Annotated in this window: 102 protein-coding genes (2 of these 102 only partly in view); 79 read left to right on the top strand and 23 right to left on the bottom strand. The window is 72.8% G+C overall.

The features are described 5' to 3' along the window. The 7 genes in view from C1I92_RS00215 to C1I92_RS00245 are tightly spaced (at most 33 nt apart) and all read left to right on the top strand, a layout consistent with a single transcriptional unit that may run on beyond the window. Positions 1–494: the final stretch of an ABC transporter substrate-binding protein gene (locus tag C1I92_RS00215; protein ID WP_111252640.1), read on the top strand. Its footprint begins 1,162 nt before the window's first position; only the last 494 of its 1,656 coding nucleotides appear in the window; its start codon lies off the left edge, out of view; the stop codon is at positions 492–494. A 33-nt stretch (positions 495–527) separates the two neighbouring features. Beyond that, positions 528–1,481: an ABC transporter permease gene (locus C1I92_RS00220; RefSeq protein WP_111252641.1), complete on the top strand. Its 954-nt coding sequence runs from the start codon at positions 528–530 to the stop codon at positions 1,479–1,481. After that, positions 1,478–2,314 carry an ABC transporter permease gene (locus C1I92_RS00225; RefSeq protein ID WP_111252642.1) on the top strand — a complete coding sequence of 279 codons (837 nt, stop codon included), beginning with the start codon at positions 1,478–1,480 and terminating at the stop codon, positions 2,312–2,314. Before C1I92_RS00220 ends, C1I92_RS00225 begins: the two co-directional genes overlap by 4 nt. Further along, entirely contained in the window at positions 2,307–3,980 is a 1,674-nt protein-coding gene (locus C1I92_RS00230; protein WP_199520807.1) for an ATP-binding cassette domain-containing protein, read from the top strand. The genes C1I92_RS00225 and C1I92_RS00230 overlap by 8 nt, the downstream gene beginning before the upstream one ends. Continuing rightward, positions 3,973–5,334, top strand: a complete 1,362-nt coding sequence (locus C1I92_RS00235) for a glycoside hydrolase family 32 protein (RefSeq protein ID WP_111252643.1) — start codon at positions 3,973–3,975, stop codon at positions 5,332–5,334. The genes C1I92_RS00230 and C1I92_RS00235 overlap by 8 nt, the downstream gene beginning before the upstream one ends. Then, positions 5,331–6,470, top strand: a complete 1,140-nt coding sequence (locus tag C1I92_RS00240; RefSeq protein WP_111252644.1) for a serine hydrolase domain-containing protein — start codon at positions 5,331–5,333, stop codon at positions 6,468–6,470. The genes C1I92_RS00235 and C1I92_RS00240 overlap by 4 nt, the downstream gene beginning before the upstream one ends. Continuing rightward, positions 6,467–8,941, top strand: a complete 2,475-nt coding sequence (locus C1I92_RS00245; RefSeq protein WP_111252645.1) for a GH116 family glycosyl-hydrolase — start codon at positions 6,467–6,469, stop codon at positions 8,939–8,941. Before C1I92_RS00240 ends, C1I92_RS00245 begins: the two co-directional genes overlap by 4 nt. On the opposite strand, the gene C1I92_RS00250 is transcribed toward C1I92_RS00245, so the two are convergent. From C1I92_RS00250 to C1I92_RS00275, 6 genes are read right to left on the bottom strand one after another with little or no spacing between them, the layout of a single operon-like run. Then, positions 8,923–9,507, bottom strand: a complete 585-nt coding sequence (locus C1I92_RS00250) for a dihydrofolate reductase family protein (protein WP_111252646.1) — start codon at positions 9,505–9,507, stop codon at positions 8,923–8,925. The two genes, C1I92_RS00245 and C1I92_RS00250, sit on opposite strands and share 19 nt — an antisense overlap. Continuing rightward, positions 9,504–10,337, bottom strand: a complete 834-nt coding sequence (locus tag C1I92_RS00255; RefSeq protein ID WP_111252647.1) for a metalloregulator ArsR/SmtB family transcription factor — start codon at positions 10,335–10,337, stop codon at positions 9,504–9,506. Before C1I92_RS00255 ends, C1I92_RS00250 begins: the two co-directional genes overlap by 4 nt. Before the next feature lie 50 nt (positions 10,338–10,387). Next, complete coding sequence (locus C1I92_RS00260; RefSeq protein ID WP_111252759.1) at positions 10,388–11,395, bottom strand: zinc-dependent alcohol dehydrogenase family protein; 1,008 nt, start codon at positions 11,393–11,395, stop codon at positions 10,388–10,390. Between the two features lie 50 nt (positions 11,396–11,445). Then, positions 11,446–12,111 (bottom strand): SDR family NAD(P)-dependent oxidoreductase, encoded by a 666-nt coding sequence (locus C1I92_RS00265; protein WP_111252648.1) that lies wholly within the window; start codon positions 12,109–12,111, stop codon positions 11,446–11,448. Further along, on the bottom strand, positions 12,108–12,983 hold the full coding sequence (locus C1I92_RS00270) for a helix-turn-helix domain-containing protein (protein WP_111252760.1): 876 nt from the start codon (positions 12,981–12,983) through the stop codon (positions 12,108–12,110). The genes C1I92_RS00265 and C1I92_RS00270 overlap by 4 nt, the downstream gene beginning before the upstream one ends. A 10-nt stretch (positions 12,984–12,993) precedes the next feature. Continuing rightward, on the bottom strand, positions 12,994–13,683 hold the full coding sequence (locus C1I92_RS00275; RefSeq protein WP_111252649.1) for a TetR/AcrR family transcriptional regulator: 690 nt from the start codon (positions 13,681–13,683) through the stop codon (positions 12,994–12,996). Between the two features lie 102 nt (positions 13,684–13,785). On the opposite strand from C1I92_RS00275, the gene C1I92_RS00280 reads away from it, so the two are divergent. The 10 genes from C1I92_RS00280 (at position 13,786) to C1I92_RS00325 (ending at position 27,487) form a co-directional block, all read left to right on the top strand. Further along, positions 13,786–14,718, top strand: coding sequence for an NADP-dependent oxidoreductase (locus C1I92_RS00280; RefSeq protein ID WP_111252650.1), 933 nt, complete (start codon positions 13,786–13,788; stop codon positions 14,716–14,718). A gap of 16 nt (positions 14,719–14,734) precedes the next feature. Next, entirely contained in the window at positions 14,735–15,415 is a 681-nt protein-coding gene (locus tag C1I92_RS00285; RefSeq protein WP_111252651.1) for an SDR family NAD(P)-dependent oxidoreductase, read from the top strand. A gap of 253 nt (positions 15,416–15,668) precedes the next feature. Continuing rightward, entirely contained in the window at positions 15,669–18,758 is a 3,090-nt protein-coding gene (locus tag C1I92_RS00290; protein WP_199520809.1) for an alpha-L-rhamnosidase, read from the top strand. Positions 18,759–18,957: 199 nt separating this feature from the next. Then, complete coding sequence (locus C1I92_RS00295) at positions 18,958–21,987, top strand: family 78 glycoside hydrolase catalytic domain (protein WP_438940513.1); 3,030 nt, start codon at positions 18,958–18,960, stop codon at positions 21,985–21,987. 99 nt (positions 21,988–22,086) lie between these two features. Next, positions 22,087–23,118 carry a LacI family DNA-binding transcriptional regulator gene (locus C1I92_RS00300; RefSeq protein WP_111252652.1) on the top strand — a complete coding sequence of 344 codons (1,032 nt, stop codon included), beginning with the start codon at positions 22,087–22,089 and terminating at the stop codon, positions 23,116–23,118. A gap of 60 nt (positions 23,119–23,178) precedes the next feature. Then, a complete protein-coding gene (locus C1I92_RS00305; protein WP_111252653.1) occupies positions 23,179–23,391 on the top strand; it encodes a LuxR C-terminal-related transcriptional regulator in 213 nt (70 codons plus the stop codon). Positions 23,392–23,537: 146 nt separating this feature from the next. Further along, complete coding sequence (locus C1I92_RS00310; protein WP_158563840.1) at positions 23,538–24,860, top strand: ABC transporter substrate-binding protein; 1,323 nt, start codon at positions 23,538–23,540, stop codon at positions 24,858–24,860. A 13-nt stretch (positions 24,861–24,873) separates the two neighbouring features. Continuing rightward, positions 24,874–25,818, top strand: coding sequence for a carbohydrate ABC transporter permease (locus C1I92_RS00315; RefSeq protein ID WP_111252655.1), 945 nt, complete (start codon positions 24,874–24,876; stop codon positions 25,816–25,818). Further along, positions 25,815–26,654, top strand: a complete 840-nt coding sequence (locus tag C1I92_RS00320) for a carbohydrate ABC transporter permease (RefSeq protein WP_111252656.1) — start codon at positions 25,815–25,817, stop codon at positions 26,652–26,654. The genes C1I92_RS00315 and C1I92_RS00320 overlap by 4 nt, the downstream gene beginning before the upstream one ends. Continuing rightward, positions 26,651–27,487: an alpha/beta hydrolase gene (locus C1I92_RS00325; RefSeq protein ID WP_199520811.1), complete on the top strand. Its 837-nt coding sequence runs from the start codon at positions 26,651–26,653 to the stop codon at positions 27,485–27,487. The genes C1I92_RS00320 and C1I92_RS00325 overlap by 4 nt, the downstream gene beginning before the upstream one ends. Here the strand turns inward: C1I92_RS00325 and C1I92_RS00330 are convergent. After that, entirely contained in the window at positions 27,452–28,072 is a 621-nt protein-coding gene (locus C1I92_RS00330) for a TetR/AcrR family transcriptional regulator (protein ID WP_111252658.1), read from the bottom strand. The genes C1I92_RS00325 and C1I92_RS00330 overlap by 36 nt on opposite strands. A 74-nt stretch (positions 28,073–28,146) precedes the next feature. Between C1I92_RS00330 and C1I92_RS34700 the strand changes: the two genes are divergently transcribed. The 5 genes from C1I92_RS34700 (at position 28,147) to rhaS (ending at position 34,318) form a co-directional block, all read left to right on the top strand. Next, a complete protein-coding gene (locus C1I92_RS34700; protein WP_233506812.1) occupies positions 28,147–29,370 on the top strand; it encodes a glycoside hydrolase family 1 protein in 1,224 nt (407 codons plus the stop codon). A gap of 242 nt (positions 29,371–29,612) precedes the next feature. Continuing rightward, positions 29,613–31,148: a sugar ABC transporter ATP-binding protein gene (locus C1I92_RS00340; protein ID WP_111252660.1), complete on the top strand. Its 1,536-nt coding sequence runs from the start codon at positions 29,613–29,615 to the stop codon at positions 31,146–31,148. Then, positions 31,145–32,185: an ABC transporter permease gene (locus C1I92_RS00345; protein WP_111252661.1), complete on the top strand. Its 1,041-nt coding sequence runs from the start codon at positions 31,145–31,147 to the stop codon at positions 32,183–32,185. Before C1I92_RS00340 ends, C1I92_RS00345 begins: the two co-directional genes overlap by 4 nt. Beyond that, positions 32,175–33,227, top strand: a complete 1,053-nt coding sequence (locus C1I92_RS00350) for an ABC transporter permease (protein WP_111252662.1) — start codon at positions 32,175–32,177, stop codon at positions 33,225–33,227. Before C1I92_RS00345 ends, C1I92_RS00350 begins: the two co-directional genes overlap by 11 nt. After that, positions 33,224–34,318: a rhamnose ABC transporter substrate-binding protein gene (rhaS, locus tag C1I92_RS00355; protein WP_111252663.1), complete on the top strand. Its 1,095-nt coding sequence runs from the start codon at positions 33,224–33,226 to the stop codon at positions 34,316–34,318. The genes C1I92_RS00350 and rhaS overlap by 4 nt, the downstream gene beginning before the upstream one ends. 13 nt (positions 34,319–34,331) lie before the next feature. Here rhaS and C1I92_RS00360 read toward each other — a convergent pair whose 3' ends face one another. The 3 genes from C1I92_RS00360 to C1I92_RS00370 are packed head-to-tail and all read right to left on the bottom strand — an operon-like array spanning position 34,332 to position 38,901. Continuing rightward, complete coding sequence (locus tag C1I92_RS00360; protein WP_111252664.1) at positions 34,332–35,672, bottom strand: PHB depolymerase family esterase; 1,341 nt, start codon at positions 35,670–35,672, stop codon at positions 34,332–34,334. Positions 35,673–35,731: 59 nt separating this feature from the next. After that, positions 35,732–37,318, bottom strand: coding sequence for a nucleoside hydrolase-like domain-containing protein (locus C1I92_RS00365; RefSeq protein WP_199520813.1), 1,587 nt, complete (start codon positions 37,316–37,318; stop codon positions 35,732–35,734). 26 nt (positions 37,319–37,344) lie between these two features. Then, complete coding sequence (locus C1I92_RS00370; protein ID WP_111252665.1) at positions 37,345–38,901, bottom strand: DUF1593 domain-containing protein; 1,557 nt, start codon at positions 38,899–38,901, stop codon at positions 37,345–37,347. Between the two features lie 226 nt (positions 38,902–39,127). Here C1I92_RS00370 and C1I92_RS00375 point away from each other — a divergent pair, with 226 nt between their 5' ends. The 9 genes from C1I92_RS00375 to C1I92_RS00415 all read left to right on the top strand — a co-directional run bounded on the left by C1I92_RS00375 (position 39,128) and on the right by C1I92_RS00415 (position 48,871). Beyond that, positions 39,128–40,579: an FGGY family carbohydrate kinase gene (locus C1I92_RS00375; RefSeq protein WP_158563842.1), complete on the top strand. Its 1,452-nt coding sequence runs from the start codon at positions 39,128–39,130 to the stop codon at positions 40,577–40,579. Further along, positions 40,576–41,238 carry a DUF2291 family protein gene (locus C1I92_RS00380; protein ID WP_111252667.1) on the top strand — a complete coding sequence of 221 codons (663 nt, stop codon included), beginning with the start codon at positions 40,576–40,578 and terminating at the stop codon, positions 41,236–41,238. Before C1I92_RS00375 ends, C1I92_RS00380 begins: the two co-directional genes overlap by 4 nt. Then, complete coding sequence (locus C1I92_RS00385) at positions 41,235–42,773, top strand: sugar ABC transporter ATP-binding protein (RefSeq protein ID WP_111252668.1); 1,539 nt, start codon at positions 41,235–41,237, stop codon at positions 42,771–42,773. Before C1I92_RS00380 ends, C1I92_RS00385 begins: the two co-directional genes overlap by 4 nt. Beyond that, complete coding sequence (locus C1I92_RS00390; protein WP_199520814.1) at positions 42,770–43,909, top strand: ABC transporter permease; 1,140 nt, start codon at positions 42,770–42,772, stop codon at positions 43,907–43,909. The genes C1I92_RS00385 and C1I92_RS00390 overlap by 4 nt, the downstream gene beginning before the upstream one ends. Positions 43,910–43,916: 7 nt before the next feature. Beyond that, a complete protein-coding gene (locus tag C1I92_RS00395) occupies positions 43,917–44,927 on the top strand; it encodes a D-ribose ABC transporter substrate-binding protein (protein ID WP_111252765.1) in 1,011 nt (336 codons plus the stop codon). A gap of 74 nt (positions 44,928–45,001) precedes the next feature. Next, the gene (locus tag C1I92_RS00400; protein WP_438940512.1) at positions 45,002–46,000 is read left to right on the top strand and encodes a sugar phosphate isomerase/epimerase family protein; all 999 of its coding nucleotides are present in this window, start codon (positions 45,002–45,004) and stop codon (positions 45,998–46,000) included. Next, positions 45,997–46,893 (top strand): transketolase, encoded by an 897-nt coding sequence (locus tag C1I92_RS00405; protein WP_111252669.1) that lies wholly within the window; start codon positions 45,997–45,999, stop codon positions 46,891–46,893. Before C1I92_RS00400 ends, C1I92_RS00405 begins: the two co-directional genes overlap by 4 nt. After that, the gene (locus C1I92_RS00410; protein WP_111252670.1) at positions 46,890–47,843 is read left to right on the top strand and encodes a transketolase family protein; all 954 of its coding nucleotides are present in this window, start codon (positions 46,890–46,892) and stop codon (positions 47,841–47,843) included. The genes C1I92_RS00405 and C1I92_RS00410 overlap by 4 nt, the downstream gene beginning before the upstream one ends. 41 nt (positions 47,844–47,884) lie before the next feature. Next, a complete protein-coding gene (locus C1I92_RS00415) occupies positions 47,885–48,871 on the top strand; it encodes a sugar-binding transcriptional regulator (RefSeq protein WP_199520815.1) in 987 nt (328 codons plus the stop codon). Position 48,872: 1 nt separating this feature from the next. Here C1I92_RS00415 and C1I92_RS00420 read toward each other — a convergent pair whose 3' ends face one another. Then, a complete protein-coding gene (locus tag C1I92_RS00420; protein WP_111252672.1) occupies positions 48,873–49,451 on the bottom strand; it encodes a dihydrofolate reductase family protein in 579 nt (192 codons plus the stop codon). 72 nt (positions 49,452–49,523) lie between these two features. Here C1I92_RS00420 and C1I92_RS00425 point away from each other — a divergent pair, with 72 nt between their 5' ends. Beyond that, positions 49,524–50,027 (top strand): winged helix-turn-helix transcriptional regulator, encoded by a 504-nt coding sequence (locus C1I92_RS00425; protein WP_111252673.1) that lies wholly within the window; start codon positions 49,524–49,526, stop codon positions 50,025–50,027. 6 nt (positions 50,028–50,033) lie between these two features. Here C1I92_RS00425 and C1I92_RS00430 read toward each other — a convergent pair whose 3' ends face one another. From C1I92_RS00430 to C1I92_RS00440, 3 genes are all read right to left on the bottom strand, one after another. Then, positions 50,034–51,008, bottom strand: coding sequence for a hypothetical protein (locus tag C1I92_RS00430; RefSeq protein ID WP_111252674.1), 975 nt, complete (start codon positions 51,006–51,008; stop codon positions 50,034–50,036). A gap of 193 nt (positions 51,009–51,201) precedes the next feature. Then, positions 51,202–51,987, bottom strand: coding sequence for an SDR family NAD(P)-dependent oxidoreductase (locus C1I92_RS00435; protein WP_111252675.1), 786 nt, complete (start codon positions 51,985–51,987; stop codon positions 51,202–51,204). Next, complete coding sequence (locus C1I92_RS00440) at positions 51,984–53,276, bottom strand: aspartate aminotransferase family protein (RefSeq protein WP_111252676.1); 1,293 nt, start codon at positions 53,274–53,276, stop codon at positions 51,984–51,986. Before C1I92_RS00440 ends, C1I92_RS00435 begins: the two co-directional genes overlap by 4 nt. 136 nt (positions 53,277–53,412) lie before the next feature. On the opposite strand from C1I92_RS00440, the gene C1I92_RS00445 reads away from it, so the two are divergent. From C1I92_RS00445 to C1I92_RS00495, 11 genes are all read left to right on the top strand, one after another. Continuing rightward, complete coding sequence (locus C1I92_RS00445; protein WP_158563844.1) at positions 53,413–54,114, top strand: FadR/GntR family transcriptional regulator; 702 nt, start codon at positions 53,413–53,415, stop codon at positions 54,112–54,114. A gap of 82 nt (positions 54,115–54,196) precedes the next feature. Further along, complete coding sequence (locus tag C1I92_RS00450) at positions 54,197–55,396, top strand: enolase C-terminal domain-like protein (RefSeq protein ID WP_111252678.1); 1,200 nt, start codon at positions 54,197–54,199, stop codon at positions 55,394–55,396. 4 nt (positions 55,397–55,400) lie between these two features. After that, positions 55,401–56,867, top strand: a complete 1,467-nt coding sequence (locus tag C1I92_RS00455; RefSeq protein WP_111252679.1) for a M81 family metallopeptidase — start codon at positions 55,401–55,403, stop codon at positions 56,865–56,867. Between the two features lie 15 nt (positions 56,868–56,882). Next, positions 56,883–58,877 carry an exo-alpha-sialidase gene (locus tag C1I92_RS00460; protein WP_111252680.1) on the top strand — a complete coding sequence of 665 codons (1,995 nt, stop codon included), beginning with the start codon at positions 56,883–56,885 and terminating at the stop codon, positions 58,875–58,877. Positions 58,878–58,881: 4 nt separating this feature from the next. Beyond that, on the top strand, positions 58,882–59,817 hold the full coding sequence (locus tag C1I92_RS00465; protein ID WP_111252681.1) for a dihydrodipicolinate synthase family protein: 936 nt from the start codon (positions 58,882–58,884) through the stop codon (positions 59,815–59,817). A gap of 107 nt (positions 59,818–59,924) precedes the next feature. Beyond that, positions 59,925–60,842, top strand: coding sequence for a dihydrodipicolinate synthase family protein (locus tag C1I92_RS00470; RefSeq protein WP_111252682.1), 918 nt, complete (start codon positions 59,925–59,927; stop codon positions 60,840–60,842). A gap of 5 nt (positions 60,843–60,847) precedes the next feature. Further along, positions 60,848–62,467 carry an ABC transporter substrate-binding protein gene (locus tag C1I92_RS00475; protein ID WP_111252683.1) on the top strand — a complete coding sequence of 540 codons (1,620 nt, stop codon included), beginning with the start codon at positions 60,848–60,850 and terminating at the stop codon, positions 62,465–62,467. Between the two features lie 8 nt (positions 62,468–62,475). Then, positions 62,476–63,432, top strand: coding sequence for an ABC transporter permease (locus C1I92_RS00480; protein WP_111252684.1), 957 nt, complete (start codon positions 62,476–62,478; stop codon positions 63,430–63,432). A gap of 14 nt (positions 63,433–63,446) precedes the next feature. Next, the gene (locus C1I92_RS00485; RefSeq protein WP_111252685.1) at positions 63,447–64,331 is read left to right on the top strand and encodes an ABC transporter permease; all 885 of its coding nucleotides are present in this window, start codon (positions 63,447–63,449) and stop codon (positions 64,329–64,331) included. After that, the gene (locus C1I92_RS00490) at positions 64,328–65,329 is read left to right on the top strand and encodes an ABC transporter ATP-binding protein (protein WP_111252686.1); all 1,002 of its coding nucleotides are present in this window, start codon (positions 64,328–64,330) and stop codon (positions 65,327–65,329) included. Before C1I92_RS00485 ends, C1I92_RS00490 begins: the two co-directional genes overlap by 4 nt. Beyond that, entirely contained in the window at positions 65,326–66,339 is a 1,014-nt protein-coding gene (locus tag C1I92_RS00495) for an ABC transporter ATP-binding protein (RefSeq protein WP_111252687.1), read from the top strand. Before C1I92_RS00490 ends, C1I92_RS00495 begins: the two co-directional genes overlap by 4 nt. Here the strand turns inward: C1I92_RS00495 and C1I92_RS00500 are convergent. Further along, positions 66,329–67,459, bottom strand: coding sequence for an NAD(P)/FAD-dependent oxidoreductase (locus C1I92_RS00500; protein WP_111252688.1), 1,131 nt, complete (start codon positions 67,457–67,459; stop codon positions 66,329–66,331). The two genes, C1I92_RS00495 and C1I92_RS00500, sit on opposite strands and share 11 nt — an antisense overlap. 9 nt (positions 67,460–67,468) lie before the next feature. Beyond that, entirely contained in the window at positions 67,469–68,281 is an 813-nt protein-coding gene (locus C1I92_RS00505) for a UbiA family prenyltransferase (RefSeq protein ID WP_111252689.1), read from the bottom strand. A gap of 42 nt (positions 68,282–68,323) precedes the next feature. On the opposite strand from C1I92_RS00505, the gene C1I92_RS00510 reads away from it, so the two are divergent. Genes C1I92_RS00510 through C1I92_RS00520 form a run of 3 tightly spaced genes read left to right on the top strand, consistent with a single transcriptional unit; the run spans position 68,324 to position 70,934 of the window. Then, the gene (locus C1I92_RS00510; protein ID WP_111252690.1) at positions 68,324–69,388 is read left to right on the top strand and encodes a type III polyketide synthase; all 1,065 of its coding nucleotides are present in this window, start codon (positions 68,324–68,326) and stop codon (positions 69,386–69,388) included. Between the two features lie 5 nt (positions 69,389–69,393). Then, positions 69,394–69,915 (top strand): isoprenylcysteine carboxyl methyltransferase family protein, encoded by a 522-nt coding sequence (locus C1I92_RS00515; RefSeq protein WP_111252691.1) that lies wholly within the window; start codon positions 69,394–69,396, stop codon positions 69,913–69,915. Then, the gene (locus C1I92_RS00520; RefSeq protein WP_111252692.1) at positions 69,912–70,934 is read left to right on the top strand and encodes an NAD(P)/FAD-dependent oxidoreductase; all 1,023 of its coding nucleotides are present in this window, start codon (positions 69,912–69,914) and stop codon (positions 70,932–70,934) included. Before C1I92_RS00515 ends, C1I92_RS00520 begins: the two co-directional genes overlap by 4 nt. A 355-nt stretch (positions 70,935–71,289) precedes the next feature. Here the strand turns inward: C1I92_RS00520 and C1I92_RS00525 are convergent, their stop codons facing one another. After that, positions 71,290–72,282, bottom strand: a complete 993-nt coding sequence (locus C1I92_RS00525) for a Gfo/Idh/MocA family protein (protein WP_111252693.1) — start codon at positions 72,280–72,282, stop codon at positions 71,290–71,292. Between the two features lie 101 nt (positions 72,283–72,383). Between C1I92_RS00525 and C1I92_RS00530 the strand changes: the two genes are divergently transcribed. The 26 genes from C1I92_RS00530 to C1I92_RS00655 all read left to right on the top strand — a co-directional run bounded on the left by C1I92_RS00530 (position 72,384) and on the right by C1I92_RS00655 (position 99,017). Next, on the top strand, positions 72,384–73,163 hold the full coding sequence (locus C1I92_RS00530; protein WP_111252694.1) for an SDR family oxidoreductase: 780 nt from the start codon (positions 72,384–72,386) through the stop codon (positions 73,161–73,163). Next, positions 73,160–74,167, top strand: coding sequence for a Gfo/Idh/MocA family protein (locus tag C1I92_RS00535; protein WP_199520816.1), 1,008 nt, complete (start codon positions 73,160–73,162; stop codon positions 74,165–74,167). Before C1I92_RS00530 ends, C1I92_RS00535 begins: the two co-directional genes overlap by 4 nt. Then, positions 74,160–75,251, top strand: a complete 1,092-nt coding sequence (locus C1I92_RS00540; RefSeq protein ID WP_111252695.1) for a Gfo/Idh/MocA family protein — start codon at positions 74,160–74,162, stop codon at positions 75,249–75,251. Before C1I92_RS00535 ends, C1I92_RS00540 begins: the two co-directional genes overlap by 8 nt. 37 nt (positions 75,252–75,288) lie before the next feature. Next, the gene (locus C1I92_RS00545) at positions 75,289–77,295 is read left to right on the top strand and encodes a sialidase family protein (protein WP_158563846.1); all 2,007 of its coding nucleotides are present in this window, start codon (positions 75,289–75,291) and stop codon (positions 77,293–77,295) included. A 61-nt stretch (positions 77,296–77,356) separates the two neighbouring features. Further along, entirely contained in the window at positions 77,357–77,743 is a 387-nt protein-coding gene (locus tag C1I92_RS00550; RefSeq protein WP_199520817.1) for a RidA family protein, read from the top strand. 149 nt (positions 77,744–77,892) lie between these two features. After that, complete coding sequence (locus C1I92_RS00555) at positions 77,893–78,819, top strand: dihydrodipicolinate synthase family protein (RefSeq protein WP_111252697.1); 927 nt, start codon at positions 77,893–77,895, stop codon at positions 78,817–78,819. Beyond that, complete coding sequence (locus C1I92_RS00560) at positions 78,816–79,976, top strand: sialidase family protein (protein ID WP_111252698.1); 1,161 nt, start codon at positions 78,816–78,818, stop codon at positions 79,974–79,976. Before C1I92_RS00555 ends, C1I92_RS00560 begins: the two co-directional genes overlap by 4 nt. Continuing rightward, positions 79,973–81,952, top strand: coding sequence for an exo-alpha-sialidase (locus tag C1I92_RS00565; RefSeq protein ID WP_111252699.1), 1,980 nt, complete (start codon positions 79,973–79,975; stop codon positions 81,950–81,952). Before C1I92_RS00560 ends, C1I92_RS00565 begins: the two co-directional genes overlap by 4 nt. A gap of 32 nt (positions 81,953–81,984) precedes the next feature. Then, positions 81,985–83,616, top strand: coding sequence for an ABC transporter substrate-binding protein (locus C1I92_RS00570; RefSeq protein WP_111252700.1), 1,632 nt, complete (start codon positions 81,985–81,987; stop codon positions 83,614–83,616). A gap of 1 nt (position 83,617) precedes the next feature. Continuing rightward, entirely contained in the window at positions 83,618–84,589 is a 972-nt protein-coding gene (locus C1I92_RS00575; protein ID WP_111252701.1) for an ABC transporter permease, read from the top strand. Next, positions 84,586–85,473 carry an ABC transporter permease gene (locus tag C1I92_RS00580; protein ID WP_111252702.1) on the top strand — a complete coding sequence of 296 codons (888 nt, stop codon included), beginning with the start codon at positions 84,586–84,588 and terminating at the stop codon, positions 85,471–85,473. Before C1I92_RS00575 ends, C1I92_RS00580 begins: the two co-directional genes overlap by 4 nt. Next, complete coding sequence (locus C1I92_RS00585; protein WP_111252703.1) at positions 85,470–86,465, top strand: ABC transporter ATP-binding protein; 996 nt, start codon at positions 85,470–85,472, stop codon at positions 86,463–86,465. The genes C1I92_RS00580 and C1I92_RS00585 overlap by 4 nt, the downstream gene beginning before the upstream one ends. Continuing rightward, positions 86,462–87,487, top strand: a complete 1,026-nt coding sequence (locus tag C1I92_RS00590; protein ID WP_111252704.1) for an ABC transporter ATP-binding protein — start codon at positions 86,462–86,464, stop codon at positions 87,485–87,487. Before C1I92_RS00585 ends, C1I92_RS00590 begins: the two co-directional genes overlap by 4 nt. After that, positions 87,484–88,569: a pyridoxal-phosphate dependent enzyme gene (locus C1I92_RS00595; RefSeq protein WP_146604965.1), complete on the top strand. Its 1,086-nt coding sequence runs from the start codon at positions 87,484–87,486 to the stop codon at positions 88,567–88,569. Before C1I92_RS00590 ends, C1I92_RS00595 begins: the two co-directional genes overlap by 4 nt. Further along, entirely contained in the window at positions 88,566–89,549 is a 984-nt protein-coding gene (locus tag C1I92_RS00600) for a succinylglutamate desuccinylase/aspartoacylase family protein (protein WP_111252706.1), read from the top strand. Before C1I92_RS00595 ends, C1I92_RS00600 begins: the two co-directional genes overlap by 4 nt. Continuing rightward, positions 89,546–90,325, top strand: coding sequence for an IclR family transcriptional regulator (locus tag C1I92_RS00605; protein ID WP_111252707.1), 780 nt, complete (start codon positions 89,546–89,548; stop codon positions 90,323–90,325). The genes C1I92_RS00600 and C1I92_RS00605 overlap by 4 nt, the downstream gene beginning before the upstream one ends. A gap of 291 nt (positions 90,326–90,616) precedes the next feature. Further along, entirely contained in the window at positions 90,617–91,795 is a 1,179-nt protein-coding gene (locus C1I92_RS00610; RefSeq protein ID WP_199520818.1) for an aspartate aminotransferase family protein, read from the top strand. Next, the gene (locus C1I92_RS00615) at positions 91,795–93,303 is read left to right on the top strand and encodes a M81 family metallopeptidase (protein ID WP_111252709.1); all 1,509 of its coding nucleotides are present in this window, start codon (positions 91,795–91,797) and stop codon (positions 93,301–93,303) included. Before C1I92_RS00610 ends, C1I92_RS00615 begins: the two co-directional genes overlap by 1 nt. Beyond that, positions 93,300–94,067, top strand: coding sequence for an SDR family NAD(P)-dependent oxidoreductase (locus C1I92_RS00620; RefSeq protein WP_111252710.1), 768 nt, complete (start codon positions 93,300–93,302; stop codon positions 94,065–94,067). The genes C1I92_RS00615 and C1I92_RS00620 overlap by 4 nt, the downstream gene beginning before the upstream one ends. Before the next feature lie 10 nt (positions 94,068–94,077). Next, on the top strand, positions 94,078–94,938 hold the full coding sequence (locus tag C1I92_RS00625) for an IclR family transcriptional regulator (RefSeq protein ID WP_111252711.1): 861 nt from the start codon (positions 94,078–94,080) through the stop codon (positions 94,936–94,938). A gap of 48 nt (positions 94,939–94,986) precedes the next feature. After that, entirely contained in the window at positions 94,987–95,907 is a 921-nt protein-coding gene (locus tag C1I92_RS00630) for an ABC transporter ATP-binding protein (protein ID WP_111252712.1), read from the top strand. Then, on the top strand, positions 95,904–96,689 hold the full coding sequence (locus C1I92_RS00635; RefSeq protein ID WP_111252713.1) for an ABC-2 transporter permease: 786 nt from the start codon (positions 95,904–95,906) through the stop codon (positions 96,687–96,689). Before C1I92_RS00630 ends, C1I92_RS00635 begins: the two co-directional genes overlap by 4 nt. Before the next feature lie 22 nt (positions 96,690–96,711). Then, entirely contained in the window at positions 96,712–97,884 is a 1,173-nt protein-coding gene (locus C1I92_RS00640; RefSeq protein WP_199520819.1) for a sensor histidine kinase, read from the top strand. Beyond that, a complete protein-coding gene (locus tag C1I92_RS00645) occupies positions 97,881–98,597 on the top strand; it encodes a response regulator (protein ID WP_111252714.1) in 717 nt (238 codons plus the stop codon). The genes C1I92_RS00640 and C1I92_RS00645 overlap by 4 nt, the downstream gene beginning before the upstream one ends. 2 nt (positions 98,598–98,599) lie before the next feature. After that, positions 98,600–98,791: a hypothetical protein gene (locus C1I92_RS00650; RefSeq protein WP_199520820.1), complete on the top strand. Its 192-nt coding sequence runs from the start codon at positions 98,600–98,602 to the stop codon at positions 98,789–98,791. Between the two features lie 103 nt (positions 98,792–98,894). Further along, entirely contained in the window at positions 98,895–99,017 is a 123-nt protein-coding gene (locus C1I92_RS00655) for a type II toxin-antitoxin system RelE family toxin (protein ID WP_199520830.1), read from the top strand. A 56-nt stretch (positions 99,018–99,073) separates the two neighbouring features. On the opposite strand, the gene C1I92_RS00660 is transcribed toward C1I92_RS00655, so the two are convergent. The 3 genes from C1I92_RS00660 to C1I92_RS00670 form a co-directional block, all read right to left on the bottom strand. Next, entirely contained in the window at positions 99,074–99,316 is a 243-nt protein-coding gene (locus C1I92_RS00660; RefSeq protein ID WP_111252716.1) for a cold-shock protein, read from the bottom strand. Positions 99,317–99,363: 47 nt separating this feature from the next. Continuing rightward, positions 99,364–100,551 carry a winged helix DNA-binding domain-containing protein gene (locus C1I92_RS00665; protein WP_111252717.1) on the bottom strand — a complete coding sequence of 396 codons (1,188 nt, stop codon included), beginning with the start codon at positions 100,549–100,551 and terminating at the stop codon, positions 99,364–99,366. 165 nt (positions 100,552–100,716) lie between these two features. Then, on the bottom strand, positions 100,717–101,274 hold the full coding sequence (locus tag C1I92_RS00670; RefSeq protein ID WP_325048080.1) for a DUF3800 domain-containing protein: 558 nt from the start codon (positions 101,272–101,274) through the stop codon (positions 100,717–100,719). Between the two features lie 332 nt (positions 101,275–101,606). Between C1I92_RS00670 and C1I92_RS00675 the strand changes: the two genes are divergently transcribed. The 7 genes from C1I92_RS00675 to C1I92_RS00705 are packed head-to-tail and all read left to right on the top strand — an operon-like array spanning position 101,607 to position 111,918. Next, positions 101,607–102,677, top strand: coding sequence for a LacI family DNA-binding transcriptional regulator (locus C1I92_RS00675; protein ID WP_158563848.1), 1,071 nt, complete (start codon positions 101,607–101,609; stop codon positions 102,675–102,677). Then, positions 102,674–103,936, top strand: coding sequence for a sugar ABC transporter substrate-binding protein (locus tag C1I92_RS00680; RefSeq protein ID WP_111252720.1), 1,263 nt, complete (start codon positions 102,674–102,676; stop codon positions 103,934–103,936). The genes C1I92_RS00675 and C1I92_RS00680 overlap by 4 nt, the downstream gene beginning before the upstream one ends. Beyond that, positions 103,936–104,895 carry a carbohydrate ABC transporter permease gene (locus tag C1I92_RS00685; RefSeq protein ID WP_111252721.1) on the top strand — a complete coding sequence of 320 codons (960 nt, stop codon included), beginning with the start codon at positions 103,936–103,938 and terminating at the stop codon, positions 104,893–104,895. Before C1I92_RS00680 ends, C1I92_RS00685 begins: the two co-directional genes overlap by 1 nt. Next, complete coding sequence (locus tag C1I92_RS00690) at positions 104,885–105,715, top strand: carbohydrate ABC transporter permease (RefSeq protein ID WP_199520821.1); 831 nt, start codon at positions 104,885–104,887, stop codon at positions 105,713–105,715. Before C1I92_RS00685 ends, C1I92_RS00690 begins: the two co-directional genes overlap by 11 nt. Continuing rightward, complete coding sequence (locus C1I92_RS00695; protein ID WP_111252722.1) at positions 105,712–107,046, top strand: family 1 glycosylhydrolase; 1,335 nt, start codon at positions 105,712–105,714, stop codon at positions 107,044–107,046. The genes C1I92_RS00690 and C1I92_RS00695 overlap by 4 nt, the downstream gene beginning before the upstream one ends. After that, positions 107,043–107,990, top strand: a complete 948-nt coding sequence (locus C1I92_RS00700) for a glycoside hydrolase family 43 protein (protein WP_111252723.1) — start codon at positions 107,043–107,045, stop codon at positions 107,988–107,990. The genes C1I92_RS00695 and C1I92_RS00700 overlap by 4 nt, the downstream gene beginning before the upstream one ends. Positions 107,991–108,003: 13 nt before the next feature. Next, a complete protein-coding gene (locus C1I92_RS00705) occupies positions 108,004–111,918 on the top strand; it encodes an alpha-L-arabinofuranosidase family protein (RefSeq protein WP_158563850.1) in 3,915 nt (1,304 codons plus the stop codon). A 5-nt stretch (positions 111,919–111,923) separates the two neighbouring features. Here C1I92_RS00705 and C1I92_RS00710 read toward each other — a convergent pair whose 3' ends face one another. The 3 genes in view from C1I92_RS00710 to C1I92_RS00720 are tightly spaced (each overlapping or abutting the next) and all read right to left on the bottom strand, a layout consistent with a single transcriptional unit that may run on beyond the window. Continuing rightward, the gene (locus tag C1I92_RS00710) at positions 111,924–112,943 is read right to left on the bottom strand and encodes a threonine ammonia-lyase (protein WP_111252725.1); all 1,020 of its coding nucleotides are present in this window, start codon (positions 112,941–112,943) and stop codon (positions 111,924–111,926) included. After that, the gene (locus C1I92_RS00715; protein WP_111252726.1) at positions 112,940–113,773 is read right to left on the bottom strand and encodes a serine hydrolase; all 834 of its coding nucleotides are present in this window, start codon (positions 113,771–113,773) and stop codon (positions 112,940–112,942) included. Before C1I92_RS00715 ends, C1I92_RS00710 begins: the two co-directional genes overlap by 4 nt. Further along, on the bottom strand, positions 113,770–113,941 hold the 3' end of the coding sequence (locus tag C1I92_RS00720; RefSeq protein ID WP_111252727.1) for a serine hydrolase domain-containing protein. It continues 896 nt past the right edge of the window; 172 of the gene's 1,068 nt are visible here — the last part of the coding sequence; the start codon falls outside the window, past its right edge; the stop codon is at positions 113,770–113,772. The genes C1I92_RS00715 and C1I92_RS00720 overlap by 4 nt, the downstream gene beginning before the upstream one ends.

Genomic DNA, 113,941 nt, shown 5'->3' on the forward strand with positions numbered 1-113,941 from the left:
CGACGACGGTCGTCGTCCCGCACGAGGCGAACCCGAACATGACCACGGTCATGGAGGTGATCAGCGAGGCGGGCCGCGAGGTCGGCATCGACATCGAGGTCAAGCGGGTCTCGCTGGCCGAGTGGTCCGCGACCGGGACGCCGGGGCAGAACCCGCCGCTCTCGCTCTCGGGACAGTCGCCGACCGCCGCGACCCCGCTGGGCTCGGTGCTCCAGCTGCTGCGGCCCAGCCCGTCGCGCTGGACCAACTACAACACGCCCTCGATCGACGAGGCGATCGACCGGTACCAGGTGGCCGAGAGCAACGACGAGATCATCGCGGCCGCCGAGGACGTGCTCAACGAGCTGAACGAGCAGCTGCCGCTCATCCCGATCAAGGTGAACCACATCGGGTTCGCCTACCGCAACGAGTTCGTCGTCGCCGAGGACGTCGGGCAGTGGACCATTCCCGGCAGCAACAACTGGGCCGCCGCGATCAAGCCCGCCGCCGGCTGACCGCCGCCGAGTCGCCGAAGGGAGGGACCGCGCATGAAGATCGCCGTATGGCTGGGCCGGCGGTTGATCGCGATCGTCCTGCAGCTGCTGATCATCTCCTTCCTCACGTTCAGCCTGCTGTTCCTGATGCCGGGCAGCCCGGAGCAGATCCTGATCGGACCCAACCCGGCGACCGCCGAACAGCTGGAGTCGATCCGGGAGCGGTACGGCCTGAACGAGCCGTTCCTCGCCCAGTACGCCGACTGGCTGGGCGCCGCCGTCCACCTCGACTTCGGTACGTCCATCGCCAACGGTGAGGAGGTGTCCTCGTTGCTCATCGAGCGGTCGGGTGTCACGGTCTCGCTCGCGATCTACGCGATCGTCCTGCTCCTGCTCCTGGCGGTGCCGTTGGGGCTGGTCGCCGGCGCCAGGGCCGGCGGCACGGCCGACCGGGTCATCTCCGCGGTGACCACCATGCTGGTCAGCGCGCCGGCGTTCGCGACCGGGCTGCTCCTGCTCTACGTGTTCGGCGTCGTCCTGCGCTGGTTCCCCATCTTCGGCTTCGGCTCCGGGTTCACCGACGTGGTCTGGCACCTGACGCTGCCCGCCGCGACGCTGGCGATCGCGGTGATCGCGCTGATCGTGCGGCAGACCCGGGCGGTCGCCGCGACCATCGTCCGCTCGGACTACGTGCTGTTCGGCCGGGCGCGTGGTGTCGCTCCGTGGACGATCTGGACGCGGTACCTGCTGCGCGGCAGCTCGATGCCCCTCGTCACGTCGATGGGCCTGGTCCTCGGCTTCTTCCTCACCGGAACCGTGGTGGTCGAGCGGCTGTTCTCGATCCCGGGGCTCGGGTCGCTGCTGATCAACGCCGTGTCGACGAAGGATCTCCCCGTCGTGCAGGGCGCGACCATCCTCGTCTCGTTCTTCGTGCTGCTGGCGAACCTGCTCGCCGACGCCTCGCACCTGGCCGTCGACCCACGCGTACGAAAGGCGGTCCTCGCATGAGCACCGGCCTCCAGACCCGCCCCGCACGTCAGTCCTCGGCGCTCGTCGTCCTCGCCCTGGCCTTCGCCTGCCTGGTGGCGGGGCTGTGCGTCGTGTCGTTCGTGGGGCTGGGTCTCGACCCGCAGACCCAGCGGCTGCTCGAGGCCCGCCAGCCACCGACGCCCGGGCACTGGCTCGGTACGGACCTCGTCGGCCGCGACGTCCTCGCGCGCGTCGTGCACGGCGCGAGCGTGACCGTGATCGGGCCGGCCGCCGTCGCCCTGGGCGCCGTGGCGATCGCGGTGCCGCTGGCGCTCGTCGCCGCCGAACGTGGGGGAGTGGTGGACGCGGTCGTGATGCGCACCTCGGACACGCTGCTCGCGCTGCCGTCGATCCTCGTGATCATCGTGATCGCCGGGCTCTTCGGCGGCGGCTACTGGCTGGCGGCCGCGGTCCTGGTGTTCCTCATCGTCCCGAGCGGGCTGCGCATCGCGAGGTCGGTGGCTCTCGGCCAGAAGAACCTGCCGTACCAGGAGGCGGCCCGCCTCATCGGCGCGTCGACGCCGCGGCGGATGTTCGTGCACACGCTGCCCAACCTGCTGCCCACGATCGTGGCGACCCTGCTGCTGGACTTCGTCGCGGCGCTGGTCGCGCTGTCCAGCCTCTCGTTCCTGGGGCTGGGCGCGCCACCGGGCTCGACCGACTGGGGCACGATGCTGGCGGAGAATCTGCGCCTGATCGAGCAGAATCCGTGGGCCTGCCTCGCACCCGCGGTGATGCTGGTGCTCACGGCCTACTCGGCCACCACCATCGGGGACTGGCTGCATCTGCGACTGGAGGGCCGTCGTGGCTAGCGGGAACGGACGACCGGGCGCGGACCTGCTGTCCGTCGAGGGCCTGCGGGTGACGGGCCACGACGGGGCGGCGCTCGTCGACGACGTCACCTTCTCCATCCGGCCGGGCGAGACGGTGGCGCTGGTCGGCGAGTCCGGGTCGGGGAAGTCGTTGACCGCGAAGGCTATCGCCGGGCTGCTGCCCCGGAACCTCACCGCGTCCGGCTCGATCCGGTGGCGTGAGACGGAGGTCGTCGGCGCCCGCGAGCGCGTCCTCAGAACGCTGCGCGGGCCGCAGGTCAGCATGCTCCTGCAGGATCCGTTCACCCTCCTGAACCCGCTGACGCCGGTGTGGCGAACGCTCGCGGAGACCCTGCCCGGCCGCGGCGCCGAACTGCGGCTGCTCATCTCCGAGCGCATCTCCGACGTGGGCATCGAACCGGCCCGTGCTCGCGACCGGTATCCGTGGGAGCTGTCCGGGGGGATGCGCCAGCGCATCGGACTCGCGGCCGCGCTCTCGCAGAGCCCGGCGCTGCTGCTCGCCGACGAGCCCACGACCGCGCTCGACGCCACCACCCAGCGCGACGTCCTGCGGCTCATCCACCGGCTCCAGCGCGGCCACGGGATGGCCATGCTCCTCATCACGCACGACCTGCGCATCGCGACGTCGATGAGCGACCGCGTGGTCGTGATGGCGAAGGGCGGCATCGTCGAGTCAGGGGACGTCGACGACCTGCGCTCCGGCGGACGGCAGGAGTACACCCGCAGGCTCTGGGCGGCGCAGCTGCCGGTCGATCGCCGGCTCGCGGACCTGCGAGTCGAGGCCCGGCTCGACGGGGCCGGCGCGGCGCCGGTCCCGGACGCCGCGACCGGCGGCGCCGGCGCCGGGACGACGCCGATCCTGGTGGTCCGGGAGCTGAGCAAGAGCTTCGCGGCGCGTGGCCACGGAGAGGGGGTCCAGGCGCTCGATCGCGTCGGCCTCGAGCTCGCCCGCGGCCGCAGCCTCGGCGTCATCGGCGAGTCGGGTTCGGGCAAGACGACCCTCGCACGGTGCATCCTCGGACTGGAGCAGCCGACGTCGGGCACGGTCGAGCTGACGCCGGGCATCGCGCGCCGGCAGGTGCAGTGCGTCTTCCAGGACCCGTACTCGTCCCTGAACCCGTCCCACTCGATCGGGTTCGCGCTCGCGGAGGCCGTGCGGCACCGAGCGGGCGCCCCGCTCTCCCGGCGCGAGGTGGCGGCCGAGATCGCGGCCACCCTGCACAGCGTCGGTCTCGACGCGTCCTTCGCCCGGCGCCGGCCGGAGACCCTGTCCGGCGGCCAGCGGCAGCGGGTGGCGATCGCGCGCGCCCTGCTGCTGCGACCGGAGATCCTCGTCTGCGACGAGCCGGTGGCCGCGCTCGACCTGACCGTTCAGTCGCAGGTGCTCCAGGTGCTGCGCGACGCCCAGGCCGGCGGGCTGTCCATGGTGTTCATCACCCACGACATGTCCGTCGCCCGGCAGCTGACGGACGAGGTGATCGTGCTCCACAAGGGCCGGATCGTGGAGACCGGCCCGACGGCGAGCGTCCTCGACGACCCCCAGCACGAGTACACGGCCCGGCTGCTCGCCTCGGTCCCGTCCGGCGACCGGGAGTGGATCGCCGGTCCGCCGCTCCAGCGCACCGGGGCGATGACGGATGGCTAGCCCACCGGGACGGCCGGCGTTCCACCTCTCCCACCCCGGCCCGGGCTGGGCGTGGCCGGGAGACCCGAACGGCATCTTCTTCTGGAAGGGCCGGTACCACCTGCACTACATCTACGACCGGGGCGGCGCGGCGGGCATCGACCCGCTCCGGCGCTTCCTCGACGGCGCCGGCGACTACGCGTTCGCCCACGTCTCCAGCCCCGACCTCGTCCACTGGACGTCGCACCGGACCACCCTGACGCCCGACGTGCTCGGGCACGGAGCGTTCAGCGGCGGCGGCTTCGTCACGAAGGAGGGCCGTCCGGCGATCGTCTACCAGGGTCAGGGGTCCGGCGCGAACCACGTGGTGATCGCCGAGGACGACGACCTCGAGCGATGGACCCGCCCGGCGCCGGCCGTCGTCCACGTCCGGCCCGGCCAGGACGGCAGCGTCATCGCGCACGCCGACCCGCACGCGTGGCTGGAGAACGACACGTACTACGCGATCTTCGGCGGGACCACGACGGGGAAGCCGGCGACGCTGTTACGGTCGGCGGACCTGGCGGACTGGGAGTACCTGGGGGTCCTCCTGGACCCGGACCTCCCCGACACCGGCGAGGACACCGACGTGTCGTGTCCCGACTTCTTCCCGATCGGCGACCAGCACATGCTGCTGTGCATCAGCCACAACAAGGGCTGCCGCTACTACCTGGGGGAGTGGCGGGACGAGCGGTTCGTCCCCGAGGTCCACGGCCGGATGAACTGGCACGCGACGGACGTCTTCGCCCCGGAGAGCGTGCTGACCCCCGACGGCAGGCGGGTCATGTGGGCGTGGGCGTTCATCGAGGCGCCGTGGTCGGGCATCCAGATCCTGCCGCGCGAGCTGGACCTGCCCGGCGACGGGATCCTGCGCATCCGGCCGCTGCGTGAGCTGGAGCGGCTGCGCGCCGACGAGCGGAGCGTGCGGGGGATCGCGGTCGACGACGGATCCCGGCTGGTCAGCGACGTCGGCGGCGCTGCGCTCGAGCTCGCGGTCACGTTCGGGCCGGGCGCCGCGCGGCGCTTCGGCGTCGCCGTGCACTGCGACGCGCGGGGCGGCGGCGGGCTCCGGATCGAGGTCGACCTCGACGCGGGCACGGTCTCGGCCGGCGCGGCCGCCGCGCCGTTCGATCCCGGCGACGAGGAGGTGACCCTGCGCGTCTTCGTCGACACTTACCTGGTGGACGTGTTCGCGAACGACCGGCAGGCGATCTTCCTCCCTCACTTCGCCGACGCGGCGGACGTCCACGTCGCCGTCTTCGCCGACGGCGGCGACCGCGTCGCGGACCTCACCGCCTGGCGGATGACCTCGATGGACGAGGTGACGGCGCCATGACCCGGCTCGGCGGCGGCGCGGCGCCCGGATACGGGCCGGTGGCCGACGCGTTCGTCGCGGGACTGGCCGAGCCGGAGGCGTCGGGCGCGGCGCTCTCCGTCTGGCACGAGGGCCGGGAGGTCGTCGACGTCTGGGCCGGCGTCGCCGACGCCCGCGACGGACGGCCCTGGACCCGCGACACGGTCACCGTCCTCTTCTCCTGCTCGAAGGGGCTCGCGGCGCTCGTGCTCGCCCGGCTGCACGCTGCGAGCCGCCTCGACCTCGACGCGCCCATCGCCTCCGTGTGGCCCGAGTTCGCCGCGCACGGCAAGGGCGGCGTGTCCGTCGCCGACGTGCTCGCCCACCGAGCGGGCGTCTCCGCGCCGATCGCCGACCTCGGCCTCGACGACGTGCTCGACAGCTCCCGGTTCGCGGCCCGCCTCGCGGCGCAGGAACCTCTGTGGCGCCCGGGCACCGCACACGCCTACCACGCGATCACCTACGGGGCGATCGTGGAGGAGATCGTCCGGCGCGCGACCGGCCGCGAGCTGCATGACGTGTTCGCCGCCGAGATCGCGGCGCCGCTGGACGCCGACGTCTCGCTCATGCCCGACGCCGCTCTGCTGGCGCGAGTCGCGCACCTGACCACGACCCCGGCCTACACCCGTCGCGCGGCGGAGGCCGGCGAGTGGCTGGAACGTGCCGCGACGCTCGGCGGGGCGTTCCCGCGGACGCTCGTCGACGGCGACCGTGGGTTCAACGATCATCGCGTGCTCGCGGCGGGCCTGTCCGCGGCGGGCGGCATCGGCACCGCCTCGGGGCTGGCGCGGATCTGGGCCGCGACGGTGCGCGAGACGCGTGGCGTCCGGCTGCTCGGTGACGACGACGTCGCGCGCCTGTCCGCGGTGCGCAGCGAGGGGCCGTGGTTCTTCGATCCGCTCCCTCCGTATCCCCGGTGGGGCGCCGGCGTGCAGCTGGCGTCGGACGCGACGCCGTGGCTCACCCCGGCCTCGTTCGGCCACACCGGCGCCGGGGGTCAGGCGGGCTTCGCCGATCCCGGGCTCGGCATCGGGTTCGGCTACGTCAGCAATCGGATGGACGTGGCCGACCGGGTCTCTTCCATCCTCCAAGCGCTCGGGCGGGTGGTGCGCCGATGACCCGCACGCCACGCCTCAGCGTCGCCGCCCCGATTCCGGCGACGTTCGCCCGCGCGGCGTTCCCGCTCGGCGGCATCGGGACCGGCAACGTCTCGCTCGGCGCTCGCGGCGAGCTGCGGGACTGGGAGATCCAGAACCGGTCCAACAAGGGCGGGGTCAACCCGTGCACGTTCTTCGCGATCTCGGCGCGACCGGACGGGTCGGACCGGATCACCAGGGTCCTCGAGGCGTGGCCCGCCGGGCCGCGCGACTGGGCGCAGGGCACGGCCGGCGAGGCGGAGGGGCTGCCGCGGTTCGCGTCCGCGACGTTGCGCGGCGAGTACCCGTTCGCGCAGGTGGACTTCGACGACGACAGCGTTCCGGTCCGGGTCTCCCTGTTCGCCTTCACCCCGCTCGTCCCGCTGGAGCCCGACGACTCCGGCATCCCGGCGGCGGTGTTCCGGTACACCGTCGAGAATCCGGGGACGGTGCCCGTCTCCGTCTCGATCGCCGGCTCGCTGACCCACCGCGGCGGGCTGGAGCGGTCCGGCTCCTACCGTGGCCGCCAGTCCGTCGAGTGGCGCGAGGAACCCGGGCTGCGTGGGCTCGCGTTCGACGTCGACCTGGCGGCGACCGACCCGGAGTACGGCACGATGAGCCTGCTGACCAGCGCCTCCGACGCGTCGGCGATACCGGGGTGGGTGGAGGGCCGGGCCGGCGACTTCTGGGCCGAGTTCGCCGCGACCGGCCGGCTCCGGCCGCTGCCGCCCGCGGAGTTCGGGCGCGAGGACCCGGCCTGGCTCGAGAGCGTCGACCAGGACCTGTGGCGGGAGCTGCTGACCCCGAAACGGCGCACCGGCTCGCTGGCGGCGACACAGGTCGTCCCTCCCGGCGAGGCCCGGGAGTTCGAGTTCGTGCTCGCCTGGCACTTCCCGAACCGCGTCAACGGGTGGGACGGCGACGTCCTGTTCTTCGAGGACGGCGCCCAGCCCGAGCTGGGCATGACCCGCAACCACTACGCGACCCGCTGGCCGGACGCCTGGACCGCGGGCGTCTACCTGCTGCGCGACCGCGAGCGCCTGGAGCGCGCGACGAGCGCGTTCCACGCCGCGCTCTTCGGCAGCACCCTGGATCCGGCCGTGCTCCAGGCCGTGAGCGCCAGCATCGCGACCGCCCGCAGCACGACGTGCTTCCGGGTCGAGGACGGCACGTTCTTCGGCTGGGAGGGCAGCGACGGCGACGGCGGCTGGGGCGGCTCGTGCACCCATGTCTGGAGCTATGCGCAGACGCTCGCGTGGCTCTTCCCCGGCCTCGAACGCGGCGCCCGCCGGGTGGAGTTCCTGGACGAGACCGAACCCGACGGCCGGCAGCGCTTCCGCGCCAACAGCCGGTTCGGCCGGCCGTTCGACTGGCCCGGCGCCGCCGACGGGCAGCTCGCGACGATCGTCCGGCTGCACCGCGAGTGGCGCTTCAGCGGCGACGACGCGTTCCTGCGCGAGCTGTGGCCGGCCGCGCGCGCGTCGCTCGACTATGCGCTGCGCACCTGGGACTCCGACGGCGACGGCCTGCTCGAGGCGTTCACGCACAACACCTACGACATCGAGTTCGCCGGGCCGGAGCCGCTCACCGGGATCCTGCTGCTGGCGGCGCTGCGTGCGGCCACCCGGATGGCGGCGCACCTGGGCGACGAGGACGCACGCGCCCGCTACGCGGCGCTGACCGGGACGGCGGAGCCGGCGCTCGACGCGCGCCTGTTCAACGGCGAGTACTACGTCCAGGACGTGGCCGACGTCGACGAGCGGCAGAACCAGGTCGGGACGGGGGTGCTGAGCGACCAGCTCCTCGGCCAGTGGCACGCGCACCTCAACGGGCTCGGCGACCTCCTGCCGCGCGAGCACCTGCGCAGCGCCGTGCACGCGGTGTACTCGCACAACTTCCGTGCCGACCTGCGCGCGCACCCCAACGCGAACCGCGCGTTCGCCTTCGGTGACGAGGGTGGTCTGCTGCTCGCGTCGTGGCCCCGCGGCGGCCGGCCCCGCTTCCCGATGCGGTACTCCGACGAGGTCTGGTCCGGCGTCGAGCACCACGTGGCGGCCGAACTCGTGTACGCCGGGTTCGTCGAGGAGGCGCTCACCCTCGTGCGCACGACGCGGGCCCGGCACACGGGCGAGACCCGCAGCCCGTGGGACGAGGTCGAGGCCGGGCACCACTACGCGCGGTCGATGTCCGCGTGGAGCCTGCTGCTGGCCTTCAGCGGCGTCCAGTACGACGCGGTCGCGCGGACGCTCGGCTTCGACCCCGTCGCCGACGGGACCTACTTCTTCTCGACCGGCACCGGCTGGGGACGGGCGACGATCGCGGACGACTCGATCGAGCTCGCCCTCGACCACGGCACGCTCGAGCTGGAGTCGCTGGAGCTGCGCGGCCGGCGGGTCGCGGGTCCGCTGGCCCTGACCGCCGGCCGCGGACCGGCTCAGCGGATGCGGTCGTAGACGAGGGACAGCATGCCGTGCTCGCCCTTGGCCTCGCTCGCCAGCGACCACTGGGCGCCCGGCAGGCCGTCGTCGAAGAGGCGGGGGCCGTCGCCGAGGAAGATGGGGAAGACGGTGAGGGCCAGGCGGTCGACGAGGTCGGCGGCGAGCAGGGCCTTGATGACGCTCGCGCTGGAGAGCACGAGGATGTCGCCGCCCTCGGCCGCCTTGAGCTCGCCGATCGCGTCGGCCGTGGGCCGGTCCACGACCGTGGTGCGCTCCCACGGCGCCTCGGTGAGCGTGGAGGAGAAGACCACCTTGTCGGTGCCGACCAGCCACGTCGCGAAGCCCTCGTCGCGGGGGTCGACGCCGGGGGCGCCGATGATGGTCGGCCAGAAGCCGAGGAAGCCCTCGGCGTTGACGCGGCCCATGACGGCGGTGGTGGCCGGCTCCCAGAGGCTGGTCAGGTGGTCGCGGGCGACGTCGGTGACGGCGTAGGGCATGACCCAGGCCATGTCCCGCGGGTCCGGGCCGCTGTAGCGGCCGTCGAGGGAGAGGGCGATGTTGGTGACGACGCGGCGGCTCATTCGGTGCTCCTCAGGGTGGTGTCGGACAGGGTGGTGACGAGCTTGTCGAGGCTCTGGCCGAAGCCGATCTCGATGCCCGCGATGAAGTCAGCGGATTCGACGGTGCTGTCTGCGATGACCAGCTCGACCGCCAGCTCCGTCCCGGCGCCGCGGGGCCGCAGGTCGTAGGAGACGTGCGTGGTGAAGGCGCGGCTGCCGTCGGGCAGCAGCGGGGCGAGGCGGTAGGTGAGCCGCTCGCCGGGACGCACGTCCTCGACGACGCCCTCGGCGCGGCCGACGACCGCGTCGGAGCCGGTGGCGTCGTCGGCGTCGCGGTACTCGTGGACGATCGGCGCGCCGGGCCGGGCCTCGAAGAGCAGTTCGGAGACGCGCAGGTCCTCGGGGGTCCACCAGTGGGCCAGCAGGGCCGGTTCGGTCAAGTGCCGCCAGACCAGCTCGGGGCCGGCCGGCAGCTCCCGGACGAACCGGAAGGAGCGGCCGTCGGCCCAGCCGGCCTCGTCCGCGGCGAGCCGCTCGGCCTCCACGCTGAGCCCGTAGCGCTCGAAGGTCGACTGCGGGCCGGTGGCCTGCTCGGCGGAGTCGGCGAGGCGGCCGAGCGCGGCGGCCAGCTCACGCAGCGGCCCCGCGCTCAGCGCGTAGATGGTGCGCTGGCCGCTGCGCCGGGAGGTGACGACACCGGCGCGCTCCAGCGTCTGCAGATGCTTGGTCGTCTGCGGCTGGCGGGCCTCGGCGAGCTGGGCGAGGACCCCGACGGGGCGGGGCCGCTCGGCCAGCAGTCGCACCAGTCGCCAGCGGGCCGGGTCGGCCAGTGCGGAGAGCATCGCGTCCATGAGCACGAGTATTCTCCACAACGAATATTCGTGTCAAGGAATAGTTCTGCCTAGAGTGTGAGCAGCACCTTCACGGCGCGGCGCTCGTCCATCGCCCGGTAGCCCTCCGCGGCCTGGTCCAGCGGGAGGCTGAGATCGAAGACGCGGCCCGGGTCGATGGTGCGGTCCCAGATGAGCCGGATCAGGTCGGGCAGGAACCTGCGGACCGGCGCCGGGCCGCCGAGGGTGTGGATGCCGGCGAAGAACAGCTCATCGCCGGGGATGGACACGCCGTGGTTCACCCCGACGTAGCCGAGGTGCCCGCCGCCGCGGGTCGCCCCCACGGCCTGCATGAACGACTCCTGCGTGCCGACGGCCTCGACGACCGAGTGGGCGCCCAGGCCGCCGGTGAGCTCCTTGATCCGGCTCACGCCCTTGTCGCCGCGCTCCTCGACGATGTCGGTGGCGCCGTAGTGGCGGGCCAGCTCCTGGCGGTCGGGGTGACGGGACATGGCGATGACGCGCTCCGCTCCGAGCTGCCGGGCGGCGAGGACGGCCATCAGCCCGACCGCGCCGTCCCCGACGACCGCGACGGTCTTGCCGGGTCCGGCCTCGGCCGCGACGGCGGCGAACCAGCCGGTCCCGAGCACGTCGGAGGCGGCCAGCAGCGACGGGACCAGCTCGGGATCGGGCTGCCCCGGCGTGGCCACGAGCGTGCCGTCGGCGTACGGGATGCGGGCCCGCTCGGCCTGGGTGCCCACGACCTGGGAGACGAACTGGGCGTGGACGCACTGGGACTGGAAGCCGGACCGGCAGATCTCGCAGGTGTTGTCGGAGATGACGAACGAACCGACGACGAAGTCGCCGACCGCGATGGTCCTGACCTCGCTGCCGATCTCCTCCACGACGCCGACGTACTCGTGGCCCATCGGGGCGTGGTCGACCGGCTCGATCCCGCGGTACGGCCACAGGTCCGAGCCGCAGATGCAGGTGGCCGTGAGCCTGATGACGGCGTCGGTCGGGTCGATGATCCGGGGGTCGTCGCGCTCCTCCACGCGCACGTCTCCGGGGGCATGCATGATCACTCCACGCATCGGTGGTTTCTCCTCAGGTCTGCTGGTGCGGGTGGTCAGGGTGCCGGCTGTGCGGCGTAGACGCGGAACCCGTCCGGGTGGGCGTGCAGCCGCCAGAGCCGGTCCGCGAGCACGGCCGGATCGTTGTCCGGGTGCCCGGGCTGGATCGCGCCGGGGATGATGAGCTGCCCGACGTGGATGTTCTCGGGTGCCAGGGCCTCGTGCAGCATCCGGGCGTAGGCGCTCTCCCCGGCGAACGCGACGGACGTGCCGGCCACGTTCGGGTTGGGGTGCGCGCCGGAGCCGCCGTTCACGAAGAGCACGCTGCCGCGGCCGAGCGATCGCATGCCGGGCAGCACCGTGCGCACGGCGGTGACCGGGCCGAAGATGGCGAACTCGACCGCTGCGGCCAGGTCGTCGACGGTGGTCTCCAGGACCGGTCGGAGGAACTCCCGCTGCGGCAGCGGGCTGTACTGGAGCACCTCGATCGGCCCCAGTTGCTCCGTCGCCCGGCCGAGTGCGGCGATCAGGGTCGCCGGCTGACGGACGTTCGCGGCGTAGCCGCGGGCGGTCAGGCCTTCGCCCCGCAGGGCGCCCGCGAGCTCGTCGACGTGCTCCTGGCTGCGGGAGAGCAGCGCGACGCTGTGTCCCTCGCTGCCGAAGCGGCGTGCGGCCGCGGCGCCGAGGCCGGGTCCGGCGCCGACGATGGCGATCGTGGTCATACGTGCTCCGCACGCTCGGGCGCGGCGGCCTCCCTCGTCGCGGCCCAGGAGGCCAGCAACGCGAACTTGTCGGCGGAGTCCGTGCCGGGCGGGGCGCTGTAGGTGACGATCTGCAGCCCGCTCTCGCCCGACAGCTCGAACACGTCGAAGGCGACCTCCAGGAGGCCCACCTCGGGGTGCCGGAAGGCCTTCACGCCGGTGCGGTGCCGGTGCACGTCGTGCGCGGCCCAGTCCTGCCGGAACTGGGGGCTGCGCGTCGCCAGCTCGCCGATCAGGCCGGTGAGCTGCGTGTTCAACGGGTCGCGGCCGGCCTCGAACCGGATGATCGCCGCGACCGTGCGCCGGGCGAGGGTCCAGTCGACGTAGAAGTCCTGGGCGCGCGGGTCCAGGAAGATGAACCGGGCGATGTTCGGCACGCCGTCGGTGTCGAAGTGCGGCGCGTACAGAGCGCGGCCCATCAGGTTGGCGGCGACGAGGTCCTGGCTCGCGTTGTGCACGATGGCCGGCACGGTCAGGTGGTCCAGCACGCGCTGCACCGACGTCCGCACCGCCTGCTCGGCCGGTCCCGGACGCCGGGCCCTCGCCGTCGCCGGCGCGGTGCGCGCCAGGTCGAACAGGTACTCGCGCTCGGCGTCGTTGAGCTGGAGCGCCCGGGCGATCGCGCCCAGCACGCTGTCGGACGCGCCCCGGATGTTCCCGCGCTCCAGCCGGGTGTAGTAGTCGAGGCTGACGCCGGCCAGCAGCGCGACCTCCTCGCGGCGCAGGCCCGGCACCCGCCGCGGCCCGCCGATGTCGGGGATCCCCGCCCGTTCCGGCGTGAGGTTCGCCCGGCGCGACACCAGGAAGTCCCTCACCTCGCCCTTCGTGCTCATGTCCACCACGCTAGAACGCGGAATCGCCATGGTGGGAGGTTCCGCGAGAACCCCCCAGAGGTGACCGCAGCCGGACGAGGGCGCGGTACATGGCCGTCGGCGCGGGCGACGGTGGCAGCGGTCCCGCGCCGGGCGCCCGGAACGCCTGGATCAGGTAGGCCGCGAACCGGCGCCACGTCTCCGGCGCGGCGTCAGCGGTGGCGGCGACGACGCCGGCGTTGGCCATGAGCATCATCACCAGGTCCTCGGGGGAGAAGTCCTCGCGCAGTCCGCCGGCGGCCTTGGCCCTGGTGACGAGCTCCGCGAAGGCGTGGTAGGCGCGGTCGCGCTCGGCCTCGAACCGCTTGGCGGCCGGGAATGTCAGCGTCAGCACGTTGGCGAAGCCGCGGTCCTCGGCCTGCATCGCGCAGACCCGCTCGATGTAGGCGCAGAAGCCGGCCCAGGGGTCGGGCTCGGCGAGGGCGTCCGCGGCGGCGTCGGCGTAGGCGGCCATCTTCGCCTCGAACACGCCGGCGACGAGGTCGTCACGGGTCGGGAACCGCCGGTAGAGCGTGCCGACGCCCACGCCGGCGTGGCGGGCGATCTCCCACATCGGCACGTCGAGACCGCGCTCGGCGAACACCTCGCGGGCGGCGGCCACGATGCGCCGCCGGTTGCGTTCGGCGTCGGCCCGCAGCGTGGGGCCGGGATCGGAGGGCACCGAACCAGCCTAGCGAAGAACTGGAATAGATCGTCCGGTTAACTGCTTGGAGCTAACTGGACGACATCGTCCGCTTATTGCCCGAGCGACAGAGGAGTACACATGCGTGCGATCACGATCGGCGATTTCGGGGCGGCGCCCGCCCTCGGCGAGCTGCCCCGGCCGGAGCCGGAGGCCGGGGAGGTGCTGGTGCGGGTCCGGGCGTCCTCGATCAACGGGTTCGACGCGGCCACCGCCGCCGGGATGCTGCAGGGCCTGATGGAGCACCGGTTCCCGGTCGTCCTCGGCAAGGACTTCGCCGGCACGGTCGAGGCCGTCGGCGCGGGTGTGACGCGGTTCGGCATCGGCGACGACGTGTTCGGGGTCGTCATGAAGCCGTTCCTGGGCGACGGCGGCCTGGGCGAGTACGTCGTCGTGGCCGAGGAGTACGGGCTGGCGCGCCTCCCGGGCGGGCTGGACCACGCGACGGCCGGAGCGCTCGGCCTGGCCGGCACGGCCGCCCTGAACGCGGTCGACGCCGTCGCCGCCGCAGCGGGCCACAGCGTGCTGGTGTCCGGCGCCAGCGGCGGGGTCGGCGCCCTCGCGGTGCAGCTGGCGGCCGCGCGCGGCGCCACGGTGATCGCGACCGCCCGGCCGGGCGAGGAGGCCGAGCTCGTCCGCGAGCTGGGCGCGACGCAGGTCGTCGACCACACCGGCGACCTGCCGGCCCAGGTGCGGGCCATCGCGCCCGGCGGCGTGGACGCCGTCGTGCACCTGGCTGGCGACCCGGCCGCGCTGGCGGCCCTGCTGGTCGCGGGCGGACGGCTGGCCTCGACGCTCGGCGTCGGCCCCGACGCGGTGGCTCGTCCCGACGTCACCGCGGTCTCCGTGATGGCCGACCCCGCCGCGGCGACGCTGGAGACGCTGGCGGCCGAGGTCGCGGCCGGGCGGCTGCGGGTGCCGATCACCCGGACCTACGCGCTGGCCGACGTCCCCCAGGCGCTGGCCGACTTCGGCGCCGGCGCCGTCGGCAAGTTCGCCGTCACCGTCGACTGACCAGGAGGAGAGCTCGATGCCCACCATCGCCATCGTCGGGGCCGGGTCCGGCCTCGGACTGTCCATCGCCAAGGAGTTCGGCCGCAACGGGCACTCCGTCGCGCTCGTCGCCCGCAACCAGGAGCGGCTCGACGACCTCGCCGGCCGGCTGGGCGAGCTCGGCGTCGACGCCGCCGGGTTCGCCGCCGACGTCATGGACCGTCCGTCCATCGAGGCGGCGATCGCCCGGATCGAGGACAGGTACGGCCCCATCGACGTGCTGGAGTACTCGCCGGCGCCACACGAGCCGGTGCCCGGCCTCACCATGGCGGCGCCGCTCGACGTGACCGTGGACAACGTCCAGCCGCAGGTCGACTTCTACCTCTACGGCGCGCTCACCGCCGCCCGTCAGGTGCTGCCGGGCATGATCGAACGCGGCACGGGCACGCTGCTGGTCACCACCGGGGCGTCCTCGGTGGACCCACGGCCGGCGCCGCCGGAGTTCGCCACCGTCGCCATCGCCACCGCGGCGCTGCGGTCCTGGGTGCTGGCGCTGCACCGGACGCTGGAGGGCACGGGCGTGTACGCGGCGCACGTCCCGCTCGCGGTGTGGATCGGCAGTGGCGGCCCGGACACCGAGGCCGACACCATCGCCCGGCACTACTGGGACGTGCACACCCGTCGCGACGGCGCCGAACACCCCTACGCGGCCGCCTGATCATGGAGCGCGGGTCTGGCCACATCGGGCCATTCTCGCGCCGCACTCTTGCCGCGTCCGGAGCCCAGCCGTAACTGTATTGCAACGTTTCAAGGAGGAAACGTGGCAACCCGGACGGAGGGCACCGGTGTCGTTCAGAAGACGTACGACGGGCGTGGTCGTGGGGCTGGGAGTGATCCTGGCGACGGCCGCGCCGCAGGCGATGACAGGCACGTACGCCGCCCCGGCGAGCGGCAAGCCCGGCAATGTCGGCGTGACCACTCTCAGCGTCGACGGGCGGGAGGACTCGCCCCTCGGGCTGGACAACCCCACCCCATGGCTCTCGTGGCAGTTCGAGGAGACGCCGAAGAGCCACTCGCACGCCTGCTACCAGCCGGGCGCGCGGGTGGCCTGCCCGGGCGACCGGCAGACGGCGTTCGAGGTCCGGGCCGCGGCGTCGGAACGGGACCTGCGCCGCGATGAGCTGATCTGGTCGTCCGGGAAGGTCGAGAGCGAGGTGCAGCGGGTGGCCTACGGCGCGCCGCTCGGGTCCCGCGACCGCGTGGTCTGGCAGGTCCGCGTGTGGGACGCCGACGGGCAGCCGTCGGACTGGTCGGAGCCGGCGACGTGGACCATGGGGCTGCTGGACCAGGACGACTGGGCTCCGGCGCGCTGGATCGACTACCCCGACCGCACCGAGAACCAGCCCATGCCGATCTTCGCCCGCCAGTTCCAGGTGCCGCGCGGCACGCAGGTCACCGACGCGCGCCTCTACCTGTCCGGCGTCGGCCTGCACCATGCGACGGTCAACGGCGAGGAGCTGACCGACGAGGTGCTCGCGCCTGGCAACTCGAACTACCAGCTGTCCAGCGAGTACCGCACCTACGACGTCACCGGCGTGCTGCGGGGCGGCGGCAACACGATCGGCGTCGAGCTCGGGAACGGGCCGGCCTACGTCCGCCGCAGCGTCACGAACCCGGCGGTGGGCCGCACGTCGCCGTACTCGTGGTGGCAGAGCCAGCTCAAGGGCAACGGCACGCTGGCCGTCGCCGCGGCCGCCGGCGCCACCAACGTCAAGCTCGACAGCGTCTCCGGCTACCACGTCGGGGGCACCATCAACGTCGACACCGCGGGCGGCGGCGACCGGCTGGAGTCGCGGGTCATCACGGCCATCGGCACCGCGGGCGTCGACGGGACCGGCATCACGTTCACGCCGGGCCTCGACGCCGCGCACGACGCCGGCGCCCGCGTCACCGGGTCGGGCAACAACCTCGCCGCCAGCGACCCGTCGGCCGGCGCCGCGGTGACGCCGCGGTTCATCGGGCGGCTGGAGATCACCTATGCCGACGGCACCGAGGAGGTCATCGTCACCGACCGGTCCTGGCGTGCCGCGCTCGGCCCGCTGGTCACAGACGCGTGGTACTCCGGGTCGGACTACGACGCCCGCCGCGAGCAGCCCGGCTGGGACGAGCCCGGCGCGGACCTGACGGCGACGGCGACGCGGCGCGACGGCTCGGCCACGGGCTGGATCGACGCGGGCATCGCGCCGCCGCCGAACCTGGCGACGCGGCTCGTCGCCCGCGCTGCCGAGCCCATCACCGTCCACGAGGAGTTCACCCCCGTCTCGGTGACGAACCCGGTCCCGGGCACCTGGGTGTTCGACTTCGGCCAGAACATCGTCGGCTGGCCGCGGCTGGACCTCGAGCAGGTGCCGGCGGGCACGACGGTGAAGCTGCTGCCGGCCGAGTCGCTGAACGCCGACGGCACCGTGAACCAGAGCTCCCTCGGCCCCGGCGGCCGCGGCGCCCACCTCTTCAACACCTACACGGCCTACGGCGACCCGGACGGCGAGAGCTGGCATCCGGACTTCAACTACTTCGGCATGCAGTGGGTCCAGGTCACGGGCCTGCCGGAGGGCTACGTTCCGACGCCGGACCTCGTCACCGGCGTCCGGCTGCAGGCGGCGACACCGACGGCGGGCACGTTCGACAGCTCGAACGCGCGCATCAACCGCATCCACCGGATGTCGCAGTACTCGTTCGCGGGCAACATCATGTCGGTCTTCACCGACTGCCCCGGCCGGGAGAAGCTGTCGTACCCGGCCGACTACACGATGCCGATGGGCGCCATCCACCGCAACCACGAGCTCGCGGCGTACCTGCGGACGACGATGCGCCACCTCGTCGAGGGCCAGTCGAAGGCCGACACCCCGATGTTCGGCAACGTCGCGCTCAAGACCCCGGTCTACGACTGGGGCTACACCGGCAACTTCGGCGACGAGATCAACTGGGGCAACGCGATCGTGCTCGTGCCGCACCTGCTCTACCAGCTCTACGGCGACACCCAGACGATGACGACCTACTACGACCAGATGACCGACTTCGTCGACTACATCCGCCGCCAGAAGGTCGGCACCGGCGCCGACGAGCACATCGTCAACGCCGCGCTCGCCGACTGGGTCGCCGCCGACCAGACGTCCGGCCGCATCACCGGCACGTGGGGCTACTACGTCATGATCAGCAAGATGGCCGAGATGGCCGAGCTGACCGGCCACGACGCCGATGCCGAGGAGTACTGGCAGCTGGCCGAGGACATCAAGGCCGCGTTCAACGACGCGTTCTTCAACGAGGCACTGGGCCGCTACACGGCTACCGGCGACGCCGGGCCGCAGGGCGCGACCCAGGGCGCCCAGGCGCTCGCGCTCGACGCCGGGCTGGTGCCGGAGGAGCACCGCGACGAGGTGCTGGACGCGCTCGTCGAGCTCGTCTACGCCTTCCACCCCAACGGCGACGGCCCGCACTTCAGCGCCGGCACCATCGGCATGGCGCCCACTGTCCGGGCGCTCACCGAGGGCGGTCGCGACGACGTGCTGTGGGACCTGCTCCAGGAGGACGACGAGCCGAGCTACGGCTTCTTCATGCAGCCGACGACGGCCAACCCCGGCGGGTTCACGACGATCGGGGAGCGCTGGACCCGCGGCTCGTCCAAGAACCACATGATCCTCGCCCAGATCGAGGAGTGGTTCAACGCCGGGCTGGCCGGCATCGACGCGGCCGACGGCTCGGTCGCCTACGACGAGCTGGTGATCAAGCCGAAGCCCGTCGGCGACCTCACCTGGGTCGAGGGCAGCTACGAGACCCCGCACGGGACGGCGAGCAGCTCGTGGACCCGCGCTCAGCACCGGTTCGAGCTGACCGTGACGGTGCCGACGAACACGACGGCCGAGGTGTGGGTGCCCAGCGACGGCATGCGGGTCGTGCGGGACCCGAGCCGGGCGACGTTCCTGCGCAGCGAGGACGGCTTCTCGGTCTACTCCGTGCCGTCCGGGACGTTCACCTTCCTCGCCGTGGGTCGCGGCACCTGACCCGCGCCGGGCTGGGGCGGCGTTCCGCAGCGCCGCCCCAGCACGACACGCACCGCAGCCATCAGGAGGAGACAACGTGGTCGACAATGCAGGTCGTGCAGGGGAGAACGGCGGGGGAGCGGACGAGCCAGGCGACGGCTCGTGGACCGTCCGCCGGCGGGCGGTGCTGGCGACGGCGCTCGGCGCCGTGCCGGCGATGATGGCCGGACGCGGCGCCGCGGCGCCGCAGCCGGCGGCGGACGCGAACGACGCGCCGGCGGGACGGACGTTCGGCTCGCGGCTCACGGTCGAGCACCGCGTCGACCCGCTCGGCGTCGACGAGCCGCGGCCGCGCTTCGGCTGGCACCTGGAGTCCACCGAGCGCGGGCAGGCCCAGAGCGCCTACCAGATCCTCGTCGCCAGCACGCCGGAGCGGCTGACCCGGGCCCAGGCCGACGTGTGGAACAGCGGCCGGGTGGAGTCGGCGGACTCGATCGCCGTGCCGTACGGCGGGCCGGCGCTGCGCCCGTCGACCCGCTACCACGCGACCGTGCTGGTCTGGGACGTCAACGGCGAGCTGCTGCCGCGGTCGCCCACGGCGTTCTTCGAGACCGGCCTGCTCAGCACGGACGGGGTCGCCGGCTGGGACGGAGCGCGCTGGGTCGGCGTCGCGGGCAAGGCCGCCAACACGCCCGGCGCGCCGCTGCTGCGCCGTCAGTTCGCGCTCACCGGGTCCGCCGTGGTCGACGCCCGCCTCTACATCTCCGCCCTCGGCGTCTACGAGGCCTACGTCAACGGGCAGCGGGTCGGGGTGCCGCACGGCGCCGGCAGCACACACGAACTGCTGACGCCGGGCTGGACGAACTACGACGTCCGGGTCAACTACTTCACCTACGACGTCACCGGCCTCATCGGGTCGACGGGCGACGTCACGCTGGCGGCCGTCCTGGGCAAGGGCTGGTTCAGCGGTCGCCGGATCGCCCGCGGCGCGCCGTACTACTCCGACGCCGGCAACCCGCTGGCGCTCAAGGCGAAGCTGCTGATCCGGTACGCCGACGGCTCGTCCCAGGTGGTCGTGACCGAGCCGGGCGACGCCTGGCGGGGCACGGACACCGGCCCGATCCGCTTCGACGACATCTACGACGGCCAGACCACCGACGCCCGGATGCGGCTTCCCGGCTGGAACGCCAACGGCTTCGACGCCTCGAGCTGGGTGGGCGTCCAGGAGCACGACTTCACCACCCGGTTCCCGAACTCGAAGCTGGTCGCGTACCCGGGCGACTCCGCCCGGCTGACGCCGGAGTGGGACCTGGACCCGCAGGCGATCGTCGTCAACACCGGCGTCGCCGGGCAGGAGACCAGCCCGAACGGCCGCGGCCACGTCGTCGTCGACGAGTCCCGCTCGGTGTACGACCCGGCCGAGGCGGCCCGCGCGGCGGTGACGATCGGCCCGGGCGACACCGCCATCTACGATCTCGGCCAGAACATGGTCGGCGTCTACCGCCTCACCGTCCGCGGCGAGGCGGGCACCGAGGTCCGGCTGCGGTTCACCGAGATGCTCAACGACGTCAGCCAGGGCGCCGACGGTCCGGCCGGCTCGCTGTACCTGGCCAACCTGCGCTCGGCTCGGGCCACCAGCCGGTACGTCCTCGAGGGCGCGGCCGGCGGCGAGACGCACCAGGACACGCTGACGTTCTACGGCTACCGCTATGTCGAGGTGACGGTCACGACGCCGGACCGCAGCGTCACCGTCACCGGCCTGACCGGCAATGTCGCGACGTCAGCGCTGCGCGACATCGGCAACGTCACCACCAACGACGCGCTGATCAACCAGCTGTTCAGCAACGTGCGCTGGGGACAGCGCGGCAACTACCTCTGGATCCCCACCGACTGCCCGCAGCGCGACGAGCGCCTGGGCTGGACCGGCGACACGCAGATCTTCGCCAACACCGCGCTCTACAACGGCGACGCCGTCACCTTCCTCAGCCACTTCATGGACAGCATCGTCGACTGCGCCGTCACCTACGGCGCGGGCGGGGCGCAGTTCCCCGACGTCGTGCCCCGGGCCCAGTTCCTGCGGGCGGCCAGCGGCTGGTCCGACGTCGGCACCGTCGTGCCGTGGACGGTCTGGCAGATGTCCGGCGACACCACCATCATCGACCGGAACTGGGACGCGCTGGCCAGGTACATCGACTGGATGCACGCCCGCACCGGCGACACGTACCGGGGTCCCGGCTCGTGGACCGGCGACTGGCTGGCCTTCCAGGGCTCGGCCAACCAGCTGCTGAGCGACGCCTACTACGGCTACTCGACCAGGCTGGTGATCGACATGGCCAAGGCGGCCGGCCGCGACGCCGACGCCGCCCGGTTCGAGACGCTGCTGGGCAACATCAAGGCGGCGTTCATCGCCAACTGGCTGGGGACCGACCCGGTGACGGGACGGACGATCGTCCGCTCCAGTGTCGGCGGCAACAGCAGCGCCGAGGACAACTCGCAGACCGCGTTGCTGTGGACGCTGAAGCTGGGCTTCTACGCCGACGAGACGCAGCGCCAGGACCTGGTGCACGGCCTGGTGGAGAACATCCGGAACACGCCGGAGTACAAGGCGGCGCACCCGGACAGCAGCCGCGTCGACTACGCCGAGAACACGCTGTCGGTCGGCTTCCTCGGCGTGAACGTGCTCGCGCCGGTGCTCACCGCCGAGGGCCACGCCGACCTCGCCTACGCGCTGCTGCACCAGGACGCGATGCCGTCATGGCTCTACTCCGTCCGCAGCGGCGCGACGACGGTCTGGGAGCGGTGGAACTCGTACTCCACCGAGGACGGGTTCGGCCCGTCGGGCATGAACTCGTTCAACCACTACTCCTACGGCGCCATCGCCGAGTGGATCTACGAGCACGTGGCCGGCATCGCGAAGGACCCGCAGAACCCCGGGTTCAAGCACTTCTTCCTGCAGCCGGGGCTGGACCCGACGGGGAGGATCACGCACGCCGCCGGGACGTTCGTCTCGCCGTACGGCGAGATCGTCAGCGAGTGGAGCCTGCGCGCCCGCCGGCTCAGCCACTCCGTCGTGGTGCCGCCGAACACGTCGGCGACGCTGCGGATCCCCGCCGTCAACCCCGCGACCGTGACCGACGGCCGCCGTCGGCTGGTCCAGGTGCCCGGCGTGCGGCTACTCGGCCACGAGGGCGGCGTCGCGTCGTTCCGGCTCCCGCCGGGGAGCTACGACCTCACGAGCACCATCGGCTGACCAGCGCCTCCGGAGTCGTCGTGACTGTTGTAGATCAGTCTACAAGTGGGTATCTTGGGTCCCACTTCGACGCAGAAAATTCTCTCCGGGGGACCGCTGATGACGACGCAGGCAAGGACGCGCGCGGCGACCATCAACGACGTCGCGCGCGTCGCCGGCGTCTCGCGGGCGGCGGTGTCCAAGGTGCTGCGTGACGCCTACGGTGTCAGCGACGCGATGCGCGAGAAGGTCAACGCCGCGATCGACGAGCTGGGCTACCGGCCTCGGGTCTCGGCGCGCGGGATGCGCGGCGCCACGTTCACGATCGGCATCGAGCTGCCCAACCTGGACAACCCGTTCTTCTCCGACCTCGTGTCCGGCGCCACGTCGCGGCTCTTGGGCGAGCCGTACCAGCTGATCGTCGCGCCCGCCTCGCCGGCCAACGCCGAGGGGGAGCGGGCCATCCAGGCGCTGACCGACCGCCAGGTCGACGGGGTGATCGCGATCAGCCCCGAGGTGGAGCAGTCGTGGCTGGAGGACGTGGCCGCCGCGGTGCCGCTGGTGATGCTCGGGCGGCACGACGACACGCGCGAGTACGACACCGTCGTCGGCGACGACGCCGCCGGCACCCGGCTGGTGCTCGAGCACCTGCTGGGGCTGGGGCACCGCCGGATCGCGCACCTGACCCTGCCCGAGTCGGTGACGGTGGAGCGGCCGAACACCACGCACGGCGTCCGCGAGGCGGCCTACCGGCGGATCATGGCCGACGCCGGCCTCGCCGGCGAGATCCGGGTGGTCAACGTCGAGCCGGACCCGGAGACGGTGTACGCCGCCACCCGCGACCTGATCGACGGGCCGGACCGGCCGACGGCCGTCTTCGCCGCGCACGACGAGCTGGCGCTGACGGTGCTGCGCGCGGTGGCCGACGCCGGGCCGGCGGGCGGCGACGTGTCCGTCGTGGGCTACGACGACACCTGGATCGCCCGGCACCCGCTGATCTCGCTGACCAGCGTCAACCAGTCCGGTCAGCACATGGGCGGCCGGGCGATCGACCTGCTGCTGGACCGCGTCGCGGGCCGCAAGCATCCGGTCCACGAGGTGGTCGCGCCGCGGCTGCTGGTCCGGGAGAGCAGCAGGGCGCCTACCGCATGAGGCGGCCGGTTCGGCGCCGCGCCGCGTGAATGAATCGTTTCACCCACGAAGGGAGGGTCGATGGTGGCGCCGCAGCAGGTGGACGACCTCACCGACGATGACGTCACGATCCTGAGACTTCTGGCGCAGGGTCTCCCGCTCCAGCTCGTCGCCCGCCGGGCCGGCATGTCGAGCCGGACCGTGCGGCGGCGCATCCGTGCCGTCTGCGACCGCCTCGGCGTCGGCACGTCCATCGAGGCGGTCGTGTGGGCCGCGAAGCGAGGACTGCTCTGACGCGTCGGTGCAGGTCGAGACCGTCGAACGACCCCTTGCCAGTCATTGAATGGTTTTATATGCTCCGCCAATAGCGTTCATCGACCGGTTTCGGTGCGCCGATCCCGCGATGCCAGAAGGACGAGGGAGTCTTCATGAATCGATCAATGAGGATCGTCGCGATCGTCGCGGCCCTGGCCGTCGGGTCGGCGTGCAGCAATCCCGGCGCCGGTGGGGACTCCGGCACGGAGGTGTCCGCGGACGGCACGGCCGAGGTCCAGGCCGACCGGCTGACCGTCTGGGTCAACCCGGCCGATCCCGACGCGGTCATGAACGTCTACGACCGCTTCACCGAGGAGACCGGCGTCGAGTTCGAGATCATCGAGATGCCGTCGGACGCGTTCGAGTCCGGCGTGCAGACGCGCTGGGCGTCCGGCGAGCGCCCGGACATCCTGGAGTACCACGCGACGTCGCTGTTCTGGGCGCTGAACCCGGAGCAGAACCTGTACGACCTGTCGGAGATGCCGTTCGTCGAGCGCGAGCGCGACATCCTCGACTTCGCCGGCAGCTTCGACGGCAAGGTGTACGCCGCGATCACCGACACGCCGTCGCTGTTCGGGATCTTCTACAACAGGAACGTGTTCGCCCAGTACGGTCTCGAGGTGCCGCAGACGCTCGACGACCTCGCGTCCATCTGCGCGACGCTGCAGGCCGAGGCGCCGGGCGTCACCCCGATCTTCGAGAGCGGCGGGTCGGCGTGGCCGACGCAGATCCTCAGCGGCCTGATGGCCATGGGGTCCGCCCAGCAGGCCGACGGCTGGTCGCAGCAGGTCCTGGAGCAGGAGACGACGTTCGACGCGCCGGACAGCCCGTTCACGGCCGGCATCGCCGCGTACCGGGGCCTGCACGACTCGGGCTGCTTCAACTCCGACGCGACGACGGCGGTGTTCGAGGACTCGATCGTGGCGGTCAGCGAGGGCACGGCCGCCATGGTGGCGCTGCCGTCCGGCCTGCTGGACATGTTCACCGCGCAGCTCGGCGGCGACGTCGCGGTCACGAACGAGACGATCGGCTTCGCCTACCCGTCCGCCGACGGCGCCGTCTCGGCGTGGGCGCCCAACGTCGCCGGCACCTGGTACGTCCCGAAGACCGGCGACGCCGAGCGGGAGAGCACGGCGCTGGCGTTCATCCAGTGGGTCACCGGCGACGGCTACCAGGACTTCGTCGACGAGTCCGGCACGTTCCCCGTCCTGGAGGGCGCCGAGCCGCCGGCCAGCGGGATCACCGGGGTGCGTGAGGAGTTGCAGCGGGCGTTCGAGGACAGCACCGCGTACGCGTTCAACAGCGACCTGATCGGGTTCAACTCCGAGTTCGCGAACTACATGACCGGGCTGCTCAGCGGCAGCGAGACGCCGGAGTCGATCGCGGAGCGCTCGCAGACGGCGTTCGAGCAGGCCGCGCGCGCGGCCGGTCTGCCGGGCTGGGACTAGGCGAGTGGCCGCCATGGCCCACGACACCCGCGTCGCGGCCGCCCGGGACGGATCGCCGGTCCCTCCCGGGCCGCCGCCCTCGAAGCCGGCCCGCGGCCGCACCGACCTGTGGTGGTGGCCGTTCGCGGTGCCCGCCCTCGTCCTGACGGTCGCGTTCTTCCTGCTGCCGTTCGCCCTCAACGGCTACTTCGCGTTCACCCGGTGGACCGGGTTCTCGTCGGTGATCGCCTTCAACGGCGTCGAGAACTTCACGAACCTGGTCGAGTCAGGGGTGCTGCTGAGGGCGATCCGCGTCACCGTCACCTACGCGGTCATCGCGATGGTGATGCAGAACGTGATCAGCCTCAGCCTCGCGCTGCTCATGCAGCGCACCGGCCGGGTCAACTCGTTCTTCCGGGCGCTGTACTTCCTCCCCGTTCTGATCTCGCCGCTCGCGGCCGGCTACATCTGGAGCGCGATCCTGGAGCCCGGCGGGCCGCTGAACGGGGCGATCGGGGTGTTCTCGTCCGGCTTCGACTACGCGTGGCTCGGGCACGGGACGTCCGCGCTGGTCTCCGTCGCCTTCATCGACGTCTGGAAGTGGAGCGGCATCGTGACGCTGGTCTACATCGCCGGGCTCAACGCGATCCCGCACTCGCTGGTCGAGGCGGCCCGGATCGACGGCGCGAACGCGTGGAAGACGTTCTGGTGGGTGAAGTTCCGGCTGCTCGCGCCGGCGTTGACGTTCAGCGTCGTCGTCAGCTTCCTCGGCGCGCTGAACGCGTTCGACATCGTCCAGGCGACGACCCGCGGCGGCCCCGGCGATGCCACGTCGGTGCTCAACATCGCGCTGTACCGGCAGTACGCCGGCGGCTTCTTCGGCACCGCCAGCTCGATCAGCCTCGTCATCACGATCCTGGTGATCGTGCTGGGCGTGCCGCTGATCGCCTTCCTCCGGCGCCGGGAGGTGGAGGCATGACCGGCGCCGCCCGCCGCTGGGACGCGCTGCGCGTCGTCGTGCTGGCCGTGCTCGCCCTGCCGTGGGTGCTGATCCCGATGTGGCTGCTGCTGATCAACTCGGTCAAGCCCTACAGCGAGGCGAGCCGGCTGGACCTCGCGCTGCCGCGGGAGTGGCGGTTCGACAACTTCTCGGTGGTGTTCGACGAGGGCAACTACCCGACGGCGCTGCTCAACAGCCTCGGGATCGCGATCCCGACGCTGGCCTGCGTGCTGCTGTTCGGTTCGATGGCCGCCTGGGCGTTCGCCCGCTCGCGCCGACTGTCGATGAAGGTCGCGTACAACCTGTGCGTGCTGTCGGTGCTGCTGCCGCCGGCGATCCTGCCGACCATCTACGAGTTGCAGGTCCTGCAGATCGACGGGAGCCGGCTCGGCTACTTCCTGGTCATGGTCGGCACCCGCCTGGGCGTCGTGGTGTTCCTCGCCACCGGCTTCGTCCGGGCGATGCCGCCGGACCTGGAGGAGGCGGCGGCGATCGACGGCGCGTCCAAGCCGCAGATCTTCCGGCTGCTCATCCTGCCCTCGCTGCTGCCGGTGCTGCTGGTCGGCGGTGTCATCCTGATCATCACGATCTGGAACGAGTTCCTGTTCGCGCTGTTCCTGCTGCGCGGCGCCGACAGCGCGACGCTGCCGCTCGGGCTGTTCCGGTTCGCGTCGGCGTCGTCTGAGGTCATCGCGTTCCGCTGGGACCTCGTCTTCGCGCACGTCGTGCTCACCAGCCTCCCGATCGTGATCGTCTACCTGTTCGTGCAGCGACGGCTGGTCCAGGGGCTGTCGGAAGGGGCGATCAAGGGGTGACGTCGTCGACGGAGGTGGCGGTCGCGGAGCGCGCGGTGCCGGGACCTCACGGCGCCGTGCGGGTACGCGTGTACACGCCGCCGGGCGATCCGGCCGCGCTGCTGGTCTGGCTGCACGGCGGCGGCTTCGCCGGCGGCGACCTGGACATACCCGAGGCGCACGTCGTCGCCGGTGAGCTGGCCGCGCGGACGCCCGCCGTCGTCGTCTCCGTCGGCTACCGCCTGGCCCGCGACGGGGTGCGCTACCCGGTGCCGGTCGACGACGCGGCCGCGGCCTGGCGCTGGGCCGCGGCCGGCGGCGTGCCCGCGGCCGGCCCGCGCGCCATCGGCGGCGCGAGCGCCGGCGCGGCGATCGCGCTGACGGTGGCCCTGCGACAGCGCGGGACCGCGGCGGCGCCGGACCGGCTGCTGCTCGCCTATCCGTTCGCGCACTTCCCGGTGCCGGCACTCGACGCGGCGATGGCGAACGTGATGCGGGCGCTGCCGCCGGAGCTGCGGTTCGACCACGAGCGGATCGCGCACATGGTGCGCACGTACGTCGGCCGCGTCTCGAACCTGCCCGCCGAGGCCCTGCCGGGCGCCGCGAACCTGACCGGGTTGCCACCGGCCGCCGTCGTCCTCAGCGAGCTGGACGATCTGCGCCCCTCCGGTGAGCTGCTGGTCGAGCAGCTGCGGGAGTCGGGCGTGGAGGCGAGCGTCCAACTGGAGAAGGGCATGCCGCACGGCCACCTGAACAGCGGCCCGCCGCGGCCGGGGGCCGGCGCGTCGCTGGACTTCTTCGCCGCCGCGCTGCGGCCGTCAGGCCTCGACGGCGTTCTCGGCCGGGCGGGGTGAGCCGCCGCCGCGGAGCAGGACGGTCAGCTGCTCCAGCATGGCGCCCATGTCGACCTGGTCCGGGTCGAGCAGCCACTGCAGCTGCAGGCCGTCGGCTGCGGCGATCACCAGGCTGGCGACCGTCAGCGGGTCCAGGGAGTCCGGCAGGTCGCCGGTCGCCTGCTTGCGGCGGATGTCCGCGGCGATGTCGGCGCGCAGCGTCTGGTACCGGTCGACGAAGAACTGGCGCGCGGGACTCGTGGCGTCGGTGCTCTCCGCCGACATCGAGACGTACAGGCGGACCAGGCCCGGCTCGACGGAGTTGTGCTTGATGATCTCGGTCAGCCCGTCGATGGTGACGTCGTGCTCGACGGTCTCGTCGTAGAAGCGCTCGTTCAGCTCGTCGCGCCGGCGCAGCACCTCGACGAACAGCTCCTCCTTGGTACGGAAGTGGTGCAGCAGCCCGGACTGGCTCAGGCCGGCCAGCCGGGCGACCTCGCGGAAGGAGGTGCGGTCGTAGCCCTTCCGGCTGAACAGCTCCAGCGCCACGTCGACGACCTCGGCGCGCTTGGCCTCGCCCTTGGCATACGGTCCCCGAGTCGCCATGCGGCCATCGTATCGACGTCGCGGGGCCTCGGCTATCCTAAAACCAATCATCGACCGTCATTCAAAGGAGACCGGTGCAGCTGCTCTTCCCCGACGGCTTCCTCTGGGGCGCCGCGACGTCGGCACACCAGGTCGAGGGCGGCAACGTCAACTCCGACTGGTGGCGCTTCGAGCACACGCCCGGCTCGCCGGCCGGTGTCTCGTCCGGCGACGGCATCGACCACCTGAATCGTTATCGCGAGGACTTCGACCTGCTCGCGTCGCTCGGGCACACCGCGCACCGGCTCTCGGTGGAGTGGGCCCGCATCGAGCCCGCGCCGGGGGAGTTCAGCGACGCCGCGCTGGCGCACTACCGCCGCGTGCTCGAGGCGCTGCGGGAGCGCGGCCTGCGCTCGTTCGTCACCCTCCACCACTTCACGCTCCCGGCCTGGTTCGCCGACCGAGGCGGCTGGCTCGGCCCCGACGCGCTGGCGGTGTTCGACCGGTACTGCGCCCGGGTGCTGGCGGCGCTCGGCGACCTGGTCGACTTCGTCTGCACGATCAACGAGCCGCAGATGGTCGCGCTGCACGGCTATCTCGAGGGCTACCACCCGCCCGGCGTCACCAACGCGGTGCTGTGGAAGCGGGTGGGCCGCGTCCTGCTGGAGGCGCACCACCGCGCCGTCGCCACGACGCGGGCGCACGCCGACGCCGCGCCCGGCCTCGTCGTCCAGCTGCCGGTGCTGGCGCCGGCCCGCGAGGACGCCGTGACCCGGCGGTACCGCGACGAGCTGCGCGCGGAGATCGTCGACCTCTACCTCGACGCCCTCCGGCCGGGCGCCGGCGGCGACTGGCTCGGCGTGCAGTACTACCGCAAGAACTGGGTCGACCCCGCGTCGCCGACGATCTTCGCACCGCCGCCACCGGGCTTCGCGACCACCCAGCTGGGCTGGGCCGTGTACGCCGACGGTCTGCGCGAGGTCCTGGTCCGGGCCGCACGGACCGGGCTGCCGCTCTACGTGACGGAGAACGGCATCGCCACCGAGGACGACGCCGAGCGGGTCGACTACCTGGAGGCGCATCTGGGTGCGGTCCTCGACGCCATCGGCGACGGCGTCGACGTGCGCGGCTACCTGCACTGGTCCGCGTTCGACAACTTCGAGTGGGCCGAGGGCTACCGGCCGAGGTTCGGGCTGATCGCCGTCGACCGGGCCGCCGGGTTCCGCCGCGAGCCGAAGCCGAGCGCGTACGCCTTCCAGCGCGTCGCCGAGAGCGGCGACCTGAGCCGGCTGCGGGCCACCGGCGTGGCAGTCGCCTGAGCGCGCGGGCCACGTGGAGTCGCGGACCACCAGCGCCGGGGTGAACACGAGCTGCCGGTGGATGTGCGTCGCGGCTGCTGGACGGCTTCTTTGCGCTGGTCATGGGCGTTTTCCCTCCGACGCGCGACGGCCGGGTCGTCGTGGGTCACCCCTGTGACCAAAACGTTTCGTATCACGGCTTGACGCTGGCGGCGGAACGCTCGTAGTGTTCCAGCTCACAAGGTGAAACGATTCAGAGGTCAATGGGAGGCGCGAGTGTGGATCGTTCTCCGAACGGTGTAGTCGAACCCGTCGTCGCGCTCAGGGACGTGTCCAAGAGCTTCGGCGCCGTGCGGGCGCTGCGCGGCGCCAGACTCGAGCTGTTCACGGGCGAGGCGCACGCGCTCGTGGGCGAGAACGGCGCGGGCAAGTCGACACTGATCAAGGTGCTGGCGGGGGTCCACCGTCCGGACGGGGGCACGGTCGAGCTCGACGGCCAGGCGGTGGAGTTCGGCGGGCCCGGCGACGCCAGGGACGCCGGCATCGCGGTGATCTACCAGGAGCCCACGCTGTTCCCGGACCTCTCGGTGGCGGAGAACATCTTCGTCGGCCGGCAGCCGCGCGGCCGGTTCGGCCGGATCGACCGGGCGGCGATGCGGGCGGCGGCCGAGGCGTTGTTCGCGCGACTCGGCGTGCGCGTCGACCCGGACCGCCCGGCGCGCGGCATGTCCATCGCCGACCAGCAGCTGGTCGAGATCGCCAAGGCCATCTCGACGGACGCGCGGGTGCTGGTGATGGACGAGCCGACGGCCGCCCTGTCCGGGGTCGAGGTGGAGCGGTTGTTCGCCGTCGCCCGCTCGCTGCGCGACGGCGGCGCGGCGATCCTGTTCATCTCGCATCGTTTCAACGAGGTCGAGGCGCTCTGCCAGCGGGTCACGGTGATGCGCGACGGCGCGCACATCTCGACCGATCCGTTGTCCGACGTCACGGTCGACCAGATCGTGCGCCGGATGGTCGGCCGCGACCTCGGCGCCCTCTTCCCGGAGCGGACCGCCGAGCCGGGCGAGGTCGTCCTCGAGGTCGACGGGCTGAGCAACGAGGGCGTCTACAAGGACGTCTCGTTCGACGTCCGCGCCGGCGAGATCGTCGCGCTCGCCGGCCTCGTGGGCGCCGGCCGCTCGGAGGTCGCCCGGGCGATCTTCGGCGTCGACGCCCGCACGTCCGGCGCCGTGCGCGTCGCCGGACGCTCGCTGCCGGCCGGCAGGCCGCGCGCGGCCATGGCGGCCGGGATCGCGCTGGTGCCCGAGGACCGGCGGGAGCAGGGCCTGCTGCTCGACCTGTCGATCACCCGCAACGCCACGCTCCCGCGCACGCGGTCGCTGGCGACGCTGGGGTTCCTCACCGGCGCCTCCGAGCGGCGCTCGGCGCGGGAGTGGACCGGCCGGCTGCAGACGAAGTACGGCTCGCTCGGCGACCCGGCCGGCACCCTGTCGGGCGGCAACCAGCAGAAGGTCGTCCTGGCCAAGTGGCTGTCGACGCAGCCGAAGGTGCTGATCGTCGACGAGCCGACGCGCGGCATCGACATCGGCACGAAGGCCGAAGTGCACCGGCTGATGGCGCAGCTGGCGGCCGAGGGCGTGGCCGTCCTGATGATCTCGTCGGAGCTGCCGGAGGTGCTGGGGATGGCCGACCGGGTCCTCGTCATGCGGGAAGGGGAGCTCGTGGCGGACCTCCCGCGCGCCGAGGCGACCGAGGAGGCCGTGATGTTCGCGGCCACCGGGCAGCAGGAGGCGGCATGAGCCTGCTCTCCCCGCCGGCCGAGGAGCAGTCGCAGACGCGGACCGGGTCGAGCCGGCTCGACGCCGTCCTGCGCTTCCGCGAGCTCGGCCTCGTGCTGGCCCTGGTCGCCCTCGTCGCGGTGACGACGTCGGCGAACTCCCGGTTCCTGTCCCAGCAGAGCATCCGCGACGTCCTCCTGGCGACGGCGATCACGCTGCTGCTGGCCTGCGGCATGACGATGGTGGTCCTGACGAAGGGCATCGACCTGTCCGTCGGCTCGGTGCTCGGCCTGTCGGCGTTCGGGACGGCCACGCTGCTGAGCGAGTACCCGTCCCTGCCATGGCCGGTGGCGGGGCTGGTGGGCGTGGCGCTCGGCGCGGCGTGTGGGGCGGTGAACGGCGTCGTGATCGCCTACGGCCGGGTTCCCGCGCTCGTGGCGACGCTGGGCACCCTCTACGTGTTCCGCGGCATCGTCTACTTCTGGGCGGGCGGATCGCGGGTCAACGCCGGCGACCTGCCCCGCGACTTCCTCGACTTCGGCACCGGGCGGCTGCTCGGCGTCCCGTACCTGTTCCTGATCGGCGTGCTCGTCGTTCTGGTCGTCGGGCAGTACCTGGGCCGCTACCGCGGCGGCCGCGACCTCTACGCGATCGGGTCGAGCGAGGACGCGGCGCGGCTGGCGGGCGTCGCGATCAACCGGCGCCTGCTGCAGGTATACGTCGCCAGCGGCGCGCTGGCCGGGCTGGGCGGCGTGCTGCACGCGGCGAGGTACGGCACCGTCGACGCGTCGGCCGGCTCGGGGCTGGAGCTGAACGTCGTCGCGGCCGTCGTGGTCGGCGGGGTCGCGATCTTCGGCGGAAGTGGGACGGTCTACGGCGCCGCGCTCGGCGCGCTGCTGCTGACCGTCATCAACAACGCCCTGCCCGTCCTCGGCATCGACCAGTTCTGGCAGCGCGCGATCGTCGGCGCGCTGATCATCGCGGCGATCGCGCTGGACCGGCTGGTCGCGGTGCGCGTCGGCCGGTCGCTACGGAGGAAGGACTCCCATGTCGGCTGAACCCGCGCGGACCCGGCTGTCACTGGGCCGGCTGGCCACCTGGGACGTCGGCGTCGTGATCGTCACGGTCCTGACGATCGTCGTCGCGGCCGGCGCCGTCGAGCACTTCGGCACCACCCGCAACTTCGGCTTCCTGGTCCTGGACCTGGCGCCGATCCTGCTGCTGGCGCTGCCGATGACGCTGATCATCGTGACCGGCGAGATCGATCTCTCGGTCGCGAGCATGGTCGGCCTGACCAGCTCGCTCATGGGCGTGCTCTGGAACAACGGCGTGCCGCTGGAGACGATCATGCCGGTCTGCGTCCTCGTCGGCGCGGTGCTCGGCGCGGTCAACGGCTTCCTCGTGACGGGGCTGGGCCTGCCGTCGCTGGCGGTGACGATCGGCACGCTCGCGCTCTACCGCGGGCTGTCGTTCGTGCTGCTGGGCAACACCGCCGTCGCCGACTTCCCGCGCGACCACACCGCCTGGGCGATCGGCTCGATCGGCGAGTCGTGGCTGCCCAACGTCGTCATCCCGATCGTCGCGCTGGTGGCCGTCTTCGTCGTCGTGCTGCATGCGACGCCGATCGGTAGATCGGTCTACGCCGCCGGGGCGAACCCGACCGCGGCGGCCTTCTCCGGCATCGCCGTCGGGCGGCTGAAGTTCTGGCTCTACGTCACGTCGGGCACGGTCGCGGGCCTCGTGGGCGTGTTCTGGACCCTGCGGTTCTCCAGCGCCCGGGCCGACAACGCCGACGGGCTGGAGCTGACCGTCGTCGCGGCGGTGCTGCTCGGCGGCGTCTCCATCTTCGGCGGCCGGGGCACGCTGCCCGGCGTCGTGGCCGGCGTGGTGCTGCTCGCCTCGTTGCAGAACGCGCTCCGGCTGGCCGACGTGTCGACCGAGGCCCTGACCGTGGTGACCGGCTCCTTGCTCATCGTCTCCGTCCTCGCCCCCAACCTCACGAGCGCGATCCGCTCCGCGGCGCATCGCAGGCGGCGACCCCGTCCGCCGGACGAACCCATGCACCTGCTCTCACCGAAGCGAGAAAGGACAGCATCATGAAGACCAGCCGACTGCCGCTCCGCGGCCGGTTCGCACCGGTCGCCCTGGGCCTCACCCTGGCGCTGACCCTGGCCGCCTGTGGCGGCACCACCCAGGACGACGCCGACGACGAGGCGACCGCCGGCGGCGACGAGCCGGCGGCGACGGCCGACGCCGGCGGCGAGTTCGAGACCGGCCTGAGCATCGCCATGCTGCCCAAGTCGGTCAACAACCCCTACTTCGAGGCGTCCAGCACGGGCGCCGAGACCGCCGTCGGCGACCTCGAGGGCGAGTACGAGTACACCGGCCCGTCAGACACGTCGGCGTCGTCGCAGGTCAGCTACATCAACACGCTGAGCCAGCAGGCCGCGGACGTCATCCTGCTCTCCGCCAACGACCCGAACGCGCTGTGCTCGTCACTGGAGCAGGCCCGGGCCGCCGGCACCTCGGTCGTCACGTTCGACTCCGACGTCGACCCGAGCTGCCGCGACGCGTTCGTCAGCCAGGTCGACGGCGCCGAGGTCGGCCGCACGCTGATCGAGATGATGTCCGAGCAGATCGGCGGCGAGGGCCAGATCGCGATCCTGTCGGCGACGGCCAACGCGACGAACCAGAACGCCTGGATCGCGGTCATCGAGGACGAGCTCGCGAACAACCCCGACTACGCGAACATGGAGCTGGTCACGACCGTGTACGGCGACGACGAGGACGAGAAGTCGTTCCAGGAGACTCAGGGCCTGCTGCAGGCCAACCCGGAGCTCAAGGGGATCATCTCGCCCACGACGGTCGGCATCGCGGCGGCCGCGCGCTATCTGCAGGGCTCGGAGTACAAGGGCCAGATCGCGCTGACCGGCCTCGGGACGCCGAACCAGATGCGCGAGTTCGTCAAGGACGAGACCGTCACCGAGTTCGCCCTCTGGGACCCGACGGCGCTCGGCGAGCTCGCCGCCTACGCCGGCGCCGCCGTCGCCTCCGGCATCATCACCGGCGCCGAGGGCGAGACCTTCACCGCCGGCGAGCTGGGCGAGTACACCGTCGGCGCCGACGGCGTCATCGTGCTTGGCCCGCCGACGCGGTTCAACGCCGGCAACATCGACGATTTCGACTTCTGACGGCGGGACCCCGTCACGACGGGGACCGCTGCTCGAACAGCCAGTCGAGGATCGTGTCGTTGGTGTAGGTCGGGATCCAGGAGCCGTGGCTGAACAGGGGCGTCGTGCTGGCCGGGAAGGTGGTGAACAGGTGCCGGCTGCCGGCCGCCGACGCTCGAGCGCGGGCGTCGGCGGCGTTCGCCTCCTGCGCCGCGTCCGGCGCGGTGCCCGGCCACTCGCTCCACGTGACCGGGAGGCCGGCGGCCTCCAGCGCGGTGAAGATGCGGAAGTCCGACCCGGGCGCGTCGTAGCGCACGATGAAGTCGTCGGCCGAGTGCAGCGCCCAGATCGGCAGGTCGCCGAGGGTGGCGACGGCGGCCGCCTCGTCGCCGGCGCCGCAGACCAGCAGTGCGCCGGCGAACAGGCCGCGGTGCTCGGGCAGCAGCGCCCAGGATCCGTACGAGCCCATCGACAGGCCGGTCAGGTACACCCGGCTCGGGTCGATCTCCGGATGCTCGGCGATCGTCGACCGCACCAGGTCGACGACCGCCGCCTGCGCCTCGGGCCGCCACCAGCCACCGGCGCCGGGCGCGGCCTGGGCGGCCTGCGGCGAGAGCACGAAGGAGGGGTGCCGCGCCTGCCGGTCCGGGTGGGCGAACGCGACGGAGATCTGGTTGCCGGCGATCTGCGCGAAGTTGTCCGAGCCGCTCTCGCCGTGCCCGTGCAACGTCACGACCAGCGGATACTGCCGGCCCGGCCGGGTCCTCGGGCTGAACAGGCGGTACGGCAGCGTCGTGCCGGACGGCGCGGCGAAGCTGCCGGCGGCGTAGTCGTCGACGATCGGGTTGCGCACGCCGCTGCTGGCGACCGGCTGCGGATCGGCCGCCAGCGTCTGCGACGGCGCCACGATGTCCTCGACCTGCCTCACCTCGTAGGCGCCGGTGAGGTCGTAGAAGCGGGTGAAGGTCTGGTTGTAGGCGCCCGCCGCGAGCGGGTCGGCCGGGTCGAGCTCGAGGACGATGTAGCGGCCGGGGCGCTGCCGCTCGGCGACCTCCGGCGCGTTGGTGCTGTAGGCGTCGACGACGGTGCGCACGCCGATGCGGGGCTCGGCGCCGGGGCGGGCGAGCGTCACCGCGACGTCGAAGGCGTCCTCGTCGACGTCGGTGCGGCCGAGGCGGACGATGCCGTCGTACTCGATCGCCACGGCGACGACCTTGTAGCCGACCGGCGTCACCTCGGTGATGACGGTCGCGTCGACGGCCCGTACGTCGCGGCCGCCGTCCGGCGCCGCCGTCGCCGCGGTTCCCGTGGCCGCGGCGCCGCCGGCCACGAGCGCCAGGGCCAGCCCGGCGCGGAGGATGATCGAACCCTGCACTGTCCGCTCCTCTCGTGGTGCCGGCCGGGCCACGTGGGGTGACCCGGCCGGCGCGGGGATCAGTTCTGCGCGCAGCCGCCCGGCCCGCCGGGGCCCATCGGGTCGCGCTGGTCGGCGACGGTCACGACGACGCGCTGGTAGTGCGTGAGCGCCGGGGTGCCGTCGTCGGTGGCCTCCATGATGAGGTGGATGGTCTGGCCGGGCTGGGCGTCGGCGGGCACCCGGAACCGGGTGACGCCGCCGGGGTTGGTGGTGAGCTCGACCGTGCCCGGGTAGGTGCCGGCCTCGCGGTACTGCCACCACTCGACGGTGACGGCGTCGCCGTCGCGGTCGGTGGCCCGCGGGTTCAGCACGACCGGCTGGCCGGGCCGGCGGGTGAGGTCCAGGCCCTGCGCGACGCAGGTGCGCGGCGCGTGGTTGGTCTCGTCGACGCCCTTGACCGTCCACTGCATGCGGGCGGCGAAGTCGTTCTGGAAGTCGGAGAACCAGCGCGCGGCCGGGTAGTCGCGCGGGGTGGCGCCGGTCTCGTCGGCGTCCAGCGCGCCCCGGTTGGACCACCGGTTCGGGTCGGTCGGGCTGACGATCTGCCGGCCGCCCCAGCCGCCCCAGCGCGGGTCCTGCCAGTTGCGCAGCCCGTTGTCGATCAGCAGCGCGAAGTTGGAGGAGTCGCCCTCGGAGATCCACGAGCCCTTCGCCTGCGGCGGCGTCCAGACCAGGTAGCCCATCGCCCGCAGCTCGTCGGCGGTGTAGCCGGACAGCCCGAAGTAGTCCTCGTCGTCGAACCCGGCCGCCATCTGCTTGCCGTCGCCCCAGACCCGATAGGCCGCACCCATAGGGCCGACGTCGGAGACGTTCGCCTTCGTCCACTCCGGCGAGTGGTAGAACGCGTCGGCCGGCTTGGCGACGCCGCGCGAGCCGTAGCCCCAGATCGACGTCGCGACCTCGCGGTTCTGCAGGTCCGGCCAGTTCGGCTTGATGTAGGTGGCGAATGTGGTGTCCTGCTGGCCGAAGCTGGTGAGGACCGCCTTGTCGACGACCTTCTGGTAGATCTCGTCCCACTGCGGCGTGCCGCGGTACTCGTCCTCGATCGACTTCAGCGCCCGCGCGATGGTGTTCGGGCCGCCCCACGCCTGCAGGAACACCTGGCCGGGCTCGTCGTCGAGCAGGACCTCCTTGATCAGGTCCGAGCCCGGGGTGTCGGCGGCCATGTCGCCGACGTTGACGATGTTGCCGGTGCGGATGAGCGAGCGCAGGTGCGCCGGCGTCGGGTAGTTCGCGTCGTGCTGGACGAGGTTCGGGTAGACCTCCGCGTAGGCGTCGACCGCCTCGTCGATGTGCAGCCGGGCGCCGGGCACGGGCCAGCGATGCGGCGCCAGGCCGATCGCCGGGTCGCCGAGATAGTGGTGCTGGCTGGCCGAGTACACCAGCCCGACCAGGTTGATCTCGTTGCTGTAGAGCAGCATCCGCAGCATGGAGTTGAGGTCGTCCAGCTCCGGGTCGGTGGTGACGATCGTGCGCGGCGGCGCGATCGGCGCGGACGGCGACGGCGCCGGCGGGGCGGCGGTCGCGGGGGCCGCCGCGGCGACGAGGCCGAGGACGGCGACGCCGGCGACGAGTGCGCGGCGTAAGCGGGTGCGGTGGTTCACTGGTACCTCCGTATGGACGGGTCGGGTCAGCGGACGGTGACGATGACGCGCTGGTAGTGCGTCAGCGCGGGGGAGCCGTCGTCGGTGGCCTCGAGGATCAGATGGATGGTCTGGCCGGGCCGGGCGTCGGCGGGCACGCGGAATCGGGTGACGCCGGCGGGGCTCGTGGTCAGCTCGACGGTGCCGGGGTAGGTGCCGGCCTCGCGGTACTGCCACCAGTCGACGGTGACGGCGTCGCCGTCCGGGTCGGTGACCCGCGGGGTGAGGACGACCGGCTGGCCGGGCTTGCGGGTGAGGTCGAGGCCCTGCGGGACCCGGGCGCGCGGGTTGTGGTTGGCAGCGGCGAAGTCGCTGACACCCCAGTCGGCGCGGGCGGCGAAGTCGTTCTGGATGGCCCGGACCCAGCGGGTCTGCGGGTAGCTGCGGTCGTTCTGCCCGGTGAAGGGGTTGAGGTCTGAGGTGTCGAGCCAGCCGTAGCCGACCTCGGCGAACCGGCCACCCCAGCCGCCCCACGTGGGGTTCTCCTGCGCACGCAGCCCGTTGAAGTCGAGCAGGTGCAGGAACGCGGGGGAGTCGCCCTCGGAGATGAAGTCGTACCGGTCGTACTGCTCGTACTGCCCGCCGGGCGCGATCGACTCCGCGGTCCAGCGGATGTCGCGGTCCTCGCCGGGCACCGGCTTCTCGTCGCCGTAGGTCCGGTACCGCTCGAGCAGGTTCCCGTGGCCCTCGAGGAAGTTCGACAGCATGTAGTCGCCCCGCAGGAGGTGCTGGTCCGGGCCCGGCACGGTGCGGTCCCAGGCGTAGGCGAAGCTCCAGAACTGGCTCTGGTTGTCGATGATCCGGACGTCCGGCCAGGTCGGCCGGATGTAGTCGGCCAGCGTGTTGTCCTGGTTGAGGATGTTGTAGATCACCAGCTTGTCCGAGATCTGCTCCTGCAGCGCCGCCCATCCCGGCGTGCCTGCGTGGTCCAGTTCGATCGACCGCAGCGCCCGCGCGAGCGTGTTCAGGCCGCCCCAGGTCTGGACGTAGACCGGGCCTGGCTCGTCGTCGATCAGCACCGACTTGATGAGGTCCGACCCCTCGGTGTCCTTCGACATGTCGCCGCTCCAGTCGACGTTGCCGATCCGGTAGATGCTGCGCAGGTAGTCGGGCGTGGGGTAGCCGTCGGCGTGCCGGACGAGGTTCGGGTAGATCTCCTCGTACCGGTCGATGTACTCGTCGACCCACTCCGTGCCGGTCCAGCGCCAGGGCTCGGTGCAGGGGCCGCGGCCGGCCCAGCCGCCGCACGCCGTGGGACCGGCTGGCGCGTCGGGGTCCTCGCCGCGCCAGTGGAAGATCGAGCTGGAGTAGACGATGCCCTCGAGGTCGAACTCGTTCGCGTAGTACAGGAAGCGGATGAACGAGTCCATGTCGTCCACCTCGCCGTCCTGCGTGATGATCGTGCGCGGCTTCGGCGCCGGGGAGCCGGCCGGCTCCCCGGCCGGCTCCCCGGACGCGGTGACGCCGCCCAGCCCCAGTGGGGCCAGCAGGCCGGCCAGGGCGGCGCCCAGGACGATCCGGCGCAGCCGCCTGTTGTCGCTCATCGTGCCCTCCTCATGCGCTGGTCTTCGGTGACCGCTGACGGGGTGGAGCGAGCGTGCTGAATAGAATTTCAAGCCTGCAAAGAGATGTCTCAGACATTAATCGCTCGTTGCCGCGACGTGTCAAGACCGGGATCGGGGTTGCCGCGAATGCTTGACACGGCAATGTCGGCCGCACAGTATGGGTGCAGATTGTTTCAGTGTTGAAAATCTATTCAGGGACGGGCTGATGCCACACGCGCTCCTGTCGATCGATCAGGGCACCACGAACACCAAGGCGTTGCTCGTGGCCGAGGACGGCCGCGTGCTCGCCTACGGCTCCAGCGCGGTGCCGCTCGACCTGCCGCGCCCGGCCTGGTTCGAGCAGGACGCCGACGTCATCTGGGCCAGTGTGCTCGACGCGGCGGCGCAGTGCCTGGCCGCGGCCCCGGAGGCCGACGTCGCAGGCGTCACCGTCTCGGCGCAGCGCGAGTCGGTGGTCGCCTGGAGCCGGTCGACCGGCCGGCCGCTGTCGCCGGTGATCGGCTGGCAGGACGGGCGGACGACGGAGTTCTGCGCGCGGCTGGCCGCTGGCGGCGCCGCCGAGGAGGTCCGGGCGCGCACCGGGCTGCGGCTGGACCCGATGTTCTCCGCGCCGAAGCTGCGCTGGCTCGTCGACTCGGCCGACCTGGGCCACGACGCGTGTCTGGGCACCGTCGACGCGTATCTCGTGCACCGGCTGACCGGCGGCGCGGTGTTCGCGACGGAGATCGGCTGCGCGTCGCGGACGCTGCTGCTCGACATCCGCAAGGGCGCCTGGAGCCCGGAGCTGCTGGAGCTGTTCGGCGTCGCGCCGGAGCTGCTGCCGGAGGTGCGCGGCTCGGCCGACGGCTTCGGTGTGACGGCCGGCTTCGGCGCCGTGCCCGACGGCGTCCCGGTGCGGGCCGTTCTCGGCGACTCGCACGCCGCGCTCTACGCGCAGGGCTGCCACACGCCGGGCACCGCGAAGGCCACCTACGGGACCGGGTCGTCGGTGATGGCGCCGGCCGACGGCGTCGACGGGTTCTCCGACCGGCTGTCGACGACGCTGGCCTGGCAGCTCACCGAGCCGGTCGCGGCGCTGGAGGGCAACATCCTCGCCACCGGCGCCGCCCTGGAGACGACCGCCGGACTGGTCGGCGCCGACGGCGGCGAGTCGGTCGCGGCGCTCGCGGCGACGGTCGCCGACGCGGGCGGGCTGGTCATGGTCCCGGCGTTCGCCGGGCTGGCCGCGCCGCACTGGGACCGCGGCGCACGTGGGCTGCTGCTCGGGCTGGCCCGGGACACGTCGCCGGCGCACGTGGCGCGGGCCGCGATCGACGCCGTCGCGCATCAGGTCTGCGACGTCGTCGAGGTGATCGACGAGGAGAGCGCGCCGCTGACCGAGCTGCGCGCCGACGGCGGCGGCAGCCGCAGCGAGCTGCTCATGCAGACGCAGGCCGACCTGCTCGGCCGGCCGGTGACGGTCGCCGCGACGTCGGAGCTGTCCGCGCTGGGCGTGGCCCAGCTGGCCTGGTCGGCCGGGCGCGGCGACGCCGGCCCGCCGCCGGCGCCGGTCGCGCGGGTGTACGAGCCGCGGCTGGACGCGGCCCGCCGGGAGGAAGCGCGGGCCGGCTGGCGCGACGCGGTGCGGCGGTCGAGCGGGACGGAGGCACGGCGATGAGCGCGACGCACGCGACGGCGACCTGGTGGCGTCGCCCGCCGGTGCTGGCCGGCGCCGCCGGGGTCGTGCTGGTGGCGCTGATGCTGCTGGACACCCGGTTCGTCTCGGCCGGCGAGGAGGCGCAGGCCGCCGACACCGCCGTCGAGTACGCCGAGCAGAACTACGAGAGCGCGGTCGTGCCGGCCGTCGAGGACGCGGCGACGCCGCTGGCCGAGCTGGTCACCGCGATCGTCGCCGACCCGGAGGCCGCGGGGGAGGAGTACGGGCACCGCGAGGACGACGGCAAGCCGTACTCGTACGCCACCCAGGCCACCGGCACCCTGGTCGAGGGCGGCTTCGGCGAGGTCGGCCTGGAGGTCTCGGGGCTGCCCGACGGCATCACGGCCGGGGTCGCGATCCCGCCGCTGGGCTCGTCGACGGCGCTGCGCGACGCCGGCGCGGACGTCAGCTTCGGCGACTTCGTCAACCAGACCGAGTACCAGAACGTCGCCATCGAGCTGAACGCGCAGGCCGTCGAGCACGTGTACGAGGGCCTGGACCTAGCGTCGATGGTCGGGCAGACGGTCGAGGTCACCGGCGCGTTCACCTGGTCGTCGGACACCGGCGGCGAGGTCGACCACGTGACGATCGTGCCGGTGGCGATCGAGGTGGCGCCATGAGCGACGTCGTCATGCGCGCGCAGTCGGTCAGCAAGGTCTACGGCGGCACGCACGCGCTGCGCGGCGTGGACTTCGAGGTCCGCGCAGGCCGGGTCGTCGCGCTGCTCGGCGAGAACGGCGCCGGCAAGTCGACGCTGATGAAGATCCTGGCGGGCGTGGAGCAGCCGACCACGGGGCGGCTGGAGCTCGACGGCGAGCCGGTGCGGTTCGAGTCGCCGTCCGACGCCGTCGGTCGGGGCGTGGCGATCATCCACCAGGAGCTGAACCTCTGCCCGAACCTGTCCGTCGCCGACAACATCTTCATGGGCCGCGAGCGCGGCCGGGCCGGTTTCGTCGACTACGCCGAGCAGCGCGAGCTGGCCCGGGCGCTGTTCGAGCGGCTGGAGGAGCCGATCGACCCGCGCCGCCCGGTCGGCGAGCTGCGGCTGGGCCAGCAGCAGCTGGTCGAGATCGCCCGCGCGCTCAGCGAGGACGCCCGCGTGCTGGTCATGGACGAGCCGACGTCGGCGCTGTCGGCGGCCGAGGTGCAGGTGCTGTTCCGGGTGATCCGCGACCTCACCGCGCACGGCGTCGCGATCGTCTACATCTCGCACCACCTCGACGAGTGCCTGGAGATCGCCGACGACGCGGTCGTCCTGCGCGACGGCGCGGTCGTGGCGCAGGCGCCGATGCGCGACGTCGACCTGTCCTGGATCGTCGAGCACATGGTCGGGCGCGACCAGAGCGATCTCTACGCGCCGATGGCGTTCGCGCCGGGCGAGCCGCTGCTGGAACTGCGCGACGTCGTCGTCGCCGACCCCGAGAACGCCGGCCGACTGGCCGTCCGCGGCGTCACGCTCACCGTCCACGAGGGCGAGGTCGTCGGCCTCTACGGCCTGATGGGCGCCGGGCGGACCGAGCTGCTGGAGGCGCTGGCCGGCCGCAACGAGGTCGTGTCCGGCGAGATCCGGCTGGCCGGGACGCCGCTGACCGGGCTGAGCATCGCCGAGCGGATCCGGCGCGGCCTGGCCCTGGTCCCGGAGGACCGCCAGCGCGACGGGCTGGTGCAGGCGCTCAGCGTCGGGCGGAACCTGTCGCTCGCGGCGCTGGGCGGGTTCCTCAAGGGCCTGGTGCTGAACAAGCGGTCGGAGTCGGCGGCCGTCGACCGGATGATGTCCGCGGTGCGGGTGAAGGCGGCCGGGCCGGACGCGGAGATCGGCTCGCTGTCCGGCGGCAACCAGCAGAAGGTCGTCGTCGGGAAGGTCCTCATGACCGCGCCGCGGGTCATCGTGCTGGACGAGCCCACCCGCGGCATCGACGTGGGCGCGAAGGCCGACATCTTCGCCCTCATGGCCGGGCAGGCCAAGGAGGGCCGCGGGGTGCTGTTCGCCACCTCCGAGGTCGAGGAGGTGCTGCATGCCGCCGACCGGATCGTCGTCCTGTCCCGCGGGCGCGTGGCCGGCGAGTTCGACCCCAGGACCACCACACGCGAGGACGTCATGGCCGCCTCCGGCGAGTCCCTGGACGACCCCACCACGAACGGAGGACGCCGGTGAGCACGACGGCGAAGGAACGGACCGACGTCGAGCGCGACCGGTCCGCGCGGATCTCCGAGCGCAAGCGGGGGTGGGGGGAGTTCCTGCTCGACCAGCGGGCGTTCGTCGCGCTGATCGTGCTGGTGATCGTGTTCAGCCTGCTGTCGGACAACTTCCTGGACCCGTCGAACCTGGTCACGATGACCCGGCACGTCGCCTACAACGCGATCCTCGCGCTCGGGATGCTGCTGGTGATCACGACGGCCGGGATCGACCTGTCGATCGGCTCGACCGTCGGGCTGTCCGGGGTGGTCGCGGGCCTGCTGCTGCAGGGCTGGGAGCTGTCGCTGTTCGACACGACGGCCTACCCGGCGGTGTGGGTCGTCGTCGTCATCTCGCTGGCGATCGGCGCGGCGGTGGGAGCGCTCAACGGCATCCTCATCACCAGGTTCAACGTCGCGCCGTTCATCGCAACGCTGGGCACGATGTACATCGCGCGGGGCGCGGCGCTGCTGATCTCCGACGGCGCCACGTTCCCGCGGTTGCAGGGCGACCCGGCTCTGGGCAACACCGGGTTCGACTTCTTCGGCACCGGACGGCCGCTCGGCATCCCGACGGCGATCTGGATCATGGTCGTGTTCGCGATCCTGATCGGGTTGCTGATGACCAGGACGCGGTTCGGCCGCTGGGTCTACGCGACCGGCGGCAACGAGCGGGCCGCCGACCTCGCCGGCGTCCCCGTCCGCGTCGTGAAGATGCGCGTCTACATGATCTCCGGGGTCTGCGCGGCCATGGCCGGGCTGATCATCGCCTCGGAGCTGACGTCGGCGGCGCCGCAGACCGGCAACACCTTCGAGCTCAACGCGATCGCGGCCGTCGTCATCGGCGGCGCCTCGCTGGCCGGCGGGCGGGGCACCGTCAAGGGCGCGCTGATCGGCGCGTTCGTCATCGGCTTCCTGTCCGACGGTCTGGTCATGGTCGGCGTCTCCAGCTTCTGGCAGATGGTGATCAAGGGCCTGGTCATCGTGCTCGCGGTCATGCTCGACCGCGGCCAGGAGCGGCTGAAGGAGGCCAGGGCGGCGGCGGCCGCGGCCCAGAGCCTGCGCAAGGACCTCGCGGCCGCCACCCCTCCATCCACGTCACACCACGAGAGATGAGGAAATGATGCGACGTACGCTCCGCAACGGCGCGGGCCTGATCGCCGCCCTGACGGCGCTGGTCCTCGCGGGCTGCTCGGACAGCTCCAGCTCGACATCGTCGGAGAGCTCCGGCCCGTCGGAGGCGGCCACCACGGCCGCCGGCGAAGCCGGCGGCCTGATCGCGGTCATCACGCCCTCGCACTCCAACCCGTTCTTCAAGGCCGAGGCCGACGCCGCCGTGGCCAAGGCGGAGGAGCTGGGCTACGAGGCGCAGGCCGACTCGCACGACGACGACCCGAACCGGCAGAGCGAGCTGATCGACGCCGCGATCGCCAACGACGCGAAGGCGATCGTGCTCGACAACGCCGGTGCCGACGTGACCATCGGCGCGGTGCAGAAGGCGGAGGAGGCGGGCATCCCGGTGTTCCTCATCGACCGCGAGATCAACGAGACCGGCATCGCGAAGGCGCAGATCGTCGCGAACAACTCGCAGGGCGCCGGCCTGGTCGCCGAGGCGTTCGTCGAGGCGCTGGCCGGCGAGGGCACCTACATCGAGCTGGTCGGCCGCGAGACCGACACCAACGCGCAGGTGCGCTCCGACGCCTTCCACGCCGTCATCGACCAGTACGCCGGCATGACGCAGGTGGCCCGCGAGACGGCGAACTGGGACCAGCAGGAGGCGTTCACCAAGGTCGAGACGCTGCTGCAGACCAACCCCGACGTCAAGGGCATCATCGCCGGCAACGACACGATGGCGCTGGGCGCCGTCGCCGCCGTCGACGCGGCCGGGCTCACCGGCCAGGTCGTCATCGCCGGCTTCGACGGCAGCCCCGACGCAGTCCAGGCGATCACCGACGGCAAGCTGCTGGCCACGGGGCTGCAGCCGGCCGTCCAGATCGCCGAGCTGGCGGTCGAGCAGGCCGACCAGTACATCCGCACCGGCGACACCGGCGCGGAGGAGAAGCAGTCCATCGACTGCGTGCTCATCACCGCCGAGAACGTGGACCGCTACACGCTGTTCGCGATGTCGGACTGACCGGCGCGGCGGGCGCGCCGGCCAGCCCGGCGCGCCCGTCACCACCCGTCGCGACCCGAGAGAGACAGGAACTGATGACCATGCGGGAACTCCCACGGTTCGGTGCGGGCCTGTGGCACTTCGCCAGCTACCTGGACCGCTACGCCGTCGACGGCTACGGGCCGCCGCGCACGACGCTGGACGCGATCGAGCTGGCCGGCTCAGTGGGCGAGCTGTCCGTCGTCGACCTCAACTACCCGTTCACACCGGGCGTGGGGCTGGACGAGGTGAAGGACGCGCTGGCTCGGGCCGGGCTGTCCGCGATCGGCATCACGCCGGAGATCTACCTGCGCCGCTGGGCCAAGGGCGCGTTCACCAACCCCGACGCCGGCGCACGGGCGGCGGCGCTGGACCTGATGAGCGAGGCCGCGGACGTCGTGCGCGAGCTGGGCGCGGACTACGTGAAGATCTGGCCCGGCCAGGACGGCTGGGACTACCCGTTCCAGGTCAACCACCACGACGTGTGGAAGCTGGCCGTCGACGGCATCGCCGACCTGGCCGGCCGGCACCCGGACCTGAGGTTCGCCATCGAGTACAAGCCGCGCGAGCCGCGGGTCAAGATGCTCTGGGACTCCGCCGCGCGCACGATCCTCGGCATCCAGCAGACCGGCCGCGACAACATCGGCGTGCTGCTCGACTTCGGCCACTCGCTCTACGGCGGCGAGTCGCCGGCCGACGCCGCCCAGCTGCTGATCGACCACGGCCTGCTCTACGGCATGGACGTCAACGACAACCTGCGCGGCTGGGACGACGACCTCGTGGTCGGCACCGTGCACCTGACGGAGATCTTCGAGTTCTTCCACACGCTGCGGATCAACGACTGGAACGGCGTCTGGCAGCTGGACCAGTTCCCCTTCCGTGAGGACAGCGTCGACGCCGCGCGCACGTCGATCCGCTTCCTCAAGGCGGTGCACCGCGCGCTGGACCTGCTCGACGTCGACGCGCTGACCGAGGCGCAGGCCCGGCAGGACGCGATGGCTGCCCAGCGGCTGGTGCAGGACGCGCTCCTGCAGTCCATGGCGGGTGACCGATGACGGGATCCGCCGCGACGGCCGCTCCGGCGGACGCGCTGCCGGTGTTCGGCCGGGTCGGCGCCGAGGCCGGGCGCGAGGCCGTCCTCGCCCACCTGGCGGAGGCGGCGCGGGCCGTGCGCCGGCGCGACATCCAGCTGGTGCACGAGGCCGGCCAGGGGCACATCGGCGGCGAGTTCTCCGTCACCGACATCCTCGTCACCCTGTACATGCACGTGCTCAACGTGTCGCCGGAGCGCCCGGACGACCCCGAGCGCGACCGGCTGATCCTGTCCAAGGGGCACGCGGCCGCCGCGCTGTACACCGTCCTGGCCGCCCGCGGGTTCATCGGGGTTGACGAGCTGCGCTCGTTCGTGCAGCCGCTGTCGCGCCTCAACGGGCACCCGGCCCGGACCAAGATCGAGGCGGTCGAGGCGTCGACCGGGCCGCTCGGGCACGGGCTGCCGATCGCCGTCGGCACCGCCGTCGCGGGCCGGATGGACGGGTCGCCGCGGCGCACGTTCGTCGTGCTCGGCGACGGCGAGCTGCAGGAGGGCTCGAACTGGGAGGCGCTGATGACGGCGGGCAACCGCCGGCTGGACCGCCTCGTCGCCGTCGTCGACCGGAACCGCCTGCAGCAGGGCGCCCGGGTCGCCGACACCAACGACCTGGAGCCGCTCGCCGACAAGGCCCGCGCGTTCGGCTGGGAGGTCGTGGAGGCGGACGGGCACGACCACGGCGCGCTGGTCGACGCGTTCGCCGCCGTCCCCGCCGCGTCCGGCCGCCCCACCATGATCGTCGCGCACACCGACAAGGGCTACCCGGTCAGCTACATGCGCGACCAGGTGTCGTGGCACCACAAGGTCCCGACCGCCCAACACGTCCAGATCGCCCTCGATGAGCTGGGAACCACATGACCACCGCACTGGAACGACCACTGCACGACTGCCGCGACACCTGGGCCGCGACACTGGTCGACCTCGCCCGGCACGACCCGCGGATCGTCGCCGTCGTCAACGACTCGGTCGGGTCGAGCAAGCTGACCGGCTTCCTCGACGAGTTCCCGGACCGGCTCGTCAACGTCGGCATCGCCGAGCAGGACATGGTCGGCATCGGGGCCGGCCTGGCCAACGGCGGCAAGATCCCGTTCGTGTCGGCGGCGGCCTGCTTCCTCACCGCGCGGGCGCTGGAGCAGATCAAGGTCGACGCCGCCTACTCGCAGTACAACGTCAAGCTGATCGGCCAGAGCCCCGGCATGGCCTACGGCGAGCTGGGCCCGACGCACCACTCGATCGAGGACCTCGCCTGGCTGCGCGCGATCCCCGGGCTGAGCGTCGTCGTGCCGGCCGACCCGCGCGAGACCGAACAGGTGATCCGGTGGGCGGCCGCACACACCGGGCCGGTGTTCGTCCGGGTCAGCCGGATGCCGGTGCCCGACGTCATGCCCGCGGACTACGAGTTCGTCCCCGGGCGGGCCGTGCTGCTGCGCGAGGGCTCCGACGTCACCATCGCCGCCACCGGCACCGTCGTGTCGCGGGCTCTGGAGGCGGCCGAACTGGCGGAGGCCGAGGGCATCTCGGTGCGGCTGCTCGCCGTCCCCACCATCAAGCCGTTCGACACCGACGCGATCGTGCGCGCGGCGCGCGAGACCCGCGGCATCGTCACGATGGAGGAGGCGACCGTCGTCGGCGGCCTCGGCGGTGCTGTCGCGGAGACCGTCGTGCGGCACCAGCCGGCGCCCGTACGCACCCTCGGCGTGCCGGACGAGTTCGCGCCCACCGGGTCCGCGTCGTGGCTGCTCGACCACTACGGCGTGTCCGCGGAAGGCGCGCTCGAAGCATGCCGGGATTTGTTGGGTCGGGCATAGAATCCATTCAGCCCTGAATGATCAGACCGGATGGGAGCGCCGTGACCGGACTCGACGCCACGAAGACGCGGGTCGTCGGTCGTCCGGGCGAGCAGTTGCGGCTCATGGCCAAGATCGCCCGCATGTACCACCTGCGGGGGATGCGGCAGAACGAGATCGCCGCCGAGCTGCACCTCTCGCAGGCGCGGGTGTCGAGGCTGCTCAAGCGCGCCGCCGAGGTCGGCATCGTCCGCACCACCGTCATCGCACCGCCGGGCGTGCAGACCGAGCTCGAGGAGCAGCTGGAGCAGCGCTACCAGCTGCAGGAGGCCGTCGTCGTGAACGTCAGCGGCGACGAGGAGGCGGTCATCCCGGCCATCGGCGCCGCCGCGGCCGTCCACCTGGAGAACACCCTCATGGGGTCGGAGGTGGTCGGCATCTCCACCTGGAGCGCGAACCTGCTGGCCACCGTCGAGTCCATGCGGCCGGCCACCACCCGCGTCGTGGAGAAGGTCGTGCAGCTCATGGGCGGCATGGGCGACCCCATCGCCCAGGTCGAGGCCACCCGCATCATGACGGCGTTCTCCAGCGCCACGGGCGCGGACCCGGTGTTCCTGGCCGCGCCGTGCCTGCTCGGCAGCGCCAGCGCCCGCGACATCCTCACCGCCGACCCGACGCTGACCCGCGTCACCGCGCTGTGGGACGAGCTGACCACCGTGCTGGTCGGCGTGGGCACGCTGGAGCCGTCGCCGCTGCTGCGCAGCAGCGGCAACGCCGTCGCGCCGGACGACCAGGCCATGCTGCGCGGCGCGGGCGCCGTCGGCGACGTCTGCATGCGCTTCTTCGACGCCGACGGCAAACCCGTCGACTCCTCGCTGGACGAGCGGATCATCGGCATCCGCGAGTCGCAGCTGCGGGCCGTGCCGCGGCGCATCGGCGTCGCGGGCGGGCTGCGCAAGCTCACCGCGCTGCGCGGCGCCCTTCACGGCGGCTGGATCAACGTCCTCGTCACCGACATCGACACCGCCCAGGCGCTGCTGGAGTCGTGACTCAGCTCGAGCGGATCGCGTAGCGGCGCATCGTCACGCCTGTGTTGAAGGACCGCTGCTCGAGCACGTCCAGCTCGACCGGCCGGTCGTAGTCGTCGAACAGCGGCCGGCCGAAGCCGAGGATCGTGGGGTGCGTGGTGAGCAGGAGCTCGTCCAGCAGCCCGGCCCGCAGCAGCTGGGTGGCCAGTGTCGCGCCGCCGACGCCGATGGCGCCGTCGGTCTGCGCGCGCAGCGTGGCCAGCTGCTCGATCGCGTCGTCGCCGCCGATGACCCGGGTGTTGTGGCCGGCGCTGCTGCGGGTGCGGGAGACCAGCACCTTGGGCTTGGCGGTCCACAGGTCGGCGTACTCGTGCAGGAAGTCCGGCAACGAGGCGTCCTCGCGCGCCCGCGGCCAGAACTCCTCCATGATCTCGTAGAACACCCGGCCGTGGACGATGAGCGCGACCGACTTCGTCACCGCGTTGAACTCGCGGTGCAACTCCTCGTCCAGGCGCAGCCACTCGCCGGCGCCGTTGTCGCCAGGCACCTGCTCGATCCGCAGGTCGACGGAGACGTTCATCGAGTAGACGAAGCGGCCCATCTCGTCCTCTTCCCGAGTGATTGCGAACTGCAATCACTATAGTGGGGCCGAGGTGCCTGTCAAGGAGGAGTCGTGGAACCACGGTCCGGATGTCCGGTCAACGCCGCCGTCGAGGTGCTCGGCGACCGCTGGTCGCTGCTCGTCCTGCGCGACGTCATCTTCGCCGACCGCCGCTACTTCCGGGCGCTGCTCACCGGCTCGGCCGAGGGCATCGCGACGAACATCCTCGCCGACCGCCTCGTCCGGCTGGTCGAGGCGGGCATCCTCACCCGCGGCGCCGCGGGGCGGGGGCAGCGGGCCCGTTACAGCCTCACCGAGGCCGGCATCCGGACGCTGCCGATCATCTGCGCCCTCGGCGACTGGGGCCTGGACTGGCGTCCCGGTGATGAGGAGCTGCGGGCCCGGCAGCAGCTCATGCGCGACGGGGGACCGGCGTTCGTCGAGGAGCTCATGGACGAGCTGCGCGTCCGGCACCTCGACGCCCCAGCGAAGCCGCAGGACGGGCCGGGCCCGTTCGAGCGGCTCGACGCCGCGGGACCGCCGCCCGGCGCCGACGGCGCCGGGCGGCCGCGCTGAGTGCGTTCAGTTGCCGAGCCAGACCTGGAGGACCTGGGGGACCGGGCGGAAGACGGTGCTGTCGATCTGGTGGTACTCCGAGATCGACTGCGTGCTGCCGCCGCCGTCGAGCTGCATCTCGTATTGCGAGCCGAAGTGCTTGAGGATCTGCCGGGCGTCCGCGAGCCTGTAGGACCGCGTCGTCGTGAGGATGTAGACGCGCGAGGCGGCCACGTTCACCTGCGCATTGACGCCGAGCATCGTCCGTCGCGAGATGTCGTCGGGGTTGCCGGTGAGGTTGGCGGCGGGATGGAAGCCGACGGTTCCGTAGTAGCTGGCCGGGCACAGGGGATCGGTGCCGCAACCGGGGTAGTGCGAGTTCACGTGCGCCGCCGTGTAGTTCGCCGGGAAGTCGCGCAGCTTCACCGTCTGGAAACCGCTGTCAGGCAGGCCCATCGTCAGGCTCACCTTCGCCAGCGTCAGGTCGAACGCCGACGGCATGCCGTAGGACCAGATTCTGCCGCCCCACACGTCGGGAAGGCTGAGCGCCGTCGACGGATTGCTCGACGAGTCCTTGAAGAAGCCCGCATTGGTCGTGCTGAAGAGCTCCTCTCCCGGCGTCTGGTAGATCTCCTGCCAGATGTCCACGGTGTCCTTGCTGTAGAGCTGACCGGCGCTCGGGGGTCCGCACGGACAGTTCGGGAAGGATGCGACGCTGAGGTTGGCGCCGTCGGCGAGGTCGACGACCTGGACGACCGCGGCCAGCTGGGGCAGTCCGCCGGAGGTCTCCATGCCCCAGCAGACCGTCACTCCGCGGTCCTTGTACTGCTCGATCCACTGGGTGATGCCCTGGACGGGCGTGGCGGGACAGGACTGCTCGGCGGACGCGGTCTGCGCCCCGCCGAAGCTGACGACCGCGCTGAGTCCGGCGACCAGCGCGAGAGTGGTGCCGATCCGGGCCAGCCGGCTGGTGATCCGCCGGCGGATGGTGCTCGCTGACATTGTTACCTCCTGAGCCAAGGGGGAGGGGAACATGCCGCTGCGCGCTGCGGGTGTAATTATCCTACGAAGGCACCCATAGGGGCGCAAGATACTTACAGTCGTCATCGACTCCACCACCCAGTTGGTTGAGGATGGCGACATGGCCGAGGCACTCGATCGACGATGATGCGGTCGTCGTCGCCGAACAGCGGGGTCAGTGCGCGAGCTTGGCGAGCAGCCCGCCGTCCACCCGGTAGCAGGCACCGGTGATGGCGCGGGACTCGGGACCGGCCAGGAAGAGCACCAGCGCGGCGACGTCCTCGGGCTCGGCGAGGAAGCCGATCGGGTGCACCGCGCCCCACTCGGCCAGGGCGCGCTCCGGGTCGTCCGGTGCGTACTGCTCGGCGGCGGCGCGCAGCATGGGCGTGCGGACCGAGCCCGGCGCGACGCAGTTGACACGGATCCCGTCCTTCGCGTGGTCGAGCGCCGCCGCAGCGGTCAGCGCCACGACGCCGGCCTTCGACGCGGCGTAGGCCGGCACCGCCGGCATGCTGGCGAACGCCTGCACCGAAGCCGTGTTGACGATCGCGCCGCCGCCGCGCTCCCGCAGCAGCGGGATCGCGTGCTTCATCAGCAGGAACGGCCCGCGCAGGTTGGCGCCGAGGACGAACTCCCAGTCAGCGAGCGAGACGTCCGGCACCGCGCCGTGGCGGTTCACGCCGGCGCCGTTGAACAGCACGTCGAGCCCGCCGTAGGACTCCGCGGCGGTGGCGGCCGCCCGCCTGGCCGTCGGCTCTTCGCCGACGTCGCCGGTGACGGCCGTCGCCGCGCCGCCGTCCGCCGCGATCTCCTCGACGACGGAGCGCAACATCTCGGCGTCGAGGTCGACGGCGACGACCGACGCGCCCTCGGCGGCGAACGCGTGGGCCACCGCCGCGCCGATGCCGTTGGCGGCACCGGTCACGATCGCGACCCGCCCGGCGAACCGCGTGCCCGTCATCGGGGCCGGCCGGTCGTGTCGACGGTGGCGGCCACGGCCGCGCCGAAGGCGGCGACGGTCCGGTTGACGTCGGCCTCGTCGTGCACGGTCGACAGGTACCAGCGCCCGCCGGGCAGGACGTAGATCCCGCGGCGCAGCAGCTCCACCGTGAGAGCGCCGTACCAGTCCCAGTCGGCGGACATGAACGTCGCGAAGCTGTCACCGGCCGGCACGCCGGGCGTGCACTGGACGACGGGGCCGACGTGGTGCACCGCGCCCGTGACGCCGTGGTCGGCGAGAGCCTTGCGCATGCCCTGCGTCAGCTGCCCGGCCCGCTCCTCGAACGCCTCGTACACGCCCGGGCGGGCGAGCTCTGTCAGCGTGGCGTCCGCCGCGGCCAGGGCGAGCGGTCCGCCGTTGTAGGTGCCGGCGTGGACCACGCCCTGGGTGGCCAGGTCCATGACGGCGGCCCGGCCGGCCACGGCCGACAGCGGGAGGCCGCCGGCGATCGCCTTGGCGAGCACGGCCAGGTCGGGGCTGACGCCGTAGCGTTCGGTCCCGCCGCCGTACGCGATGCGGAACCCGGTGATGACCTCGTCGAAGACGAGCACCACGCCGTGCGCGTCGCACAGCTCGCGCAGGCCGGCGAGGAAGCCCGGCGCGGGCGGCAGCACGCCGGAGTTGCACAGCGCGGGCTCGGTGAAGATCGCCGCGATGTCGTGGTCCGGGCCGGACAGCGCCGCGGCGACGGCCGGGAGATCGTTCCACGGCAGCATGACGGCGTCGGCCGGCGCCCGGGGATGCTGCCCCCGGGACGTCAGGCCGTCGAGCGAGCCGTCCGCCGCGGGCCGGTAGCCCAGCAGCATGGCGTCGGACCAGCCGTGATAGTGGCCGTGGAACTTGATGAACCGGACCCGGCCGGTGGCCGCCCGGACCAGCCGCAGCGCGATCTGGGCGGCCTCGGAGCCGGTGTTCGACCACAGCACCTTGTCCATGCCGGGGATCGCCGCGCAGACCCGCTCGGCCAGCTCGAACTCCCTGCTGTGGCCCGCGCCCGAGCTCTGACCCGCGGCGAGCTGCCGCGTGACGGCGTCGACCAGCGCCGGGTGCGAGTTGCCCAGGATGAGCGGGCCCCAGCCGAGGACGTAGTCGACGTACTCCCGTCCGTCCACGTCCCACAGCCGGGACCCCGCCCCGCGCTCGAAGAACAACGGATGCGGTCTCATCGCCGCGCGCAAGCCGCTGCTGACCCCGCCGGGCAGGGACAGCTTGGCGCGCTCGTACATCTGTGCAGACTGCGACCACTCCATGGAGGACCACCTGTTCGGTGCGAGAGCGGGCCGGACAACACGAACGGTGGTTGTCCTACAACCAATTTCTGCGGACTGTACAGTTCGCTGTGTCCCGCGTGCAAGCGGGCTAGGGCTGGCCGGCAGGGAGAACAGGGTGGCGACGAGGCAAGATCGACGGGAGTCGGGCGGCGGTCCGACCCTGCTGCACGCGATCAAGGAACTGATCCTCGACCGGGGGTTGCGGCCGGGTGACCGGTTGCCCACCGAGCACCAGCTCTCCGACCAGCTCGGCGCCAGCCGGAACGCGGTGCGCGAGGCGCTGCAGGCGCTGCAGGTGCAGGGCATCCTCGAGATCCGGCACGGGCACGGCATCTACCTGCGTGAGGTGACCCTCGACGGGCTGACCGACATCCTCACCTTCTGGGCCCGGCTCACCGAGCCCGACGGCCTCAAGAGCCTGCTGCCGATCGCCGAGGTCCGGGAGATCCTGGAGGTCAACCTGCTGCGCGCGGTGGTGCCGCTGCTGGCGCCGGCCGACCTGGACGAGCTGGTGGCGATCGTCGAGGACATGGAGGCCCGGGCCGAGCGGGACGACTGGGCGATCGAGGTCGACCGCCGGTTCCACGACGTGCTGTACCGCCCGCTGGGCAACTGGGTCGTGGTCTTCCTGCTGCAGGCGTTCTGGGACGCCATCTCCAGCATCAGCGAGCATCACGACCTGTCGATCCCGCCGCCCGCGCGGATCGCGCAGCAGCACCGCAACATCGTCACCGCGCTCCAGCGCGGCGACGCCGACGCGGCGGTGGCGGCGATGAGCGGGCACTTCGACAACCAGCTGCACCGCACCCGGGCCTGACCCCGCGAGGTCTTGCGCCGCGGCACCTCCATGCCTACTCTGGTCGTCCTACAACCGTTGTAGGACAACCAGGGGTGACCAGGTGAAGATCGTCGACGTCCGTGTGACGCCCGTCCTCGTTCCGCTCGTGACGCCGCTGCGCTGGTCGGCGGGCACCGAGCTCGGCACGACGCGCACGATCGTGGAGCTCGTGACTGACGAGGGGCTGGTCGGGCTCGGCGAGACCCGGGGCGGGGAGGCGGTCGCCGCGGCCGTGCGCCAGACGGCGTCGTTCTTCCTGGGCCTCGACCCGGTCGAGGCGCTGCGGGTCGCCAAACGGTACGGGTTCTACCGGGTGACCAGCGAGCAGCTCGACATCATCGGAGCGACCAAGCTGGCCGGCGCCGCGGTGGAGATGGCCTGCTGGGACCTCGCCGGCAAGCAGCTGGGCAAGCGCTGCGGCGACCTGTGGGGCGGCATCGACCGCGAGGAGATCGAGTTCGCCGCCTACGTCTTCTATCGCCAGGGCTCCGCGGACGAGGAGCTGACCGTCGACCACCCGGCCGAGCACGCCGTCGAGCTCGTCGACCGCTACGGGTTCCGCGACGTCAAGTTCAAGAACGGCATCCTGCCGCCGGAGCAGGAGCTGGTCGCGGTCGAGAAGATCAGGGCGAGCCTGGGCGACCGCATGCGGTTCCTCCGGCTCGACCCGAACCAGGCGTGGTCGGTGCCGACGAGCACCCGGTTCCTCCGCGCCGTCGCCGCGTTCGACGTGGAGTTCTGCGAGGACCCCACTTGGGGGATCGAGGGCATGTCGCTGGTCCGGAAGGACTCGCCGGTGCCGCTCGCGACGAACATGTGCTGCGTCAGCTTCGACCAGCTGCCGCAGACCATCCGGGAGCACGCCGTCGACGTCATCCTCGGCGACATCCACTTCTGGGGCGGCCCGTCCGCGCTCGGCCACCTCGCCAAGATCTGCGAGACGTTCAACCTCGGCATGAGCCTGCACAGCGACCGCGAGCTCGGCATCTCGACGGCGGCGTTGCTGCACTTCGCCGCCGCGCACCCGGTCGTGTCGCACAGCATCGACTCGCACCTGCCGGAACAGAGCGACGACGTCATCGCCGAGCCGCACCGCTTCCGCGACGGCCGGCTGCCGGTCCCGGCCGGCGCCGGGCTGGGGGTCGAGCTCGACCGCGACAAGCTCGAGGAGTACCACCGCCGGTACGTCGAGCAGGAGTTCCAGGACGAGTTCCGCGATCCGTTCCGGCCGGAGTGGTGGCCCTCGCTGCCGATCTTCTGACGCCATGACGGCGACGGGCGTCCGCCGGATCGGCCTGGCCATGCTGGTCCAGGAGTCGAACAGCTGGTCGGCGCGGCAGACGGAGCTGGGCGACTTCCAGACGCTGCGCACCGGGGCGGCGGCCCGGGAGCTCGACGTCGCCGACGAGTATCACGGCGCGGCCGGCGTCGTCCGGGCGGCGGGTCACGAGGGTGTGCCGCTGCTGCGGGCGTGGGCTATGTCCGGCGGACCGCTCACGGCGGACGCGGCGGCGACGCTGGAGCGGATGCTGCTCGACGCGATCCGCGCGGCCGGTCGTCTCGACGGCCTCTACCTCGGCCTGCACGGCGCGCTGGCCGCCGACGGGATCGGCGACGTCGACGGGCACCTGCTGGCGGCGGTCCGGGACCTGCTCGGGCCGGAGATCCCGGTGGCGGTGTCGCTGGACCTGCACGCGAACCTCACCCGGCGGATGGTCCGGCAGGCCGACATCGTCGTCGGCTACCACACCTATCCGCACATCGATCAGGTCCGCACCGGCGCCGCCGCGGCCCGGCTGCTGATCGAGCAGCTGACCACCGGTGTCCGGCTGCGGACGTACCTGGCGAAGCGGCCGATGCTGGTGCCGGCCGAGGCGCAGAGCACCGGTGACGGCCCGATCGCCGACCTGCGCCGGCTCGCCGACGCGGTCACCTCCGGCGGCATCCGCGACGTCTCGATCTTCCCGGTCCAGCCCTGGCTCGACGTCGGCGAGCTGGGCTTCGCGGTGACGGCGGTCGCTCCGGCGGACCATCCCACCGCCCAGCACCGGTGTGACGACCTGGCCGAGACGGCCTGGGACCGCCGGCACGACTTCGACGTCGAGCTGTACGAGCCACGCGCCGCGATCGAACGGGCCCGGACGCTGGACGGTCTGGTCGTGCTCAGCGAGTCCGCCGACTCGCCCACCGCCGGCGCCACCGGCGACAGCCCGGCCATGGTCGACGCGCTGCTGCGGCACGGCGCCGGCCTGCGCTCGCTGGTCACCGTCGCCGACCCGGCCGCCGTCGCCGCCTGCCATGACGCCGGACCCGGCACGCGGCTGTCGCTGGACGTCGGCGCGGGCATCGACCGGCGCTTCCACCGTCCGGTCCGGCTGACGGGTGAGGTGCGCCGGCTCGGCGCCGAACCCGTCGAGCTCGACGGGCCGTTCATGAAGGGCACCCGGTACGACATGGGCCGCTTCGCGGTCGTCGACACCGGGCTCGGGCCAGCGGTGCTGCTCACCGAGCAGCCCGCGCCGACGTTCGACCTCGCGCCGTGGCGCCACGCCGGGCTGGACCCGCGCGAGGCCGACATCGTCGTCGTCCGGTCCGCGCACATGTACACCCAGGCGTACGCGCCCATCGCCCGCGCGGCGCTGACGCTGGACCTGCCGGGCGCCTCGACGCCGCGGCTGGACACGCTCGCGTTCACCAACGCACCACGTCCGCTGTATCCGCTCGACAGCTGAATCGGAGGTCCGGACATGGCACGACACAAAGAGCTGGGCAAGCGAGCGGCGGTCGCCGCGATCGCCGCGGGTTCCCTGGCGGTCCTGTTGACCGGCGCGCCCGCGCACGGCGTGAGCGACCCGGCGCTGGAGGTGGTCGACGCCTGGGACGTCACCAGCGCGGCCACCTTCCCCGACAAGCCCGCCGCGATCGACGCGTACCGGCCGGCACTCACCGAGGCGCCCAACGGCGACCTGCTCATCGCGTTCAACACCGGGACGGACGGGAACGAGGGCGACCTGCGGTTGATCCGCTCGACCGACGACGGCGCCACGTGGAGCCCCTCGACCATCCTGGATGGGACCAGCTCGCACGAAGGGGGCGGCGGTATCTCCTCAACGCGTGGGATGGCCACGCTGAGCAACGGCACGATCCTGCTTCCGTACAACGATGCGATCAACGTGCAGGCCTACAACGACCGCAAGGCGACGCTGATCGTCGCCAGGTCCACGGACAACGGCGCGACCTGGACCGGATTGAACACGCCGGTCACGCTGCCCACGCCGATCCGGGAGGCGTGGGTCGGTGGAACCCCGATCGTGGAGCTGGACAACGGCACGCTGCTGCTGCCGATCTGGGGCGCCAAGGAACTGACCCCGGACTGGGAGACCGACCCGCGGCGGTGGCAGTCCGGCGTGCTGCGCTCCTTCGACGGTGGGCTCACCTGGTCGGACTACCGGACCATCGCCTATGACCCGAACAACCCCGTCCAGTTCGCGCCCTACAGCTCCGTCCCTTACCCCAGTGGCGCCAACGAGCTGTTCGTGCAGGAGCTGAGCGACGGCCGCCTGCTGGCCGTCATCCGCTATGCCACCGGCGTCGGGCAGAACAAGGGCCAGGCCTACCTGTCGTACTCCAGCGACAACGGCGCGACATGGAGCGCTCCGGTCGCGTCGGGCCGCCCGGCCGAGGCGCTGGCGATGACGACGGCCCCGTGCACCGACGCGCTGACCGGCACCCAGGAGAAGCTGGTCATGGGGCACCGCCAGCTCGACTCGGCCGGAAACCGGACCGGACGGGCGGTGCTGGTCTCGACCTTCGACGGCGGCGTCACCTGGGAAGGGCAGACGTTCCTGGAGGACACCAGCGGAACGCAGCTGATGGGCGCGGCGACGGGCGAGCCGGCGTTCCACCGGCTCAGTGCCAACCGGCTGCTGGTGGTGTTCCAGGCGAAGATCGGCACCGCCAAGTGGAAGCTGGTCGCGAACGTCGTCGAGGACGCCACCCTCGCGACCGACTGCCAGGACGAGGCGGCGGCCGCGGCCAGCCGCGTCGCGGCCACCCCGACGTTCTTCGTCGAACGCACCGACCGGAACAGCTGGCTGTGGCCGTACGCCGTCCGCAAGGCGAGCCACCCGACGAGCACGCTGGTCTCCGCCGTCATCGCCGCCGAGGCGCAGGGCGTGCTGTGCGCGCCGGGCAGCGGTCTCCAGCTCACGACCCGGGCCAACCCGTCCACGCCGTTGAACCCGGCGCACACGCTGGCCCAGGCGGGTGTGACGAACGGCGACGTGCTCCGGATCTCCAGTACCACCGCGCCGTCCGGGCCGGTCCGGGCCGGCATCAACGAGCTCGACGTGTTCCCGCAGACCCGGCCCGGTGCGAACTGGGACCAGGCCTGCGCGCCGTCGTCGCTGGCGCTGGACTACCGGTCGCGCAGCCTGGTGCTCGACGTCGACATCCCCGCCGGCGGGGATGTCGAGGCGGTGGAGCTGCGCAACCGCACCGGCACCACCCGGCTCAACCAGAGCCACTACACGATCCTGTCCAGCCCGGACAACGACGTGTACACCGAGGTCACCGGCTGGACGTTCGCCACCCGGGTCGAGAGCGGACGGGTGATCCACCGGTTCGCCGGACTCGACATCACCGATCCGTACGTGAAGATCCACCAGCCGTTCACGGACACCGCGTACACCTTCGTCCTCGACAACTACCGCAACGACGTCACCGTCGAGTTCGGCAGCTGACGTCATGAAGCCGCTGCCGGCCGGCCGGATCCGCGGGGTGTGGGGCACCGTGCTCCTGCCGCTGCGGGCGGACGACGCCATCGACTGGCGCCGCCTGGAGGACGAGCTGTCGCTGCTGGCCGGCAGCGGCGTGCACGGCGTGTACGCCCATGGCACGGCGGGTGAGCTCCATGCCCTGGACGAGCGCGAGTTCGACCGGGTCAACGAGCTGCTGGCCGGCGCCTGCGAGGGCGCCGGCCTGCCGTTCCAGATCTGCGCCGGCCACCCGAGCGCGCAGGTCTGCCTGGACCGGGTGCGCCGGGCGCGCGAGCACGAGCCCGGCGCGATCCAGGTCACGTTGCCGGACTGGGTGCCGCTGAACGAGGCCGAGGTGGCCGACTTCCTCACCGGCGTCGCCGCGGCGGCGGCGCCGGTCCCGCTCGTGCTGTACAACCCGCCTCACGCCAAGACCCAGGTCTCGCCGGAGCTGCTCGGCCGCCTCCTGGCCGCCGTGCCGGCGTTGGTCGGCGTGAAGCTGGCCGGCGGCGACGGCGACTGGTACGCGCGGATGCGCGCGCACGCGCCGGCCTGCTCGCTGTTCGTCGCCGGCCACCGGCTGGCCACCGGCGTCGGCCATGGTGCGTCCGGCAGCTACTCCAACGTCGCCGCGATGGCTCCGGCCGGCGCCGTGGCCTGGTACGAGCTGATGCACCGCGACCTGCCCGCGGCGCTGGACCTGGAGCGGCGCATCGGCGAGTTCTTCCGCCGCTGCGTGGCGCCGCTGCAGGCGCGCGGACTGTCCAACCCGGCCCTGGACAAGTTCCTGGCCGCCGTCGGCGGCTGGGCCGACGTGGGACTGCGGGTCCGCTGGCCCTACGCCGCCGCGCCGGAGTCGGCGGTCGCGGAGGCCCGGCTCGTCGCGCGGGAGCTCCTCCCGGACCTGATGCTTCCGCCGATCTAGTTCAGAGCGGTCTTGCCAAGCTGTGCCCCGAACCCTACTCTCGTTGTCCTACAACCGTTGTAGGACAACCAGATCGTTGCTCAACGCGACCCAGGGGGAGACCCTCGATGACCGATCCCGCCCTGCCGGCCGGCGTGATCACGCCACTGGTGAGCTTCCTGACCGAGTCGGGCAAGCCCGACCGCGAGGCCATGTCCGCGCTGGTCGAACAGCAGATCGCGGCCGGTGTGAACGGCCTGCTTGCCACCGGCTCGACCGGCGAGGTGGGCAACCTCACGCCGGCCGAGCGCTCGGCCGTGCTGCGGGTCGTGGTGGACGAGGCCGACGGACGGCTGCCGGTCTGGGCCGGGGTGGGCGGGCTCGGCACCTCGGACACCGTTCAGGCGGCGCGTGACGCCGAGGCGGGCGGTGCGGACGCCCTGCTCGTTCTCCCGCCGCTGTTCTTCGACTCCAGCGACGCCGAGCTCGCCGCCCACTTCCGGGCCGTCGCGACGGCCGTCGAGCTGCCCGTCGTCGCCTATGACGTGCCGCCACGGACACCGCGGAAGCTGCCGGTGAGCCTGGTGAGCCGCCTCGCCGCCGACGGCGTGCTGGCCGGGGTGAAGGACTCCTCCGGCGACCTGACGGCCGGCCGGCAGCTCTGCGCGGCGACCGCGGACGTCACCGGCTTCCGCACCTACGCCGGTGTCGAGATCACCCTCGACGTGGCCATCATGCTCGGGTTCCACGGCATCGTGCCCGGCTTCGCGAACGTCCTGCCGGGTGCGGCGGTCGAGACCTACGCCGCCGCACGGGCCGGCGACGTGGACGGGGCGGCCGCCGCGCAGGCCACGTACCTGCGGCTGCTTCGCATTCTCGACGTGCCGCTGGACGGCGCGGGCTTCCCGGCGCGCGCCGTCGGGGCGATCAAGGTCGCCACGGCGACGGCGCTGGGCCTGCCCGTCCCCTCGGTCGCACCCCCGCTCACTCCACCGGATGACGCCTTCGTGCGAGCCGTCTCCGCCATCGTGAAGGAAAGCAGGTGAACCCCATGGCGTTGTCCAAGGCGGCGATAGCCGCCCTGTCCGTCCTGGTGCTCGCCACCGCGTGCTCCGGCGGCGGTGGCACCACCGGTGACGACGACGGCGGCGACGGCGACGGCGGCAACAGCCGCGATGCCGCCGTGCAGCTCTACCAGCCGCCGCGTGGCTTCAGCCCACTGCTCGCGCCTATCGGGCCGGATCAGCTGATCGCGCAGCTGCACTGGGACGCGCTGGTCTCGGTGACGGCCGGCAGCGAGTACGGGCCGCGCCTGGCCGAGAGCTGGGAGGTGTCGCCGGACGGCACGACCTGGACCTTCCACCTGCGCGACGACGTGGTGTGGAGCGACGGCGAGCCGTTCACGGCCGACGACGTCGTCTTCACCTACAACCTGTACGCCAACCCGGCCACCGGCAGCGCGTATGCCGGGAAGTTCGCGACGGTGAGTGGCGCCGCCGCGCTCGCCGACGGCTCGGCGGACACGGTGGCCGGCTTCCAGGCGCCGGACGACACCACGTTCGTCATCCAGCTCGACCAGCCCAACGTCGCGCTGATCGACGAGCTGGTCCAGCCCACGCTGGCGGTCCTGCCCGAGCACGTGGTCGGCGAGCTGCCGGTGGACGGGCTGGCGGAGAACCCGTTCTTCCGCGAGCCGACGGTCGGGATCGGGCCGTACGTGTTCCAGCGCTGGGTGACCGACGACCAGATCGAGTTCCACGCCAATCCGGAGTACCGCACGGAGCTCGGGCTGGACCGGGTGTTCGCCCAGCACCTGACCACGGACGCGGCGATGGCCCAGCTGGAGACCGGCGAGATCGACTTCGCCCAGGTGGCGGCGCCCGACGTCGGCCGGGTCGAGGGCATCGACGGCGTCACGCTGCACCGCGCCGAGGGCGCCGGCGTCATGGCGCTGCACACCGCCCATGACTCGGGCAAGCTGGCCGACCCGCGGGTCCGCCAGGCGATCATGTACGCCATCGACCGCGAGGCCATCGTCGAGGAGGCCCTCGCCGGTGAGGCCCAGGTCGTCGACACGCTGGCGCACGGGCCGGACTGGGCGGTGCCGGACGGCCTGACCCACTACGGCCATGACCCGGACAAGGCGCGCGAGCTGCTGGCCGAGGCCGGCTGGGACCCCGCGACGGAGGTCCGGATCGAGGTCGTGCCGGGCCAGCGTGATCGCGACACCACGGTGACCATCGTCGCCGCCCAGCTGCAAGAGGTCGGCATCAACGCCCGGGTCCAGAACTACCAGGCGGCCGAGCTGTCGGCGTCGCTGGCCGACCGGGACTTCGACCTGCTGATCTCCAGCTACGGCCTGTTCACCATGGACCCGGCGTCGATGAACTCGCGGCTGACGTGTGCCACCATCGGCGGGCCCAACATCTCCGGCTACTGCAACGAGGAGCTGGACCGGCTGCTGGCCGAGGGCATCGCGACGAGCGACCAGGCCGAGCGGGAGCGGATCTACGCCGAGGCGCAGCGCATCGTCAACGAGCAGGTGCCGATCTTCGTCCTCTACGTGCCGAACACGCTGGCGGCGACGAACGACCGGTTGCAGGGCTTCGAGCTGAACCCCTCGGCGGTCGACGCCTTCTGGAACGCCGCCGACTGGTCGTTGGGCGGATAGAGCGCTCGATGGTCGCGTACGTCGTCAGGCGGTTGCTGGTGTCCGCCGTGGTGCTGGTCGGCATCAGCATGCTGCTGTTCACGCTGCTGCAGCTGATGCCGGGCGACCCGGTGGAGATGATGATCGATCCGATGTCGTTCTCCGGCGACCGGGCCGCGGCGATCGCGCGACGCCGGGAGCAACTGGGGCTGGACGCGTCCCTGCCCATCCAGTACGTCCGCTGGGCAGGGGAGTTCCTCCAGGGCAACCTCGGATTCTCCTACAGCACCAGCCGGCCGGTCGCCGAGGTGATGGTGGAGCGGCTGGGCCCGACCGTTCGGCTGATGGGCACCGCCCTGGTGATCGGCCTGCTGGCCGGCATCCCGGTGGGAATCCTGGCCGCGCTGCGCCGCAACACGCTGGTCGACTACGGCGCGGCGGCGCTGAGCCTGGTCGCGATCTCCGTGCCCAGCTTCTTCGTCGCGCTGCTGGGCATCTACGTGTTCGGGCTGAAGCTGGACTGGTTGCCGACCGGTGGCATGAACTCCGTCGGCGGCGGCGGCCTGGTGGACTCGCTGCGCCACCTGGTGCTGCCGGCGGGCATTCTCGGGCTCGCGCTGGCCGGGCCGTACGTGCGCTACGCGCGGGCGGCGATGCTGGAGGTGCTGGGCCAGGACTTCCTGACGACAGCGCGGTCGAAGGGGCTGTCACGGCGGCGGGTGGTCGGCCGGCACGCGTTGCACAACGCGTTGATCCCGCTGGTGACGGTGGTGGCGATTCAGATCCCGGTGCTCTTCGCCGGCGCCGTGGTCGTCGAGCAGGTCTTCGCCTGGCCCGGCATGGGCCGGCTGGCCCTGGAAGCCGTGCTCGCCAGGGACTATCCGATCCTGCTCGGCTTCGTGATGGCGATCGCGGTGCTCGTGCTGCTGTGCAACCTGCTGGCCGACGTGGCGTACGCCGTCATCGATCCCCGAATCCGACTGTGAAGGGTGGTCCGCGAATGACGACCTTGGACACAGTGCCGGCCGACGCCGGCTCGGTCTCGCCCGGCCGCCTGGCGTTGCGCCGGTTCCGCCGGCATCGGCTGGCGGTGGCAGGCGCGATCATGCTCGTGCTGCTGACCGTGGGCGCCATCGTCCTGCCGTTCGTGGTCGGCGCCGACCCGAACGCGGTGGACCCGTCGGCGATCCGCCGCGGCCCGGCGGACGGGCATCCACTGGGCACCGACTCCGCCGGCCGCGACGTGCTGGCCCGGCTGCTGGCCGGTGGCCGGGTCTCGCTCCTCGTCGGGCTCAGCGCGGCGCTGATCGCCACGTCCATCGGGCTGGTGCTGGGCGCCGTGGCCGGGTACTTCGGCCGCTCGGTCGACGGCGCGCTGAGCCGGCTGGCCGACGTGGTGCTGTCGTTCCCGGCGCTGATCATCATCATCGTGGTGGTCGCGTTCGTGGGGCCGAGCCTGCCGACGCTGATCCTGTCGATCGGGCTGTTCGGCTGGCCGACGCCGTATCGCATCGTCCGCGGGATGACGTTGTCACTGCGCGAGCAGGACTCGATCCTCGCGGTCGGCGGGCTGGGCGCCGGTGCGGTGCGGATCATCCGCAAGCACGTGGTCCCGGTCGTGATCGCCCCGCTCACCGTGGTGGCGACGCTCGGCGTGGCGCAGGCGATCCTGCTGGAGGCGGCGCTGTCGTTCCTCGGCCTCGGGGTCCCACCGCCGACGGCGAGCTGGGGGAACATGCTCAACGAGGCACAGTCGCTGACGATCCTGGAGTCGATGCCGTGGCTGTGGCTGCCGCCGGGCATCGCGATCGCGGTCACGGTGATGGCGGTCAACTTCGTCGGTGACGGATTGCGCGACGCGGCCGACCCGAGGGCGGTCCGATGACCGAGCCGCTGTTGTCGATCGACGAGATCGTGACCGAGTTCCGCGTCGAGGGCGGCGTCGTTCGCGCCGTCAACGGCGTCAGCCTCGACGTCCGTCCGGGCGAGACCGTGGGCGTCGTCGGTGAGTCCGGGTCGGGCAAGAGCGTGACGATGATGTCGGCGCTCGGGCTGTTGCCGGGCCACGGCCGGGTGGTGGCCGGGCACGCCCGGTTCCGCGGCCGCGACCTGGTGGGGCTGGCCGAGCGGGAGCTGGAGCGGATCCGTGGCCGTGAGATCGGCCTGGTGTTCCAGGACCCGATGACGGCATTCAACCCGGTGATGACCGTGGGCGAGCAGATCGCCGAAGGACTGCGCCGGCACCAGGCCGGGCTGTCCCGGCGGGCGGCCGGAGCGCGGGTGGTGGAGCTGCTGGCCGAGGTCGGCATCCCGGCGCCGGAGCGGCGGGCCCGGCAGTACCCGCACGAGTTCTCCGGCGGCATGCGGCAGCGGGCGATGATCGCGATGGCGATGGCGAACCGGCCGGCGTTGATCATCGCCGACGAGCCGACGACGGCGCTGGACGTCACGATCCAGGCGCAGATCCTGGACCTGCTCGGGCGGGTGCAGCAGGAGACCGAGGCCGCGCTGATCATGATCACCCACGACCTCGGCGTGATCGCGGAGATGACGGAACGGGTGGTGGTCATGTACGCCGGGCGCGTGGTGGAGACCGCGGACGTGGACACGGTGTTCCACGAGGCCCGCCATCCCTACACCCGTGGCCTGCTGCGCAGCCTGCCGCGCCTGGACCACCGGGTGGCCGAGCTGCCCGCGATCGGCGGACAGCCGCCCAACCCGCAGGCGTTGCCGCCGGGCTGCTCCTACCGGCCGCGCTGCCCGCTCAACCAGGGCCGCGACGAGTGCCTGACCAGGCCCGAGCTGAACCCGGCGGGGCGCGGCCACCGGTCGGCGTGCCATTTCCACGCCGAGCTGGCCGGGCTGACGGGAGGAGTGGAATGAGCGCCGAGCTGCTGCGGGTCGAAGGACTGGTGAAGCACTTCCCGATCCGCGGCGGGGTGCTGCAGCGCCGGCGCGGCACGGTGCACGCCGTCGAGGGAGTCTCGTTCACCGTCGCCGCGGGCGAGACGCTGGCGCTGGTCGGCGAGTCCGGGTGCGGGAAGTCCACCGTAGGGCGCACGATCATGCGCTTCCACGAACCCACCGGCGGCACCGTCACGTTCGACGGCACCGACCTCTCCACCCTGTCGACCGCGCAACTGCGCCAGAAGCGGCGCGAGCTGCAGTTCGTGTTCCAGGACCCGTACGCCTCGCTGCCGGCGCGGATGCCGGCCGGCGACATCGTCGCCGAGCCCCTGCACATCCACGGCGTGGGCGACCGGGCCGGTCGCCGCGCACGTGTCCGCGAGCTGTTCGACCTGGTCGGACTGCCGGCCCAGGCCGTGTCGCGCTACCCGCACGAGTTCTCCGGCGGGCAGCGCCAGCGCATCGGGATCGCCCGGGCCCTCGCCCTTGAGCCGCGGCTGCTGATCCTCGACGAACCGGTGTCCGCGCTGGACGTGTCCATCCAGGCGCAGGTGGTCAACCTGCTCGCCCGGCTGCAACGCGAGCTCGGGCTGGCCTACCTGTTCATCGCGCACGACCTCGCCGTCGTGCGCCACCTCGCCCACCAGGTCGCGGTGATGTACCTCGGGCACATCGTCGAGTACGGCGACGCCGACACGGTGTTCACCCGGCCGGCCCACCCCTACACGCAGGCACTGCTGTCCGCGGTGCCGGTGCCCGACCCGCGGTTGCGCGACCCGGCTCGGCGGCGGCTGTTGCAGGGCGACCTGCCGAACCCGGCCGACCCGCCGTCCGGCTGCCCGTTCCGCACCCGGTGCTGGCGGGCGGACGACCGGTGCGCGGCCGAGCGCCCGGCGCTGCGGGTCCGGACCCCGTCAGGCGCCGACACGGCCTGCCACTATGCGGAGGAGGACGCGAGGAACGAGGGAGCCCGGCTCAGCGGGTGACGAGGGCGCGGGTCAGCCCGGTGAGGACCCGCCGGTTCAGCCGCCCGTGGCCGAGGCCGAGCTCGACGAGGTCGTCGAAGACCCCCTCGTCCCGGTCCGCGGCGACGATGCCGGCGGTCAGCACCGCGGGCAGCGCGGAGAGGCGGGCCGCGGCGGCGGTGTGGCGCAGGTGCCGGCCGAGGAAGGCGCGCACGGCTCTCCGATGCCGCGCGCCCGCGGTGCCGGGACGCCCGGCCGTGACGGCGGCCGCGGCCGCGCGCCCGGCCAGCGCGCCCGTCGACACGGCGTAGTGGAGGCCCTCGCCGGTCATCGGGTTGACCAGGCCGGCCGCGTCGCCGGCCAGCAGTAGCCGGCCGTCGGGCTGGGACCAGCGCCACGACGACAGCGGCAGGTGGTGGCCGCGCCAGTCGTCGCCATCGGCGGCACCGGGCAGCAGCTCGTCCAGCCGCCGCAGCAGCTCCGACCGGGACAGCCCGTCGGCGCCGAACACGCCGTAGCCGACGTTGGCCAGCCCGTCCCCGCGGTCGAAGCACCAGGCGTAGGCCTGCGTGCGCGCCGGGTCGAACGCGATGACCTGCCGGCCCGACCAGCGGGGCGGCGTCGCGACGTAGCCGCGCAGCGCGATGGCCCGGCGGCGGACGGCGGGCAGCCCGGCGGCGCGGCGGACGCCGGAGTAGGCGCCGTCCGCCCCGACGACCACCAGCCCAGTGACCTCGTCGTCGACGACCACGCGGCCGGGGAGCGGCCGGACGGTGCGCACCCGGCGCCGTTCGAACCGAGCCCCGGCGGCGACGGCGGCCGCCTGCAGCCGGTGGTCGAGGACGGTCCGCGGCACCACGTGGACCGGCCGCCGCATCGGGCGCGAGACCCGGCGGTCGCCGTGGGTCAGTTCCAGCCGCCGCACCGGCGCCCAGTCGTCCAGCAGGCCGGGCAGGCCGAGCGCGGCCAGCACGTCCGTCACGTCCGGCGCGACGCCGTCGCCACACGCCTTGTCGCGCGGGAAGTCGGCCCGGTCGAGCAGCAGCACGCGCAGGCCCGGCGCCGCCGTCAGCGCGCCGAGCGCCGCCGCTGCTCCGGCCGGGCCGGCGCCCACCACCACGAGGTCCCAGGGGTCGTCCATGTCAACCCACTACCCTCCGCCGCGCAGCACCAGCAGCACGACGTCGGCGAGCGCGATCGCCATGGCGGCGCGGAACGGCGTCGCGCCGCGGCCGCGCAGCGCCGCCACCACGAGCACGCCGACGACGGCCAGCCCGGCCCACGCCCACCCCGGCGGCCGGCCCGGACCCAGCACCACCAGCACCGACGCGGCCGCCAGGACCACGACCGCCGTCACCCGGGCGCGCACGGGCCCGAGCCGGTGCGGCAGCCCGCGCACGCCGGTCGCGGCGTCGTCGTCGAGGTCGGGCAGCACGTTGACCAGATGGGCGCCGACGCCGAGCAGGGCGCCGGCGGCGATCATCCAGGCCGGCGGCCACTCCGGCGGGTCCAGCGCCAGGCTCACCACCGCCGGCAGCAGCCCGAACGCGATCGCGTAGGGCAGCCACGACAACGCCGTCCGCTTGAGGACCAGGTTGTAGGCGACCCCGCAGCCGACGAGGAACAGGTGCACGAGGCCGGCCGCTGCGCCCAGCGCCAGCGACAGGACCACGCAGAGCACGGCCGCGACGGCGAGCGCGACCCGCACGGTCCGGGCCGTCACCCGGCCGGTGGCCAGCGGCTTGTCCGCGCGGCCGACGAGGCGGTCGCGGCCGGCGTCGATCAGGTCGTTGGACCAGCCGACGGTGAGCTGGCCGGTGAACACGGCCGCCATCACCAGGGCGAGCGTCGCGGGGGAGTGGCCCAGCCGCAGCGCCAGCAGCCCGCTCAGCGCTGTCACCGCCGCCGTCGGCTCCGGGTGGCAGGCGCGGACCAGACCGCCCGCCGCCACATTCACCGTCACCGTTCGGAGTTTAGGGGCGCGGAATTCGTGTAATACGAGTTCATGACGCGAATTCTGGCCGTGCGCGGGGCCCTGCCGGACCACAAGTACGCGCAGTCGGAGCTGACCGCGCAGTTCGCCGGCCTGATCGCGCCGGCCGGCCGGTACGACCGCGCGCTGCTGGAACGCATCCATGCCAACGCGGGCGTGAGCACCCGGCACCTCGCGCTGCCGATCGAGCGCTACGCCGGGCTCGCCGACTTCGGCGCCGCCAACGACGCGTTCATCGCCGCCGCCGTCGAGCTGGGCGCCCGGGCGATCACCGACGCGCTGGACGCCGCCGGGCTGGCACCGGGCGACGTCGACCTGATCGTCTCGACCACCATCACCGGCATCGCCGTCCCGTCGCTGGACGCCCGCATCGCCGGCCGGATCGGGCTGCGCCCGGACGTGAAGCGGGTGCCGATCGTCGGCCTCGGCTGCGTCGCCGGCGCCGCGGGGATCGCCCGCGTGCACGACTACCTGCTCGGCCACCCCGGCGAGGTCGCGGTGCTGCTTTCGGTGGAGCTGTGCTCGCTGACGGTGCAGCGCGACGATTCGTCGATCGCCAACCTCGTCGCCAGCGGGCTGTTCGGCGACGGCGCCGCCGCCGTCGTCCTTGGCGGCGAGGAGCGTGCCGCCGGGCCGCCGGACCGGCCGGCCGTGCTGGCCAGCCGGAGCCGGCTCTACGAGGACACCGAGCGGACGATGGGCTGGGACATCGGCGCGACCGGCCTGCGCATCGTGCTGAGCGCCGACGTGCCCGAGCTGGTGCGCGGCCAGGTCGGCGTCGACGTCGGCGGCTTCCTGTCCGATCAGGGTCTGAGCCGGGCCGACATCGGGTGGTGGGTGTGCCATCCCGGCGGGCCGAAGGTGCTGGAGGCCATGCAGGACGCGCTCGGCGTTGACCGGGCCGCGCTGGCGCTGACGTGGGACTCGCTGGACCGCATCGGCAACCTCTCGTCGGCGTCGGTGCTGCACGTCCTCGCCGACACGCTGGAGCTGCGCCCGCCCACACCCGGGTCGTATGGGATCGTGCTGGCCATGGGCCCCGGCTTCTGCCTCGAACTCGTCCTGCTGCGAGCGTGACGACCATGTCGGAGATCCTCTTCACCGTGCTGGCCGGACTGGTCGGCCTGGAACGCCTGGCCGAGCTGGTCGTGTCGAAGCGGAACGCAGCCTGGAGCTTCGCCCGCGGCGGCGTCGAGTTCGGCCGCGGCCACTTCCCCTTCATGGTCGTCCTGCACACGGGCCTGCTGGCCGGCGCCGTCGCCGAGGTGTGGATCCGCCGGCCGGAGTTCGTGCCCGCGCTCGGCTGGACGATGCTGGCGCTGGTCGTGGCGTCGCAGGCGCTGCGCTGGTGGTGCATCGCGACGCTCGGTCGCCAGTGGAACACCCGGGTCATCGTGGTTCCCGGGTTCTCTCTCGTGCACGAGGGGCCGTACCGGCTGCTGCGGCACCCGAACTACGTCGCCGTCGTGGTCGAGGGGTTCGCGCTGCCGCTGGTGCACTCGGCCTGGATCACCGCGGTCGTGTTCACCGCCGTCAACGCCGGCCTGCTCGCCGTCCGCCTCTCGGTCGAGAACCGCGCCCTGGCCGAGCTCGCGCCGAGATGATCGACGTCATCGTCGCCGGTGGCGGCCCGGCCGGGCTGACGGCGGCGGTGCTCGCCGCGCGCAGCGGCCTGGAGGTGGTGGTGCACGAGCCCCGCTCCGCCCCGATCGACAAGGCCTGCGGCGAGGGGCTGATGCCCGGCGCCGTCGCCGCGCTGGCCGCCCTGGGCGTCGACCCGGATGGGCAGCCGCTGCGCGGGATCCGGTACGTGTCGGGCCCTCGGTCGGTCGCGGCGGACTTCCGCGCCGGACCGGGCCGCGGCGTCCGCCGGACCACGCTGCACGCCGCGCTGCGCTCGGCCGCCGACGCCGCCGGCGTCCCCGTCCTGCCGGACGCCGTCGAGTCCGTGGAGCAGCACCCCGACGGGGTCGTGGTCGACGGCGTCCGCGCCCGGTACCTCGTCGCCGCCGACGGCCTGCACTCGCCGATCCGCCGCCGGCTCGGCCTGGACCGCCCGGTGGCGCGGGCGCGCCGGTTCGGGCTGCGCCGGCACGTCCGGCTGGCGCCCTGGACGGACTATGTGGAGGTGCACTGGGCGCCGGCGGCCGAGGCCTACGTGACGCCGGTCGGGCCGGACCTCGTCGGCATCGCGATGCTGACCAGCACACGAGCGCCGTTCGACCGGCACCTCGACGCGTTCCCGGCGCTGCGGGAGCGCATCGACGGCTTGCCGCTGACGGCGGTGCGCGGCGCCGGCCCGCTGCGGCAGCGGTCGCGGCGGCGGGTCGCCGGGCGGACCCTGCTGGTCGGCGACGCCGCCGGCTACGTCGACGCGCTCACCGGCGAGGGCGTGGCGCTGGGCATGGCGCAGGCCCGTGCCGCCGTCGCGGCCATCGTCGCCGGCGAGCCGGCCCGTTACGAGGTGGCCTGGCGGCGGCTCACCTGGCGCTACGAGCTCCTGACCCGGGCCCTCGTCGGCGCGACCTCGATCGGCCCGGGCCGGCGGGCCCTCGTCCCGGCCGCGGTCGCCTGGCCGCGGCTGTTCGGCGGCGCGGTGAACGTCCTGGCCGGCCGGGACTGATCCGGAGCGAGCACCTCGGCGGATGGGTGCCTTGGCACGCTCCAGTGTCGTGCTTGGCTCGCTGTAGATGACCTCATGCGCCTGGAATGTCGCGTTTGTGGAGCGCTTGGGCGTGCCAAGGGCGCGGGCACCTCAGCCGCTGTCGGCGCTCATGCGGTGTCGGCGCGGGTGACGTGCGCACGGCGCGCGTGCCACCAGATCGGGACGCCGCGCTGTATCGGGACCACGGCGGCGGGTGCGCCGGGGTGCGCGCGGCTTGGCACGCTCCAGTGTTGTGCTTGGCTCGCCGCAGGTGACCAGATGTGCCCGAAATGCCGTGATCGTGGAACCCGTGAGCGTGCCAAGGCTGCCCGGGTCAGCTCCGGTCCGACTCGACGGCGGTCCAGTCGCCGGACGCGGCCGAGGCGCGCAGGGCGTCGGCGACGGCGAGGGCGGCCAGGCCGTCGTCGAGCCCGACGAGGGGAGCGGCGGCGCCGGCGGCCACCTCCAGCAGGTGGTCGAGCTGGCGGCCGAGTGCGGCGGCGGGCGGCTCGGCGAAGCTCTGCAGCCGGTCGGCGTCCTCGCCGGCGCGGCGCAGGGTCAGCGTGCCGCGGCCCACGTCGGCCAGCAGCGATCCGCCGGTGCCCACGACGTGGATGGTCCGGGTGCCGCGCGGCTCGACGTAGTCGAGGTGGAACGCGCCGGTCACCCCGCCGACGTGGGTCAGCAGGCCGTCGACGACGTTGGGCTCCTCGACGTGCGGCACGCCCCGAACCGTCCGGGCGACGGCGAGGCAGCGGGTGACCGGGCCGAAGAACCAGCGCAGGTAGTCCCACTCGTGCGAGTAGTCGCGGTAGAGGCGGTCCGGCTCCGGCGTCGCGAACCGCGACACGGCGGCGGTGATCGTCCCGTAGGCGCCGAGCATGACCTGGAACGACGTGGGCTCGCCGACCAGGCCGTCGGCCAGCGCCGAGCGCACCGCCCGCACGACCGGCCGGTGCCGCAGCACGTAGCCGACCAGCACCGGCGTCCCCGTGGCGCGGATCCGCCCGGCCGCGTCGGCCGCGTCGGCCGTGCTGGGCGCCAGCGGCTTCTCCACCAGCGTGGGGATGCCGCGGCCGGCCGCCGCCTCCAGCTGGGGCAGGTGGAACTGGTCCGGCGCCGCGATCACCAGCGCGTCCGGGCGCAGGTCGAGCAGCGCCCCGAAGTCGTCGACGGTCCGCTCGACGCCGCGCTCGTTGGCGCGTTCGCGCAGCTCCGGATCGGGATCGAAGGCGACGACGCGGACGCCGGGGCGCCCCACGAGCACGTCGAGGTGCTGCCGCCCGATGGATCCCAGCCCGCTGACCGCCACCCGTGTCACCGGCATGTAACGTCCTCCAGTTCCATCGAATGAAACAACGAGTACTGACTGTCGGAACTCACTGCTACCATCCCGCCAATGCCACGTCAACGAGAGGGGGACGGCGGATGAGCGTGCTGGACCGGTTCGGGCTGACCGGCCGGATCGCCGTGGTGACCGGTGGGACCGGACTCTACGGACAACCGTTCGCCGCCGCGCTGGCCGAGGCCGGGGCGCACGTGGTCGTGACCTCGCGGCGGGCCGAGGCGGCCGAGCGTGCGGCCGCAGAGCTGCGCGAGCTCGGCGGATCGGCCAGCGGCCTGCCGCTGGACCTGGCCGACCCGGCGTCGATCGAGGCGTTCCACCGAGCCCTCGTGGACACCCAAGGCCGGGTCGACGTTCTGGTCAACAACGCCGTGCACCGGGCCGGCGGCGACCTGTTCGGCACCACCGCGACCGACTGGGACGACACCTCCGCGGTCAACTCGCGCGGGCTGTTCCTGCTCACCCAGGCGGTCGCCGCGACGATGGTCGAGCAGCGCTCCGGCTCCATCGTCAACATCGGCTCCATCTACGGGCTGGTCGGCCCGGACTTCCCGGTGTACGAGGGCACCGACATCATGTCGCCGCTGTTCTACGCCTACGACAAGGCCGGCATGGTCGGCTTCACCCGCTACCTCGCCTCGGCGCTGGGCCGGCACGGGGTGCGGGTCAACTGCCTCTGCCCGGGCGGGCTGCTCAGCGGCCAGGAGCAGACCTTCGTCGACGCGTACTCCGCCCGCGTCCCGCTCGGCCGGATGGCCACCGAGGACGACGTCACCGGCGCGCTGGTGTTCCTCGCGTCCGACGCGTCGGCCTACGTGACCGGCGTGACCTTGCCGGTCGACGGCGGCTGGACCGCCAAGTGACGGGGATCGCGGTGCTGGGCTCGGGTGGCATCGCCCGCGCGCACGTCGCCGCGCTCGGCCGGGTGCCGGGCGTCCGGGTCACGCACGTGCTCGGGTCCGACCCGGGCCGCGCGGCGGCGGTCGCGGCGCTGGCTTCAGGCGCCACCGCGACGGCCGACCTGGACGCCGTCCTGGCCGACCCGGACACCCACGGCGTGTACGTGTGCGGGCGGACCGCGGACCATCCCGCCCGCACGCTGGCCGCCATCGCGGCCGGCAAGCACGTCATCGTCGAGAAGCCGCCGGCCCGCGACCTCGCCGACTTCGACGCGATGGCGGCGGCCGCACGGTCGGCCGGGGTGCGGCTGATGGTCGGGCAGACGGTGCGGTTCCAGCCGGCCGTCGCGACGCTCGAGGCGGCGTGCCGGTCCGGGCGCGTCGGCGATCCGCGGCTGCTGCACCTGAACTGGTACGTCGGGCACGTGTGGCCGGGCGCGTGGCGCAGCTGGCAGCTGGACCCGCGGCAGTCCGGCGGGCACCTCGTCCACAACGGCATGCACCCGCTGGACCTGGCGATCTGGCTGCTCGGCGGCCGGCCGGAACGCGTCTTCACCCGCGGCTGGTGCACGCACGCGCCGGAGATGCCGACGCCGGACAGTTTCCACCTGACCGTCCGGTTCGCCGGCGGCGCCCTGGCCATGATCGAGGTCTCCTACGGACTGCGGGACCCGGGCGACGTGCTGCGCCGGATGGTGCTCTGCGGCACCGACGGGACACTCGCGCACCACACCGCCGACGACACCGCGCCGAGCGACGGCGGGCCGCCGGCGCCGCTCGCCTCGACTGGCGACGCCGTCCAGCGGCAGGCCGAGCACGCCGCCGCCGTCGTCGCCGGACGGGCCGAGCCGCTCGTCGAGCTGCGGCACTCCCGCTGGGCGCTGGCGGCGGCGATCGCGGCGCAGCGGTCGCTGGAGACCGGCCGGCCGGTCGACGTCGCGGCCGGGGGAGGAGACCTCGATGGCTGAACCGCTGCGGACGGTGCTCGTGGGCGCGGTCCGGCACGCCACCGGCTACGCCGAGCTGCTGGCCGCTCACCCCGGCTACGTGCTCGCCGGCGTCGCGGAGAGCGACGACGCCGATGCGCACGCCAGGTCCGACGCCCGGGCCGTCGCCGCCGCGCAGGGGGTGCCGCTGTGGCGGCCGGAGGACGTCTCGCCGGACCGGGCCGACGTCGCGGTGATCTGCTCCGAGCCCACCCGGCACGCCGTCCTGGCCGAGCGGATGCTCGGGCTCGGCCTGCACGTGCTGGTCGACAAGCCGCTGGCCACCGACGTCGCGGCGGCCTGCCGCGTGGTCGAGGCGGCCCGCGCCGCGGGGCGGCACTGCGCCGTTGTGACCCGCGCGCTGGCGCCGCCGATACGCCGGCTGCGCGACTGGGTCGACTCCGGCCGGCTCGGGCTGCCGCGCAGTGTCGACGCCGAGTTCCTGTCCAGCGGGACGCACTTCGCCGCCTCGGTCGAGCGGCCCGAGCTGCTGACCGACCCGCGGCTGTCCGGCGGCGGCGAGGTGATGAACGTCCTCGGCTATCCCGTCGACGACATCCGCGCCGCCACCGGCTGCGAGCCCGTCGAGGTGTTCGCCGAGGCGGGGACGCTGTTCTGGGACGAGCACCGCTCGCACGGCGTCGAGGACGTCGCCGTCGTCTCGGCGCTGTTCACCCACGGCCTGACGGCGTCGATCGTGGTGGGCCGGGTGCCCGCGGCGCCGGGCCCGGGGCCGGGGACGTACACGCTGCGGCTGATCGGCTCGCACGGCCATGTCGAGGTCGACGTGGCCGAGCCGGCCGTGCGGCTGTACTCCGGTGACGGCGCGGAGCGGCTCCCGATCGACCGGTCGCCGGTCGCGGCGGTCCTGGACGACCTGCACGCCGCCATCCGCACCGGGCGCCGGCCGGCCTACGACTGCGCCGACGCGGCGGTCGCGGTGGCGACCATCGACGCCGTGTACCGATCGCTGGCCAGCGGGGCCCCAGAACCGGTCGACGCCGGATCCGCCACCGAGCCCGAGGCCGACGTATCGCCACGCAGCAGTGAGGAACGAGCACCTTGATCGGTCAGGTTCCGCCGGACTCTCTCTGGAGGTCTCCATGCAACTGCGACGCCATGGTTCGCTGTTCGCCGGCCTGCTCTTGGCCAGCTCGGCGGCGGTGGTCCTCGACGAGGGCGCCGCGCTGGCGGCAACGACTCCGCTCACCCCGTTGAGCTCGAGCTGGATTCTTCCGGTCGGGGGCCCGGAAAGCGGAAGCGCGCCGGCGCTGACGCGTGCGCTGAATGGCGACATCGTCATGTCGTATTCCACGGGGCTGGAAGATTCCGACGCGGCTGTCCGCGTGCGCCGGTCGGCCGACCAAGGTGTGACCTGGACGCCGTACGTCCAGATCTTCACGGGCAGTGCCGGCGTGAACGGGAACGCCGCGGTCGGCATGACGACATTGGCGGACGGGACCATTCTGTTGCCGTTCACCGCGGGCCGGGTCTACCAGCGGTACACGAACAGAGAGACAGACACCTACGTCGCCAGGTCCACCGACAACGGCGTCACATGGACCGGAACCACGACGCCGATCAGCCTGCCGGCGCCTTGGAACGGCGCTGACGTGCTCAACGCGACCTACGGCCGGATCGTCGACCTGGGCGGCGGCGTGCTGCTGATGCCTGTGTTCGGAACATCGACGCAGACTCCTCTGAGTGGCCCGACCAATGCGCCGCTCAGCAATCCGGTTCCATATCAGGCCGGCGTGTTCAGGTCACTCGACAACGGACTGACGTGGTCCAGCTACGCGCGGATCGGCGTGGACGACAACAGCCAGGTGCTCTACTACAACCTCAACGGAAAACTTCCGACCGCCGTATCCGAGCCCACCGTCACGAGGCTTCGCGACGGCCGGCTCATGGCGCTCCTGAGATATGAGACCGTCCTCCAGCCGCACGCCTACTTCGTCTCCTACTCGTCCGATAGCGGCGTGACCTGGTCCGATCCGGTGAAGACACCGTTGATCGGGCGTACCGGGACGCTCGATCAGGCGCCGTGCTCGTCGGACCTGCCGAGCGGGCGGTCGAAACTGATCGTCGGATACCTGGATTTCAACGCGTTCCCGAAGCTCGCGATTCGCCAGTCGTTCGACGACGGCGCTCAATGGCGGGATCCGGTGTACGTCCAGCGGCCCGCGGGGTCACCGACCACCGGGCACGACTACTATCCCGACTTCCTCGAGCTCCCGGGGAACAAGCTCCTGGTCGTATACACAGCAAACATTCCAGGCGTGGGGTTGCGGCTCGCGTCGCAAACCTTCCAGGACACGAACGCTGCCGCCTGCAATGCCGATCTGACCTCGGACGACTCCGCGACCAGCGCGACTCCCGCGTTCTTCGTGAAATCGGGAGACTGGTCCGGCCAGTCGTGGAACTACAGTTCCCGGCACGTCGTGGGCTCGTCGACCACTGCTCTCAGTGTGTTGATCGCCGCGCATGCGCAGGGAGTCGGGTGTAGTGGCGCAGGTGTCCAGGCCTACGAGGACGGCGTCCAGCTGAATCCGTCGCTGAGTTTCGCGGCGAACCAGCTCACCGACGGCGACACCATCGAGCTTCGAGGACCGATCTGGTCCGGGTTCACGACGGCGGGCTATGCGGACGCGGACGGCGGCTGGTTGTCGCCCGGCCCCGTGCTGACGGCCGATCCGTCGGTCCAGCACAAGTTGATGGGATTCCCGAAATACTGCGATTACCGGGCGGCTCTGGACTACCACGGCAGAAGTATCGGTGCAAGGTTCACCGTGGGCTCGGGGCAGATGGTCACCGGCATTCACTTCCGGGACAGTGACGGCTCCTGGTCCATTCCGGCCAGCGCGTTCACGGTGTGGAAGAGCCCGGACAACCGGAACTGGTTCCAGGTTCCGTTCAGCCTCTCCACGACGACCGAGGCTGGGTCCGGACGCAGCATCCTTCACTTCACGGGCATCAATACCGCGGGCCCGTACCTGAAGGTCAACGTGAATTACATGTCCCCATCCGGCTACCAAGTGATCATCGACAGTATGCGCGCGGATGTATGGGTCACCTGCAACGTTGCGGGCAACGGGTGTGCTGCCACCTAGGTCGAGCCGACGAACTGAAGTTCGTGGCGAACGTCGCCACACCCAACAGAGAGGAAACACCTTGATCGAGCATTTCGCGCCGGATCCGGACGCGCCGTACTCGCCGGCGGTGCGGGCGGGCGGCTGGCTGTTCGTCTCCGGCCAGGCGTCGACCGACCCGGAGACCGGCGCGTTCATCCCGGGGACCTTCGACGAGGAGTTCGCCCGCAGCGTCGAGAACCTGCGCCGCGTGCTGCGCGAGGCCGGCGCGCGGGAGGAGCAGATCGTCAAGATCGCCGCCTTCGTCCGCGACGAGGCGAGCCTGCCGCGTTACAACGAGCTGTACCGCGAGACGTTCAAGCACCCGCGGCCGGCGCGGACGACCTCGTCGATGGGCTTCGACTTCCTGCAGGTCGAGCTGGAGTGCATCGCCTACGTCGGCGACGACGTTCCGACAAGCGAAACGTAACGGTCCAATTTCGTGCGCCCGGAACTCTTGACACCAGAGCCCGGGCAGACAGACTACTGAAACAACGCGTTCTGATTGGTGGAACGCAGGTGTCGGTCCGCAAGACCCGAAGTCGTCCCCCATCCGACCGAATTCGTGTGGAGAGATACATGACCGACCGAGCTCTGCCGACCGGCGTGGTGACTCCGCTGGTGGTGTTCCTGACCGAGGACGGCGCACCGGACCGCGCCGCGACCAAGGCCCTCGTCGAGCACCAGATCGCGGCCGGCGTCAGCGGCCTGCTCGTCAACGGCTCGACCGGGGAGCTGGGCCAGCTGACCCCGGCCGAGCGGTCGGCCGTGCTGCGGGCCGTCGTGGAGACGGTGGCCGGCCGGGTGCCGGTCTGGGCCGGGGTCGCCGGGCACGGCACGGCCGATGCCGTGACGGCCGCCCGCGACGCCGAGGCCGACGGCGCCGACGCCGCGCTGGTGCTGCCGCCGCTGTTCTTCGACACCAGCGACGCCGAGCTGGCCGTGCACTTCCGCACGGTCGCCGCGGCCATCGGCCTCCCGGTGCTGGCCTACGACGTGCCGGCGCGGACGCCGCGCAAGCTGCCGCTGCCGCTGGTGCGCGACCTCGCCGAGGAGGGCGTGCTGCGCGGCCTGAAGGACTCGTCCGGGAACCTGACGGCGGGCCGGCAGCTGTGCGCGGCGACCGAGCACGTGGCCGGCTTCGTCACCTACCTCGGCTCCGAGATCACTCTGGACCTCGCCGCCTACCTCGGCTTCGACGGCGTCGTGCCCGGGCTGGCGAACATCCTGCCCGCGTCGGCGGTCGAGGTGTTCGACGCCGCGCGGTCCGGCGACCCGGCCCGCGCCGCGGAGGCGCAGCGCACCTACCAGCGGCTGCTGGACATCCTCGACGTGCCGCTGGACGGCGCCGGGTTCTCGGCCCGGGCGATCGCCGCGATCAAGGTGGCCGCCGCCGTCGTCCTGGACCTGCCCGTGCCGCGCACGACGGCGCCGTTCACACAGCCCGACGCCGCGTTCGTGGCCGGCGTGACGGAGCTCGTCCAGCAGACGCGGACGCCGCGATGACGGCCCCGGCGTCCGAGCTGACGGTCACCGGCAGCGGTGTCGTCCTCGACTCGGTCCCGGCCATGTTCCCCGGCCTCACCTGGGCCGGCGACGAGCTGCTGGCGAGCTACTCCACGGTGCCCGACGGCTGGCCGGGCGGCACCGTCGGCGTCGTGCGCTCCGGCGACGGCGGCCGGACCTGGTCGGCGCCGCACACCGTCGCGGAGCCGGCCGACGGCGTCGACGCCGTGCTGAACGCCGTCGGCATGGTGACCCTGAGCGACGGCACCGTCCTGCTGCCGTACAACGGCGTGCGCTGGACGCCGGGCGCGGGCGTGGGCGGGCGGGTCATCAGCCTGCACCTGCTGCGCTCGGCCGACGGCGGCCGGACCTGGACCGGCGGCGAGCCGATCGATCCCGGCTTCTATTGGCCAGGTGTCTACGGACGGCTGCTGGAGCTGCCCGGCGGCCGGCTGCTCTGGCCGATCTGGGGCCAGCGCACCGCCGCCGAGCGGTGGCGGTCGGCGCTGCTGGAGTCCGCCGACGGCGGCCACACCTGGACCACGGGCGCGACCATCGGCTACGACCCGGACGCCCGGCTGGCCGGCGCCTACGCGACGCCCGAGGTGGGCGGGCTCGGCGCCGACGGGAACCCGGACGTCGCGCACACGACCGACCCCGACTTCCGCCCGCACAGCCCGATCGACGGCTTCACCGAGACCACCGTCCTGCCCACCGGCGACGGCCGGCTGCTGGCCGTGGTGCGTCAGCAGGGCGTCGGCGGCGACGACACCATGCAGCTGTTCCGCTCGGAGTCGGCCGACGACGGCGCCACCTGGACGACGCCGGAGCGGATCGGCTTCGCCGGCATGTCGCCGCTGCTGCACCGCGCGGCGGACGGGGCGGTCCTGCTGGCCACCCGCCGGTTCGCACCCGACGGCGGCCCGACGCCGCCCGGCGTGGAGGTGCGGGTCAGCCGCGACGACGGCGGCTCCTGGTCCGCGCCGGCGCCGCTGCGCGACCCGCACGGCTACCAGTACACCGCGGAGTACCAGTGCGGCTACCCGGCGATGGCGAACCTCGCCGACGGCTCCGTCCTCACCGTCTTCTACAGCTACGCGCCGGGCACGGGCCGGTTCCTGGCCTGGAACACCGTGCGGACGGAGGCGGCCCGGTGACGCGCGTCGCGGCGCTCGCCGCCACCGTCGCGCTGGCCCTCGCCACGGCGGCGCCCGCGCCGGTCGCCGCCGGCGCCGCCGAGGCGCCGGACCCGGCGCTGCGCGTCGTCGACGCCTGGAACGTCACCGGTCCGGAGACGTTTCCCGGCGAGGCGACGCTGCCGGCCCAGCGTCCGGCGCTCACCCGCGCGCCGAACGGCGACCTGCTGGCCGCGTTCAACACCTCCGGCGACGCGCACCCGGGCGGTCAGCTGCGGATGATCAGGTCCACCGACGAGGGCCGGACGTGGGGACCGTCGGAGGTCGTGGCCGAGCCGAGACTGTTCGGCGTGCGCGGCAGCATCGCGGCCACCCGCGGCATGGCCACGCTGTCCGACGGCACCATCCTGCTGCCGTACAACGACGCGGTGAACCACACGAACTACAACAACCGCGAGTCGGTGCTGTTCGTGGCCCGCTCCGCGGACAGCGGCCGGACCTGGACCGGGCGGGACGAGCCGGTCGCGCTGCCGATCCCGATCCGCGAGGCGCACGTCGGCGGCGGCCGGATCCTCGAGCTGGCCGACGGCACCCTGCTGCTGCCGATCTGGGGCGCGCTCGAGCTGGTCGACGACTGGCAGACCGACCCGATGCGCTGGCGCTCCGGTGTGCTGCGCTCCTTCGACGGCGGCCGGACCTGGAGCGACTACCAGACCATCGCCTACGACCCCAACAACCCGCCGCAGTTCCCGCCGTTCCACAGCGCCAACTACACCAGCGGCGCGAACGAGCTGGCCCTGCAGGAGCTGCCGGACGGCCGCATCGTCGCGGTGATCCGCTATGCCACCGGGGTCGGGCCCAACCGGGCGCAGGTGTACCTGTCCTACTCCGCCGACGCCGGCGCGACGTGGACGGCACCGGTGGCCACCGGCCAGCAGGCGGAGGCGCTGTCGCTGACGTACGCGCCCTGCACCGACCGGCTGGCCGCGGGCCAGGCCAAGCTGCTGATGGGCCACCGTGAACTCGATGCCGCGGGCACCCGGATCGGCCAGGCCGCCCTGCACGTCTCCTTCGACGGCGGCGTGACGTGGACCGGCAAGGTGCGGCTGCGCGACCCGTCCGGCGCGGCGAACCTGGGCGCCGCCACCGGCGAACCGGACTTCCTGCGCCTGTCCGACGATCGGCTGCTCGTGCTGTTCCAGGTGTTCCTGCCGGGGCAGCCGTCGAAGGTCGTCGCCAACGTCGTCGAGGATGCCACTGACACCGCCACCTGCCAGGCACAGGCCGACGCCGCCGCCGCGACGGCGCAGGCGTCGCCCACGTTCTTCGTCGACCGCGCGGACCGGGACCAGTGGGCCTGGCCGTTCGCCAGCCGCAAGGTCACCCATCCGGCGACGACGACCGTCGGCGCCGTGATCGACGCGGCCGCCGGGGGCCTGTCGTGCGCCGGTCCCGGCCTCCGGCTGACCCTGGACGGCCGGATCCTCGACCGGTCGGACACCCTCGCCGCCGCGGGCGTCGGCAACGGGTCGGTGTTGGAGGTGAGCGGTCCGCCGCCGAGCCATCCGTGGCGGGTCGGGTTCGCCGAGCTGGACACCGCGCCGCAGACGCGGCACGTCTACGGCTGGGACCGCGCCTGCGCGCCGGCGTCGCTCGCGCTGGACTACCGGGCCCGCTCGCTCGGCCTGGACGTGCGCATCCCCGCCGCGCACGGCATCAGCGCCGTCGAACTGCGCGACCGGGACGCCGCGACCCGGCTCACCGGCGCGGACTACCGGCTGTTCAGCAGCCCGGACAACGAGACCTACACCGAGGTCACCGGCTGGTCGTTCAGCTCCCGCGTGGTGAACGGCCGGGTGGTCCACCGGTTCGACGGCCTCGCGGTGACCGACCGCTATCTGAAGATCCATCAGCCGCACACGACCACGTCGTACAGCTTCGTGCTGGGCGACCCGCGCGCTGACGTCAACGTGGAGTTCGCCAGCCGGCGCCGTTGAGGCTCCCGGCTCGACATCGAAGGGGCACTACCGTGATTGGACGACGTAATCGGTCGATCGCCGCAGCTCTGGCCGGCCTGGCCCTGCTGGCGGCGGCCGCCTGCTCCGGTCCCGACGAGGACACCGGCTCGACGGGCGGCGGCTCCGGCGCGCCGGCCGGCGACCGCGAGGTGACGGTGCAGCTCTACCAGGCGCCGCGCGGCTTCAGCCCGCTGCTGGCGTCGATCGGCCCGGACCACCTGATGGAGCAGCTGCACTGGGACTCCCTGGTGTCGGCGACCCCCGACGGCGAGTACGGCGCCCGCCTGGCCGAGAGCTGGGAGGTGTCGCCGGGCGGCACGACCTGGACCTTCCAGCTGCGCGACGACGTGGTGTGGAGCGACGGCGAGCCGTTCACGGCCGACGACGTCGTCTTCACCTACAACCTGTACGCCAACCCGGCCACCGGCAGCGCCTACGCGGGCAAGTTCGGCACCGTCACCGGCGCGGCCGCGCTGGCCGACGGCACCGCCGACTCCGTCGCCGGCTTCCAGGCGCCGGACGAGCACACCTTCGTCATCCAGCTCGACCAGCCGAACGTCGCGCTGCTGGACGAGCTCGTGCAGCCGATCCTGTTCATCCTGCCCGAGCACGTCGTCAGTGAGCTGCCGCTGGAGGGCCTGGCGGAGAACCCGTTCTTCCGCGAGCCCACCGTGGGCCTCGGGCCGTATGTGTTCCAGCGCTGGGTCACCGACGACCAGGTCGAGTTCGCGGCCAACCCGGAGTACCGCGACGAGCTGGGCCTGGACCGGATCTTCACCCAGTACGTGACCACCGACGTGGCGTCGGCTCAGCTGGAGACCGGCGAGATCGACTTCGCCCAGGTGGCGGCGCCCGACGTCGCCCGGGTCGAGGGTCTGGACGGCGTCACGCTGCACCGGGCCGAGGGCCCGGGCGTGCTGGCGCTGCACACCGCCCATGACTCGGGCAAGCTGGCCGACCCGCGGGTCCGGCAGGCGATCATGTACGCGATCGACCGCGAGGCGCTGGTCGAGGAGGTCCTGTCCGGTGAGGGCAAGGTCATCGACACGCTGGTGCACGGCCCGGAGTGGGCGATGCCCGACGACCTCGTCCACTACGGGTATGACCCGGACAAGGCGCGCGAGCTGCTGGCCGAGGCCGGCTGGGACCCGGCGACAGAGGTCCGCCTGGAAATCGTGCCCGGCCAGCGCGACCGGGACACCGCGACGACCATCGTCGCCGCCCAGCTGCAGGAGGTCGGCATCAACGCCCAGGTGCAGCCGTACGAGGCGGCCCAGCTGTCCGAGTCGATCGGCAAGCGCGACTTCGACCTGCTCATCTCCGGCTATGGTCTGTTCACCATCGACCCCGCGTCGATGAACGCCCGGCTGACGTGCGCGCAGGTCGGCGGCGCGAACATCTCCGCGTACTGCAACGAGGAGCTGGACGCGCTGCTCCAGCAGGGCGTCGCCACCACCGACCAGGCCGAGCGGGAGGAGATCTACGCGCAGGCGCAGCGCATCGTCAACGAGGAGGTGCCGATCTTCGTGCTCTACGTGCCGAACACGCTCGCGGCCACCAGCGACCGGTTGCAGGGCTTCGAGCTGAACCCGTCGACGGTCGACGCCTTCTGGAACGCGGCCGAGTGGACCGTGAGCAGCTGACGTGCTCTCGTTCATCATCCGCCGCCTGGCGATCTCCGTCGTGGTCCTCGCCGGCATCAGCGTTCTGCTGTTCGTGCTGCTGCAGCTGATGCCGGGGGACCCGGCGGAGATGATGGTCGACCCGTTCAGCTTCAGCGGCGACCGGGCGGCGGCCGTACAGCAGCGACGCGAGGAGCTGGGCCTGGACCAGTCCCTGTTCGTGCAGTACGTCCGCTGGATCGGGGAGTTCGTCCAGGGCAACCTCGGCTTCTCCTACAGCACCCAGCGGCCGGTGACCGAGATCATGCTGGAGCGGTTCGGGCCGACCGCCCGGCTGATGGGGACCGGGCTGGTCATCGCGCTGCTGGTCGGCATCCCGGTCGGCATCCTCGCCGCGATGCGGCGCAACACCGCCGTCGACTACGGCGCGACGGTGCTCAGCCTGATCGCCATCTCGATCCCGAGCTTCTTCGTCGCGCTCATCGGCATCTACGTGTTCGGCCTGAAGCTGGGCTGGCTGCCGACCGCCGGCATCAACAGCGCCGGCGGCGGCGGGCTGGCCGACTCGCTGCGCCACCTGGTGCTGCCCGCGGGCATTCTCGGGTTCGCGCTGGCCGGGCCGTACGTGCGCTACGCGCGGGCGGCGATGCTGGAGGTCCTCGGCCAGGACTATCTGACGACGGCCCGCTCCAAGGGCCTGGCGCGACGGCGAGTGATCGGCCGGCACGCGTTGCACAACGCGCTGATCCCGCTGGTCACCGTCGTCGCGGTGCAGATACCGACGCTGTTCGCCGGCGCGGTGATCATCGAGCAGATCTTCGCCTGGCCGGGGATGGGCCGGATGGCGCTGGACGCCGTCCGCGCCCGCGACTACCCGATCCTGCTCGGGTTCGTGATGGCGGTCGCGGTGCTGGTGCTGCTGTGCAACCTGATCGCCGACATCGCCTACGCGATCATCGACCCTCGCATCCGACTGTCTGGAGCACGCGCATGACCGCACTGGACACCGTGACGCCGCCGGCCGGGCCGGGCTCGCTGTCGCCGGGGCAGCTGGCCGTGCGGCGGTTCCGGCGGCACAAGGTGGCGGTGGCCGGGCTGGTGCTGCTGGTGCTGTTCGGCCTGGCCGCCGTCGTGCTGCCGTTCTTCCTGGACGACCCGAACGCGGTGGACCCGACGGCGATCCGGCAGGGCCCGGGCGACGGGCACCTGCTGGGCACCGACTCGGCCGGGCGCGACGTGCTGGCCCGGCTGGCCGCCGGCGGCCGGGTGTCGCTGCTGGTCGGGCTCAGCGTCGCCGCCCTGACGACGACCATCGGGCTCGTGCTCGGCGCCGTCGCCGGGTACTTCCGCGGCTGGGTCGACGCGGTGCTCAGCCGGATCACCGACGTCGTCCTGTCGTTCCCGACGCTGATCATCGTGATCGTCGTGGTGGCCTTCGTCGGGCCCAGCGTGACGGCGCTGATCCTGGGCATCGGCCTGTTCCACTGGCCGGTCGCGTTCCGGATCGTCCGCGGCCTGACGCTGTCGCTGCGCGAGCAGGACTCCGTCCAGGCTGTCTCCGGGCTGGGCGCCGGCCCGGGCCGGGTGCTGCGCAAGCACGTCGTGCCCGCCGTCGTCGCGCCGCTCACCGTGGTGGCGACGCTGGAGGTGGCGCAGGCCATCCTGCTGGAGGCGGCGCTGTCGTTCATCGGTCTCGGCGTCCCGCCGCCGACCGCGAGCTGGGGGAACATGCTCAACGAGGCACAGTCGCTGACCATCCTGGAGTCGATGCCGTGGCTCTGGCTGCCGCCGGGCATCGCGATCGCGCTGACCGTCCTCGCGGTCAACTTCGTCGGCGACGGCCTGCGCGACGCCGCCGACCCGAGGGCGGCCCGATGACCGAGCCGCTGCTGTCGATCGAGAACCTGGTCACCGAGTTCCGGGTGGAGGGCGGCGTCGTGCCGGCCGTCAACGGCGCCGGCTACCACGTCATGCCCGGCGAGACGGTCGGGATCGTGGGCGAGTCCGGCTCCGGCAAGAGCGTGACGGTGGCGTCCGTGCTGGGCCTGCTGCCGTCGTCGGGCCGGGTCGTGTCGGGCACCACCCGGTTCGCCGGGCGGGACCTGCTGGCGCTGCGGGAACGCGAGCTGGAGCAGATCCGCGGCCGCGACATCGGGCTGGTCTTCCAGGACCCGATGACGGCGCTGAACCCGGTCATGACCATCGGCGAGCAGATCGCCGAAGGACTGCGCCGGCACCAGGCCGGCCTGTCCCGGCGCGCGGCCGGAGCGCGGGTGGCGGAGCTGCTGGCCGAGGTCGGCATCCCGTCGCCGAAGGAGCGGGCCCGGCAGTACCCGCACCAGTTCTCCGGCGGGATGCGCCAGCGCGCGATGATCGCGATGGCCATGGCGAACCGGCCCCGGCTGATCATCGCCGACGAGCCGACGACCGCGCTCGACGTCACCATCCAGGCGCAGATCCTGGACCTGCTGCGCCGGGTGCAGCGCGAGCACGACGCCGCACTGGTGATGATCACCCACGACCTCGGGGTCATCGCGGAGATGACCGAGCGGGTGGTGGTGATGTACGCCGGCCGGGTGGTCGAGACCGCCGACGTCGACTCGATCTTCCACCGGCCCCGGCACCCCTACACCCGCGGACTGCTGCGCAGTCTGCCCCGGCTGGGAGAGCGGCGCGACGAGCTGCCCGCCATCGGCGGACAGCCGCCGGACCCGCGCCGGCTGCCGGACGGGTGCTCCTTCCGGGTGCGCTGCGACCTGTCCGGCGGACGGGCCGAGTGCGGCTTCCAGCCGGCTCTGACGGAGGTCGCCGCCGGCCACGTCAGCGCCTGCCACTTCCATGCCGAGCTGGCGGCGGAGGAGGTGGCATGAGCGGCGCCGATCCACTGCTGTCCGTCGACGGGCTGGTGAAGCACTTCCCGATCCGCGGGGGCGTCCTGCAGCGCCAGGTCGCCACCGTCCGCGCGGTCGACGGCGTGTCGTTCCGGATCGGACGGGGCGAGACGCTGGCGCTGGTCGGCGAGTCCGGCTGCGGCAAGTCCACCGTCGGCAAGACGATCATGCGGTTCCACCAGCCCACGGCCGGCACCGTCCGGTTCGATGGCCGCGACCTGGCCGCGATGAAGCCGCGCGAGCTGCGTGCGGTCCGCCGGGACATCCAGTTCGTCTTCCAGGACCCGTTCGCCTCGCTGCCGGCCCGGATGCCGGTCGGCGACATCCTCGCCGAGCCGCTGGAGATCCACGGCGTGGGCGACCGGCGGTCGCGCCGGGCCCGCGTCGTCGAGCTACTGGAGCTGGTCGGCCTCGGCGCCGACGCCGTCAACCGGTACCCGCACGAGTTCTCCGGCGGGCAGCGGCAGCGGGTCGGCATCGCCCGCGCGCTGGCGCTGGAGCCGCGGCTGCTGATCCTGGACGAGCCGGTGTCCGCGCTGGACGTGTCCATCCAGGCGCAGGTGGTCAACCTCCTCGCCCGGCTGCAGCGCCAGCTCGGCGTGGCGTACCTGTTCATCGCGCACGACCTGGCCGTGGTCCAGCACCTCGCGCACCGGGTGGCGGTGATGTACCTCGGGCACATCGTCGAGTACGGCGACGCCGACACGGTCTTCACCCGGCCGGCTCACCCGTACACGCAGGCGCTGCTGTCCGCCGTCCCGGTGCCGGACCCCCGGCTGCGCGACCTGGACCGCCGGATCCTGCTCACCGGCGACCTGCCGAGCCCGGCCGACCCACCGGCCGGCTGCCCGTTCCACACCCGGTGCTGGAAGGCCGAGGAGCGCTGCCGGGCCGAGCGGCCGGCGCTGGAGGTACGCACCCCCGGCGGAGCGGACTCGGCCTGCCACTTCGCCGCCGAGGCGGAGCTGACCAGCGGACCGGCCGGGAGGACGGCATCGTGAGAGAGGGCATGTGGCGCTACGCGGACCGGCTGCCGGCCGTCGCCGCCAAGAGCATCGTCAGCCTGGGCGAGGGCGGCACCCCGGTGCTGGACCTCACCGAGCCGTTCGGCCGCCTCCTCGGCGTCGCGTCGGTGCTGGCCAAGGCCGAGGACCGCAACCCGACCGGCTCGTTCAAGGCGCGCATCGCGTCGGTCGCCTACTCGCTGGTGAACGAGCACGGGCTGGCCGGGACCGTCGGGACGTCGTCGGGCAACGGCGGCGCGGCGGCGGCCGCGTACGCCGCGGCGGCCGGGTCGCGGGCGATCCTGTTCACGCTCACCGACACGGCGCCGGTGAAGCTGCGCGAGATCCTGGTGATGGGCGCGACGGTGCACCGGGTGGCCGGCGTCGGGCACGACGCCGCCTCCACCCGCGCCGTCGCCGACGCCATCGCCGAGCAGGCGGAGCGGCGCGGCTTCGCGCCGATGCTGACCGCGTTCCACTACGCCCCCGAGGCCATGCGGGGCGTGTCGACGATCGCCTACGAGCTGGCCGAGCAGGCGCCGGAGCTGACGGCGCTGTACCTGCCGGTCGGCGGCGGCGGCCTGCTCACCGGCGTGCACCGCGGCTACCGCGAGCTCGGGCACGGGCCGCGTCTCGTCGGCGTCCAGCCGTCCGGGTCCGCGGCGCTGCGCCGTGCCCTCGACGGGCACCCCGGCGGCATCGCCGGCACCGTGGAGACGACGGTGTCTGGGCTGCAGATGGCCGCGCTGTACGACACCGACGGAGCCGTCGGCGCGGTGCGCGAGTCCGGCGGGCACGCCGTCGAGATCGGCGACGAGGAGATCTGGCGGGCGCAGGAGCAGCTGGCCCGCTGCGGCGTGCTGGTCGAGCCGGCCGGCGCCACCGCGCTGGCCGGGCTGTTCGCCGACGCCCGGGCCGGCCGGCTGCACCGCGACGACCGGGTGGCGATCGTGCTCACCGGCGCCGGCTACAAGGACCGCGACGCGCTGGCGCGACTGGCGCCGGACGGCGACGTGCCGGTGATCCCGCCGGACGAGGTGCCGGCCCGCCTCGACGCGCTGTTGGGGCGGACCCGATGAGCGCGGCATGGCGCGAGCACCGGCTGCGGACCGGGCCGCGTGGGCCGGGGCTGGACGTGCACGAGCTGGACAGCGGCGTGCCCGGGCCGACCGTCGTGATCCTCGGCGGGGTGCACGGCAACGAGGTCGGCGGGATCGTGGCCGCGGGACGGCTCACCCGGAAGCCGCTGCCGCTGCGGGCCGGCCGGCTGCGCGTCGTCCCCGTCACGCACGAGGCGGCCTACCAGGCCGACAGCCGCGTCGGTCCGGGCGACGGCCTCAACTTGGCCCGGGTGTTCCCGGGGCGCGCCGACGGCTCGGACACCGAGCGGCTGGCCCACCTGGTGACCGAGCGGCTGCTGCGCACGGCCGACGTGCTGATCGACCTGCACACGTCCAGTCCCGAGACCGAGATGCCGCTGTTCGCCGGGTGCCTCGACGACGGGTCGGAGGCGGCCAGCCGCGCGGTCGGGCTGGCGGTGGCCTTCGGCGCGCCGGTGGTGTGGACGCACGGCTCGCTCGGCCCCGGCCGCACGCTCACCGTGGCCCGCGACCTGGGCATCCCGGCCATCTACGCGGAGTCGCCGATGGGCGGCGTCCTCGACGACCGGAACCTCGACGCCTACGTGTCCGGCGTGCGGCGGGTGCTGGCGGATCTCGCGATGCTCCCCGCCCGGCCGGCGCGGACCGCTACGGTGCCGGTATGGCTGCACGGCGACGGTGACGTCGACATGTTCTCGCAGGCCACCGCCGGCGGGATGTTCCACGCGGAGGTCGCCCTGATGGACCGGGTCCAGGCCGGCCAGCCGGTCGGCACCGTCGTCGACCCGCAGGCGCGGGTCCTGCAGCACATCCTGGCCACCGCGGCCGGTCACGTCGTCACCCTGCGCCGCAGGGCGCACGTCCATCCCGGGACCCCGGTCGCCGGCATCGCCGCCACCCGGCCGGCGTCGCTGGGACTGCCGTCCGACGCGCTCGTCCCCTCTGGAGCACTCCGATGAGCAACGACGCCACCTACCCGATCCGCGCCGTCGAGCGCGTGTGCGACATCCTCGACCTGATCCAGCAGCGGCCCGAGGGGCTGACGCTGGTCGACGTCACCCGGGCCGTCAAGCTGCCGAAGAGCTCGGCCTTCCGCTACCTGACCGCGCTCGAGGCGCGCGGCTACGTCGAGCGCGGCGAGGACGGCCGGTTCCTCGTCGGGCTGGCGCTGAACTCCGAGCGCCTCGACGTCATCACCCAGCGGGTCCGCCCGTACCTGGAGAAGCTGCGCGACGAGTTCGGCGAGACCGTCAGCCTGGGCATGTTCGACCGCGGCGGCGTCTACTACCTGGCGATCGTCGAGAGCCAGCGCGCCACCCGGACCGTCCAGCAGCCGAACATGCGCTACCCGATCCACGCCTCCGCCTTCGGCAAGGTGTTCACCGCCTGGCGCCCCGACGGTGAGGTGCGCGCGCTGCTGGAGCGCGAGGGCATGCCGCGCTACACCGAGCACACCATCACCGACCCGGACGCCTACCTGCGCGAGCTGGCCCGGGTCCGGGAGCGCGGCTACGCCATCAACGACCGCGAGGGGGAGCCGGACAGCCGCTGCGTGGCGGTGCCGGTGCACGGCCTGCGGCTGCCGATCTCGATGAGCCTGTCCGCGCCGCTGTCCCGGCTCGGCATGGACGACGTCCCGCACGTCGCCGAGGCGCTCACCGAGGCGGCCCGCGAGTTCTCGGCGCTCTCGACCCGGCCGCGGGACGAGCCGGAGGCACGCCCGCCCGGCGACTGAACGTCTCCGTCGCGATGCTCGACCGAGCGGTTCGGCCGGGCCGCCTCGCCCTGCGCGGACACCCGTGGCCTGCGGCGATGCGCGGCGCCGGCCGGTGAGACGCGGGTAGGCAGGACGGATTTCGTCCCGTATGCTTTCGGCAGTTAGAACCAAGTGTTCCGTCTAATGAAACGCCATCGATGTTCCGTCACCGCCTGGGAGGCGAGGTTGTCCACCGTTCTCGAGCGCTCTGCCGCGTTCGCCAGCCGTGCCCGTGAGCTCACGCCGGGCGGTGTGCACTCGAATGTCCGGTTGAGCGCGCCGTCGATCTTCTTCGAGCGCGGTGAGGGCGCCTGGCTCTACGACGTCGACGGCCGCGACTATGTGGACTATCTGCTCGGTCAGGGGCCGAACTTCCTGGGCCACGCGCCGGCGCGGGTGAACGACGCCGTCGCCGCCGAGGCCCGGCGGGGCTCGGTGTTCGGCGCGAACCATGTGCTGGAGAACGAGGCGGGCGAGCTGTTCCTCGACACCGTGGGCTGGGCCGAGCGGGTGCGCTTCGGCGTCACCGGCACCGAGTCCGACCAGGCGGCGCTGCGGCTGGCCCGGGCGGCCACCGGGCGCACCAAGTTCGTCCGGTTCGCCGGGACGTACCACGGCTGGCTGGACAACGTCCTCATGACGATGGTCGACGGCAAGCCGGCGCCGGGCAGTGCCGGGCAGTTGCCGCACGGGATCGCCGAGTCGTACGTGCTGGCGTTCAACGACGCCGCCGCGCTGGAGGCGACGCTGGCCGAGCACGACGACATCGCCGCGGTGATCGTGGAGCCGGTGATGTTCAACAACGGCGCCATCCCGCCGGCCGAGGGGTTCCTCGCCGAGGTGCGCCGGCTGTGCGACGCGCACGGGGTGGTGCTCATCTTCGACGAGGTCATCACCGGCTTCCGGGTCGCGCTGGGCGGCGCCGCGGAGCGGTTCGGGGTGCGGCCGGACCTCGCCGTCTACGGCAAGGCGATGGCCGGTGGCTGGCCGGTGTCGGCGCTGGCCGGTTCCGCGGAGTTGATGGACCTGTTCGCCGGCGGCGTCGTCCACGCGGGCACCTTCAACGGCTCGGTGCCGGCCTGCGCCGCGGTCATCGCCAGCCTGCGGGCGCTGCGGGAGGACCCGCCGTACGAGCGGCTGGAGGCGTACGGCGCCTCGCTGATGCGCTCGATCGTCGAGATCGGCGGCGACCATGGCCTGCCGCTGCGCGCGCAGGGGCTGCCGATGGCCTTCCACGTGTCCTTCGGCGACCCCGCCCCGGTGCGCGACTACGCCGGTCTGGCCGGGCTGGACCTGGACCGTTACGCGGCGTTCTCGCACACCCTGGCCGACCACGGTGTGTGGGTCGCCGGCCGCGGCATCTGGTACGTCTCGGCGGCCCACGCGGACAAGGAGCTGGCGGCGACGCTGGAGCGGTTCGCCGCCGCCGCGGCGCAGGCGGGCGCCTGATGCGTCTGGCGCTGGTGGGCTTCGGCCACGAGGCGAACACGTTCGCCCCGTCCGCGGCGACGCTGGCGGCGTGGCGGCTGGCGGGGATCCTGGAGGGCGAGGAGATCCGGGATCGGCACGAACGCTCCGAGTCCATCCTCGCCGGCTACTTCGGCTACGCGGCCGAGGACCCCGCCGCCGAGGTCGTCCCGCTGGCGTACAGCTGGATCACGCCCACCGGCGCCAGCACGGCCGAGGCGTTCGAGCACCTCACCGGCCTCATGCTGGCGCGGCTGCGGGACCAGGGCCCGTGGGACGGCGTCCTGCTGCCGCAGCACGGCGCGGCGGTCGCCGACGGGCACCCCGACGCCGACGGCGAGTTCCTGCGCCGGGTGCGCGCCGCCGTCGGACCGGACGTCCCGATCGGCGTCACGCTCGACCTGCACGCCAACATCTCGCGGCAGCTGGTCGAGCACGCCGACGTCGTCACCGTCTACCAGACCAACCCGCATGTCGACGCGCGCGAGCAGGGCCTGGCCTGTGCCCGGCTGCTGGCCCGGACGATCCGCGGCGAGATCCGGCCGGTGCTGGCGCTGGCCCAACTGCCGCTGGCGGCCGGCATCCTGCGCATGGGCACCGGGCAGGAGCCGATGCGCGGGCTGCTCGCCCTGGCCCGCGAGCAGGAACGCCGTCCCGGCGTGCTCTCGGTCAGCCTGGTCGAGGGGTTCCCGTACGCCGACGTCGCCGAGATGGGCATGTCGGTGGTCGCCGTCGCCGACGCCGACCCCGCGCTCGCCGCCGACGCCGCGCGCACCGTCGCCGCCGCCACGTGGGAGCGCCGGGCCGAGTTCGTGGGCACGGCGCCGGGCACCGAGGAGGCGATGCGGCAGGCCGGCGCCGCGGCCGACGGCGCCGACGGCCCGGTGCTCGTGCTGGACATGGGCGACAACGTCGGCGGCGGCAGCCCCGGCGACTCCACCCACGTGCTGCACGCGGCCCGCCGGCTCGGCGTCAAGGGGGTGGCGCAGTGCGTGTACGACCCCGCGGTCGCGTTGTCCTGCGCGGCCGCCGGCGTCGGCGCCCGGGTCGACCTCACCGTCGGCGGCAAGGTCGACGACCGGCACGGCGAGCCGTTCCCGATCCGCGGCGAGGTCATCGCCGTCACCGACGGCCGGTTCGAGGACACGACGGCCACCCACGCCGGCGCTCGCGTGTTCGACCTGGGCACGTCGGCGGGCGTGCGCACCGACGACGGGTTCCTGCTGGCGCTGCACTCGCGGCCGGAGGGCACCTGGAGCCGGCTGCAGTTCAGCACGCTCGGCATCGACCCGGCCGCCGTGCCGATCATCGTCGCCAAGGGCGTGCACGCACCGCGGGCGGCGTTCGAGCCCATCGCCAGCCGCCTGATCTGGGCCGACACACCCGGCTCCACCAGCGCCGACCCGTCGGTGTTCGAGTTCGGTCACCGCCGCCGGCCGATGTACCCGTTCGAGCCCGCCGCCCGGTTCGACCCGGAGTCGGTCCGATGAGCCGGCTGGCCGGGCGGGTCGCGCTCGTCACCGGCGCCTCGCGCGGCATCGGCGCCGCGGCCGCGCGTGCCTTCGCCGCCGAGGGCGCGGCCGTCGCCCTCGCCCATGAGCCGCGGGTGGCCCGCACGGCCGAGGCGGCCCGGCTGGCCGACGAGCTCGCGGCCGGCGGCGCGCGGGTCGTCACCGCGGAGGCCGACCTCGGCGACCCGCACGGACCGGCCGATCTCGTCGACCAGGCCCGGTCCGCGCTCGGCCCGCTGGACATCGTCGTGGCGAACGCGGCGGCCGGCGGGCAGGCGCACTGGCGCGACATCACCGTCGAGCAGTGGGACCACGTCCAGGCCGTGAACCTGCGCGCCACCTGGCTGCTGGCCCGGGCCGCGCACCCGGACCTGGCCGCGTCCGGGCACGGCGCCATCGTCACCGTCACCAGCATCATGGCCGAGACCGGCCAGCCCGGATCGCTGCACTACACCGCGAGCAAGGCGGGCCTGGTCGGGATCACCCGGGCGCTGGCCCGCGAGCTCGGGGCCGAGGGCATCCGCGTCAACGCCGTCATGCCGGGCGCGATCCGGACCGAACAGGAGACCGAGCTGTTCGACGACGAGCGAGCGCTGTTCGACGAGGTCGTGGCGCGCCAGTCGCTGCCGCGTCGCGGGTACGCCGCCGACCTCGCGGCCACCTTCGTCTACCTGGCCAGCGACGACAGCGCGTTCGTGACCGGGCAGGTCGTCACCGTCGACGGCGGCTGGGTGTTCCGATGAGGAGAGAACGATGACCGACGAGATCGACGAGGACGCCCTGGACATCACCGCCGCGCCCGACCCCGCCACGGCCACGCCCGAGCAGATCAAGAAGTACAACAACCGGTCCGTCGAGCGGGTCGTCTCCATGCTCAACGTGCTGCAGGAGTCGCCGGAGCCGATGGCCCTGGTGGAGCTGCACCGCTCCATCCGGATGGCCAAGGCGACGGCGTTCCGGTACCTGTGGACGCTGGAGCGGCACCGCTACGTCGAGCGCGACGGCGACGGGCGCTACCGGCTCGGGCTCGGCTTCGTCGGCATGCAGTCGCGCGACCTGGACCTGCTCAAGGAGCGGGCCCGGCCGTGGCTGGAGAAGCTGCGCGACGAGACCGGCGAGACCGTGAACCTCGGCGTCCTCGACGGCAACACCGTCCGCTACGTCGAGGTCGCCGAGAGCCCGCGCCAGGTGCGGATGGTCAGCCCGCCCGGCGGCCGCGACCCGCTCTACTGCACGGCGCTGGGCAAGGCCATCGCGGCGCAGCTGCCCGAGGCCAGGGTGCGCGAGCTGCTGGCCGGCGTCGTGATGCCGCGGCGCACGCCCCGCAGCATCACGTCCGTCGACCGGTTCGTCGAGGAGCTCGAGAAGGTCCGCCAGAGCGGCCGCGCCGTCGACGACCAGGAGAACGAGGCCGACGGCCGCTGCGTCGCCGTCGGCATCGCCGGCACCCGGGTACCGGCCGCGTTGAGCATGAGCGCCCCGGCCAGCCGCTTCCCGCTCAAGGACGTCCCGCGGATAGCCCGGACGCTGACGTTCGCGGCCGAGCGGCTGATGAGCGACCCGCGGACCGCCGGCCGTACGACCCGAGGCGTACGCGGCGGCACGGAGGACTAGCCGCGAGAGGAACGCGGGGACGGAGGCCGGCTCCGTAGCGTCGATCGCATGATCGAGATAGCGGAACTGACCAAACGTTTCGGCCGGACGATCGCGGTCGACGGGCTCTCCTTCACCGTCCGTCCCGGCCAGGTGACGGGGTTCCTGGGGCCCAACGGCGCCGGCAAGTCGACCACGATGCGCATGATCGTCGGGCTGGACCGGCCGACCGGCGGGGCCGCCCTCGTCGGCGGCGTGGCCTATGCCCGGCACCGGGCGCCGCTGTGCGAGGTCGGCGCGCTGCTGGACGCGAAGGCGGTCCACCGCGGCCGCAGCGCCCGCCGGCACCTGCTGGCGCTGGCGCAGACCCACGGCCTGCCCGCCCGGCGCGTCGACGAGGTGCTCGGCGCGGTCGGGCTGGAGTCCGTGGCGCACCGCCGGGCCGGCGGGTTCTCCCTCGGGATGAGCCAGCGGCTCGGGATCGCCGCCGCGCTGCTCGGCGACCCCGCCGTGGTGATCCTGGACGAGCCGGTCAACGGCCTGGACCCGGACGGCGTGTTGTGGGTGCGCACGCTCCTCAAGGAGCTGGCGGCGGAGGGGCGCACCGTCCTCGTCTCCAGCCACCTGATGAGCGAGATGGCGGTGACGGCGGAGCACCTGGTGATCATCGGCCGGGGCCGGCTGCTGGCCGACACGTCCGTCGACGAGCTGATCGCGCGGGTCGTCGTGGACCGGACGGTGGTGCGCTCGCCGCGCGCGGCCGAACTGAGCGACCTGCTGGTGCGGCGGGGCGCCCGGGTGACCAGCGAGGCGTCGGGGCAGCTGCAGGTCAGCGGCCTCGCCGTGGAGACGATCGGTGAGGTGGCTCGCCGGCACGACCTGACGCTGCACGAGCTGACCCCGGCCCGCGCCTCGCTGGAGCAGGCCTACATGGAGCTGACCGGCGACTCGGTGGAGTACCGGGACGAGCGGGAGAGGAGCGCGGCATGACTGCGCAGTACCGGCTGAGCTTCGGGCGAGTGGTCCGGTCGGAGTGGACCAAGCTGTGGTCGTTGCGGTCGACGTGGTGGGTGCTGGGCCTGGCCGGCCTGCTCACCGTCGCCCTCGCCTCGATCGTCGGCTGGGCGAGCCGGCAGGACGGCGGCGACGGGTCCGTCCGCGCGGCCGTCGAGAACGCGTTCATCGGGGTCGACGGCCTGTCGCTGATCCTCGGCGTGTTCGGCGTCGTGCTGATGACCGGCGAGTACGGCTCGGGCCTGATCCGGGCGACGCTGACGGCGGTGCCGCGCCGGCGGCCGGTGCTGCCGGCCAAGGCGCTCGTGCTGGTCGCGGCGACGCTGCCGTTCTGCGTCGTGGTGTGCTTCGCCTCGTTCCTGGCGCACCAGGCGTTCGCCGGCCCGGCCGGCGACGTGACGCTGGCCGACCCCGGCGTCGTCCGGGCGACGTTCGGCGCGGCGGCCGCCCCGGTCGGGCTGGCGCTGCTCGGGCTGGGCATCGGCACGATGCTGCGGCACACGGCCGGCGCGCTGGCCGCGTACGTCGGCGCCGTCCTGGTCGTGCCGGCGCTGCTCGGGCCGATGCTCCCGGACCGGGTCGAGGACGACGTGCTGCCCTACGTGCCGACGTTCTCCGGCCAGGCCATGTACGCGGTCGGGGAGAGCCAGACGTTCCCGTGGCTGCTGTCGCCCGGGTCCGGCGCGCTCGTGCTGGCCGGCTGGATCCTGGTCTTCCTGGCCGGTGGCGCCACCGTGCTGCAGGCCCGCGACGCCTAGCGTGGACCGTACGCTGATGGCCATGACGGCCCTCAAGGTCGCGGCCCGGCGGCACCCGCGGGTGGCCGACGCCGTCCTGGCGGGGCTGCTCGCGGTGGTGTCGGCGCAGGCCGCGGCCGAGCTGGGCCAGGTCTCCGGCGCCGGCTGGGTGTGGTTCGCCGCGTTCCACCTGCCGCTCGTGTGGCGGCGGCGGGCGCCCGTCGTGGTCTTCTGGGCGATCGTGCTGATCGGGCTGCTGTGGGTCGGCGACGGCGACGCCGACAATGTCAGCGGGTTCTCGCTGCTGGTCGTCCCGATGATCGCCCTGTACACCGTCGCCCGGCACCGGTCGCGGCGGCACCTGTGGGCGCCGGCCGCGCTCGTCGTCCCGTTCGCCATCGGCTGGGTGAGCAACGGCGGGCCGTGGTGGGACGTCGTCGCGCTGGCCGGCCTCTTCGGGGCAGCGGCGCTGCTGGGCGTCACCGTCCAGACCCGTGGCGCCTACCTCGCCGAGGTGGAGGAACGGGCCCACCGGCTGGAGCGGGAACGGGACCAGCAGGCCCGGCTCGCCGTCGCCGCCGAGCGGGCCCGGATCGCCCGCGAGATGCACGACATCGTCGCGCACAACCTGGCCGTCATGGTGGCCCTGTCCGACGGCGCGGCCGCCACGACGCCCGTGGCGCCGGAGCGGGCCGTGGGGATGATGGAGAAGGCGTCGGCGACCGGGCGCGAGGCGCTGGGGGAGATCCGGCGGCTGGTCGGCCTGCTGCGCGACGGCGAGTCCGACCAGGTGCCGGCGGGAGCGCCCGCCCCGCAGCCCGGTTTCGACGACATCGACGAGCTGGTCGGCCAGGTGCGTTCCGCGGGCGTGGACGTCGCCGTCACCCGTCAGGGCGTGCCGCGCGACTGGGGCCCAGGCGCCGGCCTCACCGTCTACCGCGTCGTCCAGGAGTCGCTCACGAACACGATGAAGCACGCCGGCCCGCGGGCGAAGGCGCAGGTCCGGCTGCGCTACTCGGCGGCCGGTGTCGACGTGGAGATCGTCGACGACGGCGCGGGACGGCGGGCCGGCGCTGCTCCAGCGCCGGGACATGGGCTCACCGGGATGCGCGAGCGGGCGGCGTCGTTCGGCGGGCGGGTCGAGGCCGGTCCCTGCCCGGGCGCCGGCTGGCGCGTCCACCTGCGGCTGCCACTGACGACGGGCGAGGACACGTGACGATCCGGGTGCTGCTGTCCGACGACCAGGCGCTGCTGCGGCTGGGGTTCCGCGCCCTGCTCGAGCAGCAGCCGGACCTCGACGTGGTCGGCGAGGCCGGCACCGGCGCCGAGGCCGTCGCCATGACGCGGGCGCTGCGGCCCGACGTCGTGCTGATGGACGTGCGGATGCCCACGATGGACGGGATCGAGGCCACCCGGCAGATCGTGGCCGCCGGCTTGGCCACCCGGGTCCTCGTCCTCACCACGTTCGACCTCGACGAGTACGTGTTCGCGGCGCTGCGGGCCGGCGCGAGCGGGTTTCTCCTCAAGGACGCGACACCGGCCGACCTGCTCGCCGGCATCCGCGTGGTCGCGTCCGGCGACGCGGCCGTCGCGCCGGCCATCACCCGCCGGCTGATCGAGGCCTTCGCCCACCACCTCCCGACGCCGACCGGCCGTTCGCCCATCGACGAGCGGCTGGATCAGCTCACCGAGCGTGAGCGGGAGGTGCTGGACGAGCTGGCCCGCGGCCGCGCCAACGCCGAGATCGCCGCCCGCCTCTTCGTCTCCGAGGCGACCGTCAAAGTCCACGTCGGGCGGATCCTGGCCAAGCTCGGGCTGCGCGACCGCGTGCAGGTCGTCGTCTTCGCCTACGAGAACGGCATCGTCCCCCCGGCCGGTGACGGTCGGGCTGCCGCACGGCCACGCCGGGGAAACCGGTCATACTCGTGACCATGGCGGAGACGTTGGCACTGGCCGAAGCGAAGGTGCACCTCGAGGCGCTCGAGGAGACCATCGCGGTTCTCGCCGACACCGACGCGGTGCGTCAGCTCATCGCGTCCGACGCCCAGCTGGCCCGCGGTGAAGAGGAGACCGAGCAGGAACTGGCCGAAGCGATGCAGTACCGAGCCGCACGCGAGCGGTGAACGCTTCGAGCTCACCATCTCACTGACCGCTCGCCGCGCATGAGTTCATCACCGCCCCGCCGCTCGACAACCCCCACCGGGTGGGAAGCGACTCCGGCCGCCGATGGACGATCGGCACAGCGCACGCCGCGGCACCTACCGCGTGATCTATCGCATCGACGACGAGCGCCACCGAGTCACGGTGGTGGCCGTCGTGCACCGCGCCGACGCCTATCGATCATCCTGACGCGCACGCGCCGCGTCAGACGGGACGACCACGGTTCGCGCTCGAGCCGCCGCTGATCAGCCGGTCTGTCGGCGCTCGCGGGGCAGTTTGCGGACCCGGGTCGCGCGGAAGCGGAAGCTGTCCTGCTGTACCTGCTCGTAGGAGAACTCGACCCGGTCACCGGCGGCCAGCTCGCGGAACCCGTCCATGTCGATGACGCTGAAGTGCACCCACGTGTCCGCGCCGTCGGGGACGTCCGGCGAGCTGATGGCGCCCCAGCCCTTGTCCGCCCGGAAGAACTTCACCGTTCCGATTGCCACCCGTCAAGTCTTTCAGCACGCCCCGTCGCCGCACATCCGCCGGGGCGCTAAGGATCCATCAAGATCGCCACCGCCGACGCGTCCCGCAGTGGCGCGATCCGCTCGGCCTCGTCCCGCAGCGCCTGCTCCGTCCGCCTCGGCAGCGCGGCGAACGGCGTGACGGTGATGGTCAGCGTCCGGCCGCTCTTGCGCGGCCGCCAGATGCCGGCGATCGCGCCGTCGGCCAGGATCGTGCCCGGGTCGCCGACCGTCCTCCAGACGTCGCGGTGGAACTTCTTCTCGACGATCGTCTCGCGGTCGCGCAGCTGGGTGTAGGGGTCGCGCGGCGGGAGCAGCCGTACCCCCGCCGGCAGCGTCGCCGACCGGAGCGCGTCGAGGTCCGCGGTGAGCAGCCACGACCGGCCGGCGTGGTCGACCTCCGTCAGCTCGTCCGCGACCAGGCGCCACCACGGATCGGCGTGGCCGGCCCGGACCCCGAGCCAGGCGGCGAAGTCGGCGCGGGTGGAGGGGCCGTAGCAGTGCAGGTAGCGGCGCAGCAGCTCGGCGCGCGCCGTGTCCGGGTCGACGTCCGGGATCGGCCGGCCGAGCCATTCGGAGGCCAGGACGAACGGCGCCTTGTTGCCGGCCCGCGGCGCGAAGCACACCACGCCCCGCAACGTGAGAATGCGCAGGCAGAAGTGGACGACGGCCTCGCCGAGCGGCTGGCCCGGAGCGTAAGGTCCTTCCTCCGCCCAGGCGGCTCGTTGTCCGGCCGGCAGCGCGCCGGCCATCCGCCCGGCCAGCTCCGTCCCCAGCTCGTCGATGGCGATCCGGCGGCCGGACAGCACCGCCTCGATCTCGGCGGCGGTCCGCTCGACCGCCTCGGTCAGGCTCAGGCCGAGCCGGTCCACGGCCGGCCCGACGCCGAGCAGGAAGTGCTGCATCGCCTCGTCGGTGGGCGGGAGCACGCCGGTGGTGAATAGGGGCGCGTCCTTCGTCGGGACGAAGAACGGCGCCCCGCGCATGGCCCAGGTCTGCAGCAGCGTCTTGTCCTCGGCGACCACCCGGTCCATCCGCTCCCGCGTGACGTCGCGCACCCGCGCGTGCAGCGCCAGCAGCGCCGACCCGGGCGGGCTGTTCTGGATCCCGCACCCGCCCGCGGCGTCCACCCACCCGTCGTCGCCCAGCCGCTCGCCGAGATGGTGCGCGGCCAGCCGAAACGCGATGACCTCGGCGTTCGACACCCGCTCAGCCATGGCGCCAGGCTATCGATGGCTGGAATCGTCCGGCGAACGCATATGCGTTCGTCAATGCGTTCGCGTACACTGGGTGGCGAGCTGGCCCCATGGTTGGGGTCGGAAGTGGGCCGAGGACCCCCGGGGTATACCGGGACCTCGGCTCCGCGCTTCTACGGGGGATCCTCAGCTGAGCTGGATGCGGTGTTCGGTGAGCATCGGCGCCAGCGGGTCGCGGTAGCTCCGGTCGTCACCTTCGGCCGCGCTGACGGCACCGGCGACGATGTCGGCCAGCCACAGCAGCGGCTCCTCCGACGGCCGGGCGTGGTCGACCAGCAGGCCGTACTGGATGATCTGCCGGGCACGAGCCGCCCGCACGGCTTCGATGTCGCGCCGGTCGGCCGCTGCGTTGCGAGTCTCCAGCCACACCCGGCTCACGCCGGCGTCTTGGAGGTGGAACAGCAGCGCTTCCATGCACTGTCGGCGTGCGCGTTCCTGCCGCCGTGGGTCCAGCGTGACGCCGATCGTCACGAGGTGCAGCGCCGGCAGCTGCGCGACGGTGCGGACCGCCACAAGGCGATCGGCCGGCATCCGGTCGTGCCAGTGCAGCCGGTGCCCTGGCCGCGGCTCCAGCTCGCGCATCGCGTCGCGCGCCGCCGCTGCGGACCCGTCCTCGAGCGCGCACGCGGCCATCACGTACACGCCGTCGCGGATCCGGATCGACTCGTCGACGTAGGCGACCAGCTACTCATACCCGTACCGGGCCGGTCGCGCAGGCGCTGGCCAGGCCCTCGCGAGTGTTGTCCAGCGCAGCGAACACGTGGACGATCCTCCGTCCGTCGGGCCGGTGGTGTCCAATCGTTCGGGCCGGCCACGGCCGGGTCCGTCCGCCTGGTCTTGACGGCGTCAGCGGATGACCCTAACGTGTGCTGCAACGTTCCAGCAGCGTCCCCACCACCCACGAGGTGCGACGTGCTGAAGGCAGTGCTGGAACGTTAGAGCAACCCCAGCGCACAACGCCGGCAGAACCACTCGGCCGAGGTGCTGGAACGTTAGAGCAGACGAAGGGGTCCGCGGTGACGGAGCGACGCAAGGTGGCGGCGAACACGACGCTGCGGGACGTGGCGGAGCGGGTCGGCGTGTCGGTGTCCGCCGTCTCCATGGCGCTGCAGGACCACCCGCGCATCGGCGACGACACCAAGCGCCGCATCCGGGAGGCCGCCGACGAGCTGGGGTATGTGACGAACTCGGCGGCACGGGCGCTGCGGGCCAGCAAGGCCGACGCCATCGCGCTGATCGTGCCGAACACCAGCCAGCACGTCTTCGGCCACGCGTACTTCATGCACGTGCTGACCGGCGTCACCGCCGTCGCCAACCGCAACGACGCCCAGGTGGTCATCTCGACCAGCCCGGACGAGTCGCACGGGAAGGTCGCCTACGACCGGGTGCTGCGCTCGGGCTCGGTCGACGGCGCCATCGTGACGAGCGCGGCGGTCACCGACGACGGGATCCAGCGGCTGGTCGCCGACGGCCTGCCGGTCGTGCTGCTGGGCCGCTTCCCGTACCTGCCCGACGCCGTGAGCGTGGGCATCGACGACGTCAGGGCGTCGGAGCTGGCGACCGAGCACCTCATCCAGGCGCACGGCCGCCGCGCGCTGGTCCACCTGACCGGCCCGCTGGACCACCAGAGCGCCATCGACCGCCGCGACGGGTTCCTCGCCGCGGCCGCCCGGCACGGTGTCGGCACGTACATCGTCGAGGGGGACTTCAGCGAGGAGTCCGGCGCCGCGGCCGGGCCGCAGATCGAAGCACTCGGCGACGTCGACGGGCTGGTGGCGGCGAACGACGAGATGGCGTTCGGCGCGATGCGCCACCTGCTCGGCCGCGGCCGCCGGGTCCCGGAGGACCTCGCGGTGATCGGCTTCGACGACTTCGGGCTGAGCCGGGTCACCACCCCGTCGATCAGCACGATGCACGTGCCCGCGGAGCGGATGGCCACCCAGGCCACCGACCGCCTGTTCGACCTCATCGGCGGCGCTCGGGTCGCCGCCGATGAGGCACACACGGTTCAGCCAGTTGAGCTGATCGCCCGGCAGTCCTGTGGCTGCGAGCCGATGGGCCGGGCCCAAGGAGGGGACAAGCAATGAGAGCAACACGAGCAGCGCTGCTCGCGATCGGCACGGCGGCGGCGGTGACGCTGGCCGCGTGTGGCGGTTCCGACGACGACGGGGGCTCGGGGGAGGCCGCGGGCCCGGTCGCGCTGACGTTGTGGACCGGCTTCACCGGCGGCGACCGCGCCGCCTACGAGGAGCTGATCGCCACGTTCAACGAGACCCACGACGACATCCAGGTGACGATGGAGGTGCAGCCGTGGGACACGATCGCCCAGACGCTGCCGTCGGCCTGGGGCACCGGCCAGGGTCCCGACCTCGCGACGCCCAACTTCGACCCGAACGTCATCGGCCGCTACCTGGAGACGGACTCGCTGCTGGCGCTGGACGCGGTCGGCGACGGCGAGGACCAGATCAACGTGGACCAGCTGGCGCCGGCGGCGGTGGAGGCGTTCACGGTGGACGGTGAGCTCTACGCGGTGCCGGCCAACGTCGCCACGCTGCAGCTCTACTACAACAAGGCGCTGTTCGCCGCGGCCGGCGTCGACGCGCCGCCGGCGACGGTCGACGACTTCCGGGCCGTCGCCCAGCAGCTCACCGGCGACGGCGTCTACGGCCTGTCGCTGGCCGAGCGCGAGACGATCCAGATGTGGCCGATCCTGCAGTGGCTGGACGGCGGCGACATCGTCGGCGACGACAACTGCTCGGTCCTGGACAGCCCGGAGAACATCGAGAGCCTGACCACGTGGGCGCAGCTCGTGCAGGACGGCGTCGCGCCGGTCGGGCTGACGGGTGCGGAGTCCGACGCGCTGTTCAGCGCCGGCCAGGCGGCCATGCAGCTCAACGGCCCGTGGGCGGCGCCCGGCTACACCGACGCCGGCATCGACCTCGGCGTGGCGCCGGTGCCGACCGGCGTCGACGGTGACGTGACGCTGGCCTCGACCGTCCCGCTCGCCGTCTCGGCGAACACCGACCACCCGGAGGAGGCGCAGGAGTTCCTCGCCTGGTGGACCGGAGTGGACGCGCAGAAGCAGTTCGCGCTGGCCAGCGGCTTCCCGCCGGTCCGCACGGACCTGGCCGACGACCCCGAGCTGGCGGCGAACGACGTGGTCTCGGCGTTCGCGGCGGCGCTGCCGAGCGGGCGGCTCTACCTGCAGGGCGTGCCGAACGCGACCGAGGTCGACGCCGAGGGGTACGTGCCGCTGATCGGCGAGATCACCCGCGGCGAGGACGTGGCCGGTGCGGCCGCGGCGGCGACGGAGCGGATCGACGCGATCACGGGCTGCCAGAGCTGATGTCGACGACGTCCACCGCCTCGGCGAGCGGCGCGCGAGGCGTCGCCCGCCGGGGCGGCTCGGCCCCGGACACCGGGACGACGCCGCGGCGGCGCCGGATCCGCTGGCAGCCGGCCTGGCTGTTCATGGCGCCGAGCCTGACGATCATCGCGGTGTTCATCGCGTACCCGATCGTCGAGTCGTTCCGCTACAGCCTGTACGACTGGAGGGTCGGCGCCGACAGCCAGGAGTGGCTGGGCCTGGGCAACTACACCGAGCTGTTCGGCGACGAGCGGTTCTGGAACGCGCTGCGGGTCACGGTGATCTTCGCCGTGGCCAGCGTCGCGCTGCAGCTGCTGCTCGGCTACGCCGCGGCGGCCGCGCTGCAGCGCGACGGCTGGTTCAACCGGGTCGTCCGGTCGGCGTTCTTCTTCCCGACGGTCGTCGCGCTCGCCGTCATCGGCCTGGTCTGGCGGTTCCTGCTGGACCCGCAGATCGGGCTGGTGAGCGGGCTGATCGAGCGGTTCGGCGGCGACCCGGTGCAGTGGCTGCAGGACCCGGCGCTCGCGCTGCCCACCGTCATCTTCGTCAGCGTGTGGAAGAACGTCGGCTTCACCATGATCATCCTGCTGGCCGCCCTCAAGGGCGTGCCCGCCCAGCTCTACGAGGCGGCCCGGCTCGACGGCGCCTCCGGCTGGCGGCTGACCCGGCACGTGACGCTGCCGTCGATCCGCCCGGCGCTGCTGTTCGCCACCATGATCATGACCATCAACTCGCTGCAGGTGTTCGATCTCGTGTACGTGATGACCAACGGCGGGCCGCTGTTCGCCACCGACACCCTCGTCACCATGATGTTCCGCGAGGGCTTCGAGAACTTCCGGATCGGCTACGCCTCCGCGATCGCGTGGGTGCTGTTCGCGCTGATCCTGCTGCTGTCCGCGCTGCAGTTGAAGCTGTTCAGGTACCGCGATGTCGACTGACCTGCGCGCGGGCGCCCAGAGCTCGCTGAAATGGATCTTGCTCGGCATCGGGCTGGTGTTCGCGCTGGTGCCGTTCGTCTGGATGGTGACCGGCTCGTTCCGCACCGAGGCCGACCTGTTCGCCGCGCCCGACCGGCTGTGGCCCGCGACGTGGAGCCTGCACGGCTACCGCGGCATCTGGGCGGAGCTGCCGTTCCTGCGGCTGATCGTCAACAGCTTCGTGTTCGCCGGCGTCACGACGCTGCTGTGCCTGCTGTTCGACTCGATGTGCGCCTACGCGCTGGCCCGGATCCGGTTCCGCGGGTCGACGCTGTGCTTCTGGCTGGTGATCGCGACCCTGATGATCCCGTTCCAGGTGACGCTGATCCCGGTGTTCGTGGAGCTGTTCCACCTCGGCTGGCTCGACACCTACCAGGGCCTGATCCTGCCCCGCGCCACCAGCGCGTTCGGCATCTTCATGCTCCGGCAGTTCTTCATCTCGATCCCGCGGGAGCTGGACGAGGCGGCGCGCATCGACGGCGCCGGGCACCTGCGGATCTACTTCCGGATCATCCTGCCGCTGGCCAAGCCGGCGCTGGCGACGCTGGCCGTCCTGCACTTCATGAACCTCTGGAACGACCTGCTCTGGCCGCTGATCGTCACCAGCTCGACCGACATGCGCACGCTGCCGGCCGGGCTGACGCTGTTCGGCGGCCAGCACGTCATCGACCACGCGGTGCTGCTGGCCGGCGCGACGATCTCGCTGCTGCCCCTGGCCATCGCATTCTTCCTGGCGCAACGGTACTTCGTGGCCGGCGTCGCGACGACGGGACTCAAATGACCACTCGGCCACCGTTCGCCCCGGGCTCGCTCACCTGGGCGGTGGGCATCGAGGACACCTGCGTCTATCCGCCGGACGGGGCGCCGCCGCTGGACGAGCACGCGCTGACCGGTCACGACGAGCACTGGCGCGACGACCTGGAGCTGGCCGGCAAGCTCGGCGCGACGGTGGTCCGCTACGGCGTCAGCTGGCCGCGGACGCACGTCGCGCCGGGCACGTTCGACTGGGACCGGCTGGACGAGGTGACGGAGTACGCAGCCGGCGACCTCGGCCTGACGCTCGTCGCCGACCTCGTGCACTACGGCACGCCGCGCTGGCTGCCGGGCTCGTTCGCCGACCCGGGCTACGTCGACGCCGTCGCCGAGTTCGCCGGCGCGCTGGCCGAGCGCTACGCCGGCCGGATCACCCACTTCACCCCGCTCAACGAGCCGGTGACGACGGCGTCGTTCTGCGGGCTGCGCGGCATCTGGCCACCGCGGATGACCGGCTGGGACGGCTGGACGGCGGTCGCGGTGCCGATCGCCGCCGGCATCGCCCGCGCCGCGCACGCGATCCGGGCCGCGCAGCCGGACGCCCGCATCGTCCACGTCGAGGCGGCCACGCACGTGCGCACGAGCGAGCCGGGGCTGGAGTCGCAGCGCCGGCTGCTCACCGACATCGGCTGGCTGCCCACCGACCTCGCCCTCGGCCGGGTGTCCGGCGAGCACCCGATGCGCGACTGGCTGCTGCGCCACGGCGCCGACGCGGACCTGCTCGGCGAGCTGGTGGCGCACCCGGCGCCGGTCGACCTCATCGGGGTGAACTACTACCCGGAACTCACGCCGCGGAACCTCACCACCGTCGGCGGCGAGGTCCTGCAGGTCACCTACGACCGCGGCGCCGACGGGCTGCGCGAGGCGCTGCTGGCCTTCCGCGACCGCTACGGGCTGCCGCTGCTCGTCACCGAGACCAGCGTGGAGGGCGACGACGACCGCCGCGAGGCGTGGCTGACCGACTCCGTCGCCGAGCTGCGCCGACTGCGCGCCGGCGGCCTGGACGTGCGCGGCTACACCTGGTGGCCGATGCTGGACTTCGTCGACTGGTCCTGGGCCGCCGGCGGCGCCAACGTCGAGGAGTTCGCCGTCGCCCGCACGGCCGCGGACGGCTCGGTCGACATCGGCCCGGCGCCGTCGCTGGGCGACCCGGCCGCCGGCAAGACGCCGTTCCTGCGCCGGATGGGGCTGGTGCGCCTGTACGAGACCGCCGACGGCGACCTCGAACGGCAGCCGACCCGGGTGGCCGACGAGTACGCCGCCCAGGCGCAGCGGCCGGCGGGGGAGGACGACCGATGACGGAGCCGGCGCACCCCGACTACTTCGCCGACCCGTTCGTCCTCGCGGTCCCCGGCGGCTACGCGGCGTACGGCACCACACCCGCGCACCCCGGTGACGTCTTCGAGTCGCTCTGGTCGCCGGACCTGCGCGTCTGGGAGCCGCGCGGGCCGGTGCTGCGCCGGCCCGACGGCCTGGGCGACGAGTTCTGGGCGCCGGAGGTGGCCCACGCCGACGGCGCCTACTGGCTGTACTACTCCGTCGGCCACGGCATCGACGGCCACCACCTGCGGGTGGCTCGCGCCGACACCCCGTTCGGCCCGTTCGACGACCTCGGCGTCTCGCTCACCCCGGGAGAGCGGTTCGCCATCGACGCGCACCCGTTCCGCGACGTCGACGGCCGCTGGTACCTGTTCCTCGCCCGCGACGTGCTCGACGCGCAGCGGCCCGGCACGCACCTGGCCGTCGCGCCGCTGGCGAGCATGACCGAGCTCGCGGCGCCGCCGGCGCACGTGCTGGCGCCGAACGCGGACTGGCAGCTCTACCAGCGCGATCGCGAGATGTACGGCCGCCGGTTCGACTGGCACACCCTGGAGGGGCCGGCGGTGGTCCGCCGGAACGGCCGGTACTGGCTGACGTACTCCGGCGGCGCCTGGACCGGCCCCGGGTACGCCGTCGCCTGGGCGGTCGCGGATCACCCGCTCGGCCCGTGGCGGCATGCGCCGGAGGGCACGCCGCCGCTGCTGGCCACCCGGCCCGGTCTCGCCGGTCCCGGCCACAACTCGATCGTCACCGGGCCGGACGGCGGCGACGTCATCGCCTTCCATGCCTGGGACGCGGCCGGGCGGCTGCGCCGGCTGCACCTCCACCACCTGACCTGGTCCGAGACCGGCCCCCGGGTCGGCGGACCGCTGATCGACCCGTCGGAGAGGAGGCATGCTCAAACGTTCCAGCACCACGACTGAACGAGGAGCCCGCATGAGAAGATCCAGAGCGGCCATCGCCCAGCTCGCCCTGGCCGCCTCGCTCGCGACCGCGCTGACGGTCACCGACCTCGAACCCGCTCACGCCGCCGACGCCACCATCGCCATCGACGCCACCGCCTACCAGGGCGTGGTCCAGCCCAGCGTCACCGGGCAGATGGCCGAGTGGGCCTACGACCAGATGAACGGCGCCTGGGCCCAGCGGCTGCGGAACCGGTCGCTGGAGACGGAGACCGTCGACGCCGGGCGCAGCCCGCTGTACGACGCGTTCTCCGGCAGCCAGCTGGACCGCTCCCGCTGGACGCCGATCAGCCTCGACGGCGCGCCGGCCGGCACCGCGACGGTGTCCGGCGGCACCATGACCCTCACCTCGGCGGCGCCGGGCCGCTGGGGCCTCATGTCCAACGACCTCGGCGACACCCGCTACGCCAGCACCGTCGTCGAGACCCGGATCACGTCGCTGACCGGCACGAACGCCATCCTCAGCATGTACGGCGGCAGCGGTGCCGGCGACTTCACCAAGTTCGTCGAGTTCGCCGTCGAGGGCGGCCAGCTCAAGGTGTTCGCCGACGGCCTGGCGCCGTGGACGGGACCCGCGGCGACCGTCCCCGCCACGCTGCGCGTCGAGGTCTCGCCGGCCGGCGGGACGGCGCGCGACCTCGCCTTCTTCTACAACGGCACGCAGGTGCACACGATCTCCGGCTACACGCTGCTGCCCGAACGCTTCCGCGCGTTCGTCTACACCTTCTCCGGCAGCATCGGCGTCGACCACGTCACCGTGTCCCACGACGACACGTACGACGGCTTCGGCGGCACGGCGCTGTCGCCGCGGTGGACGCCCACGCTGCTGGAGGGCAGCTCGGCGGGCACCGTCACCGTCGGGTCCGGACGGGTCCAGCTCACCGGCACCGCGAACTCGCGCTACACGCTGCTGTCCGAGCCGATCCGCAACAGCGCCGTCGACTGGACCACCGTCAGCGCCCGGCTGCAGTCGGTCAGCGGCGTCAACGGGCTGATCAACATCTACGGCGGCTCCGGCGCCGGCGACTTCAGCAAGTTCATGGAGTTCGGCGTCGAGGGCGGCGTCGCCCGGGTGTTCGCGCCCGGCGGCTACACCTGGACCGGTGGCGCCGTCAGCCTCCCGGCCACGCTCTCGGTGCAGGTCAGCCCGTACTACGCGAACGGGCGCAGCTTCCGGTTCTACGTCAACGGCACCAAGGTGCACGAGCTGTGGAACCGCACCGACGTGCCGGCCGGCGACTTCCGCGTCGGCCTCTACGGGTTCGGCACGTCCACCACCCAGTGGGACCGCGTCGGCGTCGACACCGTGCACATGTGGGACCAGTACGCACCCCACTTCGAGGGCGGGCCGGGCCTGAGCGTGGAGTGGACGCCGGTCTCGCTGGCCGGCGGCTGGGGCAGCGCCAGCCAAGGCAACAGCCAGCTCACCGTCAACGGCGCCGCGAACAGCCGCTACGGCGTGCTGTCGCAACGGCTGGAGGAGAGCGACCTCTACGACTACACGATCGAGGCCAAGCTCGACTCCGTCACCGGCACCAACGCGCTGCTCGACGTCTACGCCGGGTCCGGGCGCGGCGACTTCACGAAGTTCGTCGAGTTCGGCATCGAGGGCGGCGTGCTGAAGGTGTTCGGCGACGGCGTGCCGACCTGGACCGGGCCGGCGGCCACCACCCCGGCGCTGCTGCGGGTCGAGGTCAGCCGGTGGAAGCCGGGCGGGCGCGACTTCTCCTTCTTCTACAACGACCGCCTCGTGCACCGGCTGGAAGGGATCACCGCGGTCGGGCAGCAGGAGTACCAGGTCTTCGCCTACGGCTACGGCACCTCGACCACGAAGTGGGACTACGTCACCTGGTGGCGCAACCCGGGCTGGTCCGAGGACGGGTACGCCGACCGCGCCGCGTACCGGCACGTGACCGGCGCCTACAACGGCCGGTACGCCCAGCAGGTGGAGGTCACCCAGCACACGTCCGGGCGCAAGGGCATCGCGCAGGGCGACGTGCAGGTCTCCGCGGGCAAGCCTTACGAGCTGACTGTCTGGCTCAAGCAGACCGGCCTCAGCGCACCGGTCACCGTCTATCTCGGCCCCGGCTCCGGCGACGGACCCGGCTACACGCCGTACGCGTCGGCGACGATCGCCGGCGTCACCGGCAGCTGGGCGAAGTACACGGTGACGCTGACGCCGTCGACCACCGATCCACAGGCGAAGCTGTTCATCGGCACCGCCGGGACCGGAACGCTGACGATCGACATGCCGAGCCTGATGCCGCTGCACCCGTCCGAGGTGGTGCACGGCGGCTGGCGGCCGGAGTTCGTCGACAAGGTCAGCGCGCTGAAGCCGGACACGATCCGCTGGCCGGGCGGCATCATCGCCGACTCCTACTACTGGGAGCACGGCGTCGGGCCGCGCGACGACCGCGACCCGATGTACTTCGCCCAGTGGGACGCCCAGTGGATGACGAACGACGTCGGCACCGACGAGATCCTCGGCCTGGCCGAGGCGCTCGGGCTGAATGTCGTGCTCAACGTCAACTGGGGCCAGGGCACCGCGGCCAGCGCCGCCAACTGGGTCGAGTACGCCAATGGCTCGACCGCCACCCCGCAGGGCGCCCAGCGGGCGGCCAACGGGCGGACCGCGCCGTGGGACGTCGACCTGTGGGAGATCGGCAACGAGGTCTGGGGCTGGTGGACGCCGGGCAGCACGAACGCGGCCACCTACGCGGCCAGCTACAACGCGTTCCGCGACGCGATGGTCGCCAAGGACGCCGGCATCGAGGTGGTCGCCGAGGGCGGTGACGGCAACAGCGCCGACCAGGCCTGGAACACCACCATGGTCCAGACGTCCGGGTCGAGGATGGATCACCTCGCGGTGCACTACTACAGCCCGCAGCCGCTGCCGCAGAACTACAACAGCGCCGACGTGTACGCCGCCAGCGTCGGCTCCGCCGCGACGATCGGCGACCGGCTGGCCGCCAGCGGCAACACGATCCTGGCCAACACCCAGCGCGACATCAAGCTCGCCGTGATGGAGCACGCGGCGATGTACTTCAACGAGGAGCATCGGCGCACCCGCACGCTCGAGGGCGGGCTGGCCGAGGCCGGGATCCTCAACCTGCTCATGCGCCGGCCCGACCTCAACGAGGTCAACGCGGCCTCCACCCTGGTGAACTTCTGGGACGGCGGCTCGTTCCGGCTCGGCGCACGGGGCGCGATGGTCACACCGGCCTACGAGGTGCAGCGGCTGGTTGGCAACTACCACGGGCCGCTGCTGGTGAAGTCGCAGACGACGTCGGCGACGTACAACGCGCCGGCCATGGGCAACCTGCCGGCGCGGGCGAACGTCCCGTATCTGGACGTCACCACCACCCGGTCCGCCGACGGGCAGAAGCTGTACGTGTCCGTGCTGAACCGGCATCCGTCGCAGGCGATCTCGACCGACGTCACCATCGCCAACGGCGGCACGATCGGCGCGACCGCCACCGCGCGCACCGTCAACTCGGCCAGCCATCTGGACCAGAACACCTGGCTGAACCCGACGACGGTGCAGGCGACGACCACCACCACCGGCGCCGGGAGCGCGTTCACGTACTCCTTCCCGGCGCACAGCTACACGGTCCTCACCATCGACACGACGGCGACGGCGGTGACGCTGCCGGCGGTGACCGGCCGCGTGACGACGACGGCCGGCGCTCCGATCGGCGCCGCCACCGTCCAGCTAGGCGGCGGCGCGAGCACGACGACCAACGCCGACGGCTACTTCGTCATCCCGAACGTGACGCCGGGCGCCTACTCGGTGACCGTCAGCAGGAGCGGGTTCACCACCTACACCCGCACCGATGTGGAGGTGAGCCAGACCGGGGCGACCACGCTCCCGATCAGACTGACACCCTGACGCTCCTACTCGGCGGCCGCGACGACCTCGCGGCCGCCGAGCAGCGCCGCCGTCGCCGTCCAGCCGATGTTGCCGCCGGAGAGCAGGACCAGCAGCGGACCGTCGCCGGGGACACGGCGGGCGAGGGCCGCTGCCACGCCGGTGGCGCCGCCCGGCTCGACGACCTGCTTCAGGCGCTCGGCCAGGAACCGCATCGCGTCCACGATGTGCTCGTCGGTCACCAGCAGCGAGCCCGCGCCGAGCGCCCGGATCACCTCGAACGGGAGCGCACCGGGCCGGTGTGCCCGCAGCGCGTCCGCGATCGTCGACGGCTCGGAGCCGGCGACGCGGACGCCGGCGAGCAGGGAGTCGTGCAGGTCGGCGGCGCCGGTGGGCTCCACGGCGTAGACCGGCAGCGGATCGCCGAGCGCGGCCGCCGCCAGCAGCGTGCCGGCGGCCAGCCCGCCACCACTGGCCGGGACGAGCACCGTCTCCGGCCGGACCGGGACGTCGGCCAGTGCCTCCCGTAGCCACGTGCCCTGGCCCGCGATCGTCAACGGGTGGTCGTACGGCGGGATGTCGCGCAGGCCCTGGCTGCCGGCCAGCTCCCGCGCGACGGCGATCCGCTCCTCGGCGCCGTCGCCGACCGTCACCACGCGTGCGCCGTACCCCACGATCGCCGCGAGCTTGGCCGGCGCGATCGACCGCGGGACGACGATCGTCGCGGGCAGTCCGGCGCGCCGCGCGGCCCACGCCACCGCCTGGCCGTGGTTGCCGCTCGACGCGGCCACGACACCGCGCGGCCGCGGCCTCGGCTCCAGCATCGCCACCACCTGGTTGGTCGCGCCGCGGGCCTTGTACGACCCGGTGCTCTGCAGGTGCTCGGCCTTGAGGAACACGCGCCGGCCGGCCGCCTCGTCCAGCTGCCGGGAGGTGAGAACCGGCGTGCGGCGCAGCCGGCCGGACAGCCGGATCGAGGCGTGCTCCACGTCGGCCGGGGCCACGCTCAGCCGGCCGTCCTCGGGGTGGGTGAAGCGCACCGTCATGCGAGCACCTCGCGCACCGCGTCGCGGGCGGCCGCGCCGACGGCCCGGTCGACGACGTCGGCGGGGGTGGCCGCCGCCGACTGCCGGACCACGACCGCGACCGCCACCGCGGCGCCGTCGGCGCGTTCCAGCACGCCGAACTCGCCGCGCCATGGCGACAGCGTGCCGGTCTTCGACGTGACCACCCAGTCCGGCTTCGGGAAGCCGCGGGTGAACCGCGCCGTCCAGACCTGGCGACGCATGAGGTCGCGGACCAGCCGGCACGCCGCGGGTGACGCGGCCCGGTCCCGCGCGAGCAGGCCGGCGAGGCGGGCCAGATCGGCGGCCGATCCGCGGGTCGTGCGGTCCAGCCGCAGGTCCGCGTCGTCGGTGCGCGGCGTCCAGTCGGCCGCGACCGCCGCGTCCTCCGTCGGGTAGCCGAGGTCCTCACCAGCACGGCGCAGCAGCAGCCGGCAGCCGCCGATCACCTGGACGCTGTCCAGGCCCAGCCGCGCGGCCCGGTCGTTGACCGCATCCAGGCCGACCCGCTCCAGCAGCACGTCGGACGCCGTGTTGTCCGACCACGCCAGCGCCAGATAGAGCAGGTCGCGCAGCGACACGCTCGCCGGGTGGGCGAACCGGTTGAGGCCGGCGCCGCCCGGCGTGTGCTCGCCGGGTGTGACGACGCAGGGTGCGTCGGGCCGCAGCCGTCCCCGATCGAACGCCTCGGCGACCTCCAGCGCCAGCAGCACCTTGTACATCGACGCGATCGGCACGACGACGCCGTCGCGCAGCCCGTACGACCCGGGCCGGTCCAGCCGCTCGGCGGCGACGTGGAACGTCCCGGTCACGGCCGGTACGCGCTGTCGTTCGCCGCGGCGGTCAGCCGCAGGCCCGGCCCGGTCAGCTCGTCGCCGTCGTCTGTCGAGCGCAGCTCGACCGGCCGGCCGGCCCAGTCCAGGCCGGCCAGCCGCCGGCCCTCGGCTCGGCCCGCGAAGACCGGGTACGGCCAGGTCGTC

This window comes from Jiangella anatolica, assembly GCF_003236295.1.
Classification (GTDB): domain Bacteria; phylum Actinomycetota; class Actinomycetes; order Jiangellales; family Jiangellaceae; genus Jiangella; species Jiangella anatolica.

Coding starts and splice junctions, on each gene's coding strand:
- C1I92_RS00330 (WP_111252658.1), bottom strand. CDS start 28,072: ATGGCGACTCGGGGACCGTATGCCAAGGGCGAGGCCAAGCGCGCCGAG.
- C1I92_RS00680 (WP_111252720.1), top strand. CDS start 102,674: ATGAGAGCAACACGAGCAGCGCTGCTCGCGATCGGCACGGCGGCGGCG.
- C1I92_RS00220 (WP_111252641.1), top strand. CDS start 528: ATGAAGATCGCCGTATGGCTGGGCCGGCGGTTGATCGCGATCGTCCTG.
- C1I92_RS00500 (WP_111252688.1), bottom strand. CDS start 67,459: ATGGACGACCCCTGGGACCTCGTGGTGGTGGGCGCCGGCCCGGCCGGA.
- C1I92_RS00650 (WP_199520820.1), top strand. CDS start 98,600: ATGGCGGAGACGTTGGCACTGGCCGAAGCGAAGGTGCACCTCGAGGCG.
- C1I92_RS00560 (WP_111252698.1), top strand. CDS start 78,816: ATGACGGCCCCGGCGTCCGAGCTGACGGTCACCGGCAGCGGTGTCGTC.
- C1I92_RS00370 (WP_111252665.1), bottom strand. CDS start 38,901: ATGAGCGACAACAGGCGGCTGCGCCGGATCGTCCTGGGCGCCGCCCTG.
- C1I92_RS00520 (WP_111252692.1), top strand. CDS start 69,912: ATGATCGACGTCATCGTCGCCGGTGGCGGCCCGGCCGGGCTGACGGCG.
- C1I92_RS00300 (WP_111252652.1), top strand. CDS start 22,087: ATGACGACGCAGGCAAGGACGCGCGCGGCGACCATCAACGACGTCGCG.
- C1I92_RS00435 (WP_111252675.1), bottom strand. CDS start 51,987: ATGACGGGCACGCGGTTCGCCGGGCGGGTCGCGATCGTGACCGGTGCC.
- C1I92_RS00225 (WP_111252642.1), top strand. CDS start 1,478: ATGAGCACCGGCCTCCAGACCCGCCCCGCACGTCAGTCCTCGGCGCTC.
- C1I92_RS00440 (WP_111252676.1), bottom strand. CDS start 53,276: ATGGAGTGGTCGCAGTCTGCACAGATGTACGAGCGCGCCAAGCTGTCC.
- C1I92_RS00280 (WP_111252650.1), top strand. CDS start 13,786: ATGCGTGCGATCACGATCGGCGATTTCGGGGCGGCGCCCGCCCTCGGC.
- C1I92_RS00270 (WP_111252760.1), bottom strand. CDS start 12,983: ATGAGCACGAAGGGCGAGGTGAGGGACTTCCTGGTGTCGCGCCGGGCG.
- C1I92_RS00350 (WP_111252662.1), top strand. CDS start 32,175: ATGTCGGCTGAACCCGCGCGGACCCGGCTGTCACTGGGCCGGCTGGCC.
- C1I92_RS00665 (WP_111252717.1), bottom strand. CDS start 100,551: ATGGCTGAGCGGGTGTCGAACGCCGAGGTCATCGCGTTTCGGCTGGCC.
- C1I92_RS00480 (WP_111252684.1), top strand. CDS start 62,476: ATGGTCGCGTACGTCGTCAGGCGGTTGCTGGTGTCCGCCGTGGTGCTG.
- C1I92_RS00525 (WP_111252693.1), bottom strand. CDS start 72,282: ATGCCGGTGACACGGGTGGCGGTCAGCGGGCTGGGATCCATCGGGCGG.
- C1I92_RS00405 (WP_111252669.1), top strand. CDS start 45,997: ATGACGGGATCCGCCGCGACGGCCGCTCCGGCGGACGCGCTGCCGGTG.
- rhaS (WP_111252663.1), top strand. CDS start 33,224: ATGAAGACCAGCCGACTGCCGCTCCGCGGCCGGTTCGCACCGGTCGCC.
- C1I92_RS00590 (WP_111252704.1), top strand. CDS start 86,462: ATGAGCGGCGCCGATCCACTGCTGTCCGTCGACGGGCTGGTGAAGCAC.
- C1I92_RS00385 (WP_111252668.1), top strand. CDS start 41,235: ATGAGCGACGTCGTCATGCGCGCGCAGTCGGTCAGCAAGGTCTACGGC.
- C1I92_RS00310 (WP_158563840.1), top strand. CDS start 23,538: ATGAGGATCGTCGCGATCGTCGCGGCCCTGGCCGTCGGGTCGGCGTGC.
- C1I92_RS00375 (WP_158563842.1), top strand. CDS start 39,128: ATGCCACACGCGCTCCTGTCGATCGATCAGGGCACCACGAACACCAAG.
- C1I92_RS00690 (WP_199520821.1), top strand. CDS start 104,885: ATGTCGACTGACCTGCGCGCGGGCGCCCAGAGCTCGCTGAAATGGATC.
- C1I92_RS00470 (WP_111252682.1), top strand. CDS start 59,925: ATGACCGATCCCGCCCTGCCGGCCGGCGTGATCACGCCACTGGTGAGC.
- C1I92_RS00685 (WP_111252721.1), top strand. CDS start 103,936: ATGTCGACGACGTCCACCGCCTCGGCGAGCGGCGCGCGAGGCGTCGCC.
- C1I92_RS00630 (WP_111252712.1), top strand. CDS start 94,987: ATGATCGAGATAGCGGAACTGACCAAACGTTTCGGCCGGACGATCGCG.
- C1I92_RS00315 (WP_111252655.1), top strand. CDS start 24,874: ATGGCCCACGACACCCGCGTCGCGGCCGCCCGGGACGGATCGCCGGTC.
- C1I92_RS00605 (WP_111252707.1), top strand. CDS start 89,546: ATGAGCAACGACGCCACCTACCCGATCCGCGCCGTCGAGCGCGTGTGC.
- C1I92_RS00475 (WP_111252683.1), top strand. CDS start 60,848: ATGGCGTTGTCCAAGGCGGCGATAGCCGCCCTGTCCGTCCTGGTGCTC.
- C1I92_RS00380 (WP_111252667.1), top strand. CDS start 40,576: ATGAGCGCGACGCACGCGACGGCGACCTGGTGGCGTCGCCCGCCGGTG.
- C1I92_RS00655 (WP_199520830.1), top strand. CDS start 98,895: ATGGACGATCGGCACAGCGCACGCCGCGGCACCTACCGCGTGATCTAT.
- C1I92_RS00420 (WP_111252672.1), bottom strand. CDS start 49,451: ATGGGCCGCTTCGTCTACTCGATGAACGTCTCCGTCGACCTGCGGATC.
- C1I92_RS00490 (WP_111252686.1), top strand. CDS start 64,328: ATGACCGAGCCGCTGTTGTCGATCGACGAGATCGTGACCGAGTTCCGC.
- C1I92_RS00260 (WP_111252759.1), bottom strand. CDS start 11,395: ATGCATGCCCCCGGAGACGTGCGCGTGGAGGAGCGCGACGACCCCCGG.
- C1I92_RS00530 (WP_111252694.1), top strand. CDS start 72,384: ATGAGCGTGCTGGACCGGTTCGGGCTGACCGGCCGGATCGCCGTGGTG.
- C1I92_RS00235 (WP_111252643.1), top strand. CDS start 3,973: ATGGCTAGCCCACCGGGACGGCCGGCGTTCCACCTCTCCCACCCCGGC.
- C1I92_RS00495 (WP_111252687.1), top strand. CDS start 65,326: ATGAGCGCCGAGCTGCTGCGGGTCGAAGGACTGGTGAAGCACTTCCCG.
- C1I92_RS00340 (WP_111252660.1), top strand. CDS start 29,613: ATGGGAGGCGCGAGTGTGGATCGTTCTCCGAACGGTGTAGTCGAACCC.
- C1I92_RS00620 (WP_111252710.1), top strand. CDS start 93,300: ATGAGCCGGCTGGCCGGGCGGGTCGCGCTCGTCACCGGCGCCTCGCGC.
- C1I92_RS00485 (WP_111252685.1), top strand. CDS start 63,447: ATGACGACCTTGGACACAGTGCCGGCCGACGCCGGCTCGGTCTCGCCC.
- C1I92_RS00695 (WP_111252722.1), top strand. CDS start 105,712: ATGACCACTCGGCCACCGTTCGCCCCGGGCTCGCTCACCTGGGCGGTG.
- C1I92_RS00710 (WP_111252725.1), bottom strand. CDS start 112,943: ATGACGGTGCGCTTCACCCACCCCGAGGACGGCCGGCTGAGCGTGGCC.
- C1I92_RS00640 (WP_199520819.1), top strand. CDS start 96,712: ATGACGGCCCTCAAGGTCGCGGCCCGGCGGCACCCGCGGGTGGCCGAC.
- C1I92_RS00615 (WP_111252709.1), top strand. CDS start 91,795: ATGCGTCTGGCGCTGGTGGGCTTCGGCCACGAGGCGAACACGTTCGCC.
- C1I92_RS00255 (WP_111252647.1), bottom strand. CDS start 10,337: ATGGACGCGATGCTCTCCGCACTGGCCGACCCGGCCCGCTGGCGACTG.
- C1I92_RS00580 (WP_111252702.1), top strand. CDS start 84,586: ATGACCGCACTGGACACCGTGACGCCGCCGGCCGGGCCGGGCTCGCTG.
- C1I92_RS00460 (WP_111252680.1), top strand. CDS start 56,883: ATGGCACGACACAAAGAGCTGGGCAAGCGAGCGGCGGTCGCCGCGATC.
- C1I92_RS00510 (WP_111252690.1), top strand. CDS start 68,324: ATGACGCGAATTCTGGCCGTGCGCGGGGCCCTGCCGGACCACAAGTAC.
- C1I92_RS00245 (WP_111252645.1), top strand. CDS start 6,467: ATGACCCGCACGCCACGCCTCAGCGTCGCCGCCCCGATTCCGGCGACG.
- C1I92_RS00625 (WP_111252711.1), top strand. CDS start 94,078: ATGACCGACGAGATCGACGAGGACGCCCTGGACATCACCGCCGCGCCC.
- C1I92_RS00265 (WP_111252648.1), bottom strand. CDS start 12,111: ATGACCACGATCGCCATCGTCGGCGCCGGACCCGGCCTCGGCGCCGCG.
- C1I92_RS00295 (WP_438940513.1), top strand. CDS start 18,958: ATGGCCGGACGCGGCGCCGCGGCGCCGCAGCCGGCGGCGGACGCGAAC.
- C1I92_RS00345 (WP_111252661.1), top strand. CDS start 31,145: ATGAGCCTGCTCTCCCCGCCGGCCGAGGAGCAGTCGCAGACGCGGACC.
- C1I92_RS00285 (WP_111252651.1), top strand. CDS start 14,735: ATGCCCACCATCGCCATCGTCGGGGCCGGGTCCGGCCTCGGACTGTCC.
- C1I92_RS00465 (WP_111252681.1), top strand. CDS start 58,882: ATGAAGCCGCTGCCGGCCGGCCGGATCCGCGGGGTGTGGGGCACCGTG.
- C1I92_RS00305 (WP_111252653.1), top strand. CDS start 23,179: ATGGTGGCGCCGCAGCAGGTGGACGACCTCACCGACGATGACGTCACG.
- C1I92_RS00540 (WP_111252695.1), top strand. CDS start 74,160: ATGGCTGAACCGCTGCGGACGGTGCTCGTGGGCGCGGTCCGGCACGCC.
- C1I92_RS00635 (WP_111252713.1), top strand. CDS start 95,904: ATGACTGCGCAGTACCGGCTGAGCTTCGGGCGAGTGGTCCGGTCGGAG.
- C1I92_RS00585 (WP_111252703.1), top strand. CDS start 85,470: ATGACCGAGCCGCTGCTGTCGATCGAGAACCTGGTCACCGAGTTCCGG.
- C1I92_RS00455 (WP_111252679.1), top strand. CDS start 55,401: ATGACGGCGACGGGCGTCCGCCGGATCGGCCTGGCCATGCTGGTCCAG.
- C1I92_RS00555 (WP_111252697.1), top strand. CDS start 77,893: ATGACCGACCGAGCTCTGCCGACCGGCGTGGTGACTCCGCTGGTGGTG.
- C1I92_RS00430 (WP_111252674.1), bottom strand. CDS start 51,008: ATGTCAGCGAGCACCATCCGCCGGCGGATCACCAGCCGGCTGGCCCGG.
- C1I92_RS00700 (WP_111252723.1), top strand. CDS start 107,043: ATGACGGAGCCGGCGCACCCCGACTACTTCGCCGACCCGTTCGTCCTC.
- C1I92_RS00515 (WP_111252691.1), top strand. CDS start 69,394: ATGTCGGAGATCCTCTTCACCGTGCTGGCCGGACTGGTCGGCCTGGAA.
- C1I92_RS00545 (WP_158563846.1), top strand. CDS start 75,289: ATGCAACTGCGACGCCATGGTTCGCTGTTCGCCGGCCTGCTCTTGGCC.
- C1I92_RS00410 (WP_111252670.1), top strand. CDS start 46,890: ATGACCACCGCACTGGAACGACCACTGCACGACTGCCGCGACACCTGG.
- C1I92_RS00400 (WP_438940512.1), top strand. CDS start 45,002: ATGACCATGCGGGAACTCCCACGGTTCGGTGCGGGCCTGTGGCACTTC.
- C1I92_RS00250 (WP_111252646.1), bottom strand. CDS start 9,507: ATGAGCCGCCGCGTCGTCACCAACATCGCCCTCTCCCTCGACGGCCGC.
- C1I92_RS00395 (WP_111252765.1), top strand. CDS start 43,917: ATGCGACGTACGCTCCGCAACGGCGCGGGCCTGATCGCCGCCCTGACG.
- C1I92_RS00320 (WP_111252656.1), top strand. CDS start 25,815: ATGACCGGCGCCGCCCGCCGCTGGGACGCGCTGCGCGTCGTCGTGCTG.
- C1I92_RS00705 (WP_158563850.1), top strand. CDS start 108,004: ATGAGAAGATCCAGAGCGGCCATCGCCCAGCTCGCCCTGGCCGCCTCG.
- C1I92_RS00240 (WP_111252644.1), top strand. CDS start 5,331: ATGACCCGGCTCGGCGGCGGCGCGGCGCCCGGATACGGGCCGGTGGCC.
- C1I92_RS00600 (WP_111252706.1), top strand. CDS start 88,566: ATGAGCGCGGCATGGCGCGAGCACCGGCTGCGGACCGGGCCGCGTGGG.